This window comes from Curtobacterium phyllosphaerae, assembly GCF_049341865.1.
Lineage (GTDB): Bacteria > Actinomycetota > Actinomycetes > Actinomycetales > Microbacteriaceae > Curtobacterium > Curtobacterium phyllosphaerae.
This window is the reverse complement of sequence record NZ_JBMPIU010000003.1, coordinates 115343-230685: the sequence shown is the minus strand read 5'-3', so window position 1 is coordinate 230685 and position 115343 is coordinate 115343. Positions and strand designations below refer to the sequence as shown.

Sequence of the window (115343 nt, the reverse complement as noted above, 5' to 3'; positions counted from 1 at the left end):
ACACGATGGCGAGGAGGATGACGATGATGGAGGAGCCGAGCATCTCGCCGTAGTCACGGAGGTTGATGCCGGCGAAGAGGTAGCCGCCGAGCCCGCCCGCGCCGACGATGGCGGCGAGGGTGGCGGTGGCGACGACCTGGAGCACGGCGGCACGGATGCCGCCGATGAGCAGCGGGAGACCGAGGGGCGCCTCGACCTTCCAGAGGATCTGCCACTCGGTCATGCCCATGGCCCGCGCGGCGTCCACCGTGCCGCGGTCGACGGACTCGACCCCGGAGTAGGCGCCGGCGAGCACCGACGGGATCGCGAGGATGACGAGCGCGACCAGCGGCGCCCCGAGTCCGATGCCGAAGCCGAGCCCGACGAGGGTCAGGACGCCGAGCGTCGGGAGCGCACGGACGCCGCCGGACAGGGCGATCGCGAGCGAACGGACCCGCCCGGTGTGCCCGATGGCGTACCCGATCGGCAGTGCCACCACGGTCGCGATGGCCACTGCGAGCAGGGTGATCCAGACGTGCTCCCACAGTCGTGTCGGGATGCCGTTCGGGCCGGGGTAGTTCTTCGGGTCGAAGAGCCAGCCGAATGCCTCGGAGATGATCACGACGCCACCTCCGTGGTCTCGAGGGCGCGGCGTGCGCGGCGCTGGGCACCGGCGGACGGCGACACCGACCACGGCAGCACGGCGCGACCGAGGAGGACGAGCAGGCCGTCGAGGACGAACACGATGACGAGCACCACGACGATGCCGGCGATGATCTCGGCCGGGATGTCCCGGGCGATGCCGTCCGTGAACAGCGACCCGAGGTTCTCGACACCGAGGACCGCACCGACCGTCGTGAGGGAGATGGTCGACACCGTGACGACCCTGAGTCCCGCGAGGAGCACCGGACCGGCGAGCGGCAGCTCGACGCGGAAGAAGCGCTGCACCGGCGAGTACCCCATCGCGACGGCGGCCGCGACGGTCCCCTTGTCGACCGACGCCAGCGCGTCGGCGGTCGACCGCACCATGAGCGCCATGCCGTACACGGTCATCCCGACGACGACGTTGACCGGGCTCTGCAGGTCGGTGCCGAGGATCCCGGGGATGACGATGAGCAGCGGCAGGGACGGGACGGCGTACAGCAGGCTCGCGACGGCGACGAGGCCACCGCCGGTCCCCTGCGCGAGGTTCTTGGCCGTCGTGTTCTCGGACTGGGAGCCGCGGAGCCGGGCGACCAGCCACCCGACCGGGATCGAGAGCAGGAAGGCGAGCACGATCGCCGGCAGGGCGATCGCCAGGTGGGCGAGCGTGGCGGACCAGATCGTGTCGGAGTTCGACAGCACCCAGTTCACGACGCGCTCCCACCCTGCGCCGGAGCACCCGCAGCACGACGTGCTGCGGCCTCGTCGACACGGTCCCCGGCGTCGCCCTGCACCGGCACCGGGCCGGTGAGGACGCCGGCGGCACGGCCGTCTCCGTCGATCACGATCGGGCCGGTCGGCGTCTGCTCGATCCGGAGCGCGCGACGGCCGCGACCGGCACCGATGAAGTTCGCCACGAAGTCGTCCGCGGGCTCGGAGAGGATCTCCGCCGGCGTGCCCTGCTGCGCGATGTGCCCGCCCTTCCGGAGGATCACGACCTGGTCGCCGAGCCGGAAGGCCTCGTCGATGTCGTGCGTCACGAACACCACGGTCTTGCCGAGTTCCCGCTGCAGGCGGATCAGCTCGTCCTGCAGGTCCGTGCGCACGAGCGGGTCGACGGCGCCGAACGGCTCGTCCATGAGCAGGATGTTCGGGTCGACGGCGAGACCGCGCGCCACCCCGACGCGCTGCTGCTGCCCGCCGGACAGCTGACTCGGGTACCGCTCCGCGAACGCGCGGTCGAGACCGACGGTGTCCATCAGCTCGAGTGCGTGCTCCCGGGCGTCCTTCTTCGAGACGCCGGTCAGCAGCGGGACGGTGGCGATGTTGTCGACGACCTTGCGGTGCGGCAGGAGCCCGGAGTTCTGCATGACGTAGCCGATGCTCCGGCGGAGTCCGACCGGACTGATGCCCGCGACGTCGTCGCCGTCGATCGAGACGGTGCCGGAGGTCGGGTCGACCATGCGGTTGATCATCCGGAGCAGCGTGGTCTTGCCACAGCCGCTGGAACCGACGAAGACGGTGGTGGTCCGGGACGGGATCACGAGATCGAAGTCGTCGACCGCGGTCGTGCCGTCCGGATACTGCTTGCGTACCGAGCGGAACTCGATCATGTGGTGGGCTCATTCCTCGTGGTTGGACACGGATCGACACAGGCCATGTGCGCCGAGGGTGCCCGGCTCCGGATGAGCGTACCCGTCGGCTCCGACACTCGTGCATCCGGTGACGATCCGTGACACGACCGTGACGAGTCCGCGCACGTCGAACGCCCGGCCGCAGGGGGCGGCCGGGCGTTCGACGTGGGTCCGGTGCTAGCGGTCGGCCAGCAGCGAGCGGAGGTACGAGGTGGACATGATGCGGTACTCGGCGACGAGGGCGTCGTCCGAGGTCCCGCGGTGACGGTGTGCCCGGGCGAGGACGGCGTGACCGGCCTCGGCGAGCATCTCCCACGCCGTCGCGAGACGCGGCGTGTCGGGGAAGTCGAACCGGGTCCGGAAGATCTCCGCGACGCTGTTGCCGAGCAGGGCCATCCGGTCCGCGTCGGACGTCTCGGCAGCGTCGTCGACGTCGCCGAAGCGGATCGCGCGGAAGCCGGGCTCGGTGCGGTACATCTCGATCGTCATGTCGACGAGCGCGTCGATGCCCTGCTCCCACGTCGTCGCACCGCTCTGGTCGACCGCGTCGAGGAACCGCGCGCCGAGGCGCTGCGTGCAGCGGATCGCCAGGGCCTCGACGACCGCGATGCGGTCCGGGAAGTACCGGTAGACGGTGCCGATCGACGCACCCGCGCGCTCGGCGACCATCGCGGTCGTCAGGCGCTCGAACCCGATGTCGTCGATGACCGCGGCGGCGGCGTCGAGCAGCCCGGCGAGGCGGGCGGAGCTGCGGGCCTGCACCGGCTCGTTCCGGAGGAGCGACGATCCGCCCGGCAGTGTGTTCGAGGCCTCGGTGACGAGCACGTGTACTCCTTCTCGCGAAACGACGCGATGGGTGCTGACGGGGCCTTCGGCGTGGTCGGACGGAGGATCGCCGGACAGCGGTCCGGTCGTCCCGACCGCCGACGGTGTGGGGGCCCCGTCGGTCGTGTGGATGATGACGGCACAACTCTCGCAGACGACACCTGGAACATCGCTGCGACTCACCTGGTCGCCGGCTCCCGGTGCGGTCCGCGGAGTGGGACGGCGGTCGGATCTCCCCGGCAGGACGGATCGGCATGGGATGATGGGGCGATGCCCGCCCGGAAGCACGACGACAGCAGCGCGGTCGAGCCGATCCTGCACCGGGCCGCCCGCATCGAGGACGCCGTCCAGGCGTTCCGGGAGCGCCGCGCACGGGCCCGCGGACTCGTCCCCACCGTGATCCCGTACACCGGCTACGGCGCACCCGGATGGGCCCGGGTGCTCTGCCGCGTCCTGCTCACCCGACGCGGTCTCGTGTCCGACGTCAGCTACGAGGGCGTCCGTGGGTGGCGCACCTTCACGAGCGTCGCGGTCGACGACGTGGACGTCCAGATCACCGCCGGCGGCACGACCCACACGGTGCAGGCGGACCGCGGGGGCGTCGTCGACACCATCGTGCCGATCGACCTCGAACCGGGGTGGCAGACGATCACGCTCTCCGCCGGCGGCTCCCGACCGGTCGACGCCCCGGTGTTCGTGGTCCACCCCGACACCCGCTTCGGACTGCTCTCCGACATCGACGACACGGTCATGGTCACGAACCTGCCGCGGCCGTTCCTCGCGGCGTGGAACTCCTTCGTGCACACCGAGCACGCGCGCCGACCGGTCCCCGGCATGTCCGTGTTGTACGAGCGCATCCTCGAGCAGCACCCCGGATCCCCCGTCGTCTACCTCTCGACCGGGGCGTGGAACGTCGCGCCGACCCTCGAACGGTTCCTGACCAGGAACATGTACCCGGCCGGGACGATGCTCCTCACGGACTGGGGTCCGACGCACGACCGCTTCTTCCGGTCCGGGCAGCTCCACAAGCAGCTCAACCTCGAGCGTCTCGCCCGGGACTTCCCGAACGTGCAGTGGCTGCTCGTCGGCGACGACGGCCAGCACGACGAAGGACTGTACGGCGAGTTCGCGGCCCAGCACCCCGACAACGTCGCCGGCGTCGCGATCCGACAGCTCTCCACGAGCGAGGCCGTGCTCGCCGGCGGACGGTCACGGGCGCAGGAGCGCTCCCGCACGTCGGCGACGCCGTGGGTGTACGCACCCGACGGGGCCGGGCTCTGGGACGAGCTCGTCCGGATCGACCTCGCCGACTGAGCACACGCTCAGTGCCGGCCCGGCAGGACCGGCGCTCGGCCGAGCGACAGTGGTTTGCTGGGGCCATGACCCAGCCCATCGCGGACTACGCACTCATCGGCGACTGCCACACCGCCGCCCTCGTCGGCAAGGACGGCAGCATCGACTGGCTGTGCCTCCCCCGGTTCGACAGCGCCTCGACGTTCGGAGCGCTCGTCGGCTCCGAGGACGACGGTCGCTGGAGCGTGCACCCGACCGACACGACGGCCACCGCGACCCGGGCCTACGACGACGCGTCCCTCGTCCTCGTCACACGGTGGACGACCGGGTCCGGCGTCGTCGAGGTGACCGACTTCATGCCGATCGGGGACGACCGGGCGGACGTCGTGCGTCGCGTCCGCGGCATCTCCGGCGAGGTCGGGATGCGCCAGGACCTCCGGATCCGGTTCGCGTACGCCACCGCACTCCCGTGGGTCCGCCAGATCGGCCACGACGGCGAACCGGTGCTCGTCGCGACCGCCGGGCCGGACTCCGTCGTCGTCCGCGGACCGAAGCTCCGCGCCGTGCACCACCGGCACGAGAGCCACTTCACGGTGCGGGCCGGGGAGACCGTCGACATCACCCTCACCTGGTACCCGTCCCACGAGGAGGTCCCGACCGCCCCGGACGTCGACGCCGTGCTCGCCGCCACGACCGACTGGTGGCAGGGCTGGGCCGCGAACTGCGTGACCGGCGACGCCTACCGGCACGCCACACGTCGCTCACTGCTCATGCTCCGGGCGCTCACCCACGAGGAGACCGCCGGCATCGTCGCCGCCGCGACCACGAGCCTCCCGGAGGCCTTCGGCGGAGAACGGAACTGGGACTACCGCTACGTGTGGCTCCGCGACGCCTCGCTCACCCTCGCGACCCTCATCGCGCACGGGTACGGGGAGGAGGCGAAGGCGTGGCGTGGCTGGCTCCTCCGCGCCATCGCGGGAGACCCGGCCGACGTGCAGATCATGTACGGGATCGCCGGCGAGCGGTACCTGCCCGAGCGCTCGCTCGACCAGTTCAGCGGCTACGCCGACTCCACGCCCGTCCGCGTCGGGAACGGCGCGTACACGCAGTACCAGGGCGACGTCTTCGGCGAGGTCCTCGCCGCCCTCCACGACGCCCGCGAACTCGGCGTCGAGGAGAACGCCGACTCCTGGGCCCTGCAGCGCGCCCTCCTCGGCTACGTGGAGGACCACTGGCAGGACCCGGACAACGGCATCTGGGAGATGCGCGGTCCGCGCCGGCACTTCACCCACTCGCGGGCGATGATCTGGGCGGCCTTCGACCGCGGGGTGGCCGCCGTCGAGGAGTTCGGCCTCGAGGGGCCGGTGACGCGATGGCGCAAGCTCCGCGACGAGGTCCGCGCCGAGATCGAACAGCACGGCTACGATCCCGAGCGGAACACGTTCCGGCAGCACTACGACACGGACGAGGTCGACGCGTCGCTCCTCGTGCTCCCCCAGATCGGCTTCTGCAAGGCGGACGACCCCCGCATGCTCGGCACGGTGGCGGCCATCGAGCAGGACCTCCGCGTCGGCGACGACGGACTCGTGCTCCGGTACCGCACCCAGGCCGGCTTCGACGGGCTGACGGGCACCGAGCACCCGTTCCTCGCCTGCTCCTTCTGGCTCACCGAGCAGTACGCAGCGTCCGGGCGTCTCGAGGACGCCGAACGACTGATGGACACCCTCGTCGGCTACGCGAACGACGTCGGCATGTTGTCCGAGGAGATCGACATCACCTCGGGCGCCCACGTCGGGAACACCCCGCAGGCGTTGTCCCACCTCACGCTCGTCAGCGCCGCCGACGCGATCGAGGTCGCACGGGGCCGGGCCTCCACCTCGACGCGGACACGCGTCGCGCAGTCCGACGGATCGACCCGCAGCACGACCGGCGAGGGCACGAAGGCCGGTCGACCCGTCTGACGGCGCGCCGCACCCGACCCGACGACGGACTGGAGGCCCGGTACCAGCTGGTACCGGGCCTCCAGTCCGTCATGCGGTCGCCGTCGACGGCGGAGCCGTGCTCAGACGGCGGACGACTCCCAGTCCACCGGGCCGCGCGAGCCGGCGCGGTAGTCCTCGAGCGGGACGTCCCCGGCCTTCCACGCGTCGACCACCGGACCGACGATCTCCCAGCAGCGCTCGGCGACGTCACCGCGGATCGAGAGCAGCGGGTCGTCGTGGAAGATCCCGTTGAGGACCTCGCCGTAGGGGGTCAGCTCGCCGTCGCTGAAGGACGAGGAGAGCGTGATCTGCCCCATCTCGAACGGGTTGCCGCCGCCGTTCGCCGACACCGACAGCTCGATCTCGTCCGGGTTCAGCACGATGCGGAGCGTGTCGGCCTTCGGGCGGCCCTGCAGGCCGGACGGCAGGCGCGTCACCGGCTTGAACGTGATGAGGACCTCTTTGCGGCTCGCACCGAGGGCCTTGCCGGACCGGAGCGTGAACGGGACGCCGGACCACCGGGCGGTGTCGACCTCGACGCTGATCTCCGCCAGGGTCTCGGTCTGGCGCTGCTCGACGACGCCGTCCTCGTCGGCGTACGACGGGAGTTCCTTGCCGTCGATCGACCCGGCCGTGTAGCGCGCGCGCCGGGAGGCGACGAGCGGGTCGTCGTCCTTGAGCCGCGTCGACCGGAGGGCGCGGGCGAGGCTCGAGCGGAACTCGACGGCATCGATCGCGGCCGGTGCGTCCATCGTCACGAGGCCCATGATCTGCAGCAGGTGGCTCTGGATCATGTCGACGAGCGCACCCGCTTCGTCGTAGTACTGGGCGCGGTTCTCGAGGCCGAGGGTCTCGTCGTAGAAGATGTCGACCTTCTCGATGTTCTCCGCGTTCCAGATCGGCTCGAACAGGCGGTTCGCGAAGCGGAGGCCGATGATGTTGAGGACCGTGGTACGGCCGAGGAAGTGGTCGGTGCGGTGCACGCGCTCCTCGGGCACGAGCTTCAGCACGGTCTCGTTGAGCGCCCTGGCACTCGCGACGTCGGTCCCGAACGGCTTCTCGAACGCGAGCGTCGTGCCCTCCGGGAGGTCGACGTGCTGCAGGGCGTCGCAGATGTCGGACGCGATCTGCGGCGGCAGTGCGAAGTAGAGCACCGGCTCGCCCTCGGCGGCGTCGAGCATCTCCTTGAGGTGTCCGGGGTCCTTCGGGTCGCCCTGCATGAAGACCGTCGACGCGAGCGTGGCGTCGACCTCGGGGCCCTTGACGTCCTGCGAGGCGAACGAGTCGGTGACCGTGTCCACCCACTGCTTGTGCGTCCGGGCACTCCGACCGGTGCCGATGAGCTGGACGGGGACGGCACGGCCGCTCTGCAGGAAGGTGCCGAGGCCGGGCAGGAGCAGACGGGCGGAGAGGTCCCCCGTCGCGCCGAAGATGATGAGGGTGCGCTTGTCGGTCAACGGGTGTGGTTCCTTTCGGGAGATGAAGGGGTCCGCGTGGTGCGGGACGGGTTCGAGTCGGATTGTTCCCGACGGGGTCGGTGTCGAGCCGGACACGCGATCGGGCGGCACCGAGGTGGTGCCGCCCGATGGTGTCGAGTCCGACCGGTCTCCGGTGCTCGGCTCGGTCAGTGCCCGAAGTTGCCGCGGTAGTACTCGTACACCCACCCGACCAGCGAGACGGCGAGGAATGCGGCACCGATGGCGCACATCCACGTGCCGGCGGCGACACCGAGGAAGATGATCGCGACCGACGCGGCGAGGAAGATCGGCCACCACGACCACGGGCTGAAGTGCCCCTGCTCGGCGTCGCCGTCCTCGATGTTCGCGTCTCCGCGGTCCTCGGGGAGGTCGCCACCCTGTGCGGCGGTGACACGACCGAGGTAGAAGGCGATGAAGACCGACATCACCCCCACGAGCAGGAGGCCCATCGTCCCCACCGGCTCCCAGTGGCGGTAGTTGACGATGCTCCAGATCGTGTACGCGGCTCCGGCGACGAAGAAGAACGTGCCGAGGATCCAGAACAGGTTGGTGTTCGCGCGCATGTGCTACTTGACCTCGCCCTTCGCGGCGTCGTAGGTGGGGGCGTCCGGGGCGTCCTTCGCCGGACCGACACCGATCGGCACGCCGGCCTCCGGGTGGTTCAGGTCGAACGCCGGGGACTCCGAGCGGATGCGCGGGATCGAGGTGAAGTTGTGGCGCGGCGGCGGGCAGCTGGTCGCCCACTCGAGCGACCGGCCGTAGCCCCACGGGTCGTTGACAGCCACCTTCGGAGCGTTCCGTGCCGTGACGTAGACGTTGAAGATGAACGGCAGGAACGAGACGCCGAGGATCATCGCGCCGATCGTCGACAGCTGGTTCATCCACGTGAAGCCGTCCTGCGGGAGGTACGTGGCGTACCGACGCGGCATGCCGACGACTCCGAGCCAGTGCTGGATGAGGAACGTCGTGTGGAAGCCCACGAAGAGGAGCCAGAAGTGGATCTTGCCGAGCCGCTCGTTCAGCATCTTGCCGGTCCACTTCGGCCACCAGAAGTAGAACCCGGAGAACATCGCGAACACGACCGTCCCGAACACCACGTAGTGGAAGTGCGCGACGACGAAGTAGGAGTCGGACACGTGGAAGTCGAGCGGCGGCGACGCGAGGATGACGCCGGTCAGACCACCGAAGGTGAACGTGATGAGGAAGCCGATGGCCCAGAGGATCGGGGTCTCGAACGTCACCGAGCCGCGCCACATCGTGCCGATCCAGTTGAAGATCTTCACGCCGGTCGGGACCGCGATGAGCATGGTCATGAGCGAGAACCACGGCAGCAGGACCGAACCGGTCACGTACATGTGGTGCGCCCACACGGTAATCGAGAGGGCCGCGATCGAGATGGTCGCGTACACCAGGGTCTTGTAGCCGAACACCGGCTTGCGCGAGAAGACCGGAAAGACCTCGGTCACGATGCCGAAGAACGGCAGCGCGATGATGTAGACCTCGGGGTGGCCGAAGAACCAGAAGAGGTGCTGCCACAGGAGCGCACCGCCGTTCGCCGGGTTGAACACCTGAGCGTCGAACACGCGGTCGAGTCCGAGACCGAACAGCGCCGCGGCGAGCACCGGGAAGGCCATCAGCACGAGCAGGCTCGTCACGAGGATGTTCCAGGTGAAGATCGACATCCGGAACATGGTCATGCCCGGGGCACGCATCGTGATGATCGTCGTGATGAAGTTCACCGCACCGAGGATCGTCGAGAAACCGGTCAGCCCGAGGCCGAAGACCCACAACGTCCCGCCCAACCCGGGCGTGAACGTCGTGTCACTGAGTGGCGCGTAGGCGAACCACCCGAACGACGCAGCACCCTGCGGGGTGAGGAACCCGCCGACGGCGATGAGGCCACCGAAGAAGTAGAGCCAGAACGCGAAGCCGTTGAGCCGCGGGAACGCGACGTCCGGGGCGCCGAGCTGGAGCGGCATGATCGCGTTCGCGAACCCGGAGAAGAGCGGCGTCGCGAACAGCAGCAGCATGATCGTTCCGTGCATCGTGAAGAGCTGGTTGTACTGCTCCTTCGTCGCGACGACGTGGAGACCCGGCTCGAACAGCTGTGCGCGGATGACGAGCGCCATCACGCCGGCGAGCAGGAAGTACATGAACGAGGCGATCAGGTACATGTACCCGATCGTCTTGTGGTCGGTGGAGGTGATCCACTGGACGATGATGTTGCCCTTGCGACCGACGCGCGACGCCTGGAAGTCCGGCGTCGAGGTCGCGGTCGCGGGCGACTGGCCGACGAATGAAGTGGTCATGAGTCGCGAGCCTTACTTCTCGGTACCGGAGACGACGGGCGTCTTGTCGGTCGGCTGGTTCGTGTTGGTGCTGAACTCGTGCCCGAGCAGCCCCACCTTGCCCTGGTCCTTGAGCGTGTCGAGGTAGTCCTGGTAGGCGGACGGCGAGACGACCTTGACCTGGAACAGCATGAGCGAGTGGTACTCGCCGCAGAGCTCGGCGCACTTGCCCTGGTAGGTGCCGGTCTTCTCCGGGATGAAGTACTCGTAGTTCGTCCGGCCCGGGAGCATGTCCTTCTTGTAGAGGAAGTCCACGATCCAGAACGAGTGGTCGACGTCGCGCGACGACAGCTCGATCTTGACCTTCTTGCCGACCGGCAGGTAGAGGGTCGGGAGCTTGCTCGTGTCGATCGCGCCCGTGCCGTTGTCTTCTTCCTGGGCTTGGATGCCCTGGTAGTAGACGCTCTGCTTCGGGTCGGCCTGGTCGATGTAGTTGAAGTCCCACGCCCAGCGCTTGCCGTACACGTGGATCACCGCGTCCGCCTTGGCGAACGGCTTCTCGATGGCCGTCTGGTCCTTCGCGGTGAAGGCGAAGAACCCGATCACGAGGATGAGCGGCACGATCGTGTAGAAGATCTCGATCGGCATGTTGTACCGGAGCTGCACCGGGAGCCCGGTCTGGCCCTTCCGGCGGCGGAAGACCACGGCGGCCCAGATGATGAGCCCCCACGTGATGAGTCCGACCGCGAGGAGCACGATCCAGGACGTCACCCAGAGCCCCATCACGCGGTCGACGTGGTTCGTCGTGCCGGGCGTCGTCGGCAGCCAGCCCTGGAGCTGCTGCTGCGAGCAGCCGGCCAGTGCGACGACCAGACCGACGGCCACCGGGATGGCCGCCCAACGTATACGGCGATTCGAACGCACTGTGACCTCTCGGTGATGACGTGAGCCCGGACGAGCGGCATCGGACAGAACCGTGCAGAGCTCGTTCCCAGCTGGGGCGGAACACTCCTAGCTTACGCGCAGCTCGGGTGCTCTCGTGCACGTCCGACACGCCTCCGAGCCCCTTCGGGAGCCCACAGGTGCCGTCGGACGACGGCGGGCAGCGACCGTCGGACCGGCCGCTCCCCGGCGGGTGGATGCGGAAATCGCAGGTCGCCGTGCGTGTCCGGGAACCCGGACCCGACGGCGGTCATGGGACGCGGCTCAGTGGAAGCTGTCGCCACACGCGCAGCTGCCCTGCGCGTTCGGGTTGTCGATGGTGAACCCCTGCTTCTGGATGGTGTCCTCGAAGTCGATCGAGGCGCCATCGAGGTACGGGACGCTCATCTTGTCGACGACGACCTCGACCCCGTCGAAGTCACGGGTGGCGTCCCCGTCGAGGAGTCGCTCGTCGAAGTACAGCTGGTAGATGAGGCCCGAGCAGCCGCCGGGCTGGACGGCGAGACGCAGCCGGAGGTCGTCGCGGCCTTCCTGTGCCAGGAGGCTCGAGACCTTGGCCGCGGCCGCATCGGTGAGCGCGACGCCGTGGGTCCCCTCGGCGGGTGCTTCGGCGATGGTCGTGGTGGTGTCGGTCATGGCCGTCTCCCTCCGTGCGGTGCCGGTCACCGCGCTGACACGATTGTAGGCACGGCCGCGGACAATCCGCAGCGGGCTGTGGACGACCGGGCCGCGCAGTGCTCAGGCCCTGGCGTTGAGCCGGGCCAGCAGGATCGACTCCGCCGCGATCGCGCGGTGCAGCACACCGAGGTGTTGCGACTCGTTCGGGCTGTGCGCCCGGGTCGCCGGGTCCTCCACGCCGGTGACGAGGATCTGTGCCTCGGGGAACTCGACGGCCAGGTCGGACACGAAGGGGATCGACCCGCCGATCCCCTGCTCGACCGCCTCGGTACCCCAGCCCTCGGCCATCGCGGTGCGGACCTCCTGCATCGCCCACCCCGACGTGTCGACGAGGAACCCGTCGCCGGTGTCGACGTCCTCGAGCGTGACGGTCGCGCCGAACGGCGTGTTCGCCCGGACGTGCCGCTCGACCGCGGCGAACGCGTCCGCCGCGGACTGTCCGGGCGCGATGCGGACGGACACGCGTGCAGCCACCGTCGGCAGCAGGGTGTTCGATGCGTTCGCGACGCTCGGGACGTCCATGCCGGTCACGGTGATCGACGGCTGCGACCACATCCGCGACAGGACCGGCCCCGTGCCGACGGGCCGCGTGTCCCCGTGCAGGTCGGCCTCCGCGACCACCTCGGACTCGTCGCGGTCCGGGACCGGCCCGTCGTGGGAGTGCAGCCCGGCGACCGCGACCGACCCGTCGTCGGCGTGCAGCGAGGACAGGATGCGGACCATGGGCATCATCGCGTCCGGGACCGCTCCCCCGAACATCCCGCTGTGCGAGGCGTGCTCGAGGGTGGTCACGACGAGCTTGAAGGTGACGTTCCCGCGGAGGGTCGCGGTGATGGCCGGGACGTCGGTCGACCAGTTGTCACTGTCCGCGACGACGATGACGTCGGCCGCGAGGTGCTCCCGCTGTTCGCGGAGGAACGTCGTGAACGACCGCGAACCGAACTCCTCCTCGCCCTCGACGAACAGCACGACGCCGAGGTCGAGGTCGTCGCCGTACAGCGCGTGGACGGCGCGGAGCGAGGCGATGTGGGTCATCACGCCGGCCTTGTCGTCCGACGCGCCCCGACCGTACAGGCGGTCGCCGCGGAGCGTCGGCTCGAACGGCGGGGTCTCCCAGAGCGCCTCGTCGCCCTCGGGCTGGACGTCGTGGTGGGCGTAGAGCATGACGGTGGGGCGGCCGTTCCGCGCCGGCCGGACCGCGAGCACGGCGGGCTGCCCGAGCGTCGCGTCGGGGGCCGAGCTGTCCGCGGTGCCGTCCTCGCCGGCGATCGCCGACCGGACGATGCGGACCTCGTCGAAGACACCGGTGCCCCGCGCGAGCTCCGCGACGGCCTCGGCGCTCCGCTGCACGTTCGCCGGGTCGAAGGCCGACCACGACACCGACGGGAGCCGGACGAGGGCGGACAAGTCGGCGATCGTCGCCGGCAGTCCCCCCTGCACCTGTTCGCGCACGGCGTCGAGCAGTACGGGGTCGGTCGAGGGTGCGTGCTGTGCCGTGTCGGTCATGCAGGTAATCTTAAGAGCCCCAGCAGTGATCGAGGACCCCGTGGCGAAGGCAGCACCCAAGACAGACGTGTCGGTCAACCCGAGCGATGAGAGCATGCTGAACGGCGTGCCCGTCGGCAAGGGCCGTCCGACCCCCACCCGCAAGGAGCGCGAGGCCGCGAACCGGCGGCCGCTCGTCGGGAACAGCCCGCAGGACCGGAAGGCAGCGCGATCGCGGCTCACGGCCGAGCGCGAGAAGGCCCGCATCGGCATGGCCGCCGGCGAGGAGCGCTACCTGCCGGCGAAGGACCGGGGCGAGCAGCGTCGCTACATCCGGGACTTCGTCGACGCACGGTGGAACGTCGGTGAGGTCCTCGTCCCGATCATGGTGATCGTCGTCCTGCTGACGTTCGTGCAGAGCAGTGTCCAGAGCGCAGGTCTGCTCGTCATCTGGGCGTTCTTCGCGCTCCTCGTCATCGACTGCCTCATCGCCGGGTTCATGGTCAACCGGCGCATCAAGAAGAAGTGGGGCGAGGCCGCTCCGCAACGCGGCAACCTGTTCTACGTCGCGACCCGTGCCGCTCAGATGCGCTTCCTCCGCCTGCCGAAGCCGCAGGTCAAGCGCGGGCACTACCCGGAGTGAGCGGACGCCGGTGACCCCGGCCTACGACCGCTTCGCGGCCCTGCGCACCTCGGCCTACGACCGTGTCGCGGCCCTGCGCAGCCGGCGCCGCCGCAGTCGGTTGATCCGCATCGCCCAGGTCGGCCCCTCGTAGAGGAACGCGGTGTAGCCCTGCACGAGCGTCGCCCCGGCCTCGATGCGCGCCTGGACGTCGGCCTCGGTCGTGACGCCGCCGACGGCGATCACGCACATCTCCCGCGGGACGGTGCGACGGACCCGGCGGAGCACGTCGAGCGACCTGCCGGCGAGCGGTGCCCCGGAGAGACCGCCGGCACCCATCGACGCCACGTCGGCCTCGGCGGTGCGCAGGCCGGAACGCTCGACGGTCGTGTTCGTCGCGATCACCCCGGCGAGCCCGAGCTCGACCGCGAGCCCGGCGATCGCGTCGATCTGGTCGTCGGTCAGGTCGGGTGCGATCTTCACGAGCACAGGGACGCGGCCGGCGGTGCCCTTGACGCCCTCGAGCAGCGGACGGAGCTGGTCGATCTCCTGCAGACCCCGGAGCCCCGGGGTGTTCGGCGAGCTGACGTTCACGGCGAGGTAGTCCGCGAACGGGGCGAGCATGCGCGCCGACTCCAGGTAGTCCTCGACTGCGTCGTCGACCGCGACGACGCGGCTCTTGCCGATGTTCACGCCGATCACCGGACGACCCGGGTACCGGCGGGCGCGCTCGAGTCGGCGTGCGGCCCGTGCGGCGCCGGCGTTGTTGAAGCCCATCCGGTTGACGAGGGCGCGGTCGGCGATCAGTCGGAACAACCGGGGGCGCTCGTTGCCGGACTGCGGCTTCGACGTCAGCGTGCCGACCTCGACGTGCCCGAACCCGAGGAGGCCGAGCCCGATGACGGCCTTGGCGTCCTTGTCGAACCCGGCAGCGAGCCCGAATCGTGACGGGAAGTGGATGCCCATCGTGGTGATGCCGTCGGCAGCGGCGGGACGGCCGTACCGTTCGGCGGCGCCGCGCAGGAACGGGACCCGCGGCAGCACGCGGATGGCCCCGAACGCCAGGTGGTGGGCCCGCTCGGGGTCCATGTTCGCGAACACCGTCCGGAACACCACGCGGTACCCGGACCGGATCGCGAGCTCGGCGATGTTCGTCATGCGTCGCCCGGGGTCGTCGGAGCCGTCTCCGCACCCACGTGGTGGTCGATGCGGAGCTGCCCGATCGCGTCCTCGAAGTCCTCGAGTGAGTCGAACGCTTGGTAGACGCTCGCGTACCGCAGGTAGGCGACCTCGTCGAGGTCGCGGAGCGGCGACAGGATCGCGAGCCCGATGTCGTTCGCCTCGATCTGGCTCGCTCCCGACGAGCGGACGATCTCCTCGACCCGCTGGGCGAGCACCGCCAGGTCGCCGTCGGTCACCGGGCGTCCCTGACAGGCCTTGCGGACGCCGGAGATGATCTTGTCGCGGCTGAACGGCTCGAGGACGCCGTTCCGCTTGACGACGCTGAGGCTCGCGGTCTCCGTGGTCGAGAAGCGGCGGCCGCAGTTCGGGCACTGGCGACGCCGACGGATCGACGTGCCGTCGTCGCTGGTGCGGGAGTCGACGACGCGGGAGTCCGGATGACGGCAGAAGGGGCAGAACATGTCGCCCTGAGCCTATCGGCTGGTGCGCTCCAGACGCTCCGTCACGGCGGCACCGTGCGCGGGGAGCTGCTCCTCCTCCGCCAGGGCGACGATGCGCGGACCGACCTCGGCGAGGGCCGCCGCCGTGTACCGGACGATCTGCTGCGGCCGGAGGAACGTCGACGCTGACAGGCCGGACCCGAACCGCGCCTGTCCGCCGGTCGGGAGCACGTGGTTCGACCCGGCGAGGTAGTCGCCGAGGCTCACCGGTGCGTGCTGCCCGACGAACACCGCACCCGCGGCGTCGATGTCCGCGAGGACCGCGTCGTCGTCGGCCGTCTGGATCTCGAGGTGCTCCGGCCCGTACGCGTTGCTCACGGTCGCCGCGTCGGCGAGCGACGCGACGAGGACGATCGCGGACTGCGGGCCGTCGAGGGCGGTCTGGAGGCGCACGGCCGTCCGGAGCGCCGCCACACGGTCCGGGATCGCGGCCTCCACCGCGTCGGCGAACGACGCCGACGTCGTGACGAGCACGCTCCCGGCCTGCTCGTCGTGCTCGGCCTGGCTGATGAGGTCCGCGGCGACGAACGCGGGGTCGGCGGCCTCGTCGGCGATGACGAGGATCTCGGTCGCACCGGCTTCCGAGTCGATCCCGACGACGCCGCGGACGAGGCGCTTCGCGGCGGCGACGTAGTTGTTCCCCGGTCCGGTGATGAGGTCGACGGGCTCGAGGTCGGTGCCCTGGCCGTCGATGTCCGCGACGCCGTGTGCCAGGGCTCCGACCGCGCCAGCGCCGCCCATCGCGTAGACCTCGTCGATGCCGAGGAGCCCCGCCGCACCGAGGATCGTCGGGTGCACGCGGTGGTCGTGGTCGCGCTGCGGCGGCGACACGAGGGCGATCGAGCGCACGCCGGCGATCTGTGCCGGGACGACGTTCATCACGACGCTCGACGGGTACACGGCCTTGCCACCGGGGACGTAGAGCCCCACGCGACGGACGGGCTGCCAGCGCTGGTGCACCTCGGCGCCGTCGGCGAGGGTCGTCACGGCGGGCGGGGGTACCTGTGCGGCGCTGGCGCTGCGCACCCGACGGATGGCTTCTTCGAGCGCGGCGCGGACGTCCGGTGCGAGGCCGTCGACCGCCGCGGCGATGTCTGCGGCCGGGACCCGGAGCGACTCCGGGGCTCCCCCGTCGAACCGCTCCGCCTGCTCGCGGAGCGCACCCGCGCCGCGCGATCGGACGTCGTCGACGAGCATCCGCGCGGCGGCGGTCGCGCTCGCGACGTCACCCGTGGCACGGGGCATCAGGCGGAGGAGGTCGGCACGGGCCGGGAGCCCGTCGCGGAGGTCGATTCGTTGCATCATGGCCGGGCCAGCCTACCGACGCGGCGCTGCGCGCCGGACGCGCACCGGGCCTCCAGGCCGTGGCCCGGTCACACGAGGCAGGACGGCCCGAGCAGGCTCTTGAGCTCGCCGAACAGGTCGGGCGTGAGGTTGACCGGGAACGGGATCTCGAACGTCCGCGCGAAGTCGTCCTTGAGCAGCCGGAGCCGGACCTCGGTCTCGCCCCGGTGTCGCCCGAGCACTGCGGCGAGCTCCGTCACGGTGTCCGTCGTCGCACGGCGTTCCGGCAGCGTCAGGGTCAGCGGCCCGGAGCCCATGACGTCGCCCACGTTCGGCGAGAACATGCTCACCGCGTGCAGCGCCTTGCCGTCGTCGCGCACGTTGACGCGCCCTCGGAGCACGACGATGGAGTCCTGCACGAGGCTCGGCCCGAACTCCTGGTACGTCTTGCCGAGGAACATGACGCCGATCTCGCCGGCGAAGTCCTCGATCTGCACGATGCCGTACGGGTTGCCGGAGTTCTTGGCGACCCGGTGCTGCACGCTCGTCAGGAGACCGGCGACCGTGACGGTCTCGCCCTCGATGGAGTCGTCGGACGCGATGAGGTCCGTGATGCTGATCGACATGTGCTTCGCGAGCTCGATCTCGAGTCCGGCGAGCGGGTGGTCCGACACGTAGAGCCCGAGCATGTCGCGTTCGAACGCGAGCTTGTCGCGCTTGGACCACTCCGGTCGCTCCGGCACCTGCGAGACGGGTGCGGCGTCCTGGACGTCGTCGAACAGACTGTCGAAGTCGAACCCGACGTTGCCGTGCGCCTCGTCGCGCTTGACCTTCACCGCGGCCTCGACGGCGCCCTCGTGGATCTCGACCAGCGCCCGCCGGGAGTCCCCGGTGGAGTCGAACGCGCCGGCCTTGATGAGCGACTCGACGGTCCGCTTGTTCGCCGCGGTGATCGGGATCTTGCGGAGGAAGTCGTGGAAGCTGTCGAACGCGCCCTTGGTCGTCCGGGCCTCGACGATCGCGTCGACGACGTTGAAGCCGACGTTCCGGATCGCCCCCATGCCGAAGCGGATGTCCTCGCCGACGGCGGCGAAGTACCCGATCGACTCGTTGACGTCCGGCGGCATCACGCGGATGCCCATCCGCCGGCACTCGTTGAGGTAGAGCGCGAGCTTGTCGCGGGCGTCACCGACGCTCGTGAGCAGCGCCGCCATGTACTCCGCCGGGTAGTGCGCCTTGAGGTAGGCGGTCCAGTAGGACACGACGCCGTACGCCGCCGAGTGCGCCTTGTTGAAGGCGTAGTCGGAGAACGGCAGCAGGATGTCCCACACGGTCTTGATCGCCGCGTCGGAGTACCCGTTGTCCTTCATGCCCTGCTGGAAGCCGGCGTACTGCTTGTCGAGCTCGGACTTCTTCTTCTTGCCCATCGCGCGACGGAGGATGTCCGCCTGACCGAGCGAGAAGCCGGCGAGCTTCTGCGCGATCGCCATCACCTGCTCCTGGTAGATGATCAGACCGTAGGTGCCGCCGAGGATCTCCGCGAGCGGCTCTTCGAGCTCGGGGTGGATCGGTACGACGTCCTGCTCGCCGTTCTTCCGCAGGGCGTAGTTCGTGTGCGAGTTCGCCCCCATGGGGCCCGGACGGTAGAGCGCGATGAGCGCCGAGATGTCCTCGAAGTTGTCCGGGCGCATGAGCCGGAGCAGACCGCGCATCGGCCCGCCGTCGAGCTGGAACACGCCGAGGGTGTCGCCGCGGCCGAGCAGGGCGTACGCATCGGGGTCGTCGAGTTCGAGCGACTCGAGGTCGAGGTCGGTACCGCGGTTCGTCTTGATGTTCTCGATCGCGTCACTGATGATCGTGAGGTTCCGGAGCCCCAGGAAGTCCATCTTGATCAACCCGAGCGACTCCGCTGCCGGGTAGTCGAACTGCGTGACGATCTGGCCGTCCTGCTCCCGCTTCATGATCGGGATGATGTCGATGAGCGGGTCGCTCGACATGATGACGCCGGCCGCGTGCACGCCCCACTGGCGCTTCAGCCCCTCGAGGCCGAGCGCCGTGTCGAAGACGGTCTTGGCCTCGGGGTCGGACTCGACGACGGCGCGGACATCCGTGGCCTCCTTGTAGCGGGGGTGGTCGCGGTCGAAGATCCCGGTGAGCGGGATGTCCTTGCCCATCACGGGCGGCGGCATCGCCTTCGTGAGCTTCTCGCCCATGCCGAACGGGAACCCGAGCACGCGGCTGGAGTCCTTGAGCGCCTGCTTCGCCTTGATCGTGCCGTACGTGACGATCTGGGCGACGCGCTCCGACCCGTACTTCTCGGTGACGTACTTGATCGCCTCGCCGCGGCGCCGGTCGTCGAAGTCGACGTCGAAGTCGGGCATCGAGACGCGGTCCGGGTTGAGGAACCGCTCGAAGATGAGGCCGTGCTGCAGCGGGTCGAGGTCGGTGATGCGCATCGCGTACGCAGCCATCGACCCGGCACCCGAACCACGGCCCGGCCCGACGCGGATGCCGTTGTCCTTCGACCAGTTGATGAAGTCGGCGACCACGAGGAAGTACCCCGGGAACCCCATCTGGCTGATGATGCCGGTCTCGTAGTCGGCACGCTCGCGCACCGCGGTCGGGATGCCGTTCGGGTACCGGTAGTGCAGGCCCGCCTCGACCTCCTTGACGAACCAGGACTCCTCGTTCTCGCCCTCGGGCACGGGGAACCGCGGCATGTAGTTCGCCGCGGTGTTGAACTGCACGTCGCACCGCTCGGCGATCGCCAGGGTGTTGTCGCAGGCGTCGGGGTGGTCGCGGAAGAGGTGCCGCATCTGCTGCGGGGTCTTCAGGTAGAACTCGTCGGCGTCGAACTTGAAGCGGTTCGGGTCGTTCAGCGTCGAACCGGACTGCACGCAGAGCAGGGCGGCGTGGCTCGTGGCGTCGCCGGCGTGCGTGTAGTGCAGGTCGTTCGTCGCGACCATCGGGAGCCCGAGGTCCTTGGCGAGCCGGATGAGGTCGGACATGATCCGACGCTCGATCCCGAGCCCGTGGTCCATGATCTCGCAGAAGTAGTTCTCGGCACCGAAGATGTCCCGGAAGTCCGCCGCGGCCTTGATCGCCTCGTCGTACTGGCCGAGCCGGAGGCGCGTCTGGACCTCGCCGGAGGGGCACCCGGTCGTCGCGATGAGGCCCGTGCTGTACTCGGACAGGATCTCGCGGTCCATCCGGGGCTTGAAGTAGTAGCCCTCGATCGACGCCCGCGAGGACAGCCGGAACAGGTTGTGCATGCCCTCGGTCGTCTCGGCGAGCAGGGTCATGTGCGTGTACGAACCGGCCCCGGAGACGTCGTCCCCGCCGCCGTCGCCCCACTTGACGCGGGTCTTGTCGCTCCGGTGCGTGCCCGGCGTGATGTACGCCTCGGTCCCGATGATCGGCTTGATGCCGGCAGCGGTCGCGGTCTTCCAGAAGTCGAACGCGCCGAACATGTTGCCGTGGTCGGTCACCGCGACGGCCGGCATGCCCTGCGCGGCGGTCTCCTCGACGAGCTGTCCGATCCTGGCCGCACCGTCGAGCATCGAGTACTCGCTGTGCACGTGCAGGTGGACGAAGGAGTCGGAATCCGCCACGGAGCCTCCGTTGATCATGCTGCTGGCCGAGGGTCAGCGCCGGTGTCCGACCAGCCTAACGGGAGCCCACCGACACCACGTCACGCGGCGCGCACGAGCTCCAGCGCGTGCTCCAGGTCCGCCGGGTAGGACGCTTCGAAGGCCACCCAGTCACCGGTCCGCGGGTGCGCGAAGCCGAGCCGGACGGCGTCGAGCCACTGGCGTGTCAGCCCGAGCTCGGCGGTGAGCGTCGGGTCGGCGCCGTACATCGTGTCGCCGACGCAGGGGTGCCGCGTGGCAGCCATGTGCACCCGGATCTGGTGCGTCCTGCCGGTCTCCAGGTGGACCTCGAGGAGGGTCGCCGCGCGGAAGGCCTCGAGCGTGGCGTAGTGCGTCACGCTCGGCTTGCCCTCGGCCGTGACCGCGAACTTCCAGTCGCTCGACGGGTGGCGGCCGATCGGCGCGTCGATCGTGCCCGAGGTCGGATCCGGGTGCCCCTGGACGAGCGCGTGGTAGACCTTCTCGACGGAGCGCTCCTTGAACGCGCGCTTGAGGTGCGTGTAGGCGAGTTCGGTCTTCGCGACGACCATGAGCCCGCTCGTTCCGGCGTCGAGCCGGTGCACGATGCCCGCGCGTTCGGCTGCCCCGGAGGTCGCGATGGTGAACCCGGCCGCGGCGAGGCCACCGGGGACGGTGGGGCCGTCCCACCCCGGCGACGGGTGCGCGGCGACGCCGACGGGCTTGTCGACGACGACGATGTCCTCGTCGTCGTACACGATGGCCATGCCGGGGACCTCCACCGGCACGATGCGCGGAGGTTCCTTCGGGGACCACTCGACCTCGAGCCACGCGTCGGCGTGCAGGCGGTCGGACTTGTCGACGACCGAGCCGTCGACCCGGACCCCGCCGGCGGCGACGACGTCCGCGGCGAACGAACGGCTGAAGCCGAGCAGCTTCGCGATCGCCGCGTCGACGCGCTCGCCCGCGAGGCCGTCCGGGACCGGCAGGCTCCGCGACTCAGCCATGGGGCGTACCGCTCACGTCGCGTCGTGCCCGGACGACGACCGGGAAGCACGGGCCGCGTCGTCCGCGTCCGCGTCCGCGTCGGCCGGGCGCGCGGTGCCGGACGCACCCGCCTCGGGGACCGCAGCGGTCGCGGCGGCGGCGCCGTGGCCCTCCAGGTCGGCCAGCTCGGCCCGCTTGCGCTTCGAGACGGCGCGGGTGCCGTCGAGGTTGACCCCCATGATCGTCAGGACGACGAAGATCGCCATGCTGATGCAGATGAACGAGTCGGCGATGTTGTAGATCGCCGGCATCATCCACGGCGTGTAGATGAAGTCCACGACCTGCCCACGGCCGAACGCCGGTGGCCGGATGAGGCGGTCGGTGAGGTTGCCGAGCGCTCCGCCGAGCAGCATGCCGAAGAGGACGGCCCACCACAGCGACTTGATCCGTCGGGCCATCACGACGATGGCGACGACCACCGCTGCGGCGATGACCGAGAAGATCCACGTCTGCCCGGTCGCGAACGAGAAGGCCGCACCTGGGTTCGTGACGTAGTGCAGTTGGAGCACACGACCGAGGACGTCGACGGTCTGCCCGTACGTGAGGTGCGCGACCACGAGCGCCTTGACACCCTGGTCGAGCGCGTACACGCAGACAGCGGCGAAGGCCAGTGCCGCGATCGCGCGGGCACTGACCTTCGTCGGTCCGGCTGAGCCGGAATGGTTCTCCGTGGTCAACGTCAGTTGGAGCCGAAGCCCTGCGCCGACGCCGGCTGGAAGCCGTTGCTCTGGCCGCCCTGGGCGCCCGGCTGCTCGGACCCACCAGCGTCGAGCTCGCTGAGCTGACCCTGGATGTAGCTCTTGAGCTGCGAGCGGTAGTCGCGCTCGAAGGTGCGGAGCTCCTCGATGCGGCCTTCGAGCGTGGTGCGCTCCTGCTCGAGCACGCCGACGCGCTGACGCTGCTGCGCTTCGGCTTCCTGCTGGATCTGACGCTGCTTCGCCTCGGCCTCCGAGACGAGACGCGCGGCCGTGGCGTGACCCTCGGCGATGAGTGCGTCGCGCTTCTCGGCGCCTTCGCGGACGTGCTCCTCGTGGAGACGACGCGCGAGCTGCAGGAGGTTCGACGTGCCTTCGGTGTCCGAGTCCGGGTCCACCGCCGACGCTGCCGGGGCGACGACCGGCGCAGCCACGGGGGTGGGCTCCGGAGCGGCGGCCACCGGGGTCGGCTCGGGGACGGCTTCGGGCTCGGGAGCCGCGGCCGGTGCAGCCGCGGCGGCGGGCTGCGGGTTCGACTCCGCGGTCGCGAGGCGCTGACGCAGTTCCTCGTTCTCCTGGCCGAGACGGCGGAGCTCGACGACGACCTCGTCGAGGAAGTCGTCCACCTCGTCCTGGTCGTAGCCCTCACGGAACTTCGTCGGCTGGAACCGCTTGTTGACTACGTCTTCCGGCGTCAAAGCCATTGCCGTCACCTCAATAGAACTGCTGATCGTGTGGAACCGAACGGTCGTGTCGAATGTATCAGTGTCGATGCATCGGACGCGTCTTCGGTGCGGGTGCACGCCGTCGACGTGCACCGTGGTCCCGACAACCGTACACCGGAGTCGTCCGGGACTCACACACCGGCGACCGCGGCGTGGCGAAGTCGACCGCGGCGTGGCGAAGTCGACCGTGGAGATGTCGGGCGGTGGCGGATCCGACTCAGCGGATGGCGCCGAGGATGCTCATCACGATGATGACGACGAGCATGACGATGCTCCATCCGAAGTCGAGCGCGACGACACCCATCCGGAGCGGCGGCAGCACCCGTCGGACGGCCCGGATCGGCGGGTCGGTGACCGCGAAGACGAACTCGGCTCCGACGAGCACCGCACCCGTCGGGCGCCACCGCTGGTTGAAGTTCCGGACCAGGTCGAGCACGAACCGGGCCCACATCACGAAGAAGTAGAGCAGGACCAGGTAGTAGAGGATCGAGACAACGGCGGACATCGGGCTGATCAACTCGCTCGTTCAGGGGCGGGCAGCGGACCGGTGGATCCCGATCCGATCGGATCGATGACCACCTGCCCGGACAGGACTCGGGAGCGGGTCCTCAGGACTGGGCGAAGAAGGACGCCTCGATGTCGGACTCTACCTCAGCGGGCTCACCGCTCACCGCGATGTGCGCCGGCGACAGCAGGAACACCTTGTTGGTGACGCGCTCGATCTTGCCGTACAGCCCGAGGGACAGTCCGCTCGCGAAGTCGATCATGCGACGTGCGTCGCCCTCGGTCATCTGCGAGAGGTTGATGATGACCGGGACGCCGTCTCGGAAGCTCTCGGCGATGGTCTGCGCGTCCTTGTACTCGCGGGGGTGGACGGTGAGGATCTCGTTCATTTCCTGGACCGGGGTCGCCTTCTGTGCGTGGTTGCGGCGGAGCGGGGTGACCTGCGCGCGCTGCTGGGTCGGAGCCGCGACGGGCGCGACGGGTGCCGGAGCGGCGGCCGGGGCTGCCTGTGCCGCCGGAGCGGCGGCCGGGGTCTGGTGGTGCGGCTCGTTCTGCGGAGCGCGCGTGTGCGTCTGCTCGTCCTGCTCGTCGTACTCGAGGTCCTCGTCGGCGAGGCCCAGGTAGACCATCGTCTTGCGCAGCGGATTGGCCATGGTCGTTCCTCCGGTGGATCGGTACTCGTGGATGCCCACTGCGAGGCTAACGAGCAGGGGGCCGGTTTCCCGTGATTGCGGTGCCGATGCGGAGGTGTGTCGCACCTTCGGCGACGGCCTCGGCGTGGTCGCCGCTCATCCCCGCCGAGATGTCCGTGGCGTCCGGCGCGATCGTCCGGACACGCTCGGAGACCGCCCGCAGTCGGGCGAACGCGGCGCGGGGGTCCTCGCCGAGCGGCGCCACGGCCATCACGCCGCGGAGCCGGATCGTGCCGGTGGCCAGGACGCGCTCCACGAGTGCCTCGACGTCGTCGGGCTGCACGCCGCCCCGGGACGGGTCCGCGGAGAGGGCGACCTGGACGAAGCCGTCGATCATGACCGGGTCCGGGTCGGCCTCGGTCGGGGCGAACGCATCCACCACCGACGCCCGGTCGAGCGATTGCACGACCTGCGCGTACCGACGGACCTGACGGGCCTTCTTGCTCTGCAGCTGTCCGATGAAGTGCCAGGTGAGCCCGAGGTCGTCGAGCTCGGCGGCCTTCGCCTCGGCCTCCTGGTGGCGGTTCTCCCCCACGTCGGTGACCCCGAGCGCCGCGAGCTCGCGAACGAGCGCCGCGGGCTGGAACTTCGTCACGACGACGAGGGTGAGTTCGTCCGGATCCCGCCCCGCGGCCCGCGCGGCGTCGGCGATGCCGTGCCTGACGGACGCGAGTCGCGCCTCCAGTCCGGGGTCGACCTGGAGGCCCTCGCGCGCGTCCGACGCCACCGTTACTTCAGGAAGTCGGGGACGTCGAGCTCGTCGTCGTCGTCGTCGAACGCCGGGTCAGCGGCGCGCTGCGCCGGCGGCTGGTGCTCCTGCGACGCCCACGACGAGGTCGAGGAGTCCTCGATCGAACCGGTCGACGACGACGCGGCGGACGAGCCGCCGTCCGGGTCGACGTAGCTGGCGCGGCGGTCCTTCTGCGGTGTCGTCGGCTCGCCGCCGTCGAAGCCGGCGGCGATGACGGTGACACGGACCTCGTCGCCGAGCGTGTCGTCGATCACCGCACCGAAGATGATGTTCGCCTCCGGGTGGACGGCCTCCTGGACGAGGCGTGCGGCGTCGTTGATCTCGAAGATGCCGAGGTTCGACCCGCCCTGGATCGACAGCAGCACGCCGTGCGCGCCATCGATCGAGGCCTCGAGCAGCGGCGACGCGACGGCGAGCTCGGCGGCCTTGATGGCCCGGTCGGCGCCGCGGGACGACCCGATCCCCATCAGTGCCGAACCGGCGCCCTGCATGACGCTCTTGACATCGGCGAAGTCGAGGTTGATGAGACCAGGGGTGGTGATCAGGTCGGTGATCCCCTGGACGCCGGCGAGGAGCACCTGGTCGGCGGTGGCGAAGGCCTCGACCATGGAGATGCCGCGGTCGCTGATCTCGAGCAGCCGGTCGTTCGGGACGACGATGAGCGTGTCGACCTCGTCCTTGAGGGTCGCGACGCCGTTCTCGGCCTGGGACTGGCGGCGCTTGCCCTCGAACCCGAAGGGCTTCGTGACGACGCCGATGGTGAGCGCGCCGATCGACTTGGCGATGCGTGCGACGACCGGTGCACCGCCGGTCCCGGTGCCGCCGCCCTCACCCGCCGTGACGAAGACCATGTCGGCACCGGCGAGGGCCTCCTCGATCTCCTCGGCGTGGTCCTCGGCGGCACGGCGGCCGACCTCGGGGTCCGCACCGGCACCGAGGCCGCGGGTGATCTCGCGGCCGACGTCGAGCTTGACGTCGGCGTCGCTCAGGAGGAGCGCCTGGGCGTCGGTGTTGATCGCGATGAACTCCACGCCGCGGAGTCCCAGCTCGATCATGCGGTTGACGGCGTTGACGCCGCCACCGCCGACGCCGACCACCTTGATGACGGCGAGGTAGTTGTGGTTCGTGGTCACGTTGGCTGGCCTCCGGTGGAACCCTGAACCTCTAGTTGAAGTTCACGGTTTTTGCTGGTATGTGGGGTGCTGTCCTCGACGGTACGGGGGTCGACGGTGCGCTGGACACCCGCCACGCCGCGTGTCGCGGATGCCGCCCGCGAATTGCGACACCCTGGCCCGCGGACGTCAGCCCTTGGTCCGGACGATCCCGTTGTCGGGTGCCGAGACGTCGTACTCGACGGCCGTTCCCGGGTCGCGGGCCTCGTGGTCCTTGACGAGCGCGGTGAGCAGCGCGGCCTTCGCCGCCGAGTCGTCCGGGCTCCCCCACACGACCTCGGCACCGGAGGCCAGGGTCAGGGTCACGTCGTCGGAGGTCGTCGCCGTGACCCCGGTGACCGTCGACCGGATCGTCGACGGCAGCGCGAGCACGACGTCCGTCATCGTCCGGTACGCCGCCCCGCCGATCTGCGACGGCTGCACGTCGGCCACGGGCATCCCGTCCGGCTTGTTCGGGTCGGACTCGACGATGATGCCGGCGGGGTCGACGAGGTCGAACCCGGAACCGGTCTTGACCGCGACGATCGGCTCCCGCTCGGTCACGGTGATGACGAGCGTGTGCGGCGGCGCCTCGCTCGTGACGTAGCTCTCGATGAGGGGGAAGCCGGCGAGCTCCCGCTTGATCCGCCCGAAGTCGACCCGGGCGAGGGGCGTGCCGAGCTGGCCGTCCACCGCGGCGAGCACCTGCGACCGGTCGACTCGGCTCGTGCCCTTGACCTCGATCGTCGTCATCGCCATCAGCGGCGAGTACACCGCGACGACGACGGACAGCACGAGGACCAGCAGGACCGATCCGGTCGTGACCCACACGGCCCGACGATGACGACTGCGGCGCGTGAACCGCCGCACCTCCTGGCGTTCGACGACACGCCGGCGCTTCCGTGCCGCGCGGGCCTCGCGCGCGGTCTCCGCGGCGCGGACGCCAGCCCCGGCGGGTCGGGCGTGCTCGTCGTCGCGGACGCCGCGGTCGTCGTCGTCGCCGCGGTTGCTGGGGTCGCCGTTGTCCAGCAGGCCCGTCCTGGTCCGCGGCGCCGGCGCGTCCGGGTCGACGTAGTCCTCGTCCGGGCTCAGCTCGCGGAGCCGACCGCGGACCGAGGTCAGGCCGGCTCCGAGCCGGCGGCCCGCGACGCCGGCCAGCCGGGAGGCGCGTCCGGCGTCCGTCCCGTCGGTGCCGGACGGCGCCGAGCCGGCCCGGGTGGCCCGGTCGCTCCCGGCGGATGCGTCGTCGGCGGACACGTCGGCGGCGGACACGTTCGGCTGGGTGGTCCGCGCCGCGCCGGGACCGCCCGACGCCGGACGCCTGCGTGCGGCGTGTTCGTCGGTGCGAGTGCGCCCGTCGGCGCGGGTGCGCTCGTCGGCTCGGGTGCGCTCGTCGGCACCGCCGCGCTCGTCGAACCCCTCTGGTCGCCTCACCGGAGCGGTGCCCCGGCTTCGGTGCCGTCGGCGGTGCTGCCGTGGGACGGGCTCCCGTCGGACGTGGTGCCGTGGGACGGGCTCCCGTCGGACGTGGTGCCGTCGGACGGGCTCCCGTCGGCCAGGGCGGCGAGCACCTGCGGGATGATCCGGTAGACGTCGCCGCAGCTCAGCGTCATGACCAGATCGCCGGGCCGCGCGAGCTCGGCCGCCCGTGCCGCAGCCTCCGCCCAGTCCGGCAGGTAGTCGACCCGGGACTGGTCCACGAACCGCTCCTGCACCATCGCCCCGGTCACGCCGGGCTCCGGGTCCTCCCGTGCGCCGTAGACGTCGAGGACGACCGTGTGGTCGGCCAGCTGCTCGTAGACGTTCGCGAAGTCGGCCGCCATCAGCCGCGTGCGCGAGTACAGGTGCGGCTGGTGGATGGCGATGAGCCGACGGTCGCCGAGGACCGTCCGGGCGGCGCGCAGCGCGGCGGCGACCTCGGTGGGGTGGTGCGCGTAGTCGTCGTAGACGCTGACGCCGCGCTCGACCCCGTGCAGCTCGAACCGACGCTCCGTGCCACCGAACGCCTCGAGCCCCCGGACGGCGTCCTGCGGCTCGATCCCGAGTCCGACGAGCACGGCGAAGGCACCGGCGGCGTTCACCGCGTTGTGGCGCCCCGGCACCCGGAGCGCGAGGTGGTGGGTCTCCCCTCCGAACACGATGTCCGCCTCCACCCCGGCCGACTCCTCGATCGCGACGATCCGGACGTCGGCGTCGGACGCCTCGCCGAAGGTGACGATCGTCGGGCTCGTCGGGCTCGTCGGGCTCGTCGGGCTCGCTGCCGAGGCCGCAGCCGCGCGGAGGCCCTCGGTGACGCGCCGGGCGCCCGCGTCGTCGCTCGAGATCACGACCCGCTCGGAGGCCCTGGCGGTGAAGTCGACGAACGCGTCCATGAACGCCTGCTCGCTGCCGTAGTGGTCGAGGTGGTCCGCGTCGACGTTCGTGACCAGGGCGATCGCGGTGTCGTACAGCAGGAACGAGCCGTCCGACTCGTCGGCCTCCACCACGAACGTCTCGCTCGAGCCGCTGCCGGAGCTCACCCCGAGTGACTGGATGACCCCGCCGTTGACGAAGTTCGGGCTGAGGCCCAGCTCCACGAGCGCGGTGACGATCATGCCGGTCGAGGTCGTCTTGCCATGAGCACCGGCGACCGAGACCAGACGGCGTCCGGCGATGAGGGCGGCGAGGGCCTGCGACCGGTGCAGAACTGGGATCCCGCGCCGCCGTGCCTCGAGCAGCTCCGGGTTGTCCGACCAGAGCGCACTCGTCACGACGATCGTGTCGGCGTCCCCGACGTTCGCGGCGTCGTGCCCGATGCGGATCTCCGCACCGAGTTCCCGGAGCCGACCAGTCGTCGCCGACTCGCGCGAGTCCGAGCCGGTGACGCGGCGGCCGTCGTTCAGGAACATCCGCGCGATGCCGCTCATGCCGGAGCCGCCGATGCCGACGAAGTGCAGCGTGCCGAGCTCGGCGGGGACCGGCTGGGTGAGGTCGGGCTTGATGGTCATGGTCGCTCCTGGTCTGTCGCGTGCGCGCTGCGGTGGACGCCTGCCTGCGCGTCGAGCACCAGGTCCGTCATCCGGTCGGCGCCGTCGCGGTGGCCGACACTGCCGGCCCTGACCGCCATGTCCGCGATGCGCGCGCGGTCCTGCAGGATGCCGAGGAGCTCGAACGTGACCCAGTCGGGCACGAAGTCCGCGTCCGCCACGAGCACCGCCCCGCCGGCGTCGACGACGTCCTGCGCGTTGTGCCGCTGCTCGCCGTTGCCGACAGGATACGGCACCAGGACGCTCGGCAGCCCGACGGCGGTGAGCTCGCAGACCATGCCCGCGCCGGAGCGGGACACGACGAAGTCCGATGCGGCGTACGCGAGGTCCATCCGGTCGACGTACCGGAGCACCGAGTACCCGTCGAGCGTGCTGTCCGCGATCTCGGACTTCGCGCCGACGACGTGCAGGACCTGCCACCCGGCACCGACGATGGTCGCCGCGGAACGGTGCACGGTCTCGTTGATCCGCCGCGCGCCCGAGGACCCGCCGGTGACGAGCAGCACCGGACGATCGGCGGCGAGGCCGAACGCGGCGAGTCCCTCGGCACGCGACGCACGCCGGTCGAGCCGCTCGATCTCACGACGAAGCGGCATCCCGACGAGCCGGGCGTGCGGGAGTCGTGTGTTCGAGAACGTCGTGCCGACGTGCCGCGTGAAGACCGCGGCGAGCCGGTTCGCGAGACCGGCCCTGGCGTTCGCCTCGTGCACGGCGATCGGCGTCCGTGTCCGGCGCGCGGCGAGGTACGCGGGAGCGGCGGCGTACCCGCCCACGCCCATCACGACGTCGACGCCGCGCTCGCGGATGATCCGCTCGACGCTGGTGACCGCTCCGCGGAACGCACCGGGGAACCGCAGGGCCGCGGCACTCGGGCGACGCGGGAACGGCAGACGTGGGATGGTCACGAGCTCGTACCCGCGCATCGGGACCAGGCGGGACTCCAGGCCCTCCGCCGTGCCGAGCACCAGGACCTCGGCGTCCGGCTCGCGCTCCCGCAACCGGTCGGCGACGGCGAGCAGCGGGTTCACGTGTCCCGCGGTGCCGCCGCCGGCGAAGAGGTATCGGCTCACCGGGATCCCTGCCGGGTCCGGGACGCGCGCTGGGCCGCGGCAGCCGCCGACCGTTGCGCGGCGGCGTCGTGGAACCCGTCCGTGGTCACCGCGACCGGGGGCGCCGGTGCTTCGCGGGCGAACGACAGCACGACACCGATCGCGACGAGGGTCATGATGAGCGCCGACCCGCCCGCGGATATCAGTGGCAACGGGACGCCGAGCACCGGCAGCAGACCGAGGACCACGGCGATGTTCATGAACGCCTGTCCGATGATCCAGGCGAGCACCCCGCCCGTGACGGTGCGCACGAACGGGTCGCGGCTCGACCGGATGACCTTGATGAACCCGATCGCGAGGACCACGAACAGCGCCAGCACGACGATCGCGCCGATGAGCCCGAGCTCCTCGCCGATGATCGCGAAGATGTAGTCGTTGTCGGCCTCGGGGAGCCAGGACCACTTGGCCTTGGAGTTCCCGAGCCCGACACCGAACACCCCGCCGGAGGAGAGTGCCCACATGCCGTGGGTCGGCTGCCAGCAGAGGTCCTGGTACTGGTTCGCGTTCGTGCAGCCGGAGAGCCACGCACTGATGCGGCTCGACCGGGAGCCCCGTGAGAGCGTGACGATCGGCAGGACGACCGCGAGCGCGAGGAGCCCGACGCCCAGGTGTCGCAGCCGTGCGCCGCCGACGAACAGCGCCCCGAAGACGAGGATCATCATCACCATCGACGTGCCCTGGTCACCGCCGAGCAGCACCAGTCCGATCGACAGCACGCTCGCGACGCCGATCGGGACGAACACCTCGCGCCAGTCGTCGAGCTTGTCGCGCTTGGCGTAGATGATCGCCCCGATGCCGAGCACGAGCGCGAGCTTCAGGATCTCGGACGGCTGCGCCGTGAACGAGCCGACGCGGATCCAGTTCCGGTTCCCCTGGATCGAGTAGCCGAGCGGCGTCAGCACCACGAGCGCCTGCACGAACAGGCCGATGATGACGATCCGCATCGCCCACTTGCGCCAGAACCGCACTGGGAGCCTCGATGCGATGAGCATCAGCGGGACGCCGATGACCGCGTACAGGCCCTGCCGCGTGAACGCGCCGAAGAAGTCGTGCGTCGCGGCGTACTGCTCGACGCTCGACGACGACAGCACCATCACGACGCCGAACACGACGAGGAACAGGGTCACCCCGAGGATCGTGTAGAACGCCCCGGTCTCGGCGACGAACAGCTGCTTGACGGCCACGACCGCGCCGCGTCCGGAGCGGTGCCCGGACGCGGCGTGCTCAGGCGTGCTCGTCGCGGTCCCCCGGCGGAGGCTCGTCGGCGGATTCGCCATCGGCGCTCCCCTCCAGGTGATCGGTGTTCAACAGGTCGCGGACCGCGTCCGCGAAGCGTCGCCCCCGGTCGCCGTAGGACTCGAACTGGTCGAAGGACGCCGCCGCCGGGGCGAGGAGGACCGTGTCACCGGGTCGAGCGACACCGGCGGCATGCCGGACCGCCTCGGGCATGACCTGATCAGTGTCGGTCGTCGACACCTCGCGCACGATGACATCGGGCGCGTGTCGCGCGAATGACTCGAGCACGGCCGACCGGTCCGCGCCGATGACCACGACCCCCCGCACCGCCGGTCCGAACCGCGCGACGAGACCGTCGACGTCGACGCCCTTGAACAGCCCGCCGACGATCCAGACGACACCGTCGAAGGCGGACAGCGACGCGGTCGCGGCGTGCGGGTTCGTCGCCTTGGAGTCGTCGATCCAGGTGACGCCACCCGCCGCCGCGACGAACTCGGTCCGGTGGTGGTCCGGCGAGAACCCGCGCACCGCATCCCGGATCGCGACGGGCTCGACACCGCCGGCACGGGCGAGTGCGGCGGCCGCGAGCACGTTCATGACCATGTGCGGGGACGTCAGCCCAGCGGCGTCGAGGTCCGCGTGCGTCGCGAGTTCGAGGGCGGCGTTGCGGCGGTCGTCGAGGAACGCGCGGTCGCAGAGGACCTCCTCGACCACGCCGAGGTCGCCGGGTGCCGGGATGCCGGGGGTGAACCCGACCGCGCGACACCCCTCGAGCACGTCCGCGTCCTCGACCATGGTCCGCGTCGCCGCGTCGGTGACGTTGTACACGCAGGCGATGACGGTGTTGGCGTAGACCTTGGCCTTCGCAGCGCGGTACGCCTCGGCCGAGCCGTGCCACTCCAGGTGGTCGTCGGCGAGGTTCAGGCACGTCGACGCGAGCGGCACGAGGGCGCCGGGTCCGGTCGTCGGGAGGGCGTGCAGCTGGTGGCTCGAGAGCTCGACGACGAGGACGTCCCACCCGTCCGGGTCGCGCACCACGTCGAGCACCGGCACCCCGATGTTGCCGCACGCGACGGCACGCATCCCGCCCGACGCGTACATCGCGGTCGTGAGCTGCGTCGTGGTGGTCTTGCCGTTCGTCCCGGTGACGAGCACCCACGGCGCCACGCCGGGCGTCGTCCCCGGGGCGGCCGCACGAATGACCTTGTCGCGGACCCGCCACGCGAGTTCGACGTCGCCCCAGACGGTGCTGTGCTCCGCACTCCAGACCACGCTGGCGTTCGACGGCGGGAGCCCGGGCGACGCGACCACGAGGTCCGGCGCGAACGCGGCGAGTCGATCCGGCACCGTCGTCAGGGACGTCTGCGCGAACGCGGCGCCGATGACGTGCAGGAGTTCGACCCGGTCCTCCGGGGCGTCCTCGGAGAGCACGAGCACGTCGCTGCCGAGCTCGACGAGGGTGTCGGCGACCGAGAACCCCGTCGACCCGAGCCCGAGCACCGCGACGCGGAGGTGCTTCCAGCCGTCGGCGTACCAGGACGTCAGCCCGTCGAGACGGTCAGGCATTGGCTCGCGTGATCCACTCGAGGTAGAACACCCCCACGCCGGCCGCGACGCAGAGTCCCGCGATGATCCAGAAACGGACGACGACGGTGACCTCGGCCCAGCCCTTCAGCTCGAAGTGGTGGTGCAGCGGACTCATCAGGAAGATCCGCTTGCCGTGCGTGATCTTGAAGTACGCGCGCTGCAGGATGACCGAGCCGGTGACGATGAAGAACAGTCCGCCGATGAGGATCAGCAGCAGCTCGGTGCGGCTGAGGATCGCGAGCGCGGCGAGTGCCCCGCCGAGTCCGAGGGAGCCCGTGTCGCCGAGGAAGATCTGCGCCGGCGACGTGTTGTACCAGAGGAACCCGATGAGCCCACCGCAGATCGACGCGGCGACCACGGCGAGGTCGAGCGGGGTCGTCACGGTGTAGCAGGCGTGGACGACGCTGTCGTCGAGCCGGGGACCACCGCACTCCTGGTTCGACTGCCAGAACCCGATGAAGATGTACGAGCCGATCGCGAGGATGCTCGTGCCCGTCGCGAGTCCGTCCAGGCCGTCCGCGACGTTGACGCCGTTCGACGTCGACACGGTCAGGAGCACGGTCCACGCGAGGTACAGCACCGTGCCGACGACCGTGCCGAGCGCCATGAAGTTCAACCAGTCGATGTCCCGCACGGCCGAGATCATCTTGGACGCCGGGTACTCACCGTTCACGCTCGGCACCACGAGGGCGACGGTCGCGAAGATGACACCGACGATGACCTGGCCGAGGACCTTGGCCCACCCGCCCAACCCGAGACTGCGCTGCCGTCGGACCTTGAGGAAGTCGTCGAGGAACCCGACGAACCCGAGCCCGACCATCATGAAGAGCACGAGCATGCCGGAGAGGGTGACGTGGTCGCGTCCGACGAGGTGCCCGACGAAGTACCCGATCACCGTGCCGATGATCAGCACGATCCCGCCCATCGTCGCGGTGCCCCGCTTGGTGTGGTGCGACTGCGGTCCGTCGTCGCGGATGAACTGCCCCCACCCGAGCCGGTGGAACAGGCGGATGAACAGCGGCGTGAGCAGGAGTGTGAACGCCAGCGACACGGCACCGGCGATGAGCAGGGCGATCATGCGGGAACACCTCCCAGGCGGTCGCCGAGGTGTCGGAGGCCGGCGGACTTCGAGGACTTCACGAGCACGACGTCGCCGGGGCGGACCATCTGCTCGACGACACGGACGGCGTCGTCGGCGTCCTCGACGTAGACCGACTCGCCGTCCCACGACCCCTCGAGGGAGGCGGCCTGGTGGATGGGCAGCGCGCCGCGGCCGACGACGATGAGCTGTCCGATGCCGAGGCGGACCACGAGGCGGCCGATGCGGTCGTGCTCCTCGACGGAGTACTCGCCGAGTTCCGCCATCTCGCCGAGCACCGCGACGGTCCGCTCCCCGGGGCGGACGACCTGCGCGAGCGTGCGGAGCGCGGCGGCCATCGAGTCCGGACTCGCGTTGTACGCGTCGTTCACGACGGTCACGCCCTCCGGCCCGCCCTGGAGGAGCTCCATCCGCCAGCGTTCGGCTCGCGTCATCGAGGCGAGCGCCCGGGCACCGTCGGCGAGCGGCACGCCCCATGCGGCGGCGACGACGAGCGCGGCGGTGGCGTTCATGGCGTGGTGCTCGCCGAGGATCGCGAGCTGGACGGTCTGCGTGTCGCTCGCCGACGACGCGACGTCGGCCGCGCCTCCCGTCCGGCCCGCCGCAGGCGCGTGCGTCAGCACGAACCGCGTGCCGGTCCGGTCGGTCTCCAGGTCCGTGATCCGGTACTCGGCCGACGCGTCCGTGCCGAAGGTGACGACCTTCGCCGCGGTGATGTCCGCCATCGCCATCACGCGGTCGTCGTCGGCGTTGAGGACCGCCGTCGCCGTGCCGGGCAGGTCGGTGACCATCTCGGACTTCGCCCGCTGGGTCATCTCGATGCCCCCGAACTCGCCGGCGTGCGCGAGCCCGACCTTGAGGACGACCCCGACGTCCGGCTCGGCGATCCGGACGAGCTTCGCGATCTCGCCCATGCCGCTCGCACCCATCTCGACGACGAGGAAGCGGGAGTCGTCGGTGAGCCGCAGCATCGAGATCGGGGCGCCGACGTGGTTGTTGAACGAGCCCTCCGGGGCGACCGTCTCGCCGACGGTCGACAGGATCGTGCGGAGCATGTTCTTCGTGCTCGTCTTGCCGTTCGAGCCGGTGATGCCGACCGTGCGGAGCGGCCCCTCCGGGCGGTCCGCGGTCGCCGTGCGGACGCGCGCGACGACTTCGTGGGCGAGCGCGGCGAGGGCGCGGTAGCCGTCCTCCACGACGATCTGCGCGGCCGCCGTCTCGACCCGTTCCTGCGTGACCACGAGCGCCGCGCCGGCAGCGACGGCGTCCGGGACGAACCGGTGCCCGTCGGTCTCGGCACCGACGAGGGCGAAGAACACGCTGTCATCGCCGACCAGTCGCGAATCGGTCTCCACCGAACCGGCGACGACCGTCCCGGGTGCCCCCGTCACGAGCCGGCCGGAGACGGCGGCGGCGATCTCGGCCAGCGTCAGGGCGATCACCGGGGCGCCTCGGACGGGGTCCAGCCGGCTTCCCGGAGTGCCGCACGCGCCTCGGCGCGCGCCGAGTACTCGGTACGGACGCCCTCGATGTCGCGGTAGTCCTGGTGTCCGGGGCCCGCCCAGAGGATCGAGTCGCCCTCGCCGGCCAGTTCGACGGCCTTGCGGATCGCGGCCTCCGGCGGGGTGACCTCGTACAGCTCGTGGTCCGGGTACGCCTCGCGCGCAGCGTCGACGAGTGTCTTGCGGATGCTCGCGGCGTCCTCGAACCGGGGGTGGTGGTCGGTGACGACGAGGACGTCGCTGCCCGCGGCGGCCACACGCGCCATGTCCCCGCGCTTCGTCGTGTCGCGGTCGCCGTCCGCCCCGAACAGCATGATGACCCGGCCGGGCGTGAACTGCCGCACGGCGGCGAGGGTGTTGAGGAACGCGTCCGGACTGTGCCCGAAGTCGACGTAGACGCTCGGGCCGTCGTCGCCGGAGACACGCTCGGTCCGTCCCGGCAGGTAGGCGTCGATGCCGCCGTCGAGTGCCTGCTCGATCGCGCCGAGCTCGAACCCGCCCTCGACGAGCATGACGATCGCGAGCGCGGCGTTCGCGGCCATGTGCCAGCCGATCAGCGGCACACGGGTCGTCAGGTGACGGCCCTCGGGACCCTCGAGCCGGAACTCGGTGTGGGCGGCGTGCGCCTCGGTGATCCGGACGTGCCAGTCGGCCTCGACGTCGTCGTGCACGGTGATGGTGGTGACCGGGATGCGGGAGTCGTCGACGACGCGCTGCCCCCAGGACGAGTCGAGCGAGACGACGCCCCGGCGCCCGCGCTCCGGCTGGAACAGCGGGAGCTTCGCCTGGTAGTACTCCTCCATGTCGGCGTAGTCGTCGAGGTGGTCGTGGCTCAGGTTCGTGAACGCCACCACGTCGAAGACGATGCCGTCGACCCGGTGCCGGCTGAGCGCCTGCGCACTGACCTCCACCGCGACGGCACGGACCCCGGCCTCGCGCATCCGGGCGAGGAGCGCGTGCATCTCGCTCGCCTCGGGCGTGGTGAGCCGGCTCGTCACGCTGAGCGACCCGATGTGACGCTCCGCCGTCGAGCTGAGACCCGTGACGAGCCCGAGCTGCTGGAGGATCGCCTCGAGGAGGTACGCGGTGCTGGTCTTGCCGTTCGTGCCGGTGACCGCGAAGAGCTGCGGGAGGTCGTCCGCGTCCTCGTCCGTGCGGTACACCCACGCCGAGACCTCGCCGAGCGCCGCACGGGGGTCGTCGACGACGAGCACCGGGAGCCCGCTCGGCACGGCGAGGTCGAGGCCGTCGGCGTCGGTCATCACCGCGACCGCGCCGCGCTCGGCCGCCTCGGACGCGAACTCCGCGCCGTGCCGGTTCGCACCGTGCACGCCGACGAAGACGTCACCCGGCTGCACCTCGGCCGCCGTCAGGGTGACGCCCGTCACGTCGACGCCGTCGACCGAGCCGGCGACACGCAGCCCGAACGCGTTGACGAGTTCGGCGAGCGGCCGGGGTGCCGGGTGTTCCGGGCGGAGGACCGGGGGGATCCGAGCGGACAAGTGCTCCTTCTTCCTCACCACGTCGTCGGGTACGACTTGACCGAGGTCGTGGAGGGGGTGACACGGTACTTCTCGAGCACCTGGGACATGAGGGTGTGGAACGCCGGAGCCGCGGAGCTGGAGAACCGATGTCCGGGCCCCGGCTTCGTGAACGTCACCGTGACAACATACTGGGGGTCCTCCGCAGGTGCCATTCCGGCCACCGAGATCACCCGGTCGCTGCCGTAGCCGCCGCCGTTCGCCGTCGCGACCTCGGCGGTCCCCGTCTTGGCCGCGACGTTGTAGCCGGAGATCGGTCCCATCGCGTGCAGGGTGCCCGCCGTGGCCGTGATCGTGCTCTGGAGCATGTCGACCGTCTGCGTCGCTGCGGCCTGGGACACCACGCGCGTCGGGGTCAGATCGGGCTGGTCGGTCACGGTGCCGTCGGCCTGCTTGCAGCCCGAGACGAAGTGCAGCGGGATCCGCTCCCCGCCGTTCGCCAGGGTCTGGTAGATGCCGGCGACCTGGAGCGCGTTCGTCGAGATGCCCTGCCCGAACATCGAGTTGACGTTCGTCTGCTGGTCCCAGTTCGGGCTCGCGGCGTCCGGCCAGGTCGGCTGACCGGGGAACCGGATCGCCGGGTCGGACTCGAACAGCCCGAACTTCTTCATCGCGTCGAAGCGCTGCTGAGCACTCAGGGCCTCGCCGACCTCGGAGATGCCGACGTTGGAGGACTGCGCGAGGATCCCCGTCAGGGTGAGGTTCTCGCGGCCGTGCGCCTCGGCGTCCGTGATGCGACCGCCCCACGGGAAGGTCCGCGAGTAGTCGACGGTCTCCTGCGTCGTCGGGCTTGCCTTGCCGGTGTCGATGAGCGTCGCGGCGATCGCCGCCTTGATCGTCGAACCCGGTTCGTAGAGCGACGTGATCGCCTTCGACCCGAAGTTCCCCGGGTCCTTCGTCGCGTTGATGTCGTTCGGGTCGACGCTCGGGTAGTCGGCGAGGGCGAGGACCTCGCCCGTCTTGGCGTTCGCCACGATCCCCGTCGCGGACTCCGCGCCGAGTGCCTGGGCCTGCTGCGCGATGTCCTGCTGCGTCATGTACTGCAGGTCCTCGTCGATCGTGGTCTGGACGGTGCCGCCGTTCCGCGCCTGTTTCGTCGTGACCGTGCTGCCGGGCAGCTGCACGCCGTCCTCGCCGCGCTCGTAGACCTGCGAACCGTTCGAGCCGGCGAGGCACTTGTCGTAGGCGTACTCCAGGCCCGCCTGCGCGCCGTCGGTGCCCATGAAGCCGGTGAGGTTGCCCGCCGCGGCACCGTTCGGGTAGACCCTGGCGGACTGCTTCTGCGGGTAGAGCCACGGGATGTCGAGCGCCATCACCGCGCGGTAGTGCGGGATGTCGAGGCCCTTCACGAGGAACGCGAAGTCCGAGTCGGGGTTCTGCGCGATGGTCTTCTTCATCGTGCCGACGTCCGCGCCGTCGCCTGCTGCCTGCGCGAGCGCGGTGAGGGCCTGCGCGACGGAGACGTCCTTGATCCGGGTCCCGCCGAGCGTGCCGCTGAACTTCGCGACGATCCGCGGGGCCGTCGTGATGTTGTAGCGGGTGACGCTGTCGGCGAGGTCGGTGCCGTTCCGGTCGACGATCGCGCCGCGCGTGCCGTAGAGGGTCACCGGGATGCTCCGCTTGGCGGCCGCGGCCTTGTTCAGCTCGGCCGCCTGCACGACCTGGATGTCGACGAGCCGCACCACGAACACGGCGGCGAGGGCGATGACCGCGAGCATGACGATGCTGTAGCGGATGCGGCGGTTCTTGAGGGTCTTCCTCACCTCGTGTCCTTCCGGTCCCGGGGAGCTGCTCCGGCCGGGGCCGGGCGGTACGTCGTGCTCCGTGCGTCAGCGCGTGGTGCGTCGACGCGTGGTGCGTGAGCGCATCGTGCGCCGACGCGTGGTGCGTGAGCGCATCGTGCGCCGACACGTGGTGCGTGAGCGCATCGTGCGTCAGCGCGTCGAGGGCGCCTGGAGCTGATCCGCGGACGACGATACGGACGAGTCGGTCGATCCCGGGGCCGACGCGCTGGCCGCGCCGGTGTTCTCAGACTCGGTCGCGGCCGTTCCGGTCGCCGCGGCCGCGGCCCCGGCGGGCTGCTCGGCGCTGGTGGCCGTGTCCCCCTGCTTCGTGACGACCTTCGTGCCGTCGAGGAGGGAGTTCGGGACCTGGTTCGTCGTCGTCGCGGCGGCGGGGTCGTCGGCCGCAGCGGGCGTCGGCGTGCCGTAGACCGCTCCGGTCTCGGGGTTGAGGTAGACCGGCGTCGAGTTCGCGATCATGCCGAGCGCCTGGGCGTTGCGTGCCAGGTTCTGCGGCGACCGGAGGACGGAGAGCTGCTCGTCGAGCTGCTGCTGCGAGCGCGTGAGCTCGACCTGCTGCGCCTGCAGCGAGTTCAGCGAGTACGCGCCGCTGGAGAGCACCATGCTGATCCCGAGCTGGGCGAGCAGGAGCACGCCGAGCGCGCCCATCGCGACGATCGCGTAGACGATGCGGGGTCGTGCCCGGCGCTGCGCCCGGGTCGTGGCGACCTCGACGAGCTCCGGCCGGACCCGTCGCTCGCGGTGCGGTGCGGTGGGGGCGGCGGGCAGGGGCGTGGCGAGGGCCAGGTTGGTGGTCATGTCACTTCCGGATTCGCTCGGCCGCGCGGAGACGCACGGGGGTTGCTCGGGGGTTGGCGGCGCGCTCGGCCTCGTCGGCCTGCTCGGCGCCCTTGACGACGGCGGAGAACGTGGGGGCGTGCTCGGGGAGTTCGACCGGCAGCCCGGCCGGGGCGGAGGAACTCGTGCGCTCGACGATCGCGCGCTTGACGATCCGGTCCTCCAGGGACTGGTACGCCTCGACCACGAGTCGCCCGCCGACACCGAGCGCGTCCATCGCGGCCGGGATCGCCCGCTCGAGCACGCTCAGCTCCTGGTTGACCTCGATCCGGAGCGCCTGGAACACCCGCTTGGCCGGGTGTCCCTGCCTCTGGATCGCGACCGGCGTCGCCGCCTGCAGGACCTCGACGAGGTCGCCGGAGCGCTCGAACGGCCGCTCGGCGCGTCGCGCCACGATGGCCTTGGCGTACCGTCCGGCGAGTTTCTCCTCGCCGTAGCGGTGGAAGATGCCGCGCAGTTCGCGCTCGTCGTAGGTGGCGAGCACCTCCGCTGCGGTGGTCTCCGCGGTCTGGTCCATGCGCATGTCGAGCGGGGCGTCCTTGCTGTACGCGAACCCGCGCTCGGCCCGGTCCAGCTGGAGCGACGAGACGCCGAGGTCGAAGAGCACGCCGTCGACCGTGCGGAAGCCCTGGTCCTGCACGGCGGTCGGCAGCTGGTCGTAGACGGTGTGCACGAGCCGGACGCGATCGCCGAACCGGGCGAGGCGCTCCCCCGCGATGCCGAGCGCGTCGGTGTCACGGTCGAGACCGATCAGCGTGACCTCGGGGAAGCGCTCGAGCAGCCCCTCGGCGTGGCCACCCATGCCGAGGGTGGCGTCGACGACGACCTTGCCGGGCCCGTCGAGGGTGGGGGTGAAGAGCTCGACGATGCGCTCGAGCATGACCGGGGTGTGCGGGAACGGAGCACCGACGCCGGTGTCCTCGGGAGTGGCTGCCATGTCGGCCCCTGCGCCCTCCGACCCGTGGACCCGGATCCCCATCCATCCCGACCTGGCACCGGGGAAGGTGCGCCAGGGCGGACGGCTGGGAGTCCGGGTCGGCGGATCAGAAGATGCCCGGGATCACCTCCTCCTCGTTCTCGGCGAAGTCCGCTTCGCTGCTCGCGTAGTAGGCCTCCCACGCGTCGGTGGCCCAGATCTCGGCCCGGTCGCCGGCGCCGATCACCGTGAGGTCGCGGCCGAGACCGGCGTACTCACGGAGGTTCTGCGGGATGGTGACGCGGTTCTGCTTGTCCGGCTGCTCGGAGCTGGCCCCGGACAGGAAAAGACGCATGTAGTCGCGGGTGCGCTTGTTCGTCATCGGCGCCTGACGGATCCGGTCGTGGAGCGACTCGAACTCGCGAGCGCTGAAGACGACCACGCAGCGTTCCTGACCACGGGTCATGACGAGGCCGCCGGAGAGCTCGTCGCGGAACTTGGCGGGGAGGATGACGCGGCCCTTCTCGTCGAGCTTCGGGGCATAGGTGCCGAGCAACATGTCGGACCCCCCTCCGCTCCAGTGGTCACCCTGTTCCTCCACTTTACTCCACTGCGCCCCACTTCACCACGGAATGGTGCCCGGGAACGGCACTGCGGCCCCGAAATGGGGGCACCGGACGTCGTCCTGGAGGCGCAGCTCACCGCCCGCGAGCCCGGAACCACGCGGGGTGGCGGGCCCCGCGGTCGCGGTGGAGGGAAATGGAGGAGGAATGCGTCGCGTGGGGCGCGCAGTGGCGCGTCGACCCGCCGGGCGCGGGTCGCGCCTCCAGGCCGGACGCGGGCGCGCCCGACGGCTCTCGCGGCCCGTACGGACGGCATCGCACAACACGCCGCCGCCCTGCCGTCGAGATCGCACAACACGCCGCGACGCCGGGGCCGCACGCGGCGTGTTGTGCGACCTCGAAGATCGGCGCGGGCGCGGGCGCGGGCGGGAGGGGCGCGGGCGGCACGGGCGCGGACGGTGCGGACACGGGCGGCACGGGCGCGGGCGGCACGGGCGCGGGCGGCACGGGCGGCACGGGCGCGGATGGTGCGGAGGCGGGCGGCACGCTTGCGGACGAGATCGCAGAACACGCCGCCGCCCCGCGGTCGAGATCGCAGAACACGCCGCGTCGTCAGGGGCGCAGGCGGCGTGTTGTGCGATCTCGAGGATCGGGAGGGGGGCGGGGCGAGGGCGGGGCGGGGGCACCGGGCGGACGGGCGCGGGGAGCAACGACTGACGGGGCCGGCCCGGGGGCCGACCCCGTCAGGGAGTCATGGGTGGAACGGTGCTCAGCGGTCCTGGCTGCGCTTGTCCCAGCGGTCGTTCATCCGGTCCATGAAGGACCCGCCACCCTTTGTGGCCGACGAGCCGCCGCCGGAGGTCGCTCGAGGGGCGCGGCCGGAGCCTGCCGACCGGAACCCGGGGCGGAGGGCGTAGAGCACCCCGGCGAGCATCACGACGAACCCGACCACACCGATGAGCGGCTGTCGGATCACGAGGCCGAGGACGACCACGGCGATCCCGACGAGCGCCCCGAGGACGCCGAGCGTGATCGAGGTGTAGGTCGGTCGGCCCTGACGCTTGGTGACACGCGCCACGAAGTCGGAGTCGTTCTGGTAGAGGCTGCGCTCCATTTCTTCGAGGAGTCGCTGCTCTTGCTCCGAGAGTGGCATCTTGATTCCCTCATCCCTGGGATCAACGCGTGGACCTGGTGGACCGATTGTATGTCCCGGTCATCGACTAGGCTAGGGAACGTGGCTGAGAGTACGCGATTAGTGGACCTCGTCGCAGACCGTGTCGATCGTGCTCTCTCGGAGCAGTGGGACCGGCTCGGCGCGATCAGTCCGGACCTCGCCCCGTTCGACCGTTTCGCCCGCGACCTGCTGTCCGGCGGCAAGCGGTTCCGGGCCCTGTTCTGCTACTGGGGCTGGCAGGCCGTGGCCGGGCGTTCCGGGTCGTTCGACCCCCTCGCGGAAGGCTCCCGGCAGACCACCGCGCAGGCCGTCGTCACCGCCGCGGCGGCGCTCGAGGTCTTCCACGCCGCAGCGCTCGTGCACGACGACATCATGGACCGGTCGGACACCCGCCGCGGGATGCCCGCCGCCCATCGCCGGTTCGAGTCGCTCCACGAGTCCTCGGGGTGGATCGGCGACCGGGCACTGTACGGCACGAACTCCGCCCTGCTCATGGGCGACCTGCTGCTCTCGCTCGCCGACAGCGTGTTCGACGAGTCGATGAACCTGCTCGAGCCGTCCCGCGCGCGGATCGTCCGCCAGGAGTTCCACACGATGCGGCTCGACGTGACCGCGGGGCAGTACCTCGACGTCCACGAGGAGATCGCCTGGCCGACGGTCGACGAGACCGACCTGCTCCGCCGGGCGCAGCGCGTCATCGTGTTCAAGTCGGCGAAGTACTCGATCGAGGCGCCGCTGGCGATCGGCGGCCTGATCGCCGGCGCGTCCGAGGCCCAGCTCGCCGGCCTCCGCGCGTTCGGCCTGCCGCTCGGGGTCGCGTACCAGTTGCGCGACGACCTCCTCGGCGTGTTCGGCGACCCCGAGCTCACCGGCAAGCCCGCCGGGGACGACCTCCGCGAAGGCAAGCGCACCGTGCTCATCGCGACGGCACGCAAGGCGCTCGGTCCCGGCCCGCGGCAGCTCGTCGACGAGCTGCTCGGCGACCCCGACCTCGACGACGACCAGATCGCGATGCTCCGCGCGACGATCACGGAGTCCGGGGCGGTCACCGCCGTCGAGCGGTCGATCGAGCGGCACGTGGCCCGGGCCACCGCGGCGCTCGGCGAGGCACCGCTCAGCCCCTCGGCGCGGGAGCAGTTGGCGACCCTGGCCGACACGGTCTCGCGCCGGTCGGCGTAGTCCGGCCCGGCTAGAGCAGGCTCTGCGCGACCCGACGCACCTCGGCCTTGCGGCCGGCACGGAGTGCCGCGATGGGTGCGACGCCGATCGAGTCCTCGACCGTCAGCATCCAGCGGACCGCCTCGTCGTCGGAGAACCCGTTGTCGCCGAGGACGACGAGCGTGCCGCGGAGCTCCGGGAGCGGCTCGGCGTCGTCGAGGAACTCCGCGGGGACCTTGAGCACGCCGTCCACCCGCGCCGGCAGCAACGTGCGCTGCTCGAACAGCCGGTGGATGCGGCCAGGGCTGACCTGCAGGATCTCCACGAGGTCCGGGACCGTCAGCCAGTGCTCGGACAGGGCGTCGTCGGTAGGTGCATCGCTCACGCGTCCATGCTGCCAGACGAGCGTGCCCCGTCCGCAATCCCCGACCTCCATGCGCGGCCGATCGTCGGGGGTCACACCGACCTCACCAGTCACACACACCTCACTGATTGACTCCTGTGACCATCCGTGGCACGGTGGTCCGGACCATGTCGGGACACCGGCCGAGGTCATCGCACCCGGTCCCCGACCCGAGGCTCGGGGCAGAGCGGAAGGCGACACCATGGACACCCCCGACGACGCAGTCCGCAGGGCCAGGGCTGCACGGTTCGCCACGGTGCCGATCGTGATCGCGGGGACCATCGCCGCCGCCGCCGGACTCACCGGCCCGATCGCGGCGCACGCCGACCAGCGCCACCCGGACGAGCACCGACGGCAGGACGACCGCGACCGGGGCGACACCGGTCCCGACCGCGTCGTCGGCGCGCGCGGACCCGTGTTCGGGACCGCCGTCGCGCGGAACGTCTCCACCGTCGTCGCGACGCCCGTCGCCGCGGTCGCGCCCGCCCCGGCGACGTACACTGTCGTCCAGGGCGACACCGTCAGCGCGATCGCCGCCCGGTTCGGCCTCGGCACGCGTGACGTGTTGGCTGCGAACGGGCTCGGCTGGAACGCGATCATCCACCCGGGGCAGACCCTGCGGCTCGGCAACGGCTCCGCCCGGGTCGCGACCGTCGCCGCGGTGGGCCCGACGGCCGGCGCGTCGACCGGCGGCTACCACGTCGTGACGGGCGACACCGCGAGCGCCATCGCGGCACGCCTCGGCGTCCCGACGTCGGCGCTCCTCGCCGCGAACCAGCTCTCGTCCTCGAGCGTCATCTACCCGGGGCAGACGCTCCGCGTCCCCGCGGCGAACGCCCCGGCCACGGCGAGCCCGGCCACGACGAGCCCCGTCGCGGCGAGCCCGGCCGCGCCGTCCCCCGCCGCGAGCAGGACCGTCACGATCGCGACCGGCGACACGCTCGCGACGATCGCCGCCGCCCATCAGGTCACCGTCACCGCGCTCCTCGCCGCGAACGGCCTGACCTACACGAGCACGATCTACGCCGGGAAGACGCTCGTCCTCCCGTCCACGAGCACCACCGGCCTGACGAACGAGATGCGCGCGAACGCCGCCACGATCGTCGCCGTGGGTCGCTCACTCGGCGTCCCGGACCGCGGGCTCGTGATCGCCCTCGCCGCCGCGATGCAGGAGTCCGGCCTCCGGAACCTCGACCACGGGGACCGTGACTCGGTCGGCGTGTTCCAGCAGCGGCCGAGCCAGGGCTGGGGCACCGACGCGCAGCTCATGGACGTCCCGCATGCGACGCGGCTGTTCTTCGGTGGCCGCTCGAACCCGAACCGCGGTGTCACGGCGGGGCTGCTCGACGTCCCGAACTGGCAGGGGATGTCGGTGACACAGGCCGCGCAGTCCGTGCAGTACTCGGCGTTCCCGGATGCGTACGCGCAATGGGAGAAGCCGGCGACCGGGTGGCTCGCGACCCTCTGACGACACGGGTCGGAACGGACCGTTCCATCCTCGAGGTTGAGATTGGATCACGGCCGGTGCGCCTGTCGGGGCCTTTCGGGAACCGATTCGTAGAATGCCGTCCGTGACGATGAACGCTGCCACGGATCCCATGATCGGTCGGATGATCGATCAGCGGTACCGTGTCCGCTCGCGCATCGCCCGCGGGGGGATGGCCACGGTCTACCTGGCGACGGACGTGCGCCTGGAACGCCGGGTCGCCATCAAGATCATGCACGGGCACCTCGCCGACGACGTCGCGTTCCGGAACCGGTTCATCCAGGAGGCCCGGTCCGCTGCCCGGCTGTCCCACCCGAGCGTCGTCGGCGTGTACGACCAGGGCGCCGAGGACGACTGCACCTACATCGTGATGGAGTACATCCCGGGCATCACGCTGCGGGATCTCCTGCAGGAGCACCGCGCCCTGACGAGCGAGCAGGCGCTCGACATCCTCCGCGCGGTCCTCGGCGGACTCGCGTCCGCGCACCGCGCCGGCATCGTGCACCGCGACCTCAAGCCAGAGAACGTCCTGCTCGCGGACGACGGCCGGATCAAGCTCGGCGACTTCGGACTCGCCCGCGCGGCGTCCGCCAACACCGCGACCGGCGCGGCGCTCCTCGGCACGATCGCGTACCTCTCCCCCGAGCTCGTCACCCGGGGCATCGCGGACACCCGCAGCGACATCTACGCAGTCGGCATCATGCTCTACGAGATGCTCACCGGGGAACAGCCGTACAAGGGCGACCAGCCGATGCAGATCGCCTACCAGCACGCGAACGACACCGTGCCGGTGCCGAGCGCGGTGAACCCGTCCGTCCCCGCTGCGCTCGACGACCTCGTGCTCTGGTCGACCGCCCGCAACCCGGACGACCGGCCGCGCGACGCGAAGACGATGCTCGACGAGCTCGTCGGGCTCGAGGGGCGGATCGACAGCGGCACGAACCGCACCGCGGTGCTCCGTCCGGCGGCCACGACGTCGGTCCTGCACGACCCGCACGACGCCGACCGCGACCGCGCGCCCTGGCCGGGCGCCGCCGACGACACGACGGTCCTCGGCGGTGCCGCCATCGGCGGTGCCGCCCTCGGCGGTGTCGGCCTCGGCGGTGTCGGCGCGGTGTTCGCCGACCACCCCCCGGCACGGACCGACGGCCGCGGCCCCGGTCCCCGCCGGAACACCGGGCCGACGCGACCGGCCGGCCAGGCGCTCAGCCCGGCGGCCGAACGGCTGGCGGGCAAGGCTGCGAAGCGTCGCCGACGCGGGTGGATCGCGCTCGCGGTGATCGTCGTGCTCGCCCTCCTCGTCGGCGGCGCGAGTGTCTGGTACCGCCTCGGACCGGGCGGGAACGTGCAGATCCCGGCCGTCGCGGGCAAGACCGTCCCCGAGGCCCGACGACTGCTCGAGGCCCGGGGGCTGGAGGCCGACGCGGCCACCAGTGCCCGACACGACGCGGTGGTCGTCACCGGTTCCGTCTCCACGACCCGTCCGAGCCCACGAGCGACCGTGCAGCGCGGGACGCGGGTCCGCATCGTGGTGTCGTCGGGCCCGCGGATGATCGCCCTGCCCGCGATCGTCGGGCAGCCCCTGTCGAACGTGCAGGCGGTGCTCGGGGACGACTTCGACCTCCGCGAGCCGACGTACCGCTTCGACGCGGACGCCCCGAAGGACACCGTCCTCAGCGCGACCGGCACCAACGCCGACGGCTCGGACCTCGACCTGACGACCGTGCAGACGTACGCGGAGCGACAGCCGATCCGGCTCGAGGTCTCCCTCGGCGCGGTCCCGGACGTCGTCGGCCAGAGCGCCGAGCAGGCCACGACCACGCTGCGGGATGCCGGGCTCGCGATCGCCGCCGACCAGGACGACCAGTACAGCGAGACCGTCCCGGCCGGTCAGGTGATCAAGACCGTGATCAAGGACGACCCGGTGGTCAAGGGCTCGCAGGTGCAGCTCGTCGTGTCCCGCGGTCCGGCGCCGATCACGCTGCCGGACGTCTCCGGCAAGACCATCGACCAGGCCGCGTCGACGCTCGAGGGCCTCGGCCTCAAGGTCACCTACCCGGACTGCACGAACATCCTCTGCAGCTTCTACGACTGGAAGGCCAGCCTCCCCGTGTCCGGCACGGACCCGGCCCCGAACTCGACGGTCCACAAGGGCGACACGGTCACGCTGGCGTACAAGCAGTAGCGGTGACGGACGGGAGGCGCGATGCCCGTCGGCACCGCGCCTCCCGTCCGTCACCGGTCGCGACTACCCGCGGACCGGCGCGTTGCTCAGCTCCTCGGCGACGAGGAACGCGAGCTCGAGCGACTGCATGTGGTTGAGGCGCGGGTCGCAGAGCGACTCGTAGCGGGTCGCGAGCGTTGCTTCGTCGATGTGCTCCGACCCGCCGAGGCACTCCGTGACGTCGTCGCCGGTGAGCTCGACGTGGATGCCGCCCGGGTAGGTCCCCACGGCTCGGTGCGCCTCGAAGAAGCCGGCGACCTCGGACATGATGTCGTCGAACCGGCGCGTCTTGTAGCCCGTCGGCGTGGTCAGGCCGTTGCCGTGCATCGGGTCGGTCACCCACAGCGGGTTGGCGTCCATGCCCTTGATCGCCTCGAGCAGGGGCGGCAGTGCGTCGCGGATCCTGCCCGCGCCCATCCGCGTGATGAAGGTCAGCCGACCGGGCTCACGGTCCGGGTCGAGCTTGTCGATGAGCCGCTCCATGTCGTCGATCGACGTCGACGGTCCGAGCTTGACGCCGAGCGGGTTCCGGACGCGGGACAGGAAGTCGACGTGCGCACCGTCGATGTCGCGCGTGCGCTCACCGATCCAGATGAAGTGCCCCGACGTGTCGTACGGCAGGCCCGAGCGGGAGTCGATCCGGGTCATCGGGCGCTCGTAGTCCATCAGGAGGCCTTCGTGCGACGCGTAGAACTCGACGTGCTTCAGCTCGTCGAAGTCGGCACCGGCGGCCTCCATGAACCGGATCGCCTTGTCGATCTCGCGGGCCAGGTGCTCGTACTGGGCGTTCGCCGGGTTCGCCGCGAACCCCTTGTTCCAGGAGTGCACCTGCCGGAGGTCCGCGAACCCGCCCTGGGTGAACGCCCGGACGAGGTTCAGCGTCGACGCGGCGGTGTGGTACCCCTGCACGAGTCGGCGCGGGTCGGCGGCCCGGGACTCCGGGGTGAAGTCGTAGCCGTTGACGATGTCGCCGCGGTAGGCCGGCAGCGTGACGTCGCCACGGGTCTCGAAGTCACTCGACCGCGGCTTCGCGAACTGCCCCGCCATCCGCCCCATCTTGATCACCGGCATCGAGGCGCCGTAGGTCAGGACGACCGCCATCTGCAGGATCGTCTTGACGCGGTCCCGGATCGAGTCGGCGGTCGCGCCCGCGAAGGTCTCGGCGCAGTCGCCGCCCTGCAGCAGGAACGCGCGCCCGGACGCGGCGGACGCGAGCCGGGTCCGGAGCCGGTCCACCTCGCCGGCGAACACCAGCGGGGGGAACGTCGCGATCTCGGCGGACGCCTGCTCGGCGGCGACGGAGTCCGGCCAGGTGGGCTGCTGCTTGATCGGGAGCGTCCGCCAGGTGTCGAGGCCCTCGATGACGTCCGGATCCTGCAGGGCGACGATGTCGGTCGACTCGAACAAGGGGGGTACCTCGTGGTTCTCGTGTGTGCTGGTTGACGTGACGGTCCGCGTGCGCGATGCGCTCTGCCGACCGGAGCCCGGGCGACCGGGCGGACTGTCCGAGCCTAACGGGTGGGTGCGGCGCGCCGTTCCTTGACGCTCGAGGCGTACACGTCGGCGTACTCCTGCCGGCTGATCCCGCGCAGCTCGTGCATGATCTCGTCGGTGACGCTCCGGAGGATGAAGCGGTCGGACTCGAGCCCCTCGAACCGGGAGAAGTCGAGCGGTTCGCCGAACACCACGCCGACCCGCTTGATCTTCGGGACGTGCTGCCCGATCGCCATCACCTCGCGCGTGCCGACCATCGCGACGGGGACGACGAGCACGCGCCCCTCGAGCACCATGCGCGCGACACCGGTCCGTCCCCGGTAGAGCAGCCCGTCGGGGCTCCGGGTGCCTTCGGGGTAGATGCCGAGCTGTTCACCGCGGGCCAGGACGCCGAGGCCCGTCCGCAGCGACGCCTCGCTCGCCTTGCCGCCGGACCGGTCGATGGGGAGCTGTCCGAGTGCGCCGAACGCGGTCTTCGTCGCCCAGCCCTTGAGGCCGCGGCCGGTGAAGTAGTCGCTCTTGGCGAGGAACGAGATGCGGCGGTCGAGCACCACGGGCAGGATCACCGAGTCGATGAACGACACGTGGTTGCTCGCGAAGATCACCGGCCCCGACGTCGGCACGTTCTCCCGGCCCACCACCCACGGCCGGAACACGGCCGTGAGGACCGGGCCGATGACGAGGTTCTTGAGTATCCAGTAGAGCATCGATGCGTCCTTGCGTCCGTCGTCTGCGCCGCGGGCGTCAGGCGGTCCTGGCGTGGATGCGGGCGAGGTCCGCCGCGCCGACGACACCGGCGTCGTTGACGAGTTCCGCGATCACGAAGTCGGGCTCCGGGTGGTACCCGCGTGCCGGGAGGTTGTTGAGGTACGCCTGCCGGATCGGCTCGAGGAGCCGGTCCCCCGCGCTCGCGACACCGCCACCGAACACGAACAGCTGCGGGTCGAGGACCGCGGAGAGCGACGCGCACGCCTCGCCGAGGTGGCGCCCGAGCCGCCGGAGGGCCGCGAGGGCACCGGGGTCGTCCGCCAGGATCAGGTCGCCGACGACCGCGCCGTCGAGCGTACCGCCGTTGTCGTCCCGCGCCTGTGCGAGTGCGGCACCGATGCCGCCGGCGTCCGCGATGTCGTTCGCCATCCGCTGCAGGGCGCGACCGGAGCCGTACTGCTCGATGCAGCCACGAGCCCCGCACCCGCACGGGAGGCCGTTCGGGACGATGCGCAGGTGCCCGATCTCGCCGCCGGTGCCGAAGCCGCCGCGGAACAAGCGGTCCTCGGTCACGATCGCGCCGCCGACGCCGGTACCGATGGTGAGCATCGTCATGTCGCTGACGAGCCGGCCGGCACCGAACCGGAACTCGGCCCAGCCGGCGGCGTTGGCGTCGTTGTCGACGGTGATGTGCAGGTCGCCGAGCCGCTCCTGCAGCTTCTGACGCAGGGGCTCGTTGCGCCAGCGGATGTTCGGCGTGTAGTACACGATGGACTGCGACGCGTCGATGAACCCCGGCGCGGCCACACCGACCGCGCCGACGTCCGGCTGTTGCCCGCGGAGCCGCTCCACCATCGCGACGACGTCGTCGAGCATCGCGGTCGGGTCCGCTGCGTTGGTGGGGACGCGGTCCTCCGAGAGGATCTCGCCGAGCTCCGTGACGACCGCTCCCGCGATCTTGGTGCCCCCGATGTCGATTCCGATGGCGTGCACGAGAAGTCAGCCTAGCGCGGCGTGCGCGCCCACCGGTGCTCCCGCGTCGAGCCCTATGCTGGGGGGTGCCGGCTCGACGATGAGCCCGGCAGCATTCGACGGTCGACGAAGGAGTTCACCGTGCCAGAACAGCTCTTCGACGCCGGTTCCGCCGGTCGCATCCTCGTCCGCCGCGCGGCTGCGACACCGGACCGCCCGATCCTCGGTGAGCGGCACGGCGACACCTGGACGTCGATCCCGGCATCGAGCGTCCTCGCACGCGTCCGCGGGATCGCCAAGGGCTTCGTCGCCGCGGGCCTCGAACCCGGCGCACACGTCGCGGTCCTGTCCCGGACCCGCCTCGAGTGGACGCTCGTCGACTTCGCGATCTGGCACGCCGGGCTGGTGTCGGTCCCGGTCTACGAGACGAGCTCCCCGGACCAGGTGCGGTACATCCTGCACGACTCCGAAGCCGTCGCGATCGTCGTCGAGACCGAGGACCACGCCCGCCGCGTCGCCGGTGTCGCCCCCGACCTGCCCCGCCTCGGCCAGCGATGGACGATCGACGGCGGCGGCCTCGAGGACCTCGTCCGTCTCGGCTCGGAGGTCGACGACGACGAACTCGACGCACGGCTCGACGCCGTGCGGGGCGTCGACGACGCGACCCTGATCTACACGTCGGGCAGCACGGGACGGCCGAAGGGCTGCGTGCTCCGCCACGACAACTTCACGTCGCTCGTCGACGGGGCGGCCGAGGCGATGCCCGAGGTCGTGCAGGACGGCGCCTCGACGCTGCTGTTCATCCCGATGGCGCACGTCTTCGCCCGCTTCATCGCGATCATGTCGGTCGGGACCGGTGTCCTCGTCGGTCACGAGCCGGACACGAAGGACTTGCTGCACGCGGTGTCGACGTTCCGGCCGACGTTCCTGCTCGCCGTCCCCAGGGTGTTCGAGAAGATCTACAACGCCGCCGAGCAGAAGGCGACGATCGGCGGTCGTGGTCGTGTGTTCCGGATGGCGGCGGCCACGGCGGTCGCGCACTCCGAGGCACTCGCCCGCGGCCGGGTCGGTGTCGCGCTGGCGCTCCGGTTCCGACTGTTCGACCGACTCGTGTACGCCAAGCTCCGGGACGCGATGGGCGGCCGGGTGTCGTTCGCGATCAGCGGCTCCGCACCGCTGTCCCCGCGGCTGGCGCACTTCTTCCGGTCGGTCGGTGTGCTCGTCCTCGAGGGGTACGGGCTCACCGAGACCACCGCGCCCGCGACCGTCAACCGCGCCGCGGAGGTCCGGATCGGCTCCGTCGGGCGGGCGCTCCCCGGTGTCGAGGTGCGGATCGCCGACGACGGCGAGGTCCTCGTCCGCGGCGTCGACGTGTTCGACCGGTACTGGAACGCCCCCGACGCGACGGCCGCGGCGTTCGTCGACGGGTGGTTCCGCACCGGCGACATCGGCACGCTCGACGGCTCGGGCATCCTCACCGTGACCGGGCGCGCGAAGGAGCTCATCGTCACGGCGAGCGGCAAGAACGTCGCGCCGGCACCGCTCGAGGACGCCGTCCGCGAGCACCCGCTCGTCGGCCAGGTCGTCGTCGTCGGCGAGGGCAGGCCGTTCATCGCCGCGCTCGTGACGCTCGACCGCGAGATGCTGGCCGGCTGGTGTGCAGCGAACGGCATCGCACCAGCGCTGTCCCCACGGGCCGCGGCGTCGGACGAGCGTGTGCACGCGGCCGTCCAGGACGCGGTCGACGCCGCGAACCGACGGGTCTCCCGGGCGGAGTCGGTGCGGTCGTTCACGGTCCTCGACGCCGACCTCACCGAGGCGTCCGGACACCTCACCCCGAAGCTCACCGTCAAGCGGTCGGTGGTGCTGTCGGACTTCGCGGCGGACGTCGACCACATCTACTCCGGCTCGGCGGTGCAGACGACGGCGGTGCCGGTCGTCGACCGTCGGCGACCCCGGTAGGCACGCGGCTACCGGACGGTCACCGTCCGGCAGCCGAGACCCGGGTTGTCCCCGGCCGGTGTGTTGATCGCGTACGCGCAGATCGAGTGCGTCGAGCCGGACGGCAGCGCCAGGTGGGTGAGGAACCCGTTCATCGACGGCGACCCCCGGAACGACCTCGAGACGTCCGGTCGCTGCAGGCTGGTCGTCGTCGTGCCGAGGTACCGCGAGCCCTCGTAGAACCGGACCTCGGTGGTCGATGCCGACCAGTCGAAGGCCCACCCGCGGAGCGTCACGTCACCGCGTGCCGAGGACGAGGCCTCGTCGAGCGAGCCGAGCGGCATGCCGACCACCAGCTGCTTGCAGCCGAGGGCGACGTCGCCGATGCCCGGTCCGGTGTTGACGGCCGACGCGCAGATCGTCCGCGTCCCGCCGGGAGCGTCGAGGTACCCGTCGAACCCGGTCGTCGACGGGGCACCCGCGACGTGGCGCGCCACGTCGGTGCGGGTCCCACCGGTCGACAGCGTCCCGAGCCGCTGCGGGGTCCCCGAGGTCGTGTCGGTGAGGAGGACAGTGCTCGCACCGCTGTCGTCCGGGTCCCACGCCCAACCCGTGACGTGGATGCCGTCACGCTCGGCCGTGACCGTGTCGAACCCACCGCGTGCGTCGTGCGACGCGTCCCGGACCACCGAGAGGGTCCGGCACCCGAGTGCGGCGTCCCGTCCCGCGCCGACGTTCAACGCCGTCGCGCAGACGGTGTGCGATCCCGTCGCGAGCTGGATCGTCGTCCGCCACCCCGTGTTCGCCGGCGCGCCGGCCACGTTCCGCGCGACGTCCGGACGGGCCTCCGAGGTGCCCACGGTCGCGAGCGTCGTCGTGCCCTCCGTGACGCGGACCTGGGTCGCCGAGGTCTGGTCGGGGTCCCAGGCCCAGCCGCGGAGGAGCACCCCGGACGAGTTGCCGGAGAGCTCGTCGAAGCTGCCGCGGGCGTCGTGCGAGGTGTCCGGAGGCACCGTGACGGACCGGCAGCCGAGCGCGACGTCGCCGCTCCCGAGACCCACGTTCACCGCGGTCGCGCACAGCGTGTGCTGCCCGGCTGACAGCGGCACGGTGGTGCGGAACCCGGAGTTCGTCGGGGCGCCGGGCACCGCACCGGCGACGTCGGGCCGGGGCTCGGACGTCGCGACCGTCGCGAGCGTCGTCGAACCTTCCGTGACCCGCACCTGCGTGGCACCCGTAGCGTCCGGGTCGTACGCCCATCCGCGGACCGTCGCTCCGGTGCTCCCGTTCGCGGAGACCTCGTCGAGGCTGCCACGGGGATCGCTCGACGCGTCCTTCGCCATCCGGATCGGGGCCTTCGAGAACGCGAGGGCGCCGCCGCCGACCGGGTGGTGCAGGACGAGCTGGACGGTGTAGCTGCCGGCGGGCATCGAACCGAGGGCGAACCGGACGCTGTTCTGCCCGGACGTCACGTCGACGCCGGACGCGATCGTGGTGTACGCCGTCCCGGGCGCGCCGGTCCCGACGAGGACGTCGGCTGTCGTCCCGGCGACCCACGCGGCGTCGTGGAACTTGACGGTCGTGGCGTTCGTCGCGGCCGGGTCCGCGCGGAGGTGCAGGGACTCGAGGTGCCAGACGGCCCGTCCCGGGTCCTCGTTCGGGTCGAAGCGGAACGAGTCGATGGTCTGCCCCGACCACCCGAGCCGCGGGTTCGCGGCGTTCTCGTCGAGCGGGTTCGTGTTGAGGTCGATGAGCCCGGGGGTGGCGTTCGCCCCCGAGAACGTCAACATGTCGTTGCCGATCTGGATGATCGGCGACCCGGCCACCGTCCAGTGCACGCGCGCCATCTTGCCGCCACCCGCGGCGTCGTCGAGCGAGAAGCCGCCGTCGTACGTCATGTCCCAGGACAGCCAGTGGTACTGGCTGCCGGAGAAGGTCGACACCGGGAACCGGACGATCGGGTCGTTCTGGTCCGGCCCCGCGTTGACGGCCGTCAGCCCGGCGCTCCCGTACCCCTGGAGCGTCGCGTTCTGCAGGGCGACCCCCTTGGCGTTCGCGGAGTTCGTGAACTCCCAGGGCGCACCGCGCGTCGCGGTCGCGAGGTCCTGTCCATCCGCCGGACTCGGGCTGTCCACCACCGGCTCCGGGATCGCCTCGATCCGGTAGGTGCCGTAGTCCCCCGGCGGGAGTGCCGCCTGCGCCGACGTGCCGGCGTGCAGACGCATCCAGTCGAGCGAGACCGTCACGGTCGGCGATCCCGACGGGACGACGACCGGCTGGACGCGGAGCGCGACGACCCGCCCGGAGGTCCAGGGCACCTTCGCACCGAGCGTGGACGCACCGTCGAGCGCGACGTCGTACACGTGCGAGCCGCGGGTCAGGGGGAACGTCGTCCCGCCGACACACGCGGAGCTCTTCTCCCGACAGGTCCACCAGTAGATCGCGCCGATGCCGCCGTTCGGCTGGTCCATGCTGAACGAGAGGCGGCGGTAGCGGTTCGTGTCGACGCTGTTCGACGCGCCGTCCCGGCCGTACGGGACGCTCCCGGCGACGGTGTCGATCGGGTCGAACCAGTTCCCCGGACCGACCTGCATCGTGTACTTGCCGTTGGCCACCGATCCGGTCGGAGGGCTCGCGAAGTCGGTGTTCTGGTCGGCCGCGTCGCTGTAGTCCCAGGGGTCGCCGAACACCTCGGACGCGTAGTCCGGGGCTTCCGCCTGGACGGGCGTCGCGGCGGACGCCGCACGCGCCGGGACCGGTGCGGTCCCGAGGGCGACACCGGTGACCGGTACGACGGCGACGGCGATCGCGACGGCCAGTGCGAGACCGGGCCTGCGCTTGGGCATCGCGGTCGCCGGATCGGCAGACGAGTGGTACGTGCGCATGGTGATCCCCTGATCCCGATGAGGCGCCGCCCCTGCACGGCACCGTTCCCGACGAGCGGGCGCCCTCACTGCGCCCGCCCTCACCCTAAGCGGATCCGGGGTCGGCTCCGAGCCCCGTGTCCGGGGGGGGGGCGAGACGGCCCGGTCGGAGGTGGGGGGGCACGGACTGGAGGCGCGGTGCGGGCTCGCACCGTCCCTCCCGTCGGTCACGGTGTGCGGCAGACCGCGCTCAGAACCAGTCCTGCTCGCGGATGTCGCGGAGCGCCTGGCGGCGCGTCTCCGGGTCGAGGGTCATCACGTAGACGGTGCCCCTGAGGTGGTCGGTCTCGTGCTGGAGCGCCTGGGCCATGAGCCCCTCGCCCTCGACGACGACCTCGTTGCCGTCGAGGTCGACGCCCCGCACCTTGGCGTACGGGTACCGCGGCGTCGGGTACGCGAGCCCCGGCACCGACAGACAGCCTTCGTCGACGAGCTCGAGTTCGCCGGACGTCTCGACGACCTCCGGGTTGACGACGTAGCCGACCTCACCGTCGACGTTGTAGCTGAACGCGGTGAGCCCGACCCCGATCTGACAGGCGGCGACGCCCGCGCGACCGGGCTCGCGGACGGTGTCGAGCAGGTCCTGCACGAGGTCGCGGACGCCGTCGGCGACGCCGTCCGGGCCGACGCGGACCGGGTCGGAGGCAGACCGGAGGACGGGATCGCCGAAGAGGCGGATGGGACGGACGGTCATCGCTGGTCCAGCACCACCAGGAGGTCGCCGGCGTCCACCTGCTGCGTCACCGGGATGGCGAGGCGCGCAACTGTGCCGCCGACGGGCGCGGTGATCGCCGCCTCCATCTTCATCGCCTCGATGCTCGCGACCGGCTGTCCGGCCTCGACCGCGTCGCCGACCGCGACCTTGAGCGTCACGACGCCGGAGAACGGCGCGGCGACCTGGTTCTGGTCGGACTTGTCGGCCTTCTCGGCGGCCTTCGACTCGACCGCGACCGAGCGGTCCCGGACGTACACCGGTCGCATCTGGCCGTTCATCGTCGCCATCACCGTGCGGATGCCGCGCTCGTCGGCCTCGCCGATCGCCTCCAGGCCGAGGTACAGGTTGACGCCCTTGCCGATCGACACGACGTGCTCGTGTCCCTGGCGGAGTCCGTAGAGGTACTCCGCCGTGCCGACCACGGACAGGTCGCCGTAGGTGTCCCGGACCCGCTCGAACTGCTTCGTGGGCTCGTCGAACAGCAGCCGGTTCAGGGTCTGCTGGCGCGTCCGTCCGGCCGTCCGCAGCGCGGCCGCGTCGTCGTCGTCGATGGGGGTGATCGTCAGGTCGACGGTGCGGCCCGCGAGGACCTTCGTCCGGAACGGCTCCGGCCAGCCGCCGGGCAGGTCGCCGAGCTCGCCGGCCATGAAGCCGACGACCGAGTCCGGGATGTCGTAGTCCTGCGGGTTCTCCTCGAAGTCCGCGGGGTCGGCGTCCGCTGCGGCGAGCTGCAGGGCGAGGTCGCCGACCACCTTGGACGAGGGGGTCACCTTGGTCGGTCGGCCGAGGATGCGGTTCGCCGCGGCGTACCAGTCCTCGACCTGCTCGAACCGGTCGCCCAGGCCGAGTGCGATCGCCTGCTGCCGGAGGTTCGAGAGCTGCCCGCCGGGGATCTCGTGCTGGTAGACGCGACCGGTGGGACCGGGGAGTCCCGACTCGAACGGTCGGTAGACCTGGCGCACGGCCTCCCAGTACGGCTCGAGGGCACTGACCGCCGCCAGCGAGATGCCGGTGTCCCGCTCGGTGTGCGCGAGGGCCGCCACGAGCGCCGACATGCTCGGCTGGCTCGTGGTGCCCGCCATCGGCGCCGCCGCGACGTCCACCGCGTCGGCCCCGGCGCGACTCGCGGCGAGGAGCGTCGCGAGCTGCCCGCCGGCCGTGTCGTGGGTGTGGACGTGCACCGGCTGGTCGAAGCGCTCGCGGAGTGCGGTCACGAGCTTCTCGGCGGCACCGGCGCGGAGGAGCCCCGCCATGTCCTTGATCCCGATGACGTGCGCCCCGGCGTCGACCATCTGCTCCGCGAGGCGGAGGTAGTAGTCGAGCGTGTAGAGGTCCTCGGCCGGGTCGAGGAGGTCGGCGGTGTAGCAGAGCGCCGCCTCGGCCACGGTCGTCCCGGTGGCCAGCACCGCGTCGAGTGCCGGACGCATCTGCGAGACGTCGTTCAGCGCGTCGAAGACCCGGAAGACGTCGACCCCGGTCGCCGCCGCCTCGGCGACGAAGGCCTCGGTGACCGCGGTCGGGTACGGGGTGTACCCGACCGTGTTCCGGCCGCGGAGCAGCATCTGGATCGGGATGTTCGGCATCGCCGCACGGAGGGACGCCAGGCGCTCCCACGGGTCCTCGCCGAGGAACCGGAGCGCGACGTCGTACGTCGCCCCGCCCCAGGCCTCCATGCTGAGCAGGTCCGGCGTGAGTCGGGCCACGTGCGGGGCGACGGCGATGAGGTCCTTCGAGCGGACCCGGGTCGCCAGGAGCGACTGGTGGGCGTCGCGCATCGTCGTCTCGGTCACGGCGAGGGCGGTCTGCGCGCGGAGGGCCTCCGCCCAGGCGGCCGGCCCCATCGCGCGGAGTCGGTCACGGCCCCCGGGTGGCGGCGGTGCGGTCAGGTCGAGCGTCGGCAGCTTGAGGCCCGGGTCGATCGCGCCCTGTCCGGCCCCGTTCGGCTGGTTCACCGTGACGTCGGCGAGCCACCCGAGGATCTTCGTGCCACGGTCGCGCGAGACGTGCCCGGTGAAGAGCTGCGGGCGCTCCTCGATGAACGACGTGCTGATGTCGCCGCGCGCGAAGTCCGGGTCCTCGAGCACCGCCTGGAGGAACGGGATGTTCGTCGACACGCCGCGGATCCGGAACTCCGCGAGCGCACGGCGCGCCCGGGCGACCGCTGCCGGGAAGTCGCGTCCGCGGCACGTCATCTTGACGAGCATCGAGTCGAAGTGCGGGCTGATCTGCGCCCCGGTGGCGACCGTGCCGCCGTCGAGTCGCACACCGGAGCCGCCGGGGCTCCGGTAGGTGGTGATGCGGCCGGTGTCCGGTCGGAAGCCCTGGTTCGGGTCCTCGGTCGTGATCCGGCACTGCAGCGCGGCGCCGTGCACCGCGACGGTCTCCTGCGAGAGCCCGAGGTCGGCGAGGGTCTCGCCCGCGGCGATCCGCATCTGGGACTGCACGAGGTCGACGTCGGTGACCTCCTCGGTCACGGTGTGCTCGACCTGGATGCGCGGGTTCATCTCGATGAAGACGTGCTGGCCGGCGCGCTCCCCCACGGTGTCGAGCAGGAACTCGACCGTGCCGGCGTTGACGTACCCGATGCTCCGGGCGAACGCGATGGCGTCCCGGTGGAGTGCCGCGGCGACGGCCGGGTCGAGGTTCGGGGCCGGGGCGATCTCGACGACCTTCTGGTTCCGCCGCTGCACCGAGCAGTCCCGCTCGAACAGGTGGATCGTGCCGGCATCGGTCCCCGTCGCGTCGGCGAGGATCTGCACCTCGATGTGCCGGGGGCGGAGGACGGCCTGTTCGAGGAACATCGTCGGGTCGCCGAAGGCGCTGTCGGCCTCCCGCATCGCTTCCTCGAGCGCGGCACGGAGGTCCTCCTTGCGCTCGACGCGGCGCATCCCCCGGCCACCGCCACCGGCGACGGCCTTCGCGAAGATCGGGAACCCGACGGCGTCGGCTCCGGCGACGAGCTCGTCGACGTCGCGGCTCGCCGGGGTGCTCGCGAGGACCGGCACGCCGGCCGCGATCGCGTGCTCCTTCGCCGTGACCTTGTTGCCCGCCATCTCGAGGACGTGCTCGCCCGGGCCGATGAACGTGATCCCGGCTGCGGCGGCCGCGGCGGCGAGCTCCGGGTTTTCGGAGAGGAAGCCGTAGCCGGGGTAGATCGCGTCCGCACCCGACTCGACCGCGACGCGGACGATCTCGGCGACGTCGAGGTAGGCCCGGACCGGGTGCCCCGGCTCGCCGATCTGGTAGGCCTCGTCGGCCTTCAGGCGGTGCTGGGAGTTGCGGTCCTCGTACGGGTAGACCGCGACGGTGCGGGCCCCGAGTTCGTACGCGGCGCGGAAGGCGCGGATCGCGATCTCGCCGCGGTTCGCGACCAGGATCTTGTCGAACACTCGGAGCCCTTCGAGCGGTCCGGACCCACTCGGGCCCGAACGGGATGACGACCCGGTCCGGTGCCGCGACGGCCCCCGTACGGCGGATCTTGAGGTGGTTCAACCCTAGTGCGGCTATCGTTGCTCGACGTGCATGTACTCAGCGTCAGCTCCCTCAAGGGAGGCGTCGGAAAGACGACCGTTACCCTCGGCCTGACGTCGGCCGCGTTCGCCAAGGGACTCCGGACCCTCGTCGTCGACCTGGACCCCCAGTCCGACGTCTCGACGGGTCTCGACATCTCCCTCGCCGGCCACCTCAACGTCGCCGACGTCCTCGAGTCCCCGAAGGAGAAGATCGTCCGTCAGGCGATCGCACCCTCCGGCTGGACGAAGGGACGCGCCGGCAAGATCGACGTCATGGTCGGCTCGCCCTCGGCCATCAACTTCGACGGGCCGCACCCGTCGATCCGCGACATCTGGAAGCTCGAGGAGGCCCTGGCGAACGTCGAGGCGGACTACGACCTCGTGCTCATCGACTGCGCGCCCTCGCTCAACGCCCTGACCCGGACCGCGTGGGCCGCGTCCGACCGCGTCACCGTCGTCACCGAGCCGGGGCTGTTCTCGGTCGCCGCCGCGGACCGTGCGCTCCGTGCGATCGAGGAGATCCGACGCGGACTCTCGCCGCGCCTCCAGCCGCTCGGCATCATCGTGAACCGCGCCCGGGTGCAGTCCCTCGAGCACCAGTTCCGCATCAAGGAGCTCCGGGACATGTTCGGGCCGCTCGTGCTCTCCCCGCAGCTGCCCGAGCGCACGAGCCTGCAGCAGGCCCAGGGCGCCGCGAAGCCGCTGCACGTCTGGCCCGGGGAGTCCGCGCAGGAGATGGCGCGGAACTTCGACCAGCTGCTCGAACGGATCATGCGGACCGGCAAGATCGGCGACTACGCCGAGGACATCGCCCGGGCGTAGGGGCGGGGGGTCAGCTCGCTCGCGTGGCCCGGCGTGCTGCGAGCTCGTCGGCCGGGTCGGCGGCGGGGCTCGCGTCGAGTTCGACGAGGCTGGTCTCGACTTCGCGGAGGACCTTGCCCACCGCGATCCCGAACACACCCTGCCCGCGCGAGACGAGGTCGATCACCTCGTCGTTCGAGGTGCACAGGTAGACCGAGGCACCGTCCGACATGAGCGTCGTCTGGGCGAGGTCGTCCACGCCGGACTCACGGAGCTGGTTGACGGCGGTACGGATCTGCTGCAGCGAGATGCCGGTGTCGAGGAGACGCTTGACGAGCTTGAGCACGAGGATGTCGCGGAAGCCGTACAGCCGCTGCGAACCGGAACCCGCGGCGCCGCGGATCGTGGGCTCGACGAGACCGGTGCGCGCCCAGTAGTCGAGCTGGCGGTAGCTGATGCCGGCCGCGCGTGCTGCGACGGTGCCGCGGTAGCCGTTGGACTCGTCGCGTTCCGGCATGCCGTCGGTGAAGAGCAGACCGAGGTCGAAGCGGTTCGGCTCGGCAGAGTCCCCGGTCTCACCGGTGGTGTCGTTGCCACTCATGCGTTCCCACTCATTCGGATTGCCTTCCGCGACGTCCTGACCCTCGTCCGAAGGTTCAACATTCGGTTGAGAGTTATGCCGAGATCCACGGTAGCGAGTCGGAGGGCATCGCCGCGGGACATCTGGCTCTCGGACTCCGGCGTGTCGAGGATATGCCGCCGAGTCGTGACCTGTCCATGCACCGAGGCGGTCGGAGCCACGCGGAGGCGCCCCGTCGTCACGCGTCGAGCTGACCGATCGCCGCGCGGATCAGCGACGACCGGACGACCTCGAGGTGCCCGGCGATCTCGCGCGCGAGCTCGGCGGCCTTGGCGCGCGAGGTGCTGTCGCCGCGTCGGCGGACCGGGATCAGTGCCGACTCGATGAGCCCGAGCTCCCGCTCCGCACTCGCCCGGAACGTCCGGAGGTGCCGCGGCTCGATCCCGCTCCGCTGCAGGTCGACGAGTGCCTTGACGACCGACACCGCAGCGTCGTCGTAGTGCTCGGTCGCAGGGAGGAGCGACGCACTGACGGCGTCGGACACGAGCATCGGGGTGGCTCCAGCCGCTCGGACGAGCTCGTCGCGGGTGTAGCGCCGTTCCGTCCCGAGGATCGACGGGCGTGGTCCGTCGACACCGCCGGGGAGCACGGGCTCGCGTCCGGCGTCGAGGTCCGCCAGGTACTCCTTGATGACCTTGAGCGGCAGGTAGTGGTCGCGCTGGAGTCCGAGCACGATCCGCAGACGCTCGACGTCGGCCGGGGAGAACTTGCGGTACCCGCTCTGCGTGCGCACGGGGGTGACGAGCTCACGGTCCTCGAGGAACCGGAGCTTGGAACTGGAGAGGTCCGGGAACTCCGGCTTCAGGCGCGCGAGGACCTGCCCGATGGTGAGCAGGTCGCGCGGGAGCGCTCGGGCAGGAGCGGCACCCGGGGCGCGACCCTGATCGGCACCGCCCGGATCAGCACCGACCGCGCGAGCGGCCGACGACTGCGCCGGCACTACGCGTTCGCCAGGCGGGCGAGGTCGACGCGGGACGCGTAGAACGTCAGGCGGAACTTGCCGACCTGGACTTCGGCACCGTCGGCCAGGAGCGCCTCGTCGATGCGGACGCCGTCGAAGTAGGTGCCGTTCAGCGACCCGAGGTCCTTGACGCTGAAGGTCGTGCCGTGGCGGAGGAACTGCGCGTGCTTGCGGGACACGGTGACGTCGTCGAGGAAGATGTCGGCGTCGGGGTGTCGACCTGCCGTCGTGACGTCGGAGTCGAGGAGGAACCGCGCACCGACGTTCGGACCACGACGGACGACGAGCAGCGCGGAGCCGGACGGGAGTGCACCGATCGCGTCGGATTCCTCGCCCGAGACACCGGACTCGGACGAGAGTGCGGCGCCCATGTCCATGCTGAAGGTCAGGGTGGTGTCGACTCGGCCGTGGGTGCCGTCGTTCTGCGCGGTCGTGCCGTGGTTCTCACCCGGCTGCTGGTCTGCCATCGTGGACCTCCTTCTGGCGGACAAGCGTATCGGAAACTCCCGACCCGGCGGGAGTCACATCCTGAGCATGTGCGAGACGTTCCGTCGGCGTCCGTCCACCTCCGCGCCAGCCGGGCAGCGGGGCAGCGGGGCAGCGGCGCTGCGGGTCAGCGGGTCAGCGGGGCAGCGGCGCAGCGGGTCAGCGCTGGCGCGTGATCAGCCAGAGCAGGTACGGCGCACCGACGATGCCCGTCACGACGCCGACCGGCAGCTGCACGCCGGGGACCGCGAACTGCGCGACGAGGTCGCTCGCCTGCACGATGACGGCGCCGACCGCGGCCGACACGGCGAGCGCCACACGACCGCGACCGACGAGCCGCCGCGCGACCGGTGCGGACATCAGCGCGACGAAGGACACCGGCCCGGCGCACGCCACGGCGGCCGCCGTCAGGCCCACCGCGGTGAGCACGAGGGCGAGCTTCGCCCGGTTCGGGGCGAGACCGAGCGAGGACGCGAGGTCGTCGCCGAGGGCCAGCACCGCGAGCCGGGACGACTGCAGCAGCGCGAGCCCGAACAGGACGACGAACGCGCCCCCGAGGACCGTGAGCACCGTGCCGTCGACGCTGTTGATGCTGCCGGTGAGCCAGAGGAGCGCGACGCCGGCGTCCTGCACGTCGCCGCGGGTGAGCATCCACCCGGTGACGCTGAACGACAACGCGGCGATCCCGATCCCGACGAGCACGAGCCGGTTCCCACCGATCCCGCGACGCCAGCTCAGCCCGATCATCGCGCCGGCGACGACGAGGGCCCCGACCACCACGGTCGCGAACAGGACGATCCCGGACGCGGCGGCGAGCGCGATCGCGGTGATCCCGGCAGCGCTCGCACCCGAGGTGATGCCGATGACGTCGGGGCTCGCGATCGGGTTCCGCACGACGCTCTGCACGATCGCGCCCGCGACGCCGAGGCTCGCCCCGACGAGGACCGCCGCGAGGAGGCGGGGGCCGCGGAGCTCGGTGATGACGAAGGCCGTGACCCGGTCCGCCCGCCCCACCAGGGCGGAGAGGATCTCGCCGGGCGTCAGCGCGATCTCGCCGATCGACAGGGCGACGCCGGCGAGGACCACTGCCACGCCGAGCACCACCCCGAGCACGAGCATCTCGCGCCGCAGTCCGGTGTCCGGACGGCGGCTCGTCACGGCGGCGGACGCGCCGGTCCGCCGTGTCGTCGCGCCGGTCACAGGCCCCGCACCGCCCGGCTCCGGACGAGCGCGATGAACACCGGCGCGCCGATGAACGCGGTCACTATGCCGACCTGGACCTCGCCCGGGAACGCGATGACCCGGCCGATGACGTCCGCCACGAGCAGGAGGGCCGGTGCCGCGATCGCGGACAGGGGCAGGATCCATCGGTGGTCGGGTCCGGTGAACCGTCGGACGGCGTGCGGCACCGCGAGCCCGACGAACGCGATCGGTCCGACCGCGGCCGTCGCCGCACCGGCGAGCAGCACGGTCGCGAGCGCACCGAGGGCCCGCGTGACCACCACACGCTGCCCGAGGGACGCGGCGAGCTCGTCCCCGAGCGCGAGGGTGTTGAGCGACCGGCCGAGGGAGAACGACAGCGCGAGCCCCACGACGACGGGGACCGCGACGATGCCGATCACCCCGAAGCCGCGACCGCCGAGCCCGCCGACCTGCCAGAACCGGATCTGCTCCAGCACGGAGGAGTCGACCAGCTGGATCGCGGTCGTCACGGACGAGGCCGCGGCCGCGACCACTGCGCCGGACAGGGCGAGCGCGATCGGCGTGGCCCCGCGCCTCCCCACCGACGCCACGCCGTAGACGACGACCGCGGCGATCGCCGCACCGACGAACGCGAACGGCAGGTACCCCGCCGTCCCGGTGACGCCGAACACGACGATGCCGACCACCACCGCGAGCGCCGCCCCGGCGTTCACGCCGAGGATGCCGGGGTCGGCGAGCGGGTTCCGGGTGACGCCCTGCATGACGGCACCGGCGACCCCGAGGGCGGCACCGGCGACGATGCCGACGACGGTGCGCGGCACCCGGCCGTCGAGCACGATGAGCGAGAGCTCGTCGGTGCCGGTCGGGTGGGCGAGGACGCGGAGGACCGTGACGGGGTCGATCGGGCGCGACCCGACCATGATGCTGAGGACGGCGATGACCGCGAGCACGCCGAGCGCGAGTGCCGACACCCCGGCGAGCCGCGCCGGGGGCACGGGACGTGGGGGTCGTTCGCGGGAGGCCATCCGGCCAAGGCTACCCGCAGCGGCGCGGGTGCCGGCGGCCGCGTGCCGGCGGCCGAGGCGGGCATCCGGGGTGTGACCGGCGGTCGTCGACCTCGGACCTCGGGCGTTGCCGAGCGACCCTGGAGCGCACGGACGGCTCGTTCATAGGCTCCCCATGGAGAACGGGCCTGTACTTGCTCCATCGACGCCCTCCCGGCAGTCGGACGAGCCACCGGAGACAGTGATGAACGACAACCCCACCACCCCCGCAGACGACGAGCGCCACCAGCACGACGAGGCTGCCGCGCCGACCGACCCGCGACCCGCCACCCCCGCGTACACCGTGCCGGCCTGGGCGGAGGCCCCGCACGTCGACGCGTCGACACTCCGGAGCGCCTACGCGTTCGACGGCTCCGGCCCGTACCTCTACGGTCCGGACGGGTCCGGCCCGTACACCTACACACACGACGGTCGCGGCCCGTACCTCGTCGGCAGCGCAGCCGCGTCGTCTGCATCCGGCACGGCCCACGGTCGGAACGGTGTGCCGTCCGGACACGGCGCCGACGCACCGGGCAGCGCCTTCGGCGGCGGGTCGCGGAAGCGTCGGCACATCGGTCTCATCGTCGGCTCGGGCATCGCGGCACTCGCGATCGTCAGCGCTGCCGGCGGCACGGCCTTCGGCCTCGCGACGCGGGGGTCGGAGCAGACCACCTCGAGCCAGACGCAGGGCCAGAGCGGCTCCGGACAGACCGGCACGGGCACACCGGGCGGGACCGGCCTGCCGGGCGGGACCGAGGGCGGCTCCGGCGCACAGGGCGGCAGCGGCAGCGGCTCGGGTGGCACCTCGACGCAGTCGTCGGCGACCCCCGCGACCGACTCCCAGAAGGCGGGCGTCGTGACGATCGTCTCGACCCTGGACTACGACACGCAGTCGCAGGCAGCCGGCACCGGGATGATCATCTCCTCGGATGGTGAGGTCCTCACGAACAACCACGTCATCGACGGCGCGACGAGCATCACCGTGACGGTCGAGTCGACCGGCAAGCAGTACACCGCCGACGTCGTCGGCACCGACTCCACCGACGACGTCGCCGTCCTGAAGCTCCGGAACGCATCCGGGCTGACGACGTCGACCCTCGACACCTCGGGCGACCTCGCGGCGGGCGACGCGGTGACGGACGTGGGCAACGCCGAGGGCACCGGGAACCTCGTGTCGGCGGGCGGCACGGTGACCGCCCTCAACCAGAGCATCCAGGTGCAGAGCGAGTCCGGGACCGGCACCGAGTCGCTGTCCGGACTCATCGAGGTGAACGCGGACGTGGTGTCCGGCGACTCCGGTGGTCCGATCCTCGACGCCGACGGCGAGGTCGTCGGCATGACCACGGCGGCGTCCTCGGGCTCGAGCGACGTCACCGGCTACGCGATCCCGATCCAGACGGCGAAGAGCATCGCGGACCGGATCCTGGCGGGCAAGGCGTCGTCGACGGTCACCATCGGCCTCCCCGCGTTCCTCGGCCTGGAGCTCTCCACGGCGTCGAGCGGGTCCACCGGCACCACCACGTCGGGCGTCGCGCTCGGCGGTGTCGTGGCGGGGTCGCCCGCGGCGAAGGCCGGGCTGGCCGCCGGTGACGTCATCACGAGCATCGACGGCACCGCGGTCACCGGGTCCGACCAGCTGAGCAGCCTCATCAAGGCGCACGCGATCGGCGACACGGTCACGGTCGGCTACACCACCGCGGACGGCACGGCGGGTTCGGTGACGGCGACCCTCGTCTCCGGACCGGCCGACTGACCCCGGGGACGCGCCGCACCCCGGGCCGACCGGCCTGGAGGCGCGGGCTCAGTCCTCGAGGACCGTCCGGACGAGCAGACGGTACAGGTTCGCCGGGGCCTCGACGCGGAACGCCCGGTCGGCGCCGGACGTCCGACCGACCCGGGCGAACACGCCGTCGGCGGCACGGACGATCGTCACCGGGTGCGGCCGGCCCGGGCGCCGGAGGGACGACACGGTCCACGGCTGGTCCCACAGCCGGGCGAGCACCGGGTCCCCGCTCCGGACGTCGGCCGGGAGCGGCGCGAGGTCCGCACCGGCCGCGAGACGACGTTCGAGCAGCGCGGCGCCGAGCCGGGTCGTCCGGAACGGGACGGTCCATGTCGGACCGGTGCCGAGCCTCCCGGCCAGCAGCGCGACGAGCGCGACCCGGTCCACGGACGCGACCGCCGACTCGGTGACCTCGCCGGCCGCTGCAGCGCCGTCGAGGACGGTCGCGTGGTCGCCGTCGATCCAGGCGCGGAGCCGGACCGCGCCGGACGGGCCCCGCTGCTCGAGGGCGAGCGGGACGACGTCGGCGGCCCAGGGACCGAGGATGGCGGACGTCGCTGCGGGCACCGTGCCGAACCGTCCGACGAGTCCCCGGTCGATGAGCGTCCGACCGCCCTGCGTCCGCAGCACCCCGGGGTTCCACCGTCGTCCGGCCATGCCCTGCAGGGTGGCGAGGGCCTCGTCGTCGATCGACGGCCCGGTGGGCGAGGGTGGAACGGGTGCGGGCGGGAGCGCTTCCGGGGTGGCCGCTGCGGTGTCCGTTCGAGCAACCGTCGGCGCGGGGGGCGTGCCGACGACCCGCACCGAGTCGAGGACCCGGAAGACCTCGTCGTCGGTCGTCGCGACCAGGGCGAGGGGCCGTTCCACGAGCAGGTCGACGCGGTGGCGCCCCGTCGCGAGGAGCAGGTGGGTCACGAGCGTGTCGCCCGCCGGGGTCGGTCGGCGGTACTCGACGAGCCGTCCCGGGGCGCCGGCGGTCGTCCACGGATCGACGCCGACGACGAGGACGCCGTCCACGGAACCGGGGAGTCGGTCGAGGAGTCCGCGGTGCTCGGTGACGACGTCGTGCTCGCTCGGACGGGAGCGCACGGTCACGACGACGCCGGTCGCGGTGCCGTCGCCCGAGACCGTGCCGTCGCCCGGGGTCGTGCCGGCCGTGATCCTGAGGTCACTGCCCGACGGGACGTCGCTCGTCCACGACACGGGGCGGCGCAGGGTGATGCGGGCGGTGCGCTCCTCGACCGTGCCCGCGCGTTCCGGACCGGGCAGCGGGGAGACGTCCATGCGGTCCACGCTACGGGCGGGGACGCACGTGTCCGACGAGGCGCGCGGGGACGGCGCGGCGGCGGGGACGGGGACGAGGCGGCGGGGACGGGGCGGCGGCGGGGACGAGGCGCGGGGCGCGTCGCGGCGGTCAGGACACGCCGCGACGCGGGCGTGGGGCGGGCGGCGGCGGGACCGGCTTCGCCGCGACGACGTCCGTGAGGGCGATGCGGAGGTCCTCCCGCCTCGTCCGGACCGTGCACGAGGTGTCCGTCCGGGCGACGAGCTCGCCGAGTGCGTCCCGCGCACCGGTGCCGTCGAGGGCCCGCACGACCACGCGGCTCCCGAGCGGCGCCGCGGCGAGGAACGCCACCGCACGGCGACGGTGCACGCCGGCACGGTCGTCGTCGCGGTCCACGGGGCAACCCTACGACGCACCGGCCGGTGCCCCGAGGCCGCGCCTAGGCTGTCCGGCATGGAACGCGCCCGGGTGGACAGCTGGATCTGGGCGGTGCGGCTCGCGAAGACCCGCTCCGCCGCGACCGCTGCATGTCGCGCCGGCCACGTCCGGGTGAACGGGGAGCGGGCCAAGGCCGCGCAGACGGTCGGCCCCGGGGACGAGGTCCGGGTGCGCGCGAACGGCTTCGACCGGATCGTCGTCGTCAAGGGCGTCATCGTCAAGCGTGTCGGGGCGGCCGTCGCCGCGGAGTACGTCGACGACCGCACCCCGCCGCCGCCCACGCCCGAAGAGGCGGGCTTCGTGCCGACGCGCGACCGCGGCACCGGGCGGCCGAGCAAGCGGGAGCGTCGGGACCTGAAGCGACTGCGCGGCCACTGAGCGACGTCGGCCGGCAGCGGACCGAGGGGCTACACGAAGCGGACGGTCTCCTGCAGGCGGGCCCGCACCTCGAACACGTCGACGGCCCCCCGGTCAGGTCCGTACCCGCCGTTCAGCACCATCGCGAGACTGCGCCGCTTGACGACGAGCGCGGTCGGCTTCTTCGGGTTGCCGACGATCTGGACGTCGTCCTCGATCGCGGTGTCCGGGACGACGAGGATCCGCCCGGTGAACCGCACCCGCGTCTGCTTCGTGACGGCGCGTGCCGCACGGACGAGCTCCTTGACGGGCTTCTCCCCCGGCGCGAGCGTCGGTCCGACGACCTCGCCGCGTTCGACCTCGACCGGGCCGCCCCAGTCGATCGACTCGAGTGCCCACAGACCGGACGGTGCGAGGACGGCGTGGTCGAGCTTGCCCTCCGGTCCGGCGTCGACGTCGTGCCAGACCGTCACGCCGATGCCCAGGTCGCCGACGATGAGCGCGGTCGACTCCTCGGCCAGGGCCTCCCCGAGGAGGCGTCGGATGTGCCGAGGAGCGGAGCGGACGAGCTGCGGGTCGTACGGGTCCTCGATCGGGTCGCCGAGCCCCACCCACTCCCGCTCCGCCTGCAGGAAGACCTCTCTCGAACGGCCGCCGGGATGCCCGAACGACCGTGCTCGGGGACGGGAGTCACGCCGCGCGGACGGCGGGGCGTACGCGGAGCGGCCGGCGTCGGAGCGCCAGACCGACGACCCGGACGGCGCGTGGATCGACGCACTCGCCGCGGCACCGGAGTCGTAGGCACGCCGCGCCTCGGGCGTGCCGACGCGCTCCCATGCGGACTGCAGGGCACGGAACCGCTGCGGGTCGCCGCCGAGGTCGGGATGGGTCTCACGGGCGGCTCGTCGGTAGGCACGACGGAGTTCGTCGGCGTCGACGGTGGCGGTGACACCGAGGACCTCGTACGGCGTCGCGTCGGCAGGGCTGTCGGTCATGGCCCTGGAACAGTACCGAACCGCGGTGCGTGTCCGGTCACGGCGAGCCGTGCGGAACCCGGGCATCCGCTGGGCACCGCCGGAGCGCAGGGTGCCGGTGCGACGGCCACGGCCTTGGCGACGACCACGGCCACGGCCACGGCCACGGCCACGGCCACGGCCACGGCCACGGCCACGGCCACGGCTCAGCGTGTCATCGGTCCGACGGTCGCGGTCGCACCACCGAACGGGAACAACGCGGGGTGGACGTCACCGACGGCGACGGCGGCGGTGACGACGTGCAGCTGCCACACGCTGTACACCAGGACCCCGACGACGAGCAGCACCGGGATCGCCCAGGTCGCGACCGTCCGGAGTCGTCGTCCGGCCCGGTCGTGGCCGGTCCGCGCGAGGACCGGCGGCACGGCCAGAGCGACCGCCGCGGCGCACACGATGAAGAACACGACGATCGGCGCCGGATGTCCCACGACCTCCACCGACGGGGGCGCCCGGTCGACCACCGCGCCGGACGCGTCGACCCAGTTGCCGTCGGCGTCGACACCGCCGAGGCCGCCGCCGGCGCTCCAGGTCCCGAGCGCCTGGTAGAGCGCGAGCACCACGATCGTCAGCAGGACGACCATCCATCCGCGGAACCGGAGCGTCCGTCCGGTCGCCGCCATCACCGGTTCGTCGAGCGTGCCTTCCCCCATGCCAGGACCGTAGCGCGCACCCGTGCGATCGCGGAAGACCGGATCGGCAGATCGGGCCCGGGCGGGAGGCGCACCCGGCGCCCGCGGTCAGCCGCCGGCGACCGAGACGGCCGAGTCCGCGAAGTGCCCGTACCGCTCCGCCGCGGCGGTCACGGCGCGCAGGTCGGCGGGCCCGAGCAGGAGCTCGTCGAACCCGGGCAGCAGGTGTGCACTCGCGACGCGGACCGGGCCGCGGGCGAGGTCGGCACCCGTCCCGGTCGCCGTCCCGGGCAGGCGCAGCAGGGCGTCGACGTCGCGGTCCGAGTCGCCCCCGATCCGTTCGACCTCCTCGCCGCTGCCGCCCGGGAACGCCCCGCCCGAGGACCGCAGGACCTCGAGGGCCCGCCGTGCGTCCGCGAGCGGCAGCTTCGTCCACCCGGCGAAGTCCGCGAGCGTGGCCGGGGCGCGACCGCGGAGGTACCCGAGGAGCGCCCGCCCGAGTGCCTCGTCCCGCTCGGGGACCGGTCCGGCCGCGGGTGCCCACTCGTCGAACAGCACGAGCGCCTGTCCGACGGGCGCCGACGGGCCCCACACGATCAACGACTCCTGCGCGAAGTGCAGCAGCAGGTGGGCGCCGCGCTGCGCCGAGGTCGGGACACCGCCGGCCTCGAGGACCGCGAACAGCTCGCCCCGGGTCATCGCGACCCCGCCGGACAGCGCGCCGACGACCAGGTCCCGTGCCCGGTCGAGGAGCCGGTCGTCGAGGCCGAGGTCCTGCCCCTGCAGCGCGAGCATCCGGTCGAGGACCCGACCGACCGCGACGGCCTGGCCGCCGAGGACCGCGGCGCTCCGCCCGATCCCCTGGGACGCGACCCGTTCGGCGCGGAGTCGCGCCGGTGTCGGAGCGCGCGTCATCGATGTGCTCAGCGCACCGCGTCCCGGATCGCGGCAGCGTGCGACTCGATGTACGCGACGTCCGCGCGGTAGAGGTCCGCGTGGCCCTGCTCGAGGTCCTCGGCGAACTTGGCGTCGCCGGCCGCCGCGCGTGTCTCGATCGTGGTGACGAGCGCGACGAGGCCGGCGACCATCGCGTCGACGAGCTCCGCGCGACTCCCGGCGTCCAGGTCGTAGGCCCGGCAGAACTCGGCGGCGCGGACGAGTCGGTGATCGAGACTCGGCGTCGGTGTGCTGCGGTCGTCGCCCGTCGTGAGCGGGGCGAACCGGTACACCGCGGACGCGACGTCCCAGACCCGGGGACCCGGGTGCGCGGTGTCGAAGTCGAAGATGCCGACGGCGTTCCGGCCGTCGAACGAGCAGTTGTACGGCGCGAAGTCACCGTGGCAGATGGTCTCCACGGGCAGGCGCGCTGCCTGCGACCAGATGTCGTCCTCGCTCCGCACGAAGGTCGCCGCCGCGTCGTGGTAGTTCCGGAGCAGGCGGGCGGACGTGACGAGGGCCGCCTCGGAGGCGACGTCGGCCGTCCACGGGTACTCGCCGGCCTGGCCTGGGATGAACGACACGGTCTCGAGCATCTCGCCGAGGGCGATCGGCTCGGGGGCCGCGACGAAGCCGGCGTCGTGGAGGTGGGCGAGCAACCGGTGCACCGTCGGGGTCCACGGTCCGGCCGGGCGGTGGACCCGGTCGTCGGCCCTGGTGATCCGTTCCATGGGTCAGCCTCCAAGCGTGACGTCGTCGTCGACGTCGTCCGGCAAGGCTACTCGTCGCGTTCCTGGTCGTTGCCGATGTGACTGCTGATTTCACCTGCCGGAAACGTGCGGCGGTGGGGTCGCCGGACGCGACCGGCCACCGGACCCGGCCTACGCTTGCCGCATGACCACGATCCTCCTGTCCGGGTTCGAACCGTTCGCGGGTGCCGTCCGCAACCCGTCGTGGGACGCCGTGTCGGCGATCGCCGCAGACTGGCAGGGCGACGAGCGGGTCGAGGCGGTGCTCCTCCCGGTGGCGTTCGACCGTGCGGTACAGGTCCTGACCGCGGCAGTCGACCGGGTGGTGCCGGACGTCGTGGTCGCGGTCGGCCTCGCCGAGGGGCGCACCGGCATCACCCCGGAACGCATCGCGGTGAACCTCGACGACGCCCGGATCCCGGACGCGGACGGCGCACAGCCCGTCGACGCCCCGGTCCGGTCCGGAGGCCCGGCCGCTTCCTTCACCTCCCTCCCGGTCAAGCGGATGGTCGCGGCGGCACAGCAGGCCGGCGCTCCTGCCGCCCTGTCGGCGACCGCGGGCGCGTACGTGTGCAACCACGTCTTCTACGCGCTGCAGTCCCTGGCGGCGGAGCGTCCCGGGATGCGCGCGGGGTTCGTGCACGTCCCGGCGACGCCGGAGACCCGCGTGTCCGAGCGTCCGGACGCGACCGCGGTGCCGCTCGAGGTCCTCGTGTCGGGGCTCACGGCCGCGGTGCGGGCCGCCCTCGACCCGGCGCCCGACTCCGCGGAACCCGGGGGCGCGATCGCCTAGGGTCGCCCGGACGGGAAGCGCTCGCGGAGCCAGGAGGGGCCGCGTGTCGCGGCCCCGAAGGCCTCGACCCGGGACCGGAGCTCCCGGTCGGCCGTGACCACGAGGACGGGAGCGTGCCCGGACGCGAGCGCGCGGCCCGTCTCCGCGACGATCGTGTCGTCCCCGCTCCCCGGCGCGAGCACGACGTCGACCGATGCCGCCGCGGACCCGGACGGTCCGGGGACGACCGGCGCATGCGTCGCGCGCGCATCGCCCTCGAGGACCACGGTCCAGGCCGGCCACCAGGTCGTGAACGGCAGCGCGAACTCGTCCGCCGGGATCCCGGTGCGGGCCACCCCGCCGATCTCGTCGACGAGCCGCGCGGCAGCACCGGCGCGGTCCCGCCACCAGCCGTCCGGGACGCTGCCGACGACGTTCGCGGCGTCGACCACCACCGCCGGCGACGAGGGCAACGCGGCACGGAACCCCGGCCAGCTCGCGCCGAAGCCCGGGTGCAGGGGAAGGGCCTCGACGGCGTCGACGGCGACCCAGTCGAGCGACAGGCTCTCCCGGTCGCCGATCACCGGGTCGAACGGCCGGTCGGCGCGGGCGACGACCGTGGTGTAGGTCCAGAAGCCGAGGTCGAGCTCGGACGTGTGCCGGAGCCGGAGCGCATCGGCGGGGACGGCGGCCTCCTCCGCGGACTCGCGGAGGGCACCGGTCACGGCGTCCTCGCCCTCGTGCCGCGCGCCGCCCGGGATGCCCCACGTGCCGCCGTAGTGGCTCCACTCGACGCGGTGCTGCAGGAGGACCCGGCCCGCGCCGTCGTCGACGAGCAGGCCGGCGGCCCCGAAGAGCCCCCACGCCTTCCGGCCGTCCGGCCCGTACGCCCAGGCGTCGCCCGGGTCGCGCGGGCCGGTCGGCGGCCCCGGGTGCGAACCAGCGGGGACGGGCGGGTGCTCGACCGGGCCGGGGAGGTCGCCGCGCGGCTCGTCGTGCATGGGGCAAGCCTCCCACGTCCCGGTCAGGCGCGGCCAGGATCGGCCGCGGTCAGGATGAGCCGCGGTCAGGATGAGCCGCGGCCACGGTCGTCGCGGTCAGGATGAGCCGCGGGGTGGGACGCGCTCCAGCTCGACGCCGAGGTCCGACCCGTCGACCCGGATCCGCATCCAGGTCCCGGTCGGCTGCCGACGGCGGTCGGTCGGCGACCCCGGGTTGAGCAGCCGGAGACCGTTCGGTGCGACGGTGTCCCACGGGATGTGCGAGTGTCCGAACACCAGGACGTCGGCGTCCGGGTACTCGGCTGCCATCCGGGTCTCGCGACCGGTCGACGCCCCGGTCTCGTGCACCACCGCGAACCGCAGGTCGCCGATGGTCCTCGTCGCCACGAGCGGGAGCCGGTCGTCGAACTCGGGGCCGTCGTTGTTCCCACGCACTGCGACGAGCACCGACGCCCGCGCCGCGATCCGGTCGAGCGTGTCGAGGTCGACCCAGTCCCCCGCGTGCACGACGACGTCGGCGGTGTCGATCGCGGCCCACAGTGCCGCCGGGAGGTCCTTCGCACGCTTCGGCAGGTGGGTGTCGGAGAGCGCCACGACGTCGATCGCACCCATGTCCGTCAGCGCCCGGACACGGTGTCGGGGGTGTCGGCCGGTTCGTCCGCGGTGTCGTCCGCGGCGACGGTGCCGCCCGCGGCGACGGTGTCGGCGGCGCCGAGCCGCTCGAGGAGACCGGCGAGGAGCGCGACGTCGTCGTCCGACCAGGACGCCAGGCGCTCCTCGAGGCTGTCCCGGTGCAGGCGCACCGACCGCTGGAGCGACGTACGACCCGTCTCGGTCACACCGAGCGGCTTCCCGTTCCCGGTGCCGCCGTCGACCGTCTCGACGAGTCCGGCGCGGACGAGGCCGGCCAGTTGTCGGGAGATCGTCGACCGGTTGAGACGCAGGGACCGGGCGATGTCGATGGCCATGCACCCGGGATGCTGCGCGACGAAGTCGACGAGGGAGTGGTCCACGATGCTGAGCGCCGACTCCGGCCCGCGCGCCCGGACCGCAGCACGCCGGGTGATCCGCGACAGCTCCGCGTACGCGCGGGCGACGTCGGCCTCGCGGAGTCGGCCGTGTCCCTCCTGCGTCACCGCGGACTCATCGCCCGTCGGCAGCTGCCTCGAGCGCCGCGACGTCGAGCTTCACCATCTCCATCATGGCGGCCATCGCCCGGCCGGCCCGCTCGGGGTCCGGGTCCGCCATCAGCTCCCCGAGCCGTGTCGGCACGACCTGCCAGGAAAGGCCCCAACGGTCCACGAGCCAGCCGCACCCCACTCCGCGACCGCCGTCCGCGACGAGCGTGTCCCAGACCCGGTCGAGCTCCGCCTGGTCGTCGACGTCGACCTGGAACGAGACCGCGTCGGAGTGGGGGTGGCCCGGTCCGCCGTTCATCGCCCGGAAGGGCTGCCCGAGCAGCGTGAACTCGACGACGACGGTCCGGTCGTCGGCCATCTTCGTCACGGTGTCGATCGACGAGTCCGGGAACAGCCCGGTGTAGAGCCGGGCCGCGTCCTCGGCCTGGTGGTCGTACCAGAGGAACGGGACGATGCGCTGCATGGCGGACTCCTGTCGGGGGCTCAGCGGGTGAGCAGGTGGGATCGTTCGGGGTGCTGGTCGAACCACGCGCTGACGAACCAGCACATCGGCACGACCCGGCGGGCGGAGTGCTGCTCGACGTCGTCGACCGCGGCGGCGACGAGCTCCGCAGCGTACCCGCGACCCCGGTGCGCCGGGATCGTGGCGGTGTGCGGGAACGCGATGGCGTCGCCGTCCACCCGGTAGTCGAGCACGCTCACGAGCTCGCCGTCGACCGTGAGGGTGTACCGGTCCTGCGCTGGTTCGTCGCGGAACTCGTGCGTCATGTCCCACATCCTGCACCCTGCCGCTCCCGGGAGGAACCTCGGAATGCACCGGCACCACGGGCGTTGTCTGGAGGCATGACCACCATCGGATTCATCGGTTCAGGAAACATCGGCTCCCAGCTCGCCCGGCTCGCCGTCGAACATGGCTACGACGTCGTGATGAGCAACTCGCGCGGTCCCGAGACGCTCGCGGACCTCGTCGCGGAACTCGGCGAGCACGCGTCCGCCGCCACCAGGGACGAGGCCGCGGCCCAGGGCGACCTCGTCGTCGTGACGACCCCGCTCGCAGCGATCCCGTCGATCCCGGCCGCCGCGCTCGCGGGCAAGGTCGTCGTCGACACGAACAACTACTACCCGCAGCGCGACGGACAGATCGAGGCGCTCGACGACGAGTCGACGACCGTCTCCGAGCTGCTCCAAGACCAGCTCCCGGACGCCCACGTCGTGAAGGCGTTCAACCACATCATGGCGTCCGACCTCACGACCGCCGGCTCCCCGAAGGGCACCGTCGGCCGGCGCGCACTCATCGTCGCCGGAGATGACCCGGAGGCACGGAAGGCCGTCGCCGACCTCGTCGACGAGTTCGGGTTCGAACCGGTCGACATCGGTGTGCTCAGCGAGGGATGGCGCATCCAGCGCGACACCCCCGGGTACGTCAAGCCCTTCGACGCGGTCGGCCTGGAGCTCGCGGTCGCGGACGCGAAGCGCTACGCCGACATGTAGGACGGCGCGGGATCAGCGCTTGGCGAGCTTCCGCGCGATGCCCTTCGCGACGTTCGCCGGGCGCTGCATCTCGCCCTCCTTGGCGTCGACGACGATGAGCCATCCTCCGAAGACGACCTGCACCCACTGCATGACCCGGAGCTGCTTCTGCACGCTCGCGAGTTCCGGCGAGGTCCCTGTGCCCGGCTCGGTGGCGCCCTCGGCGGGTTCGCCCTTCCGGGAGTCCTCGGCGACGAGCCGCCCGTACCGGGCACCGATCACACCGGTGTAGACGGTCGCGGCGACCCCCGCCACGAGGACGACGGCCTTGTACGCGTTGAGGCGCCCGACGCCGTGCTGGGTGGCGGACCGCCCCTTGTTGCTCCAGAGTTCGGTGAGGGAGCCGAGGACGTACAGACCGGTCGCGGCACCCTGGACCGGAGCCCACCGCTGCCAGCCGATCGCGGCGAGCCGGGTCCGTTCCTCCGCGTCCTTCGCCTCGGCTGCCGCACCGTTCAGTCCGAGGGCACCCATCAGGGACCCTCCGAACCAGGTGCCCGCGCTGAGGTCGGTGATCGACCGTCCGATGAGGTTGCCTGCCATGTCAGCTCCTTGGCTCCACAGCCTCGAACGGCTGCGGAGCGGCGACGTTACGCGGCCGGGGTCGGCCGGAGCCCGGCGTCCGACACCCATGTCCGCATCCCGCACGGCGCCCACTCGGACGGCTACGCGCCGTCGAACAGCACCGTGAGCTCGACGAGTTCGTCCTCGGACGGCGTCCACGCCGTGCCGGCATCGACGTCCTGCAGGATCTGCTCCGGCTTGGTGGCACCGGCGATGACGCTCGTCAACCCGGGCTGCGCGAGCAACCACGCGAAGGTCGCCTGGAGCATCGAGATCCCCCGGGCGTCGCAGAACCCCTGGACCGCGCGGAGCACGTCCCACGGGGCGCGCTCGAGCAGCTCGGGCTTGAGCGTCGAGATCCGGCCGTCCGCGGGGCCGCCCGCCTCCGTGTACTTGCCCGTGAGCAGACCGTTGTACAGCGGGAAGTACGGCAGGAACCCGAGGGCGTACGCGCGCACTGCGGGGAGGACCTCGTCCTCGACGCCGCGCGCGAGCGGGCTGTACTCGTTCTGCGCCGACACGAACGCCGTCGTCCCGGCGATCGACGCCGTCAGCTCGGCCTCGGCGATCTGCCACCCGGCGAAGTTCGAGTGGCCGACGTAGCGGATCTTGCCCTCGCGGACCAGGTCGTCGAGCACGGACAGGGTCTCCTCGATCGGGGTGATCGGGTCCGGTGTGTGCATCTGGTAGAGGTCGATCCAATCGGTCCCGAGCCGTCGGAGCGACGACTCGACGGCGAGTCGCACGTACCGTCGCGACCCTCTCGCCCCCCAGTCCGGACCGTTCGCGCCGCGCATGTCGGCACCGAACTTCGTCGCCAGGACGATCTGGTCGCGTCGTCCGGCGAGCGACCTGCCCATCATCGTCTCGGACCGACCGGGCTCACCGCCGTAGACGTCCGCCGTGTCGAACAGCGTGACCCCCGCGTCGATGGCGGCGCCCACGACCGCGTCGGTGCCCTCCTGCGTCTCGGTGGCCGTCCCCGGTCGGCCGAAGTTGTTGCACCCGATGCCGACCGTCGAGACGACGAGTCCGGAGGGACCGAGTGGACGGTGTTCGATGTCTGCCATGTCCTCGACCGTACCGGCGTGACCCGGACTGGGGAGTCCGGAGTCGACCGATGCTCGCTACAAATGGAGGAACGCGTCTGCAGGATCGAGGAGTTCATCGTGGGGTCACATCGTCTGCCGGGCCCGCCCGACCGACCCGCACCGTCCCCGGCCGCCACGCCGGCCGCCGCCCCGCACGCCTCCGCCGTCGTCCCCACCACGTCCGGTCCGCTCGTCCCCGACGCACCAGCCCGTCGTCGCCTCGAGACCGCCTTCGACACCGTCACGGCGATCCCCGTCGAGCTCGCCGCACTCACCGCCGCTCCCGCACCCGGGGACGTCGGACGTCCGACCGCGCCCGCCGCCACCGCCGCCCGTCCGGCCACCGCCACTGAGCCCGACCCGCAGTCGGTCGGTCCGAGACCGAGGAAACCGCTGCCGGCGTGGGTGACCGCGCCGCCGATCCCCCTCGCGTCCGACGCTGCGACCCCCGGCCTGCCGCCCGCCCCGAACTCCCCCGTGGCCGCTCCCACCGCGCCGCCGGCGCAGCCGACGTCACCGATCGGATCGGAGGCGCGACCCGCCCCCGCCACGTCCGCACCGCTCGCGCGGACCGTCCCGACCGACACCCGCCCCGGCGTCCCGGCCCTCGACCCCGACGCCGTCGTGCCGGACTTCCCACCGGTCGAGGGGACGCTCGGACCGGCGCCCACGTCGCCGCGGATCGAGACCCGACCGATGCAGCAGCAGGTCCCACCGTCGCCGGCGGTCGGCGGCGACGGCGCACCCGTCGTCCCGACGCCGGTGGTGGCGCAACCGGCCGGCACGCCGCTGCCGTCGATGCCGGGGCAGCGCGCGCACCGGCCGCTCGCCGCCGACGCGTCGACGCCCGGCCAGACGACCCCCGGACAGCCCGCCGCGCCGCAGTCCGCGCCTCGGCAGGGCACGGTGCCACGGCCGGGCCAGGTGCCGCCGTCGACACCCCAGGAGGCCGCGGCCCAGCAGATCGCGCTCCAGCAGGCCGCGTCGCACCAGGCTCGGGTGGCGCAGTCCGGCGCTCGGCCCGTCCCGCCCCGGTCCGCCGGACAGCCGGTTCCGGCGCAGGCCGGGCCGTCGCCGAAGCCGCCCGCGCAGCTCCGGCCCGGGCAGACCGCGCAGACCGCGCCGTCCCCGACCCCGCCGGGAGCCGGGCAGCTCGACGGGGAGCAGCAGGCGTTCGCGGAACCGACCGTCGGACGGCCCCGGTTCTCGGTCCCCGGCCTGGAACACGTCATCGTCCCGGGGAGCGACGCGCCCGCTCCGACGCCGCAGCGCTCGACCGGCGGACCGCAGTACGGTGCGCCGCAGCAGCCCCCGACGGCAGGCCGATCCGCGACGGTGCCGCAGTCCGCGCCGCGGTGGGGCGCACCCGCGTCGCCGGACGCCGCTGCACCGGACGCGGCCACGCGGTTCGGTGCCGCACCCTCGTCCGTGCCGCAGACCCCTGTCCCCGGCAGGGCCGCCCTCGCCGGCCAGCCCGTCGTCCCCGGCAGGGCCGCCCTCGCCGGCCAGCCCGTCGTCCCCGGCCAGCCCATCGTCGCCGGGCAGCCCGTCGTCCGACCGACGTCGCAGTCGGCGCCGACCACCCCCGCTCCGGACCTCGCCGCAGACGCCACCGCCGGACTCGTCGTCCCCGGGGCGACCGCGACCGACCACCCTGCGGAGGCTGGAGCGTCCGCAGGCGGTGATGCGGGCCTCCCGGCCGGACCGGTCCCCGTGTCGAAGGCCGAGACCCGCCGCCGGGCAGCCGCCACCCGTGCCGCCGCCCGCGCGGCCGCACGGCAGCGCACCACCGACCGCCCGCCGAGGGCACCGCGACGCGGGACGACCGCCGCATCGACAACCGCACCAACACCCGCACCGACGCCCGCACCGACGTCGGTCCTGACCCCGGCACCGCACGACGCCCCCGTGGACGCCGCCCCCGCAAGTCCCGCGGCCCCCGCGAGTCCCGCCGCCCCCTCGCGTCCCGCCGTCCCCCCGGGAGCCGGAGCCGCCCTCGGCGCAGTGCTCGGCCTCGGCGCGCTCGCGATCGCTGCCTGGAGCGTGCTGCACGGCGGGCAGGTGCACCTGGTGGGCATCGTCGTCGGCCTGGTCGCCGTCGCGCTCGCGGTCGCGGTCCTCCGCGGTCGGGCGACCGTGTCGTGGCAGCGGATGCTCGCGCTCCTCGGGGTGGTGCTCGGCGTCGTCGGGATCGCCCTGACGCTCTACCAGGTCGCCGTCGTGCTGGGGCCGCTCGCCGGCGTGACGCTCCCGCCCCTGTCCGGGACCGGACCGACCCGGCTGACCGCGTAGCGCCGCCACCGCGCCCGGGTGCGGGCTCAGACCGCGCGGATCACTCCGCGGGACAGGATCGCGTTCGTCAGCGCGTCCACCGGCTCCGGTGCGACCGTCGGGTTCGCCATGAGCACGTAGTCGACCGCAGGCAGGTCCGGGAGCCCGAGCCGCTGCGACACCTTGACGAGGTCCGCGGGGATGAGCGAGTGCGGGAACACCGCGACCCCGATCCCGGCCCGGACCGCCGCCAGCACCCCGTTCACGTCACGCGTGTTGCAGGTGATCCGCCAGGTGCGGCCCGCCGCCTCGAGTGCGTCGATCGCCATCTGCCGACTGATGCTCGGCGCCTGGTACGCGATGAGCGGCACCGGCTCGTGCTGCTCGACCGCGATGCCGTCCTGCGCCATCCACACCATCTGGTCCGTCGCGACCCGCGTGCCGTCGGCGGACTCCCCCGCGGTCTGCTTGATGAACACGAGGTCGAGCTGCCCCGCCCGGAGCCGTCGGAGCAACGGGGTGGACTGGGTCACCGTCAGCTCGAGGTTGATCTGCGGGTGCAGGCGACGGAAGTCGCGGAGGATCCGGGGCAGCTGCGTGATCGCCAGGTCGTCGGCCGCCCCGAACCGCAGTCGGCCTCGCGTCGCCGACCCGGAGAAGTACGAGTCGGCCTGGGCGTGTGCGGCGAGGATCGTCCGCGCGAACCCGGCCATCGCGTCGCCGTTGTCGGTGAGCGCGACCCCGCGGGTGTCCCGTGCGACGAGGGTGCGTCCGGCGGCCACCTCGAGCCGGCGCACGTGCTGCGACACGGTCGGCTGGCTGATGCCGAGGCGGGACGCGGCCTGGGTGAAGCTCGACGTCTCGGCGACGGCGAGGAACGTCTGCAGCAGCACGGGATCGAGCACCGGTGCACCCCTGTCATTGCGAAGTCGAATGGAGTGATAGCAACCATACGGGGATCGAATGGCCACCGGGCAACTAGTTTCGAGAGGGTACCGGTTCCGCGGCGGCCACGGGCTCCCGGACCTCGAACCACCTCCCGTCATCGACATCGGAGCACCCACCGTGAGCGCGCCCACGTCCACCCGTCCGCCGACCGCCTTCCCGCCCACCGAGCCCCTGCCGATCCAGGCCGACCGACCCCCGTGGCGACACACGCTCATCGCCCTGTCGGTGCCGAACTTCCGGCTGTTCACCGCCACGAACCTCGTCGCGATGACCGCGGGCTGGATGCAGCGCGTCGCCCAGGACTGGCTCGTGCTGCAGCTCACCGGGTCCGTCGCGGACGTCGGCATCACCGTGGCGATGCAGTTCGCCCCGATGCTGCTCTTCGGGCTCCTCGGCGGCGTGCTCGTCGACCGCTACTCCAAGCGGGTGCTCATGATGATCACCCAGGGGTCGTTCGCGGTCCTCAGCGCCCTGCTCGCCGTCCTGACGCTGAGCGGCGTCGTCGAGGCGTGGCACATCTGGGCGATCGCGTTCGTCGTCGGGCTCGTCACCGTCATCGACAACCCCGCCCGACAGGTGTTCGTCACCGAGATCGTCGGCCCGAAGCACCTCCGGAACGCGATCAGCCTGAACTCCTCGGTGTTCCAGCTCGGCGGGATGATCGGACCCGCGGTGGCCGGCGTCCTCCTGGTGTCGGTCGGGGCCGGCTGGTCGTTCGGGATCAACGCGATCGCGTGCGCCGCGGTGGTCGTGACGCTCTCGTTCCTCAACGTGGCGCAGCTGCACCGCACCCCGCCCATGCCGCGCCGGAAGGGCCAGCTCGCCGAGGGCCTCCGGTACGCGGTCGGCAAGCCGACGATCATCGTGCCGGTGATCCTGGTGGCCTTCTTCTCGGTGTTCGCGCTCACGATGCCCGTGATGCTCTCGGCGTTCGCGTCGGACGTCTACCACGTCGGCGCCGGTGGCTACGGGCTCTTCAACTCGATGGTCGCGATCGGCGCGTTGACCGGTGCACTCCTCTCCACCCGGCGGGCGGTGGTACGGCTGCGGACCATCGTCACGGGCGTGTTCACCACCGGCGTGCTGCTCGTGGTGACGGGGGCGATCCCGTCCATCGCGCCCTTCACCGTGATGCTCGTCGCGGTCGGGATGGCGCAGCTGCTGTTCCAGACGGCGTCGAACTCGCTCGTGCAGATGTCCTCGAACATCGCCATCCGCGGTCGCGTGATGTCGCTGTACGTGCTCGTGCTGCTCGGCGGGCAGGCGATCGGCGGCCCGCTCATGGGGCAGATCGTCGACCACTTCGGTGCGCACGTCGGGATGGTCGTCGCCGGCGGCGTCCCGGCGCTCGCAGCGGCCGTCATCGGCGTGGTGCTCGCCCGGCGCGGCGGCCTCCACGTCGAGGTGCACCTGCGCCACCACCTCCCGCTGCCGGCCATCGTCGGCCACCGCTGAGCGGGGCGCGCCGCGGCGCGGCGCGCCGCGCCCCGCCGCGCCCGTCTCGCCGACTCGAGGTCGCAGAACACGCCGCGTGGCGTGCGCGCCAGACGGCGCGTCCTGCGATCTCGCGGAGCGAGCGCCGGCGTGTCCCCGCGGTCTCGGGCGGGAGGTGGCGCGCAGCGTCCGGGAGGCGCGGCAGACCCCGCGACGGCGGCCGGGAGGCGCGGCAGACCCCGCGACGGCGGCCGCGTTCCGGGGTCTGCCGTGCCTCCCGTCCGGTCCGCCCGGAATCCCGCACGGCGGGCCGGTGTTGGGTAGGAGCATGCAATCCATCATCTACACGCACACCGGTGACCCGTCCGTCCTCGAGCTCGCGGACCGCCCCGTGGTGGATCCCGGGGCCGGCGAGGTGCGCGTGCGCGTCGTCACCTCCGGGGTGAACCCCACCGACTGGAAGGCCCGTGCGGGCGGGACGTACGGCGACTCCCTGCCGTTCCCCGAGATCACACCGAACCAGGACGGCGCGGGCGTGGTCGATGCGGTCGGGTCCGGCGTCGACGGGCTCGCCGTCGGGGACCGCGTCTGGCTGTACATGGCCGCCGCTTCGCGGCCGACCGGGACTGCGCAGGAGTTCACCGTGGTCCCGGCGTCCCGGGTCGTCGCGCTCCCGGACGGGGTCTCGTTCGACGTCGGCGCGTCCCTCGGGGTCCCGGCGATGACCGCGCACCGCGCCCTCACCACGCACGAGCAGGGTCCCACGCGGCTCTCGCCCGGGGCACTGACCGGCCGGACGGTGCTCGTCGCAGGTGGTGCCGGTGCCGTCGGCCATGCCGCGATCCAGCTCGCGCGGTGGTCCGGTGCGACGGTGGTCTCGACGGTCAGCGGCGATGCCAAGGCGGCCCTCGCGACGGCTGCGGGTGCGCACCACACGGTGAACTACCGGTCAGACGACGCCGCCGCGCAGATCCGGGAGTTCGCGCCGGACGGTGTCGACATCGTGGTCGAGGTCTCGATCCCGCAGAACGCCGAACTCGTGTCGAAGGTCCTCGCGAACCACGGCGTCGTGTCGATCTACGCGAACAACGGCGGCGACGAGGCGACGCTGCCGGTGCGGCCGAACATGGGCATCAACGCCCGGTACCAGTTCCTGCTGCTCTACACGATCGGGGACGACGCCCTGGCGGCCGCCGCCGAGGACGTCACTGCGGCACTGCGGGACGGCGCCCTGCCGGTCGGGGAGGAGCACGGGCTGCCCATCACCCGGTTCCCGCTGGAGCGGACCGCGGACGCGCACGCCGCGGTGGAGGCGGACACGGTCGGCAAGGTCCTCGTCGAGGTGGCGCCGGAGTAGCTGGCCGGGCCGGGGGCTCAGGCCGGCCGGCGGCTGGCGGCTCCTGGGGCTGCGGCTGGCTGGCGGCTCCTGGCCGAACGATGGCGAGGATGCGGAGATCCGGGGTGTCGGACGGCCCGGACCCCGGTTCCGCGCATCCTCGTCGGTCGAACAGCGACCGGGGCGGGTCAGGAACCGGACGTCTCGGCGGACTCGGACCGCTCCGCAGCCAGGACCTGGCGCCGCCGGTAGACCTGCACGCCGATCGCCACCGGGATCGCCACGAGTGCCAGTCCTCGCATCCACGGTCGGTCGAGCACGTGGCCGGACGCGTGGTCGAGCGACACCGGGCCGGGACCCCCGAGCGCGAACGTCGCCGCCGCGAGCCCCAGGAACGCCGGGAACTCCAGGCCTCCCCCGGCGTTGAAGAACCCGTTCGGCACGTGGCTGCTCGACGCGACGCCCATCGTCGTCGCCGCTCCGGCGCCGGCGAGCGGGGTACCGACGCCGAGCACGAGCGCGGCGCCCGACCCGGCCTCGCCGATGCCCGCGAGCACGGCGTTCCGACGGCCGGGGCGGAACCCCATGCCGTGCATCGCCTGTGCGGTGCCCTCGATCCCGCCCCCGCCGAAGAGGCCGAACAGCTTCTGGGAGCCATGCGCGACGAGGACCGTCCCGAGGCCGATGCGGAGGATGGTCGTGGCGGCGACGGCGGCCGCGGGCTGAGCGCTCATGCGCAGAACGCTACGCCGGCTGACGGGCGTTCGACAGCAGCCACCGGGCGACACCGTCGTCGGCGTTGCCCCCGATGACCGCCGTCGCGGCACGGCGGACCTCCGCGACGGCGTTCTGCACGGCGTACGCCTCGTCGGCGGCCGCGAACATCGGCAGGTCGTTGAGGTTGTCGCCGAACACGACGACCCGGTCCGCACCGAGCCGGGTGGCGAGCATCCCGACGGCGACCGCCTTCGAGGTCCCGGCCGGTGCGACCTCGAGCCAGACCTCCTCCGGATGGTAGGTGTCGGGGTGCGCGTTGACCACGGCGCGGTCGCCGACGGCCGCGCGGATCGACGCCGCGAGCGCCTGCATCTCGACCTCGCCGCCGATCACCTGCACGATGAACACCCCGGACGTCGGCAGGTCGTCCCACGTCGCGAGCGGGTCGTTGCGCGGGTCCGCCGGCCGGTCGTCCCAGAAGCTCGCGACACCCCGGTTCGCCACGGCGCGCACCCACGACACGCGCTCCTGACCGGTCTCGTCGATGCGGAACACGAGCGGCGGGCAGCCGTGCGCGCGGCAGACGTCGACGGCCCGCCGGACGACGTCGTCGGGCAGCGCGTGTCGGTCGAGCGTCGAACCGGTGACGGCGTCGTAGGTGAGGATCCCGTTGTAGAGGACCATCGGCAGGCCGAAGCGGAGGTCGCCGAGGACGCGCGAGGTCGACAACCAGGAGCGGGCCGTGGCGCAGGTGAGGAGCACGCCGTCGTCCTGCAGTCCGCGCACGGCGGCGGCGGTGAACGTGCTGACCCGGCCGGTCGGTGCGAGGAGGGTCCCGTCGAGGTCGGTCACGTAGAGCGTCGGCACACGCCCACCCTGCCAGACACGACGGGTAGGCATGCTGCATGACGTACTCCATCGGACAGCAGCGGACCGCGATCGTCTTCGGCGGCGGCGGTGTCGCCGGGATCGCCTGGGAGCTCGGTCTGACGAGCGGTCTGCTCGACGCCGGAGTGCCCCTGGCCGACGCCGACCTGGTCGTCGGGACGAGTGCCGGGAGCGTCGTCGGCGCACTGCTCCGTTCCGGGGCGGTCGAGGAGACGTACCGGCAGCAGCTCGCTCCGATGCCGTCGTCCTACCGGGAACCCGTGCGGCCGGACTGGGACGCCATCGGCGAGCTGCTCGCCGAGCGGCTCCGCGGCGTCCGGACGGACGACGGCGGCCAGGAGGCCCGGGCACGGGTCGGCGCGCTGGCGCTCGAGGTGACCGCCGGCCAGACCCCCGGGGAGCGCGAGGCGACGTTCGCCGAGACGTTGCCGAGCGGGACCTGGCCGTCGGGTGCGCTCGCCGTGTGCGCGGTCGACGCGGTCGACGGTGCCTTCCGGGTGTTCACGGCCGCGGACGGCGTCCCGCTCACCCGTGCCGTCGCCGCGAGCTGTTCGGTGCCGCTCGTCTGGTCCCCGGTCGACATCGGGGGCCGGAGCCACATCGACGGGGGTGCCCGGTCGGCGACCAACGCGGACGCCGCCAGCGGGTACGACCGGGTCCTCGTGGTGGCGTGTCGGCCGGAGCAGCCGTCACCGACCGGACCGTGGCTCGACGTGGCGGTGCAGTCCCTCCGGTCGTCGGGGTCGGAGGTCCTCGTGGTCGTCGCCGACGATGCGTCGCAGGCCGCGTACGGCACGGACGTCCTCGCGGTCTCGACGCGAGGACCAGCAGCGACGGCCGGTCGGGCACAGGCCGCAGCCGTCGCAGCCGAGGTCGGGGCGTTCTGGAGCGCCGCTCGGTAGCGTGACGGCATGGCAACCCCGTTCTCCGACCTCGAATCGTTCATCGCCCTGCCCCGCGTCGACGGCATCGCCCTCGCGCCCGACGGCACCCGGGTCGTCCTGACGGTCAGCACCCTCGACCACGACCGCACCGGGTACCGGCGTTCCATCTGGTCGGTGCCGACCGCCGGCGACGGCGCCCCGGTCCGGCTGACCAGGTCCGCGAAGGGCGAGAGCGGGGTCGCGTTCTCCCGGCACGGTGACGTGCTGTTCACCTCGGCACGGACCGACACCGACGCCGCGGCCGACACCGAGGAGTCCCAGGTGTGGATGCTCCCTGCCGCCGGCGGCGAGGCCCGGGCACTGACGGCGTTCGCGGGCGGTGCCGGCGGGGTCCTCGCGACGGCGGCCGAGTCCGACGTGATCGTGGTCGGGGCGGACCTGCTCCCCGCGGCCGCGTCGGACCCGGAGCACCTGCTCGAGCGCGACGCCGCCGTCCGGGCCGCGCGCGCGGAGTCGACGGTGACGGCGATCCTCCACGAGACCTACCCGGTGCGGTACTGGGACCACGACCTCGGGCCGGACGAGCCGCACCTGCTCGCGCTCGACCTCGCCGGACTGGTGGAGACCGCGACGGTACCGGCCGGGCCGGACGACCCCACCGCCACCGCGGCCGAGACCGCCGCACGCGGGACGACGAAGCCGTACCCGACCGGGCTCCCACGACCCCGGACGCTCACCCCGAGCCCCGGCCGGAGCGCGGACACCGCCGGACAGGCGCTGACCCCCGACGGCCGGACGCTCATCGCCGCGCTCAAGGTGCAGGAACGACGGGACGGCCGGACCCGTCTCGTCGCGATCGACGTCGCCACCGGCACGCACACCGTCCTCGTCGACGAACCGGACGTCCACGTCGAGATGCCGACCGTCAGCCACGACGGCCGGTCGATCGCCTACCTCCGGGCGGCGCGTGACACGCCGGCCGGTCCGAACGACCAGGAGGTCTGGGTCGCGGACGTCGACGGCGGGAACGCGCGACGGATCGTCCGGGACTGGGACCGCTGGGCGAACGAGTTCGTGTTCGACGCCGACGACGCCGCCCTCGTCGCGACCGCCGACCAGGAGGGCCGCGGTCCGGTGTTCCGGCTCCCACTCGACGGCGGTCCCGCCGAACAGGTCACGACGGACGACTTCGCGTACTCCGGCGTCGCGGTCGACCGGGCGACGGGAACCATCGTGGCGCTCCGGGCCTCATGGACCGCACCGCTGCACCCGGTCCGGATCGACCCGGACGGCACCGTCACCGCGCTGCCGACCCCGGCGCCGCTGCCCGAGGTGCGTGCGACCATCGAGGACGTCGAGACGACCGCTGCCGACGGCAGCCGGGTCCGCGGATGGCTGCTCCGGCCGACCGCCGAGGACGACGCAGACGCCGGGGCCGGCACAGACTCCGGGGCCGGTGCCGGCACAGCCGCGCCCGCTCCCCTCCTGCTCTGGGTCCACGGTGGCCCGCTCGGCTCGTGGAACCAGTGGAGCTGGCGGTGGACGCCGGCACTCGCCGTGGCGCGGGGCTACGCCGTCCTCCTGCCGGACCCGGCACTCTCGACGGGCTACGGCCTCGACTTCATCGCCCGCGGCTGGGACGCCTGGGGTCAGGCACCCTTCACCGACCTGATGAGCCTCACCGACGCCGTGGTCGCGCGACCCGACATCGACGAGACCCGGACCGCCGCGATGGGCGGGTCCTTCGGCGGGTACATGGCGAACTGGATCGCCGGACACACCGACCGGTTCCGGGCGATCGTCACGCACGCGTCGCTCTGGGCACTCGACCAGTTCAACGGCACGACCGACAACTCCGACTACTGGCAGCAGATCTTCACACCGGAGGGGATGGCTGCGAACGACCCGCACGCCGCGGTCGCCGACATCGTGACGCCGATGCTCGTCATCCACGGCGACCACGACTACCGCGTCCCGATCGGCGAGGGCCTCCGCCTCTGGTCCGAGCTCGCCGAACACCACGCCGACCCGGACGGTCGGATGCCGCACCGGTTCCTGTACTTCCCGGACGAGAACCACTGGGTCCTGGGGCCGCAGCACTCGAAGGTCTGGTACCAGACGGTGTTCGCGTTCCTCGACGAGCACGTCCGCGGCGAGGAGTGGCGGCGGCCGGAGCTGCTCGGCTGATCGGCTGCCGGCCCGCTCGCCTGCTCGCCACGGGAGCTCGTCCCCCGTGGGACCGACCAGCCGGCCATCGGACCGGCCGGCCGGCCATCGGACGGGCCGGCCGGGTTCAGCGTGTTGCACCCGGCAACATGCGCCAGACGCGGCGTAGTGTCGGTCGGGTCGACGACGACGACCAGGAGGACCGGATGAGCGCAGCAACCCCGAACCCAGCCCCGACGACGCCCCCGCAGCGCGTCGCCATCGTCACCGGCGGCGCGCGCGGCATCGGCGCCGCGACGGCGATCCGGCTCGCGGCGGACGGCCTGGCCGTCGCGGTGGTCGACCTCGTCGAGGACACGACCAGGGACACCGTGGACACGATCACCGCCGCCGGTGGGCGTGCGATCGGCGTGGGCGCCGACGTGTCCGTGACCGCTGACGTCCAGGCCGCCGTCGCACGGGTCGCCGACGAGCTCGGGGCCCCCACCGTGCTCGTCAACAACGCCGGGGTGCTCCGCGACAACCTCGTGTTCAAGATGAGCGACGACGACTGGGACACGGTCGTGAACGTGCACCTCCGCGGGTCCTTCCTGATGGCGCGCGAGGTCCAGCAGCACCAGGTCGCGGCCGGGTGGGGGCGGATCGTGTCGATGTCGTCCACGTCGGCGCTCGGCAACCGCGGCCAGGCCAACTACTCCGCCGTCAAGGCCGGGCTGCAGGGGCTCACGAAGACGCTCGCGATCGAGCTCGGCCGGTACGGGGTGACGGCGAACGCGATCGCGCCGGGGTTCATCGCGACCGACATGACGCGGGCCACCGCCGAGCGGATGCACGTGTCGTTCGAGGACTTCCTCGACGCCGCTGCGAAGGAGATCCCCGTGGGTCGGGTCGGCGAACCGTCGGACATCGCCAACGCGGTGTCGTTCTTCGTGTCCGAGGCGTCGTCGTACGTCTCCGGACAGGTGTTGTACGTCGCCGGTGGGCCGAAGGCGTGACGATGCGGTTCGCCTCCCCGACGGCGCTCGTCGACGCCGGCAGTCTCGACCTCGGCGAGTCGTCGTGGCTCGAGGTCACCCAGGACATGGTCGACGGGTTCGCCGACGCCACGGGCGACCACCAGTGGATCCACGTCGACCCGGCGCGTGCGGCCGACGGACCCTTCGGCGGCACGATCGCGCACGGGTACCTGACGCTGGCACTCGTCCCGCGGTTCGTGGGCGAAGTCCTCGAGGTCGGGAACCTCGCGCTCGCGATCAACGCCGGGTCGGACCGCGTGCGCTTCGTGCAGCCGGTGCCCGTCGGCTCCCGGGTCAGGGCCGGGGTGCAGCTCGTGTCCGCGGAGCCCTCGGGTCCGGGCATCCGGGCGTCGGTGCGCGTGACGGTGGAGATCGAGGGAGAGGAGCGTCCGGCCCTCGTCGCCGACACGCTGACGATCTACGTGTCCGAGGCGTAGCGCGGGGCCCCCGCAAGACACCAGGTTGGCCACATCGCGCAGAGCTGTACCTCTGCGCGACGCCGCCAACCTGGTGTTCCGCGGAGGGAAGCGGAAGGAAGGGGGGCGGGACCGGCCTACAACCGCTCCACGACCATCGCCATGCCCTGGCCCCCACCGACGCACATCGTCTCGAGCCCGTACCTGCCACCGGTCGCGCGGAGGCCGTTCAGCAGGGTCGCCGTGATCCTGGCCCCGGTCATGCCGAACGGGTGCCCGAGCGCGATCGCCCCGCCGTGCACGTTGAGCCTGTCCGGGTCGATGTCGAGCTCCCGTGCCGACGGGATCACCTGGGCGGCGAACGCCTCGTTGACCTCGACGAGGTCCATGTCGCCGATCGTGAGCCCGGTCCGTGACAGTGCCTGCCGCGATGCCTCGACCGGACCGAGCCCCATGATCTCCGGCGACAGCCCCGTGACGCCCGTCGACACGATCCGTGCCAAGGGTGTGACGCCGAGCGAGGATGCCATCGTCTCGCTCATGATCACCATCGCCGCCGCACCGTCGTTGAGCGGGCAGGCGTTCCCGGCGGTCACGGTGCCGTCCGGGCGGAACACGGGCTGCAACTCGGACAGACGAGCAACGGTGGTGCCCGGTCGGGGTCCGTCGTCGGTCGACACGACGTCGCCGGAGGCCAGCGTCAGCGGCGTGATCTCGTCGTCGAAGAACCCGGCGTCGCGCGCGGCGACGGCGCGCTGCTGGGACCGGGCGGCGTACTCGTCCTGCTCCTCCCGGGTGATCCCGTGCAGCGACGCGACGTTCTCCGCGGTCTGGCCCATCGCGATGTACGCGTCGGGCATCTCGCCGGACGACCGGGGGTCGGTCCACGGCGCGGTACCGGCAGCCGAGCGCGCGTCCGTCCGCTGCTCGGCCTCCGCGAACACCGGGTTCGTCAGGGTCGCGCCGGGGATGGAGTCGGACGACCCGGCAGCGGTCCGGGAGACGCTCTCCACCCCCGCGGACACGAAGACGTCCCCCTCGCCGGCGCGGATCGCGTGCATCGCCATGCGCGTGGTCTGCACCGACGACGAGCAGTAGCGGGTGACGGTGGTCCCGGGGAGGTGGTCGTACCCGAGCAGCACGGCGACGATGCGGGCCATGTTGAACCCCTGCTCGCCCCCGGGCATCCCGCAGCCGAGCATGAGGTCGTCGATGCGCGCGGGATCGAGCGACGGAACGGCGTCGAGGGCGGCCCGCACCATCTGTGCCGTCATGTCGTCGGCGCGGAGCCCGGTCAGGGACCCCTTGAAGGCCCGGCCGATCGGCGAGCGCGCGATCGAGACGATGACCGCCTGCGGTGTGTTCTCGAGCAGCGCGACCATCAGACGAACGCCGCCATCCCGGTCACGGACCGGCCCACGATGAGCGTGTTCATCTCCCGGGTGCCCTCGTAGGAGTAGATCGCCTCGGCGTCGGCGAAGAACCGTGCGACGCCCTTGTCGAGGACGATCCCGTTGCCACCGAGCACCTCGCGGCACCAGCCGACGCTCTCCCGCATCCGCGCCGTCGCGAACGCCTTCGCCAGCGCCGAGTGCTCGTCCCGCTGCACCCCGGCGTCCTGCATCTCGGACGCGCGCATGCACACGCCGATCGACGCCGTGATGTTCGACAACGACTTGACGAGCAGGTCCTGGACGAGCTGGTGGGAGGCGATCGGCTTGCCGAACTGCTCACGCTCCCGGGTGTACCGGAGCGCGGCCTCGTACGCCCCGACGGCGATCCCGACGGCCTGCCACGCGACCTCGCACCGGGTCAGGCGCAGCACGGTCGCCGTGTCGCGGAACGAGTTCGCGTGCTGCAGGCGGCGCGACTCGGGCACGCGGACGCCCTGCATCACGATGTCGGCGTTCTGCACCATCCGGAGCGAGATCTTGTCCTCGATCTTCGTCGCGGTGAACCCGGGGGTGTCGGTCGTGACGATGAACCCCTTGACCTGACCGTCCGCGACGTCCTTGGCCCAGACGATCACGATGTCGGCGAAGGTCGCGTTCCCGATCCAGCGCTTCTCGCCGTCGAGGACCCAGTCGTCGCCGTCCCGCCGTGCGGTGGTGCGGAGCCCGCGAGCGGAGTCCGAACCGGAGAGGGGCTCGGTCAGCCCGAACGAACCGAGCACCTCCCCGGTGGCCATGCGCGGCAGCCACTCCTGCTGCTGCTCCTCGGAACCGCCGACCGCGATCGAGTTCATCGCGAGCCCGGACTGCACCCCGACGAACGTCGCGACGCTCGCGTCGACCCGGCCCGTCTCGAGTGCCGCCCAGCCACGGAACACCGCGGAGTTCTCGAACTGGCGGACGGCCGGGATCGCGGACCCGAAGGACCCGGTCGCGGCGAGCGGTCGGACGAGCTGCATCGGGAACTCGGCCCTGGCCCAGTACTCGTTCGCGATCGGGGCGACCTCGGCCTCGAGGAACGCCCGGAGCCGCAGGACGTGTGCGCGCTCGTCGTCGGTGAGCCGGTCCATGTACCGGTAGAAGTCGGCCTCGAGGTAGTCCGAGTCGGCGCCTCGGGCGGGCGTGGTCTGTGCCGCCGGAGCAGCGGTCGTCGTTGACATGCACACCACTGTGCATCGTTCTGGAGAATGTTGCAACACCGGGGCTAGGATGCTCGGCATGGTCACGACATCGACGTCGGCGACGACACCCATCGCAGTTCCCGACGTGGTCGGGGACCGCGGCACGGCGCTCGTTCCGAGCGCGCTCTCGAACCGCCTGGAGGCCCATCCGGACGCCCTGCGCGCGTTCCGTTCCGCGCGCCACCGGTTCATCGACGGGGACCGCATCGACATGGGCCGGCTCGCCGCCGAGCTCGGCGTGGACCGCACGAGCCTGTTCCGCTGGGTCGGGAACCGGGACCAGCTGTTGTCCGAGGTGCTGTGGTCCCTCGCCGTGCCGACGCTCGACGCCGCCGACCGTGCCGTCACCGCGACCGGCCCGGCCCGGATCGTCGGGGTGTTGTCGCACTTCGTCGTCGACCTCATCGAGGCGTCGTACTTCCGGGTGTTCCTCACGCGGGAACCGTCCCGGGCACTCCGGCTGCTCACCACGACCGACAGCGACGTCCAGCGACGGTTCATCGCCGTGGTGACGAGTCTCGTGGACGAGGAGCAGGCCGCCGGACGACTCGACCCGGCGCCGTTGTCCGCCCGCGAACTCGCGTCGCTCCTCGTCCGCATCTCGGAGTCGTTCACCTACGCGGACCTCATCAGCGGCGAGCCACCGAGTGCCGACCGTGCGCGCGCGGCCTTCGAGTACATCCTCCGACCCGCCACCCACCCGACCGACTGACCAGGAAGCCCCGATGCCCGACACCGACCTCGCCACCGCCGACCGCACCGACGACACCGCACCCGACCCGTTCGGGAGCGTCGACGCGTTCCCGTACCGCCGGTCGTTCGACACGCGCTGGAACGACAACGACGTCTTCGGCCACCTCAACAACACGATCTACTACGCCGCGATGGACACCGCCATCACGAGCTGGTTCGTGGCCGAGTACCACCTCGACCCGACCGGCAGCGAGTGGATCGCGGTGATCGTGGCGTCGTCGTGTCGGTTCGTCGAGTCCGCGGTGTTCCCGGACGTCATCGAGGTCGGGGTCCGTGCGGAACGGATCGGCCGCTCGAGCATCGTCTGGCGGTTCGGGCTCTTCCGACGCTCGGACGGCGCCCTCCTGGCGACCGGTGAGTTCGTGCACGTCGTCGTCGCGCGCGAGGGTGCGCGTCGCCCGAGGCCCGTCCCGGACGACCTCCGGACGCTCGTCGAACGCACCATGCTCCGTCCGGCGCCCAACGGTGTCAGCTGACTCCGAGCCTCCAGTCCGAATCCCGACCGACCCGACCACGCAACCGAAAGGAACCGGCATGAACGACGACGTCCTGACCGGACCAGGGCTCGCGACGCTCAGCGTCGCGGCCATCCTCGCCGAATCCGCCCACCGCCACCCCGACAAGGCGGCCGTCATCTGGGCCGGCAACGACGGTCCCGACCACGAGGTCAGCTACGGCGACCTCTGGGACCAGGCGCGTGCGACCGCCGCCGTGCTGCGGGAACAGGGCGTCGGGAAGGGCGACCGCGTCGCGATGCTCATCCCGAACGTGCCGGCGTTCCCGCGGGTCTACTACGCGATCCTGGCGCTCGGCGCCGTCGCGGTGCCCGTGCACCTCCTGTTCAAGCACGACGAGATCGAGCACGTGCTGCGCGACAGCGGGGCGAAGCTGGCCGTGGTGGCCGCGACCTCGCTGCAGGAGGCCCTCCCCGCGGCGGCGGCGGTCGGCATCCCGGTGCTGTCCGTCATGGTGCCCGACGCGATGCGCGACCAGGTCCCCGTTCCGCGGCTCGAGGAACTCGCTCGGGCGACGACGCCGATCGAGCGGTACGTCTCGACGAACCCGTGCGACGCGGCGACCCTGCTGTACACCTCCGGCACGACCGGCACGCCGAAGGGCGCGGTCGGCTCGCACGTCGCACTGGTCGAGCAGGTGCACGTGTCGCTGATCGACGTGTTCGACCTGACCCACGACGACGTCGTCTTCGGCGGGCTGCCGCTGTTCCACACCTTCGGACAGACGGCCGTGCTGAACACCGCGTTCCGTCGCGGGTGCACCATCGTCATGCTCCCCAAGTTCGACGCCGTGCAGGCGCTCGAAGCGTGCGTGGAGTACGGGGTGACCGCGTTCGACGGCGTCCCGACCATGTTCATCGCGCTGCTGCAGGCCGCGGGGTCGACCGACGCACGGCCGCCGCTCCGCTTCTGCGTGTCCGGTGGGGCGTCCCTGCCGGTCGCGGTGCTCGAGCAGTTCGAGGAGACGTTCGGCGCACCCGTGCACGAGGGCTACGGGCTGACCGAGACCTCGCCCATCGTGTCGGTGAACCCGCGGGGCATGCCGACGCAGCCCGGGACGGTCGGCGTCCCGCTGTGGGGCGTCGACGTCGTCATCGCCGACGCCGACGTCGACGACCGGATCGTGCCGATGCCGCTCGGGGAGCTCGGCGAGATCGTCGTCCGCGGCCACCTGCTGTTCAAGGGGTACCTGGGTCGTGACGCCGCGACGTCCGAAGCGGTCGTCGACGGCTTCTTCCGCACCGGCGACCTCGGGACGATGAGCGAGGACGACCACATCACGATCGTCGACCGGAAGAAGGACATGATCGTCCGGAACGGCTACAACGTGTACCCGTCCGAGGTCGAGGCGATCATGCACCACCACCCTGCCGTCGGGAACATCGCCGTGTTCGGGGTCCCGCACGACACGCACGGGCAGGAGGTGCAGGCGGCGGTGGTCGCGGCACCCGGGGTCTCGCTCGACGCCGACGAGCTCATCGCGTACGCGAAGGAGCACATGGCGGCGTACAAGTTCCCGCGGGTGATCCACGTAGTCGATGCCCTGCCGCTCGGGCCGAGTGGCAAGGTGCTGAAGCGGCAGCTCGTGGCGGAGTTCGCGGACGCTGCGCCGGCGGCGGTGGCGCCGGCGACGAGCAGCATCGGGGTGGTGGGCGCGTAGGGCGGGGGTGCACTGCAGCGGCCTCGCGGACAGCGCGTTCGCCGCCGCGCCGCCGCCGCCGCCGTGCCCTAGAGCAGCCCCGCGGACAGCGCGTTCGGCGTCCCGAACCGGTGCGCCGTGATCGACACCGCCTGCTCGCGGAGGAAGGGCAGCATCTCGACGCGCCCGGACTCCGTCACGGGGCCGTCGTACACCGCGAGGTCCGGACGCCCGTCCGTCGCAACGGCCAGCGCCGCGAACGACCCGCCGATGAGCCGCACCCGCCCGCCGTCCATCCGGGCAGCCGCCGCCTCGAACTGCGCCGTCGTCGCGACGGACAGCGACACGACCGCAGGCACGTTCCGCAGCGCGGTCGACACGACGGCGGGCAACGACACCGACGGGTCGACCGACAGCGCGACGGACGCACCGGCCACCGAGGCGGCTGCGACGACGCGCACCAGGTCGGCGACGGACTCGTCCGCGGACAGCCGCACGAGCACGGGCGCCGGCCACGGCAGGTACCGGGCGACGTTCCGCTCGGCCGCGATCCCGGAGACGTCGTCCGCGGTCCCGAACAGCGTCGACCACGCGAGCGCGTCGGACGCCACGGCACGGTCGAGTGACGAGCGCTCGGCCTCCGTCAACGACGTGGTCACGGCGGCCTGGAGGCGCGTCACGGCCTGGTCCGTCACGGTCCCGCCCGCCGATGCGCGGGACGGCACCCACGAGCCGAGGCCCATCAGGTACGACATCCCCCCGGCCTTCGTGCCCGGTCCGACCGCCGACTTCTTCCACCCGCCGAACGGCTGGCGTCGGACGATCGCCCCGGTGATGCCGCGGTTGACGTACAGGTTGCCCGCCTGGATGCGCTCGAGCCACGTCCGGAGCTCCGCGGGGTCGAGCGAGTGCAGCCCCGAAGTGAGCCCGTAGTCGACCTCGTTGACGATGTCGATCGCCTCGTCGAGCGTCGACGCGGTCATCACCCCGAGGATCGGGCCGAAGTACTCGGTCAGGTGGTAGTCGGAGCCGCGTCGGACCCCGCCGCGGACTCCGGGCGTCCACAGCGTCCCGTCGTCGTCGAGCTGGCGTGGCTTGATCATCCACGACTCCCCCGGCCCGAGCGTCGTGAGCCCGGTCAGGAGCTTGCCCGCAGCTGGCTCGATGACCGGCCCCATCTGCGTCGTCGGGTCGGAGGGCAGTCCGACGGTGAGCGACGACACCGCGTCGAGCAGCTGGTTCTTGAACCGCTTCGAGCGGGCCACGGACCCGACGAGCACCACGAGCGACGCCGCCGAGCACTTCTGTCCCGCGTGGCCGAACGCCGACGCGACGACGTCCTTGACGGCGAGGTCGAGGTCGGCCGACGGCGTGACGATGATCGCGTTCTTGCCGGACGTCTCCGCGAGGAGCGGCAGGTCGGCCCGGAACGACCGGAACAGCTCCGCGGTCTCGTACGCCCCGGTGAGGATCACCCGGTCGACGAGCGGCGACGCCACGAGGTCCTGACCCAGGTCCTCCTCGGACACCTGCACGAGCGTCAGCACGTCGGCCGGCGCGCCAGCATCCGCGAGGGCCGCCCGCAGCACCGAGGCGAGCACGGCCCCGCAGCGCTCCGCGGGCCCGGCGGGCTTCAGCACGACACCCGACCCGGCGGCGAGCGCGGCGAGGGTCGACCCGGCCGGGATCGCGACGGGGAAGTTCCACGGCGGCGTGACGAGCGTCAGGGCGGCCGGCACGAAGGTCGCACCGTCGACCTCCTCGAGCGCCGCGGCGAGCTCACCGTAGAAGTGCGCGAAGTCGACCGCCTCGGACACCTCGACGTCGGCCTGGTCGATGGTCTTGCCGGCCTCGGCGCCCATCACCTCGACGAGGTCGGTGCGGTGCGCCTCGAGGGCGTCGCCGAGCGCGTGCAGCACCGCACCGCGCCGCGCGCCGCTCCACCCGCCCCACTCCGCGCCCGCCGCACGGACGCGCTCGAGCGTCGACGCGAGGTCCGGGGCGGACGTGCGCCGTGCCTCCCGGATGTCGTCGCTGCCGAGCGTCGACGACGCGACCCGCTCGGTGATGCCGCGCGCCCATGCGCGGTTGGCGGCGATCGACGGGTCGGTGTCGGGCGTGTTCCGGAACGCGCCCACGACAGGGCGCGGCACGGCCGCGAACCGGTCCGCGGTCCGGTGCGGTGCGGGGGCGTCGAGCGCGCCCGGCTCGGCGAGCGCGGCGAGCGACGCGCGGAACCGCGACTCCTCGCGGTCGAACAGGGTCGGCGACGACGACAGCTCGAACACCGCCGACATGAAGTTGTCCTGCGAGGCGCCTTCCTCCAATCGGCGGATGAGGTACGCGATCGCGACGTCGAACTCCCTCGGGTGCACGACCGGCGTGTAGAGGAGGAGTGAACCGACGGTGTTCTGGACGGCGGCGGCCTGCCCCTGCGCCATGCCGAGGAGCATCTCGAACTCGATGCCGTCCCGGACCCCCCGCGCTCCGGCGAGGAGCCAGGCGTGTGCGACGTCGAACAGGTTGTGGCCGGCGACCCCGACCCGCACGTTCGCGACACGATCGGGCGTGAGTGCCCAGTCGAGCACCCGCTTGTAGTTCGTGTCGGAGTCCTGCTTGGTGTGCCAGGTGGCGAGCGGCCAGCCGTGCACCGATGCCTCGACCTGCTCCATCGGCAGGTTCGCGCCCTTGACGAGCCGCACCTTGATGTCGGCGCCCCCGCGGGCACGACGGGCGGCGGACCACTCCTGCAGGTGCTGCATCGCGCCGAGCGCGTCGGGCAGGTACGCCTGCAGGACGATCCCGGCTTCGAGCTCGAGGAACGCCGGCTCGTCGAGGAGCGCCGTGAAGACGGCGATCGTCAGGTCGAGGTCCTTGTACTCCTCCATGTCGAGGTTGATGAACTTGCGCGGGGACGCGGCCGCAGCACGCTCGAACAGCGGTCGGAGCTGCCGGACGATGTCGAGCACCGCCTCGTCGAAGGCCCACGGCGAGTGCGGGTGCACCGTCGAGGAGACCTTGATCGACACGTAGTCGACGTCGTCCCGCTCGAGGAGCGCCATCGTCCCCGCGAGCCGGCGTGCCGCCTCCTGCTCGCCGAGCACGGCCTCGCCGAGCAGGTTCATGTTGAGCCGGATCCCCGGCTTCCTGATCTTCTGGATCGCCGGTCCGAGCTTCGCGTCGGTCGCGTCGATGATGAGGTGGCCCACCATCTCGCGCAGCACGCGGCGCGCGAGCGGGACGACGACACCCGGGAGGACCGGGGCGAGTCCGCCGCCGAGGCGCACGAGACCACGCATGGCGGCCGGGAGGAACGTGGGGACGTCCGGCGCGATGGTCCGGAGGGTGCGCCCCGCGACCGACAGGTCCTCCGGCCGGACGACGCCGTCCACGAAGCCGACCGTGAACGCCAGGCCCTTCGGGTCCTTGAGGACGCCGGCGAGCTGCGCGGCGGACCCGTCGACCGGGTACCCCGATGCTTCGTCGAGCCAGCGGCGGACGAGGGCGACGGTCTCGGCGGCGAGGGCGTCCTCCCCGGGTGCGGCGGAAGCGGACGATGCGGCGACGGTGTCGGTCATGCGTCCAGTCTCGATCCTCCGAACCAGTTAGCAACAGCGACCGTCCGTGACGGATACTGTGCAGCACAGCTACCGAACGGGGGTCCATCGTGCTCGACGTGCGCCGCCTCGTGATCCTCCGCGAGCTCAGTGTCCGCGGCACCATCGCCGCCGTCGCGCAGGCGATGAACTTCACGCCGTCCGCGGTGTCCCAGCAGCTCGCCGCCCTCGAGCGCGAGACCGGGCTCGAACTGCTGCGGAAGGCGGGGCGACGCGTCCAGCTCACCCCGCAGGCCGAGGTCCTCGTGCAGGCGGCGGGTGACGTGCTCGACACGCTCGAGGCGGCGCAGGCAGCCGTCGAGTCGACCCTGACGACCGTGCAGGGGACGGTGCGTGTCGCGGTGTTCCAGTCCGCCGCACTCGCCCTCATGCCGTTCGCGCTCCGGACCATGGCCGACGAGCACCCGGGCGTCCGCGTCGAGATGGTGCAGCGGGAACCCGAGACCGCGCTCCGCGAGACGTGGGCGCGGGACTTCGACATGGTGATCGCCGAGCAGTACCCGGTGCACGCCGCCCCTCGACACCCGGGGCTCGACCGGCGCGACCTGACCACCGACGCCGTGCGGTTGGCGCTGCCGCCCGTCGACGTCGCCCTGCACCCCGTCACGTCGATCGACGACGCGGCGGCGATGCCCTGGGTGATGGAGCCCCGTGGCACGGCGTCGCGGCACTTCGCGGAGCAGCTCTGCCGGTCGACGGGGTTCGAGCCCGACGTCCGGTTCGAGACCGCCGACCTCCAGACCCAGATCCGGCTCGTGGAGTCGGGCAACGCGGTCTGTCTCATCCCGGACCTCGTCTGGGCCGGACGGCCGACACCCGCGCGGCTCGTCGAGCTGCCGGGGTCGCCGCGGCGGACGATCTTCACGTCCGAACGGGAGTCCGGGCGGCGGTCCCCGGCCGTGCGGGCGTTCCGGGAGACGCTCGAGCGGGCGGCGGCGGGGCAGCGGGCCTCCTGACGCGATCCCGTCCTACGCCTGCCCACCACTCGATAGCGTTGCGGACATGCCGACCCTCCTCCACATCGACTCGTCCGCCGACCTCGCGAACTCCCGCTCCCGGGCACTGACCGCGACGTTCGTCGAGGCGTGGCGCGACCGCGGGCCCGAGTTCACCGTGACGACCCGGGACCTGCACGTCGACCAGCTCCCGCACCTCGAGGCGTCGGCGCTGCACTGGCCCGCGTCCGCCCGGCAGCCCGGGGCATCCATCCCCGACGGAGCCGAGGCGCTGCAGCAGGAGATCATCGACGAGCTGCTCGCCGCGGACGTGCTGCTCGTCGGCTCCCCGCTGTACAACTACACCGTGCCGTCGACGCTCAAGGCGTGGATCGACCGCGTGCACGTGCCGGGGGTGCTCGCGCCCGCCGAGCCCGGCGACGTCCAGCCCCTCGCGGGTCGCCCCGCCGTCGCCGTCGTGTCCCGGGGCGGATCGTACGACGCCGGCACCGACTCCGAGGGCTGGGACCACGGCTCGCCCGTCCTGCAGCTCATCCTCGGGAACGCGCTCGGGATGGACCTGCACCTGGTGACGACGAGCCTCACGCTCGCGGACGTCCTGCCGGGACTCGCCGCGTCCGCCGACCGGTCGCGGCAGGAGTTCGCAGCGGCCCGGACCGAACTCGTCCGCCTCGCCGAGACCCTGTAGGCCCAGCGGACGGTGTCGGCCCGGCGAGAACGCACGGAACCGGGGTGCGGCCGGTGCTGGACTCGGTGTTCGTGCATCCTCGACGCCGCCGGCGGGCGGAGAAGCCGGAGCCGGAGCCGGGGCCGGGGGCCGGGGCGGGCGTCGGTAGGGTGGAGCGGTGCCCGGTGTCCTCCCGGTCGGCCCGCCCGACCCGATCTCCGCCGTCCAGGCCGAGGCGCTCGTCGCCGGCACCCTGCCGCCGCTCGAGCAGGTCCGCGACGGCGTCTGGACGATGGCGATCCCCTTCCACGCCGGCGTGCCCGACTCCACGCTGACCTACGTCGTCGAGGGCTCGGACGGGTCCCTCGCGCTCATCGACCCGGGGTGGGGCGTCGACCTGACCCTCGACCTCCTCGAGGACGGACTCCGCGCCGTCGGACATGCCATCGAGGACGTCGGCCTCGTCGCGGTGACGCACCTGCACATCGACCACGTCGGTGCGGCCGACGCAGTCCGCGCCCGGTCGGGGGCGCGCGTGGCGATGCACTCCGCCGAGGCGTTCGCGATCGACCACCAGCTCGAGGACCGGGCGCGCGACGACGAGGACGTGACCGGATGGGGCGTGCCGGCCGCGCTCGCGCCGGAGCTCCACCTGCGATGGGGTGTCGGACGGCGGATCCCGTCGGTTGACGTCCCCGCGGTCGTGCCGGACCTGCTCGTCGAGGACGGCGACCTCCTGCCGATCCCGGGCCGGACACTCCGCGCGCTGTGGACGCCGGGCCACACGACGGGGCACCTCTGCTTCGTCGACGAGCCGGACGGCCTCCTGTTCACCGGCGACCACGTGCTCCCGCGGATCAACTCCGGGCTCGGGCTCGGCGGCCGGAGCACGACGAACCCGCTCACGGACTACCTCACGTCGCTCGACCGGGTGTCCGCGATCGACCGGTCGTCCAGCCGAGCACCGCTCGAGGTCTGCCCGGGGCACGAGTACCGGTTCGCCGACGTCGGTGCCCGCGCCGCCGTGCTCGCCGACCATCGTGCCGAACGGCAGGAGTTCGTCGCGGCGGCACTCGACGGGTTCGCCGCACGGGGGGCGCGTCCGACGATGTGGGAAGTCGCCTCGCACGTCCCCTTCCGTGGTGGGATCGAGTCGATGACCGGGTACCTGCTGGCCTCCGCGCTCGCCCAGACGGGGTTCCACGTGCGGGCGCTCGGCCGCCAGGACGAGGTCCGCGTGGCCGCGCCGCCGAGCCGTCGGGTGCGCGGATAGTGTCGACGGTGTGAGCACCTCCGCAGGAAGCACCGAGTCCACCTCCGCCGTCGAGGGCCCCGTCCGGGTCGACCGCCCCGCACCGGGGGTCCTCGTCGCCACCCTCGACAGCCCGGGGACCGGGAACGCCCTCGACAGCGCGATGGTGCAGGCGCTCGAGGACCTCGCGGACAGCGTTCACGAGGACGTCGACGTCCGCGTGGTCGTCCTCCGCGCGACCGGCGAGCACTTCTCCCTCGGGTACGACGTCGCCGAGCTCGCCGACCGGGAGCGCGACAGCATCCCGGGCGACCTCGACCGGCAGGAGCGGACGGCCGACGTCCTCGCCGCGATCCGGTCCCTCCGCGTGCCCGTCATCGCCGCGATCGACGGCAGCACGAGCGGGACGGGCCTCTCCCTCGCGCTCGTCGCCGACATCCGGATCGCCGGACCCGGCGCGGTCTTCCAGGCGACTTTCACACCGCTCGGCACCGCCGCGGGCGAACTCGGCGTCTCATGGCTGCTTCCCCGGCTCGTCGGCCCGGCCGTCGCGGCCGACATCGCGTTCACCGGCCGCGTCGTCGACGCCGAGGAGGCCGCTCGCCTCCGGCTCGTCAACCGCGTCGCCGAGGACGTCGACGCCGCGGCACTCGACCTCGCGACGAGCATCGCCGCGAACTCACCGGCCGGGGTCCGGCTGTCCAAGCGCGCACTGCAGGCCGCCCTCGAGATCCCCTCCTACGACGCCCACCTCGAGCTCGAAAACCGCGGACAGACCCTGCTGACCCGCACGTCCGACATGGCCGAGGCGCTCGAGGCCTTCCTCGAGCAGCGCCAGCCGTCGTTCGGGAACGCCTGATGGCAGCACGCACTCGGGCGTGGCAGGGCATCGCCGTCGAGCACCTCGGCGACGGGGTCAGCCGCCTGACGATCGACAACCCGACGAAGATGAACGCGGTCGACGCCTCGGTCTTCGCGGAGATCGGGGCCGCCGCACGTGCGCTCCGCCGGGACGGCACCCGCGCGCTCGTCGTGACCGGTGCCGGTGACCGGGCGTTCTGCGCCGGCTACGACCTCGCCGCCATCCCCGGGCTCCGCGCCACGACCATCCCGGAGTTCCTCGACATCGAGGACACCGCGAGCGAGGCGCTCCAGGCCCTCCACGACCTCCCCGTCCCGGTGATCGCCGCCGTGAACGGTGCCGCCGCCGGCGGTGGCCTGTCGATCGCCCTCGCGGCCGACGTGCGGATCGGCGTGCCCCGCACGAGCTTCACGGCCTCGTTCGTCAAGGTCGGCTTCTCGATCGGCGAGCTCGGCACGTCGTGGATGCTCCCCCGCGTCGTCGGGCCGGGCGTCGCCGCCGAGCTGTCGTTCACCGGCCGGACCGTCCGTGCACCCGAGGCCCGGGACATCGGCCTCCTCGACCGCGTCGTCGACGCCGGCCCGGAGGCCGACCTCGCCAGCCACGTCGCGCTCCTGCAGGAGCAGGCCGTCGCACTCGCGCGCACCATGGCGGACCCCGCACGCCGCGGCACCAGGATCGGCAAGCGATCGCTCGGGAGGGCCGGGGAGACCCCGTCGTACGAGGTCGCGGTCCGCCAGGCCCTCGGCGACCGCGCATGAGCGCGACCGACCCGGACGGCGGTGGCAGCGCCTCCCGACCGCCCCGCATCGGCCTGCATCCGGAGGACGACCTGCGCCACCGCCCGGAGCCCGGCGGCCGGATGCGGGACAGCCTGTTCTTCCAGACCGTCCTCGGCGAGGAGCAGCTCGCGCTGCAGGTGTACCTCTTCGTGACGGGCACCGGGGCCGCCGGCTACAACGTCGTCGTGTGGGGTGGGCCCGGCGTCCCCTTCGTCATCCACACCGACGGCGGACGTGTTCCCGACGACATGGACTTCGACGACTTCTCGGTCGGGTCGCTGACGATCCGGAACGTCGAGCCGCTCCGCACCGCGACGGTCTCGGTCCGCGCGGAGGACCTCGACCTCGACCTGTCGTTCGCGGCGATCCAGGACGCGTTCTCGTACCACGACAACCCGGACGGGCTCCCGTCCTGGTTCGCGCTCGACCGGATCGAACAGACCGGCCGCGTCGAGGGCGCGCTCCGCGCCGGCGACCAGGAGTGGGAGCTCGGTCCCCTCGGCCACCGCGACCACTCCTGGGGCATGCGCGACTGGCGTGCACCCCAGCACTGGAAGTGGTTCGTGGCCTACACGCCGTCCGGGACCGCGGTGAACGGCTGGATCTGGGTCGCCAGGGGCGCGTGGGGGTTCGCCGGCTCGGTGCTCCGCGACGGCGTCACGATCCCGGTGCGGACCATCGAGCACACCGCGACCTACGACGACCGGTTCCAACAGCGGACCCTGCGAGCCGTGCTCCACGACGTCGAAGGCGGGTCGACCTCGCTCGAGCTCGACGTCTTCGGGGTGGCGCAGCTCGGCGACGAGCGCACCGGGACGACGATCCTCGAGGGTGCCTGCACGGCCCGCATCGACGGCGAGGACGGCGTCGGGCAGTTCGAGACCGAGTGGCCGACGGCGTACTTCGACCACCTCCGCGGGGACGAGGCGTGAGCGACCCGATGCGTCCGGACGTGCCCACCGTCCGGGCGCTCGGCGCCTGGCTCGCCCGCGCCGACCTCACCACCCCCGACGTCGAGGTCCGGCCGATCGGGGACGGCCACGCGAACGTCACCTACCTCGTCACCGGGACCGACGGCCGCCGCGTGGTGGTGCGTCGTCCACCGCCGCCGCCGACACCGCCGGGCGCGAACGACGTGCTGCGGGAGGCGAGGGTGATCGCGGCCGTGCACGACCACGCCCGCGACGGCGGCCCGCACGGCGTGCCCGTCCCTGCCGTGCTCGCGACGGCCGAGGCGGGCGACGTGCTCGACGTCCCGTGCTTCGCGATGTCGTACGTCGCGGGCCCGGTCGTCACGACGACGCTCCCGGGGACGCTCGCCACGGAGGCCGACCGCACCGCACTCGCCTTCGACCTCGTCGACACGCTCGCGGCCCTGCACCGGATCCCGTGGGACTCCCTCGGGCTCCGCGGTCGGCCGGCGGGGGCGAACCTCCGGCAACACGGACGGCTCGCGATGCTCGTCGCCGACGCCGACGGCGCTCCTCCCCCGGGGTTCGCCGACGTCGACGCATGGCTCGTGCACCACGCGCCCGCAGAGTCCGGCGCGGCACTCGTGCACAACGACTTCCGGCTCGGCAACGTCCTGCTCGCCGCCGACGCGCCACGCGTGGCCGCCGTCCTCGACTGGGAGCTCGCCGCGATCGGCGACCCGCTCGTCGACCTCGGGTACCTCCTCGCGGCCTGGTCGGGACCGGACGGGCCGACGAACCCCGTGCAGGAACTGGGGTCGGCGACGAGTGCCCCGGGGTTCCCGGACACGGCCACGCTCGCGACGCGCTACGCGGAACGGACGGGGGCGAGCCTCCAGTCCGTCGCCTGGTACGTGACGCTCGCCAACTGGAAGCTCGCCGTGCTCTACGAGTACAGCCGCAGGCGGTACGAGCGCGGCGACGGCGATCCCTACTACGCCGGCACCGACAAGGTGGCCGCGTTCCTCGCGGCCGCCGACGCGTCGCGACACGACTTCCCGTCGAGCCGGTAGCGGAACCATGAACGATCGGCGCTGTTAGCCTGGGAATCGGCCGAAGACGAGTCCGGACCCCACTCCCTGCACCGCCGACCGTGTGACCGGTGCCGACCAACCGGGAGCCGCTCCGTCTCCGAACCAGCATCAGCGTTGGACAGGAGCACCATGGCGAACATCGGCAACTACGGCACCGAACAGGTCGAGCGGTACTACGCGAACGGCGACTGGCAGGACCAGGTCCTCTTCGACATCGTCCGCGAACGGGCCGAGCAGCACCCGACACGCACGTTCGTGACCGACGGGACGCTGACGGTCACCTACGGTCAGCTGCACGAGGACGCGATCCGGCTCGCCGCCGGGCTCAAGGACCTCGGTGTCGGCAAGGGCGACCGGGTCGTCGTGCAGATGCCGAACTGGGCCGAGTTCGCCACGGTCGTCGCAGCGCTGTCCCGGCTCGGGGCGGTCCTCGTCCCGACGATGCCGATCTTCCGGCACGACGAGGTCGGGTACGTGCTCCGGCACTCCGAGGCACGCGTCGTGATCGGGCCGCAGCTCTTCCACCGCTTCGACCACCTCGACATGTACACCTCGCTCCGCGACGAGATCCCGACGCTCGAGCACGTCGTCATCGCGCGGGCCGAGTACCCCGGTGCCCTCGCCGACCTCGGCGGCACGGACCTCGCGTCCTTGTTCGTCGCCGGGGACCTCGACGCGATCGACGCCTCGATCGGCGACACCGCCGGCGCGGACGACGGTGCGCTCGTCGTCTACACCTCGGGGACCACGAGCCGGCCGAAGGGCTGCTTCCACACGTTCAACACCGTGTACGCAGCCGCGAAGGTCCTCAACGACCGCCTGCACGTCGACGAGCACGACGTGATGTTCAACCCGTCGCCGGTGTCGCACTCCACAGGACTGATCACCGGCCTGATGATGCCGCTGCTCGTCGGCGGCGGCACCCACTTCATGCCCGTGTGGCAGCCGGACGAGGGCATCGACCGGATCCGCGAGTACGGCTGCACCATCACGGTGACCTCGACCACGTTCCTCACCACCGTGATGGAGTCGTACGACCCCGCGCGACACGACATCGGGTCGATGCGGTACTGGGTCTGTGCGGGTGCCCCGATCCCCGGCGCCGTGGTGCAGTCCGCGCGGGCGATGTTCCCGTCCTGTCAGATCCTGTCGCTCTACGGCCGGAGTGAGAACATGACGACGTCGCTCTGCGCGCCCGAGGACGCCCCGGAGAAGTCCGTGCTGTCCGACGGCCGTGCCCTCGCCGACTCCGCGATCCGGGTCGTCGACGAGCAGGGCGACGCCGTACCGGTCGGCGAGCCCGGCGACATCGCGTACCGCGGCCCGTCGCACATGCTCGGGTACTACCGCGACCCGGACCAGACCGCCGAGCTGTTCACCGCGGACGGGTTCTCCCGCTCCGGCGACCTCGGGTACCTGGACGCCGACGGGTTCGTGCGCGTCTCGGGTCGCATCAAGGACATCATCATCCGCGGCGGCATCAACATCTCGGCGCGCGAGGTCGAGGACATGCTCGTCGACCACCCCGCGATCCGGGCGGTCGCCGTCGTGGCGATGCCCGACGCGCGGCTCGGGGAGCGGTCCTGCGCGTTCGTCGTCGTGGCGCCCGGCCAGGACGAACCGTCGCTGGCCGACCTCACCGAGTTCCTGCGGTCCCGTCAGATCGCCGTGCAGAAGCTCCCCGAGCGGGTCGTCGTGATCGACGCACTGCCGATGACGCCGGTGGGGAAGGTGCGGAAGAACGTGCTGCGGGAGCAGATCGCGGCCACGATCGCCGCCGAGCTGAACGGCGTCTCCACGCGGGAGTGACGCGGCCGGTCGGCGGTGAGCGGGCCAGGATGGGAGCATGCCGACCATCCAGCCCATGCTCGCCAAGGCCGTCCAGCAGGTCCCCGCGCAGGACTCCGTGCCCGGCGGGTACTCCTACGAGCCGAAGTGGGACGGGTTCCGTGGGATCGTGACCTTCACCGGGGACCGCTCTGCCGACGACGCCGTCGAGATCGGCTCCCGCGGCTCGAAGCCACTGACCCGGTACTTCCCCGAGCTCGTCGCCGCGTTCCGGGAGCAGCTCCCCGGGCCCTGCGTCCTCGACGGCGAGATCGTCGTCCGCTCCGGGACGCCGGGTGCCGAGAAGCTCGACTGGGAGGCCCTCTCGCAGCGCATCCACCCCGCAGCGTCGCGGATCGAGCGGCTCTCGGCGGCAACCCCCGCTGCGTTCGTGGCGTTCGACCTCCTCGAGTTCGAGGACCACGACCTGACCGGACTCCCGTTCGACCAGCGCCGGGAAGCGCTCCTGACGCTCGCGGAGTCGATGTCCGACCCGCTGTTCGTGTCGCAGACCACCCTGGACGACGCCGAGGCCCGCCAGTGGCTGCACGACTTCGAGGGCGCGGGGCTGGACGGTGTCGTCGCGAAGGCACGCACCGGGCTGTACCTGCCGAACAAGCGCGCGATGCTCAAGGTCAAGCACCACCGGACGGCGGACGTCGTGGCGATCGGCTACCGCGTCCACAAGAGCGGGACCGGCGTCGGGTCGCTGCTCCTCGGGCTGTACGACGACGAGGCGGACACTGCGCCGAGCGGCGGTGCGGCGTCCGGCGCCGGTACTCCGTCCGGCATGGACTCCTCGGCTGACACGGGCGCGTCGCCCGGCACGGGCGCGTCGTCTGATGGCGACCCGGCGGCGGGCGCGGGCTCGGTGTCGGGCGTGGGCACCGCCTCCAGTCCGGGCGCATCGCAGCCCCGCCAGGTGGGCGGCGTCTCCGCCTTCTCCGACCAGCGCCGGCGGGAGCTGGAGGAGGAGCTCGCACCGCTCGTGCTGCGCGACGCGGACGGGAGGCCCGTGGTCGGCGAGGGCGAGCGCAGCCGGTTCTCCTCGGGTCGCGACACGACCTTCGTTCCGCTGCGGCCCGAGCTCGTGCTCGAGGTCCGGTACGACCAGATGGAGGGCGACCGCTTCCGGCACACGGTCCAGTTCGAGCGGTGGCGGCCGGATCGCGAGGCCCGGTCGTGCACCTTCGAGCAGCTCGAGGTCCCGGCCGCGTACGACCTCAGCCGAGTGCTCCGCTGACGGTCCGCGCGTCGTGGAACGGCTCCGTTCCGCCATGATCGGCCGTCCCCCTTTTCGGGCCGATGACCGGGGTACAGCCGCGTGGTACCGGGAGGCTTGTCCCCCGATCACTGTCCCCGTTGCGCGATTTGCTCGCATCTAGTTAGGCGAACTAGATACACCGTGCAACGATGATCTTCGTCGGGACATCCGGCGAGGACCGCCCGGGTCGACCGTCACGACGACGCAGCCAGACGAGCAGAGGACACACGATGAGCATCTCGCTCCTCCCCCGACGAACCGCCCAGCAGAGCCCGTTCACCGAGGTCCACGAGGCCCGCACGCAGCGCGCCCTCGTCGCGGTCGCGACCGTGACCGGCATCCTCAGCGTGACGGCTGCGACCCTCGCCGCGTTCTCCGTCTGGCTCGGCGCGTGAACCCCGCCGTGCACAGCGCCGACGGCATCGCCGACGCGCACCGCACGACCTGGTCGCGGTTGACGCGACTGCACACCGCGAGCGTCACCCTCCCGATGCGCACGACCCGGGTGGACGAGTCCGAGCGACGGGCCGACGAGCTCTAGTCCGCGTGCCTCCGCGCGCGTGACGGTTGGACGCGCGGCGGTTCGCCCGGCATCTTCGGGAAGTCCGGCGGGAACGGGAGCTCCCCGAGTCCGTTCTCCAGGTCGCGCGCCCACCACTCCGACAGCACGTCGATCCGGCCGTGCTGGTCGTGCATGTCCTCCCACGGATCCCCGGCCCGGCCGAGTCGAGCCGGGACCGTCTGGACCGTGAGGGTGGTCGGGTCGACGTGCGGGAGTTCGTCCCACTGCACGGGCGTCGACACCGGGGCGTGCGGGAGCGCTCGCGGACTGTACGCCCCGGCCATGGTGCGGTCGCGGTTCGCCTGGTTGTAGTCGACGAAGATCCGGCGTCCGCGCTCCTCCTTCCACCAGGCCGTCGTCACCTGCTCCGGCATCCGGCGTTCGAGTTCCCGCGCGGCGGCGATCACCGCATGCCGGACGTCGAGGAACTCCCACTCGGCCTCGATCGGCGCGAACACGTGCAGCCCACGGTTCCCGGAGGTCTTGATCCAGGAGCTCAGGCCGGCGTCACTCAGGACGTCGCGGAGGGCGAGTGCGGCCGGCACGGCGTCGCCGAAGTCGGTGCCAGGCTGCGGGTCGAGGTCGATGCGGAGCTGATCCGGGAAGTCCGGGCGATCGGCGCGCGATGCCCACGGGTGGAACACGACGGTGTTCATCTGGACGCCCCACACCGCCACGGCCGGTTCGTCGAGCACGAGCTGCGGGTGTGTGCGGCCGCTCGGGTAGGTCACATCGACGCTCCGGACGTAGTCGGGCGCGCCCTTCGGCGGGTTCTTCGAGAAGAACTGCTCGCCGTCGACGCCGCCCGGGAAGCGCTGGAGCGACACCGGCCGACCACCGTTCGCGCGGACGAAGGCCTCACCGACCTCGACGACGTAGTTCGCGAGGTCGAGCTTCGTCAGCCCGAGGGCTGGCCACAGCACCCGCCCCGGACTCGACAGACGCACCTCGCGGTCCCCGTCCGGGCCGGGAACGGTCACCGTGGTCGCATCGCTCGCCATCCCTGCACGGTACTCATGCTCACCGCGCGGCAGCCGGGAGGCGCGGGCCGGGCGGTCGGTGCCCGCGCGGTCGGAGCGCGCGCGGTCGGTGCTTCTGCCGTTGGCGTCGCTCCATGCATGGTCATCGAGCGACATCCTCCCGGGAATACGACGTCGCTTTCCGCCGAACATGTCGCTCCATGTCCACGCACCCAATGCCCGTGCATCGAGCGACATCCTCGCGGGAAAACGACGTCGCTTTCTGCCGGAGATGTCGCTCCATGCATGGTCATCGAGCGTCGGGGGGCCCGATGCAGGGCGCGGAGCCGACCAGTCACCCGAGCCCATGCGGTGGGTGTCCGGATGTCGCTCCATGTCCACGCATCCAATGCCCGTGCATCGAGCGACATCCTCCCGGGAAAACGACGTCGCTTTGGGCCGAAGATGTCGCTCCATGTCCACGCATCCAATGCCCGCGCATCGGGCGACATCCCCCGCCCGGAACGACGACGCTCCCCGCCGGAGATGTCGCTCGGTACGTGGTCATGAAGCGTCGAGTGCACCGACGCGGCAGACTGGGGCCGTGACGGACGCGGCGTTCCTCGGGGTGGACCTCGCCTGGGGACTCGGCACCGCCGACAGGCCGGCGAACGAGACCGGACTCGTCGCCCTGGACGCCGCCGGCGCGGTCCTCGACGCCGGCTGGACCCGTGGGGTGGACGACACCGCACGGTGGGTCCTCGACCGGCTCGGCCCGCGCACGCTCGTCGGGGTCGACGCATCCCTCGTGGTGACGAACCCGGCGAGGACGATGCGTGCCGCGGAACGACAGGTCGGCCAGCGCTACGGCCGCTGGCGCGTGACGGCGAACCCGACGCACCTCGGGATGCCGCACCAGGCCGGCGCACGGTTGCTCGACGCCCTCACGGAGCACGGGGTGGCCTACGTCGACGACACGGCGAGCATGCGCGGACGGACGGGTCCGGCACTGTTCGAGTGCTACCCGTACACGACCATCGTGGGCGTCGAGGAGCTCGGGTACGACGACGAACGCCCCCGGTACAAGCGCCTCGACCAGTACGTCGACCGCACCGAGGCCAGGGCCCGTCGTGCAACGGCGTTCGACGAGCTCGTCCGACGACTCGGCACCCTCGACGACCCTCCGCTCCGCCTCGACGCACACCCCGTCACCGCCGCACTCGCGCGGGAGCCGGCCGGGGTCCTCGACCGGGCGTACAAGCACCGCGAAGACCTCCTCGACGGTGCGCTCTGCGCCTGGACGGCGGCGTACTGGGACCGCCATGGCGACGACCGCGTCCAGGTCCTCGGCACCGACCCCGCGCTGCCGCAGGACCCGGTCGATGCGCAGGGCCGTCGAGCGGTCGTGGTCGCCCCGGCCCGTCCGGCGCAACGACGTCCGCTCGATGCAGCTCCGGCACGGCCGGGTCCACACCGCACCGTGTGATCGCGTCGCGTGCAACCGGTGGTGCCGATCTCCAGCCGGGAGGCCCGGTGCCGGCCCGCCCCGCGCCTCCCGGCTAGGGTTGGGTCGTGACCGACGCGCACCCGACCTCGCTGCGCATCGCGCTCGTGTCCCTGCACACCTCCCCCGGCGACGAGCCGGGCTCCGGCGAGGTCGGCGGCATGAACGTCGTCGTCCGGCACCAGGCCGAGGCGCTCGCGGACCTCGGGCACCACGTCGAGATCGTCACCCGCCGGTCGTCGCCGTCGCAGCCGGACTCGGTGTCGATCGTCGAGGGCGTGTGTCTCCGGTTCCTGTCCGCCGGCCCGGCCGCGCCCGTGCCGAAGGGCGAACACGACGCGTTCATCGATGCGTTCCGCGACGGGCTCGCCGCCCTCGGACCGTTCGACGTCTTCCACTCGCACCACTGGTTCTCCGGCATGGCCGCACTCCCCGTCGCGCGGGACCGGCACCGGCCGCACGTGCAGTCGTTCCACTCGATCGCCGCGGACGCCACCACCCCGTTGTCCGAGGGCGAGCGCCCGGAGTCGACGGGCCGGATGGCGGGCGAGACGTACCTGGCCCAGCACTCCGACGCCGTCGTGGCGATCAGCGAGGCCGAGTCGGCCACGGTTCGCGACCGCCTCGGCGCGCGACCGGAGCAGGTCGTCATCGTGCCGCCCGGGGTCGACGGCTCCGTGTTCCGGCCCCGCTCCGGCGGCACTCGCGCGACACGTCCGTACGCGGTCGCCGCTGCCAGGGTCCAGCCGCTCAAGGGACTCGACCTCGCCATCGCCGCGGTCGCCGCCGTGCCGGAGCCGGTGCGCCCGGACCTCGTCATCGCCGGCGACGTGTCCAGCGAGGCCGACGGGTACGTCGAGGAGCTCCGCGACCTCGCGGACCGGCTCGGCGTCGCGGACCGGGTGCAGTTCGTGGGTCCGCAGTCGCGCCCCGACCTCGCGATGCTCTTCCGCGGATCGAGCATCGTCCTCGTGCCGTCGCACTCCGAGACGTACGGACTCGTCGCACTCGAGGGCTCCGCATCCGGCGTCCCGGTCGTCGCCGCAGCCGCGGGCGGTCTCCGCGAGGCGGTCGTGGACGGCGAGACCGGCGTCGTGCTCGAGTCCCGTGACGCCGACGACTGGGCGGCGGCGATCACCCGGATCCTCACCGACCCCGAGCACGCGGCGCAGCTCGCGACCGCCGGCCGGGAGCGTGCGGAGCGCCTGAGCTGGGAGCGGAGCGCATCCGGGCTCGTCGAGGTCTACCGCTCCGTGATCGCAGCCCACGGCTGACGCTCCGGCGTCCGAGGGGCGGCCATCCGGCCTGCGCGCGTCGCCGCCCGCCGGTCGCAGGCGGCCGGTCGGACTGGAGGCACGCCTCCCGTCCGACACGGCACCTGCGGTCAGTGCGCGGTTCCGTCCGGCGTCTCGCCGTCGATCGCCGCGCGGAGCACGGCGGCCAGCTCGGTCACGTGCGGTTCCCGCAGCAGCGACGAGTGCTCGCTCGCGAGCCGCGGCCAGCGCATGTCGCCGACGAGGTACGGCGTCCAGGCCTCGCGTCCGTCGGGGTTGCCGTCCGCCTGCACGAAGGTCACGCGGCCGTCGTACTGCGGGACACGGAACCGCTTCGACATGAGCACCGCCTGGTCGAAGAACGCGTCGAACTGCTTCTGCCCGTCGAACTGCACCACACCGGCACCGTAGGCCCGGAGCCGACGACCGACCCGTCGGAACTGTGCCGCGCCGCCGGGCAGGACGCGGCGGAACTGCCGGTCGAGACCGCGCCGGAGGCGGGCCGCCGGCGTCGTGGCGTCCTGTTGCGGGAGACGGGCGAACTCCATGGCGCCCTGCTGGGCGGTCGTGCGGGGCAGGTAGGTGTCGAGGAGCACGACGTGCTCGACCTGCTCCCCGGCCTCGGTGAGCATGCGGGCGATCTCGAGGGCGACGAGTCCGCCGAGCGAGTGCCCGATGAGCAGGTACGGTCCGCGCGGCTGCACGACCCGCATGAGTTCGAGGTACCGACGTGCGGCTGCCGGGACGCTCCAGTCCGGCATCGTCCGGCGTTCGAGGCCGTGCTGCTGGAAGGCGTAGACGTCGTGCCCGGCGAGGTGCCGCGACAACGGCAGGAAGGTCAGGGACAGGGCACCGGCACCGGAGATGCAGAAGATCGGCGCTCCGCTGCCGCCGCTCGTCAGCTTGACGACGTCGGGGTGGCTCGGGATCGCCGCGGCGCCGGCCCGCACCCGCCGGGCGAAGTCCCGCACGGTCGGGTGCTCGAGCACCTCGGAGGAGCGGAGGTCGACGCCGATGCGCTCCTGGACCGCCGCGAGCATCTCCTCTGCGGACAGGGAGTCGCCGCCGAGCTCGGCGAAGTCGTCGTCGAGACCGACCGCGTGCAGCCCGAGCACCTCGGCCCAGATCTGGCCGACGACGAGTTCCCACTGGTCGAACGTGTGCTCGTTCATCTCGGAGCCGGTCGGCTCCGCCGCACCGACGACGACCTGTGCCGCCGCCGTCTCGGACGACGTCGCCGTCGCCGGGGCAGCCGGCGTCGGCAGGGTCGACCCGGGCATCGGTGCGTCCGGGAGCTGGGCGCGGTCGACCTTGCCGCGCTCGTTCCGCGGCAGTGCGATCATCGGGACGATCGCACCCGGCACCATGTAGTCCGGGAGCTGGTCGCGGAGGGCGCGACGAATCGCGGCCGGGGACGCGGTCCGGCGCCCCGCAGCGCTGACCACGTACGCGATGAGTCGCGTGGGTGCCGGGGGGTTCTTCACCGCGATGACGACGGCTTCCTGCACGCCGTCGAGACGGCGGAGCGCGGACTCGACCTCGCTCGGTTCGACGAGGTACCCGCGGACCTTGACGGCGTCGTCCGCGCGGCCGAGGAGCGTGATCCGTCCCTCGGCGTCGAACCGACCGAGGTCCCCTTGCTTCCACGTCGGCGTGCCGTCCGCGTCCACTCCGGCGCGCGTGGCGGTCTGTTCGGGGTTCCCCCAGTACCCGCTCGTCATGGCGTCGGACACGACCACGATGTCGCCGGTCTCGCCGACGTCCGCCTGTGTCCCGTCCGGACGGAGGATGCGGACCTCCTTGCCGAACGCGATCCGGCCAGAGGGAACGGGACCGTCC

Annotated in this window: 101 protein-coding genes and 1 pseudogene (2 of these 102 running past the window's edge); 35 read left to right on the top strand and 67 right to left on the bottom strand. The window is 72.1% G+C overall.

Annotated elements, in window-relative coordinates; translation table 11 throughout:
- The 4 genes from ACO0E0_RS06735 to ACO0E0_RS06720 all read right to left on the bottom strand — a co-directional run.
- Window positions 1–601, bottom strand: the 5' portion of a protein-coding gene (locus ACO0E0_RS06735; protein ID WP_422870635.1) for an ABC transporter permease. Its footprint begins 128 nt before the window's first position; the window shows 601 of its 729 coding nt (coding positions 1–601); its start codon is at window positions 599–601; the stop codon falls past the left edge of the window.
- On the bottom strand, window positions 598–1332 hold the full coding sequence (locus tag ACO0E0_RS06730; RefSeq protein ID WP_422870634.1) for an ABC transporter permease: 735 nt from the start codon (window positions 1330–1332) through the stop codon (window positions 598–600). Before ACO0E0_RS06730 ends, ACO0E0_RS06735 begins: the two co-directional genes overlap by 4 nt.
- Complete coding sequence (locus ACO0E0_RS06725) at window positions 1329–2234, bottom strand: ABC transporter ATP-binding protein (protein ID WP_422870633.1); 906 nt, start codon at window positions 2232–2234, stop codon at window positions 1329–1331. Before ACO0E0_RS06725 ends, ACO0E0_RS06730 begins: the two co-directional genes overlap by 4 nt.
- Before the next feature lie 198 nt (window positions 2235–2432).
- Window positions 2433–3080: a TetR/AcrR family transcriptional regulator gene (locus ACO0E0_RS06720; protein WP_422870632.1), complete on the bottom strand. Its 648-nt coding sequence runs from the start codon at window positions 3078–3080 to the stop codon at window positions 2433–2435.
- Between the two features lie 270 nt (window positions 3081–3350).
- On the opposite strand from ACO0E0_RS06720, the gene ACO0E0_RS06715 reads away from it, so the two are divergent.
- Both ACO0E0_RS06715 and ACO0E0_RS06710 read left to right on the top strand, forming a co-directional pair.
- Window positions 3351–4394 carry an App1 family protein gene (locus ACO0E0_RS06715; RefSeq protein WP_422870631.1) on the top strand — a complete coding sequence of 348 codons (1044 nt, stop codon included), beginning with the start codon at window positions 3351–3353 and terminating at the stop codon, window positions 4392–4394.
- The gene (locus tag ACO0E0_RS06710) at window positions 4328–6334 is read left to right on the top strand and encodes a glycoside hydrolase family 15 protein (protein WP_422870630.1); all 2007 of its coding nucleotides are present in this window, start codon (window positions 4328–4330) and stop codon (window positions 6332–6334) included. Before ACO0E0_RS06715 ends, ACO0E0_RS06710 begins: the two co-directional genes overlap by 67 nt.
- A 101-nt stretch (window positions 6335–6435) precedes the next feature.
- On the opposite strand, the gene ACO0E0_RS06705 is transcribed toward ACO0E0_RS06710, so the two are convergent.
- From ACO0E0_RS06705 to ACO0E0_RS06680, 6 genes are all read right to left on the bottom strand, one after another.
- A complete protein-coding gene (locus tag ACO0E0_RS06705; protein WP_422870629.1) occupies window positions 6436–7812 on the bottom strand; it encodes a glucose-6-phosphate dehydrogenase in 1377 nt (458 codons plus the stop codon).
- Between the two features lie 167 nt (window positions 7813–7979).
- Entirely contained in the window at window positions 7980–8396 is a 417-nt protein-coding gene (locus tag ACO0E0_RS06700; RefSeq protein WP_422870628.1) for a cytochrome c oxidase subunit 4, read from the bottom strand.
- 3 nt (window positions 8397–8399) lie between these two features.
- A complete protein-coding gene (ctaD, locus tag ACO0E0_RS06695) occupies window positions 8400–10142 on the bottom strand; it encodes an aa3-type cytochrome oxidase subunit I (RefSeq protein ID WP_422870627.1) in 1743 nt (580 codons plus the stop codon).
- Window positions 10143–10154: 12 nt separating this feature from the next.
- Window positions 10155–11045, bottom strand: a complete 891-nt coding sequence (gene ctaC / locus ACO0E0_RS06690) for an aa3-type cytochrome oxidase subunit II (RefSeq protein ID WP_422870626.1) — start codon at window positions 11043–11045, stop codon at window positions 10155–10157.
- A 282-nt stretch (window positions 11046–11327) separates the two neighbouring features.
- On the bottom strand, window positions 11328–11699 hold the full coding sequence (locus tag ACO0E0_RS06685) for a HesB/IscA family protein (protein WP_422870625.1): 372 nt from the start codon (window positions 11697–11699) through the stop codon (window positions 11328–11330).
- 102 nt (window positions 11700–11801) lie between these two features.
- On the bottom strand, window positions 11802–13247 hold the full coding sequence (locus tag ACO0E0_RS06680) for a dipeptidase (RefSeq protein ID WP_422870624.1): 1446 nt from the start codon (window positions 13245–13247) through the stop codon (window positions 11802–11804).
- A 40-nt stretch (window positions 13248–13287) separates the two neighbouring features.
- On the opposite strand from ACO0E0_RS06680, the gene ACO0E0_RS06675 reads away from it, so the two are divergent.
- Complete coding sequence (locus ACO0E0_RS06675; protein ID WP_422870623.1) at window positions 13288–13869, top strand: DUF3043 domain-containing protein; 582 nt, start codon at window positions 13288–13290, stop codon at window positions 13867–13869.
- A 54-nt stretch (window positions 13870–13923) separates the two neighbouring features.
- Here ACO0E0_RS06675 and ACO0E0_RS06670 read toward each other — a convergent pair whose 3' ends face one another.
- The 24 genes and pseudogenes from ACO0E0_RS06670 to ACO0E0_RS06555 form a co-directional block, all read right to left on the bottom strand.
- Window positions 13924–15006, bottom strand: coding sequence for a quinone-dependent dihydroorotate dehydrogenase (locus ACO0E0_RS06670; protein WP_422870622.1), 1083 nt, complete (start codon window positions 15004–15006; stop codon window positions 13924–13926).
- Window positions 15003–15491 carry a transcriptional regulator NrdR gene (nrdR, locus tag ACO0E0_RS06665; RefSeq protein ID WP_422870621.1) on the bottom strand — a complete coding sequence of 163 codons (489 nt, stop codon included), beginning with the start codon at window positions 15489–15491 and terminating at the stop codon, window positions 15003–15005. The genes ACO0E0_RS06670 and nrdR overlap by 4 nt, the downstream gene beginning before the upstream one ends.
- A 12-nt stretch (window positions 15492–15503) precedes the next feature.
- Window positions 15504–16835: a histidinol dehydrogenase gene (gene hisD / locus ACO0E0_RS06660; RefSeq protein ID WP_422870620.1), complete on the bottom strand. Its 1332-nt coding sequence runs from the start codon at window positions 16833–16835 to the stop codon at window positions 15504–15506.
- Between the two features lie 68 nt (window positions 16836–16903).
- The gene (gene dnaE, locus ACO0E0_RS06655) at window positions 16904–20374 is read right to left on the bottom strand and encodes a DNA polymerase III subunit alpha (protein ID WP_422870890.1); all 3471 of its coding nucleotides are present in this window, start codon (window positions 20372–20374) and stop codon (window positions 16904–16906) included.
- Between the two features lie 131 nt (window positions 20375–20505).
- Window positions 20506–21429 (bottom strand): RluA family pseudouridine synthase, encoded by a 924-nt coding sequence (locus tag ACO0E0_RS06650; RefSeq protein ID WP_422870619.1) that lies wholly within the window; start codon window positions 21427–21429, stop codon window positions 20506–20508.
- A gap of 12 nt (window positions 21430–21441) precedes the next feature.
- A complete protein-coding gene (lspA, locus tag ACO0E0_RS06645; RefSeq protein ID WP_422870618.1) occupies window positions 21442–22146 on the bottom strand; it encodes a signal peptidase II in 705 nt (234 codons plus the stop codon).
- 2 nt (window positions 22147–22148) lie between these two features.
- A complete protein-coding gene (locus ACO0E0_RS06640; protein ID WP_422870617.1) occupies window positions 22149–22868 on the bottom strand; it encodes a DivIVA domain-containing protein in 720 nt (239 codons plus the stop codon).
- A gap of 238 nt (window positions 22869–23106) precedes the next feature.
- The gene (locus ACO0E0_RS06635) at window positions 23107–23394 is read right to left on the bottom strand and encodes a YggT family protein (RefSeq protein WP_422870616.1); all 288 of its coding nucleotides are present in this window, start codon (window positions 23392–23394) and stop codon (window positions 23107–23109) included.
- A gap of 103 nt (window positions 23395–23497) precedes the next feature.
- Window positions 23498–24046, bottom strand: a complete 549-nt coding sequence (locus ACO0E0_RS06630; protein ID WP_422870615.1) for a cell division protein SepF — start codon at window positions 24044–24046, stop codon at window positions 23498–23500.
- A gap of 46 nt (window positions 24047–24092) precedes the next feature.
- Window positions 24093–24812, bottom strand: a complete 720-nt coding sequence (locus ACO0E0_RS06625) for a YggS family pyridoxal phosphate-dependent enzyme (protein ID WP_422870614.1) — start codon at window positions 24810–24812, stop codon at window positions 24093–24095.
- Window positions 24813–24814: 2 nt separating this feature from the next.
- Window positions 24815–25969 (bottom strand): cell division protein FtsZ, encoded by a 1155-nt coding sequence (ftsZ, locus tag ACO0E0_RS06620; protein WP_422870613.1) that lies wholly within the window; start codon window positions 25967–25969, stop codon window positions 24815–24817.
- 168 nt (window positions 25970–26137) lie between these two features.
- Window positions 26138–27421 (bottom strand): cell division protein FtsQ/DivIB, encoded by a 1284-nt coding sequence (locus ACO0E0_RS06615; protein ID WP_422870612.1) that lies wholly within the window; start codon window positions 27419–27421, stop codon window positions 26138–26140.
- 122 nt (window positions 27422–27543) lie between these two features.
- Window positions 27544–28974 (bottom strand): annotated as a pseudogene (gene murC, locus ACO0E0_RS06610) (UDP-N-acetylmuramate--L-alanine ligase); the annotation flags it as partial.
- Entirely contained in the window at window positions 28971–30083 is a 1113-nt protein-coding gene (gene murG / locus ACO0E0_RS06605) for an undecaprenyldiphospho-muramoylpentapeptide beta-N-acetylglucosaminyltransferase (protein WP_422870611.1), read from the bottom strand. The gene murG and the pseudogene murC, both read right to left, overlap by 4 nt.
- On the bottom strand, window positions 30080–31399 hold the full coding sequence (gene ftsW / locus ACO0E0_RS06600; RefSeq protein ID WP_422870610.1) for a putative lipid II flippase FtsW: 1320 nt from the start codon (window positions 31397–31399) through the stop codon (window positions 30080–30082). The genes murG and ftsW overlap by 4 nt, the downstream gene beginning before the upstream one ends.
- A complete protein-coding gene (gene murD / locus ACO0E0_RS06595; RefSeq protein ID WP_422870609.1) occupies window positions 31347–32924 on the bottom strand; it encodes a UDP-N-acetylmuramoyl-L-alanine--D-glutamate ligase in 1578 nt (525 codons plus the stop codon). Before murD ends, ftsW begins: the two co-directional genes overlap by 53 nt.
- Window positions 32917–34023, bottom strand: coding sequence for a phospho-N-acetylmuramoyl-pentapeptide-transferase (gene mraY / locus ACO0E0_RS06590; protein WP_422870608.1), 1107 nt, complete (start codon window positions 34021–34023; stop codon window positions 32917–32919). Before mraY ends, murD begins: the two co-directional genes overlap by 8 nt.
- Window positions 34020–35486, bottom strand: coding sequence for a UDP-N-acetylmuramoyl-tripeptide--D-alanyl-D-alanine ligase (locus tag ACO0E0_RS06585; RefSeq protein ID WP_422870607.1), 1467 nt, complete (start codon window positions 35484–35486; stop codon window positions 34020–34022). The genes mraY and ACO0E0_RS06585 overlap by 4 nt, the downstream gene beginning before the upstream one ends.
- Window positions 35483–37048 (bottom strand): Mur ligase family protein, encoded by a 1566-nt coding sequence (locus ACO0E0_RS06580; protein WP_422870606.1) that lies wholly within the window; start codon window positions 37046–37048, stop codon window positions 35483–35485. Before ACO0E0_RS06580 ends, ACO0E0_RS06585 begins: the two co-directional genes overlap by 4 nt.
- Window positions 37049–37062: 14 nt before the next feature.
- The gene (locus ACO0E0_RS06575; RefSeq protein WP_422870605.1) at window positions 37063–38850 is read right to left on the bottom strand and encodes a peptidoglycan D,D-transpeptidase FtsI family protein; all 1788 of its coding nucleotides are present in this window, start codon (window positions 38848–38850) and stop codon (window positions 37063–37065) included.
- 171 nt (window positions 38851–39021) lie between these two features.
- Complete coding sequence (gene ftsL / locus ACO0E0_RS06570; RefSeq protein WP_422870604.1) at window positions 39022–39687, bottom strand: cell division protein FtsL; 666 nt, start codon at window positions 39685–39687, stop codon at window positions 39022–39024.
- A gap of 1 nt (window position 39688) precedes the next feature.
- Window positions 39689–40663, bottom strand: a complete 975-nt coding sequence (gene rsmH, locus ACO0E0_RS06565; protein WP_422870603.1) for a 16S rRNA (cytosine(1402)-N(4))-methyltransferase RsmH — start codon at window positions 40661–40663, stop codon at window positions 39689–39691.
- 106 nt (window positions 40664–40769) lie between these two features.
- The gene (gene mraZ, locus ACO0E0_RS06560) at window positions 40770–41201 is read right to left on the bottom strand and encodes a division/cell wall cluster transcriptional repressor MraZ (RefSeq protein WP_422870602.1); all 432 of its coding nucleotides are present in this window, start codon (window positions 41199–41201) and stop codon (window positions 40770–40772) included.
- A gap of 773 nt (window positions 41202–41974) precedes the next feature.
- The gene (locus ACO0E0_RS06555; protein WP_422870601.1) at window positions 41975–42358 is read right to left on the bottom strand and encodes a DUF3040 domain-containing protein; all 384 of its coding nucleotides are present in this window, start codon (window positions 42356–42358) and stop codon (window positions 41975–41977) included.
- 81 nt (window positions 42359–42439) lie between these two features.
- Here ACO0E0_RS06555 and ACO0E0_RS06550 point away from each other — a divergent pair, with 81 nt between their 5' ends.
- A complete protein-coding gene (locus tag ACO0E0_RS06550; RefSeq protein WP_422870600.1) occupies window positions 42440–43558 on the top strand; it encodes a polyprenyl synthetase family protein in 1119 nt (372 codons plus the stop codon).
- 10 nt (window positions 43559–43568) lie between these two features.
- On the opposite strand, the gene ACO0E0_RS06545 is transcribed toward ACO0E0_RS06550, so the two are convergent.
- On the bottom strand, window positions 43569–43922 hold the full coding sequence (locus tag ACO0E0_RS06545; protein ID WP_422870599.1) for an Rv2175c family DNA-binding protein: 354 nt from the start codon (window positions 43920–43922) through the stop codon (window positions 43569–43571).
- A gap of 220 nt (window positions 43923–44142) precedes the next feature.
- Here ACO0E0_RS06545 and ACO0E0_RS06540 point away from each other — a divergent pair, with 220 nt between their 5' ends.
- Window positions 44143–45408: a LysM peptidoglycan-binding domain-containing protein gene (locus tag ACO0E0_RS06540; protein WP_422870598.1), complete on the top strand. Its 1266-nt coding sequence runs from the start codon at window positions 44143–44145 to the stop codon at window positions 45406–45408.
- 109 nt (window positions 45409–45517) lie between these two features.
- Window positions 45518–47611 (top strand): Stk1 family PASTA domain-containing Ser/Thr kinase, encoded by a 2094-nt coding sequence (gene pknB, locus ACO0E0_RS06535; RefSeq protein WP_422870889.1) that lies wholly within the window; start codon window positions 45518–45520, stop codon window positions 47609–47611.
- 63 nt (window positions 47612–47674) lie between these two features.
- Here pknB and ACO0E0_RS06530 read toward each other — a convergent pair whose 3' ends face one another.
- The 3 genes from ACO0E0_RS06530 to ACO0E0_RS06520 form a co-directional block, all read right to left on the bottom strand.
- A complete protein-coding gene (locus ACO0E0_RS06530; protein ID WP_422870597.1) occupies window positions 47675–49057 on the bottom strand; it encodes a class II 3-deoxy-7-phosphoheptulonate synthase in 1383 nt (460 codons plus the stop codon).
- A gap of 104 nt (window positions 49058–49161) precedes the next feature.
- Window positions 49162–49851 (bottom strand): lysophospholipid acyltransferase family protein, encoded by a 690-nt coding sequence (locus ACO0E0_RS06525; RefSeq protein WP_422870596.1) that lies wholly within the window; start codon window positions 49849–49851, stop codon window positions 49162–49164.
- Window positions 49852–49888: 37 nt separating this feature from the next.
- Complete coding sequence (locus ACO0E0_RS06520) at window positions 49889–50845, bottom strand: ROK family glucokinase (RefSeq protein ID WP_422870595.1); 957 nt, start codon at window positions 50843–50845, stop codon at window positions 49889–49891.
- A 120-nt stretch (window positions 50846–50965) separates the two neighbouring features.
- Between ACO0E0_RS06520 and ACO0E0_RS06515 the strand changes: the two genes are divergently transcribed.
- Complete coding sequence (locus tag ACO0E0_RS06515) at window positions 50966–52786, top strand: AMP-dependent synthetase/ligase (protein ID WP_422870594.1); 1821 nt, start codon at window positions 50966–50968, stop codon at window positions 52784–52786.
- An 8-nt stretch (window positions 52787–52794) separates the two neighbouring features.
- Here the strand turns inward: ACO0E0_RS06515 and ACO0E0_RS06510 are convergent, their stop codons facing one another.
- The 3 genes from ACO0E0_RS06510 to ACO0E0_RS06500 form a co-directional block, all read right to left on the bottom strand.
- Window positions 52795–55650 (bottom strand): hypothetical protein, encoded by a 2856-nt coding sequence (locus ACO0E0_RS06510; RefSeq protein ID WP_422870593.1) that lies wholly within the window; start codon window positions 55648–55650, stop codon window positions 52795–52797.
- Window positions 55651–55879: 229 nt separating this feature from the next.
- Complete coding sequence (locus ACO0E0_RS06505; protein ID WP_422870592.1) at window positions 55880–56383, bottom strand: peptide deformylase; 504 nt, start codon at window positions 56381–56383, stop codon at window positions 55880–55882.
- On the bottom strand, window positions 56380–59793 hold the full coding sequence (locus tag ACO0E0_RS06500) for a pyruvate carboxylase (protein ID WP_422870591.1): 3414 nt from the start codon (window positions 59791–59793) through the stop codon (window positions 56380–56382). The genes ACO0E0_RS06505 and ACO0E0_RS06500 overlap by 4 nt, the downstream gene beginning before the upstream one ends.
- Window positions 59794–59922: 129 nt before the next feature.
- Here ACO0E0_RS06500 and ACO0E0_RS06495 point away from each other — a divergent pair, with 129 nt between their 5' ends.
- On the top strand, window positions 59923–60738 hold the full coding sequence (locus tag ACO0E0_RS06495; protein ID WP_422870590.1) for a ParA family protein: 816 nt from the start codon (window positions 59923–59925) through the stop codon (window positions 60736–60738).
- 10 nt (window positions 60739–60748) lie between these two features.
- Here the strand turns inward: ACO0E0_RS06495 and ACO0E0_RS06490 are convergent, their stop codons facing one another.
- From ACO0E0_RS06490 to ACO0E0_RS06470, 5 genes are all read right to left on the bottom strand, one after another.
- Window positions 60749–61318, bottom strand: a complete 570-nt coding sequence (locus ACO0E0_RS06490; RefSeq protein ID WP_422870589.1) for a MerR family transcriptional regulator — start codon at window positions 61316–61318, stop codon at window positions 60749–60751.
- A gap of 217 nt (window positions 61319–61535) precedes the next feature.
- Window positions 61536–62192: a transcriptional regulator FtsR gene (gene ftsR / locus ACO0E0_RS06485; protein ID WP_422870888.1), complete on the bottom strand. Its 657-nt coding sequence runs from the start codon at window positions 62190–62192 to the stop codon at window positions 61536–61538.
- 104 nt (window positions 62193–62296) lie between these two features.
- Window positions 62297–62785, bottom strand: coding sequence for an FHA domain-containing protein (locus ACO0E0_RS06480; RefSeq protein WP_422870588.1), 489 nt, complete (start codon window positions 62783–62785; stop codon window positions 62297–62299).
- 178 nt (window positions 62786–62963) lie between these two features.
- On the bottom strand, window positions 62964–64004 hold the full coding sequence (locus ACO0E0_RS06475) for a FecCD family ABC transporter permease (protein ID WP_422870587.1): 1041 nt from the start codon (window positions 64002–64004) through the stop codon (window positions 62964–62966).
- A complete protein-coding gene (locus ACO0E0_RS06470; RefSeq protein WP_422870586.1) occupies window positions 64001–65032 on the bottom strand; it encodes a FecCD family ABC transporter permease in 1032 nt (343 codons plus the stop codon). Before ACO0E0_RS06470 ends, ACO0E0_RS06475 begins: the two co-directional genes overlap by 4 nt.
- Window positions 65033–65255: 223 nt before the next feature.
- Here ACO0E0_RS06470 and ACO0E0_RS06465 point away from each other — a divergent pair, with 223 nt between their 5' ends.
- Window positions 65256–66803, top strand: a complete 1548-nt coding sequence (locus ACO0E0_RS06465) for a S1C family serine protease (RefSeq protein WP_422870585.1) — start codon at window positions 65256–65258, stop codon at window positions 66801–66803.
- Window positions 66804–66851: 48 nt separating this feature from the next.
- On the opposite strand, the gene ACO0E0_RS06460 is transcribed toward ACO0E0_RS06465, so the two are convergent.
- Window positions 66852–68117: a hypothetical protein gene (locus ACO0E0_RS06460; protein WP_422870584.1), complete on the bottom strand. Its 1266-nt coding sequence runs from the start codon at window positions 68115–68117 to the stop codon at window positions 66852–66854.
- Between the two features lie 130 nt (window positions 68118–68247).
- Window positions 68248–68514: a hypothetical protein gene (locus ACO0E0_RS06455; protein ID WP_422870583.1), complete on the bottom strand. Its 267-nt coding sequence runs from the start codon at window positions 68512–68514 to the stop codon at window positions 68248–68250.
- Window positions 68515–68571: 57 nt separating this feature from the next.
- On the opposite strand from ACO0E0_RS06455, the gene ACO0E0_RS06450 reads away from it, so the two are divergent.
- Entirely contained in the window at window positions 68572–68934 is a 363-nt protein-coding gene (locus ACO0E0_RS06450) for an RNA-binding S4 domain-containing protein (protein ID WP_422870582.1), read from the top strand.
- Window positions 68935–68963: 29 nt separating this feature from the next.
- Here the strand turns inward: ACO0E0_RS06450 and ACO0E0_RS06445 are convergent, their stop codons facing one another.
- The 4 genes from ACO0E0_RS06445 to ACO0E0_RS06430 form a co-directional block, all read right to left on the bottom strand.
- Window positions 68964–69908: a J domain-containing protein gene (locus ACO0E0_RS06445; RefSeq protein WP_422870581.1), complete on the bottom strand. Its 945-nt coding sequence runs from the start codon at window positions 69906–69908 to the stop codon at window positions 68964–68966.
- A gap of 185 nt (window positions 69909–70093) precedes the next feature.
- A complete protein-coding gene (locus ACO0E0_RS06440; RefSeq protein ID WP_422870580.1) occupies window positions 70094–70597 on the bottom strand; it encodes a hypothetical protein in 504 nt (167 codons plus the stop codon).
- An 87-nt stretch (window positions 70598–70684) separates the two neighbouring features.
- Window positions 70685–71491, bottom strand: coding sequence for a DNA glycosylase AlkZ-like family protein (locus tag ACO0E0_RS06435; RefSeq protein WP_422870579.1), 807 nt, complete (start codon window positions 71489–71491; stop codon window positions 70685–70687).
- A gap of 8 nt (window positions 71492–71499) precedes the next feature.
- Entirely contained in the window at window positions 71500–72243 is a 744-nt protein-coding gene (locus tag ACO0E0_RS06430; RefSeq protein WP_422870578.1) for a phosphotransferase, read from the bottom strand.
- A gap of 163 nt (window positions 72244–72406) precedes the next feature.
- Between ACO0E0_RS06430 and pcp the strand changes: the two genes are divergently transcribed.
- Window positions 72407–73054 (top strand): pyroglutamyl-peptidase I, encoded by a 648-nt coding sequence (gene pcp, locus ACO0E0_RS06425; RefSeq protein WP_422870577.1) that lies wholly within the window; start codon window positions 72407–72409, stop codon window positions 73052–73054.
- Here pcp and ACO0E0_RS06420 read toward each other — a convergent pair.
- From ACO0E0_RS06420 to ACO0E0_RS06400, 5 genes are all read right to left on the bottom strand, one after another.
- Window positions 73051–74034 (bottom strand): NUDIX domain-containing protein, encoded by a 984-nt coding sequence (locus tag ACO0E0_RS06420; RefSeq protein ID WP_422870576.1) that lies wholly within the window; start codon window positions 74032–74034, stop codon window positions 73051–73053. The genes pcp and ACO0E0_RS06420 overlap by 4 nt on opposite strands.
- Window positions 74035–74130: 96 nt before the next feature.
- Window positions 74131–74646: a metallophosphoesterase family protein gene (locus ACO0E0_RS06415; protein ID WP_422870575.1), complete on the bottom strand. Its 516-nt coding sequence runs from the start codon at window positions 74644–74646 to the stop codon at window positions 74131–74133.
- A gap of 5 nt (window positions 74647–74651) precedes the next feature.
- Window positions 74652–75170 (bottom strand): MarR family winged helix-turn-helix transcriptional regulator, encoded by a 519-nt coding sequence (locus tag ACO0E0_RS06410; RefSeq protein ID WP_422870574.1) that lies wholly within the window; start codon window positions 75168–75170, stop codon window positions 74652–74654.
- A gap of 7 nt (window positions 75171–75177) precedes the next feature.
- Window positions 75178–75636 carry a VOC family protein gene (locus ACO0E0_RS06405; RefSeq protein WP_422870573.1) on the bottom strand — a complete coding sequence of 153 codons (459 nt, stop codon included), beginning with the start codon at window positions 75634–75636 and terminating at the stop codon, window positions 75178–75180.
- 20 nt (window positions 75637–75656) lie between these two features.
- Complete coding sequence (locus ACO0E0_RS06400; RefSeq protein WP_422870572.1) at window positions 75657–75941, bottom strand: GNAT family N-acetyltransferase; 285 nt, start codon at window positions 75939–75941, stop codon at window positions 75657–75659.
- 75 nt (window positions 75942–76016) lie between these two features.
- On the opposite strand from ACO0E0_RS06400, the gene ACO0E0_RS06395 reads away from it, so the two are divergent.
- Window positions 76017–76664, top strand: coding sequence for an NADPH-dependent F420 reductase (locus tag ACO0E0_RS06395; RefSeq protein WP_422870571.1), 648 nt, complete (start codon window positions 76017–76019; stop codon window positions 76662–76664).
- A 12-nt stretch (window positions 76665–76676) separates the two neighbouring features.
- On the opposite strand, the gene ACO0E0_RS06390 is transcribed toward ACO0E0_RS06395, so the two are convergent.
- Both ACO0E0_RS06390 and ACO0E0_RS06385 read right to left on the bottom strand, forming a co-directional pair.
- Window positions 76677–77246: a hypothetical protein gene (locus ACO0E0_RS06390; RefSeq protein ID WP_422870570.1), complete on the bottom strand. Its 570-nt coding sequence runs from the start codon at window positions 77244–77246 to the stop codon at window positions 76677–76679.
- A gap of 122 nt (window positions 77247–77368) precedes the next feature.
- Entirely contained in the window at window positions 77369–78337 is a 969-nt protein-coding gene (locus ACO0E0_RS06385; RefSeq protein ID WP_422870569.1) for an aldo/keto reductase, read from the bottom strand.
- A 99-nt stretch (window positions 78338–78436) separates the two neighbouring features.
- Between ACO0E0_RS06385 and ACO0E0_RS06380 the strand changes: the two genes are divergently transcribed.
- Window positions 78437–80650: a hypothetical protein gene (locus ACO0E0_RS06380; RefSeq protein ID WP_422870568.1), complete on the top strand. Its 2214-nt coding sequence runs from the start codon at window positions 78437–78439 to the stop codon at window positions 80648–80650.
- Window positions 80651–80676: 26 nt separating this feature from the next.
- On the opposite strand, the gene ACO0E0_RS06375 is transcribed toward ACO0E0_RS06380, so the two are convergent.
- Window positions 80677–81534: a LysR substrate-binding domain-containing protein gene (locus ACO0E0_RS06375; protein ID WP_422870567.1), complete on the bottom strand. Its 858-nt coding sequence runs from the start codon at window positions 81532–81534 to the stop codon at window positions 80677–80679.
- 160 nt (window positions 81535–81694) lie between these two features.
- Between ACO0E0_RS06375 and ACO0E0_RS06370 the strand changes: the two genes are divergently transcribed.
- Window positions 81695–83032, top strand: coding sequence for an MFS transporter (locus ACO0E0_RS06370; RefSeq protein ID WP_422870566.1), 1338 nt, complete (start codon window positions 81695–81697; stop codon window positions 83030–83032).
- Window positions 83033–83339: 307 nt separating this feature from the next.
- Entirely contained in the window at window positions 83340–84368 is a 1029-nt protein-coding gene (locus tag ACO0E0_RS06365) for an NADPH:quinone reductase (RefSeq protein WP_422870565.1), read from the top strand.
- 167 nt (window positions 84369–84535) lie between these two features.
- Here ACO0E0_RS06365 and ACO0E0_RS06360 read toward each other — a convergent pair whose 3' ends face one another.
- Both ACO0E0_RS06360 and ACO0E0_RS06355 read right to left on the bottom strand, forming a co-directional pair.
- Window positions 84536–85081, bottom strand: a complete 546-nt coding sequence (locus ACO0E0_RS06360; protein WP_422870564.1) for a DoxX family protein — start codon at window positions 85079–85081, stop codon at window positions 84536–84538.
- A gap of 10 nt (window positions 85082–85091) precedes the next feature.
- Window positions 85092–85964: an HAD family hydrolase gene (locus tag ACO0E0_RS06355; RefSeq protein WP_422870563.1), complete on the bottom strand. Its 873-nt coding sequence runs from the start codon at window positions 85962–85964 to the stop codon at window positions 85092–85094.
- Window positions 85965–85969: 5 nt separating this feature from the next.
- On the opposite strand from ACO0E0_RS06355, the gene ACO0E0_RS06350 reads away from it, so the two are divergent.
- The 4 genes from ACO0E0_RS06350 (at window position 85970) to ACO0E0_RS06335 (ending at window position 90455) form a co-directional block, all read left to right on the top strand.
- Window positions 85970–86854: a patatin-like phospholipase family protein gene (locus ACO0E0_RS06350; RefSeq protein WP_422870562.1), complete on the top strand. Its 885-nt coding sequence runs from the start codon at window positions 85970–85972 to the stop codon at window positions 86852–86854.
- A 9-nt stretch (window positions 86855–86863) separates the two neighbouring features.
- A complete protein-coding gene (locus ACO0E0_RS06345) occupies window positions 86864–89023 on the top strand; it encodes a S9 family peptidase (protein WP_422870561.1) in 2160 nt (719 codons plus the stop codon).
- A 185-nt stretch (window positions 89024–89208) separates the two neighbouring features.
- Window positions 89209–89997 (top strand): SDR family oxidoreductase, encoded by a 789-nt coding sequence (locus tag ACO0E0_RS06340; protein ID WP_422870560.1) that lies wholly within the window; start codon window positions 89209–89211, stop codon window positions 89995–89997.
- Window positions 89998–89999: 2 nt separating this feature from the next.
- A complete protein-coding gene (locus ACO0E0_RS06335; RefSeq protein WP_422870559.1) occupies window positions 90000–90455 on the top strand; it encodes a MaoC family dehydratase in 456 nt (151 codons plus the stop codon).
- Window positions 90456–90571: 116 nt separating this feature from the next.
- Here the strand turns inward: ACO0E0_RS06335 and ACO0E0_RS06330 are convergent, their stop codons facing one another.
- On the bottom strand, window positions 90572–91816 hold the full coding sequence (locus ACO0E0_RS06330; RefSeq protein WP_422870558.1) for an acetyl-CoA C-acetyltransferase: 1245 nt from the start codon (window positions 91814–91816) through the stop codon (window positions 90572–90574).
- Complete coding sequence (locus ACO0E0_RS06325; RefSeq protein ID WP_422870887.1) at window positions 91816–92955, bottom strand: acyl-CoA dehydrogenase family protein; 1140 nt, start codon at window positions 92953–92955, stop codon at window positions 91816–91818. The genes ACO0E0_RS06330 and ACO0E0_RS06325 overlap by 1 nt, the downstream gene beginning before the upstream one ends.
- A gap of 148 nt (window positions 92956–93103) precedes the next feature.
- Here ACO0E0_RS06325 and ACO0E0_RS06320 point away from each other — a divergent pair, with 148 nt between their 5' ends.
- The 3 genes from ACO0E0_RS06320 to ACO0E0_RS06310 are packed head-to-tail and all read left to right on the top strand — an operon-like array spanning window position 93104 to window position 95994.
- A complete protein-coding gene (locus ACO0E0_RS06320) occupies window positions 93104–93778 on the top strand; it encodes a QsdR family transcriptional regulator (protein ID WP_422870557.1) in 675 nt (224 codons plus the stop codon).
- A gap of 13 nt (window positions 93779–93791) precedes the next feature.
- Complete coding sequence (locus ACO0E0_RS06315; protein WP_422870556.1) at window positions 93792–94295, top strand: acyl-CoA thioesterase; 504 nt, start codon at window positions 93792–93794, stop codon at window positions 94293–94295.
- Window positions 94296–94353: 58 nt separating this feature from the next.
- Window positions 94354–95994, top strand: coding sequence for a long-chain-fatty-acid--CoA ligase (locus tag ACO0E0_RS06310; RefSeq protein ID WP_422870555.1), 1641 nt, complete (start codon window positions 94354–94356; stop codon window positions 95992–95994).
- A 68-nt stretch (window positions 95995–96062) separates the two neighbouring features.
- On the opposite strand, the gene ACO0E0_RS06305 is transcribed toward ACO0E0_RS06310, so the two are convergent.
- Complete coding sequence (locus ACO0E0_RS06305; RefSeq protein WP_422870554.1) at window positions 96063–99551, bottom strand: proline dehydrogenase family protein; 3489 nt, start codon at window positions 99549–99551, stop codon at window positions 96063–96065.
- Between the two features lie 89 nt (window positions 99552–99640).
- Between ACO0E0_RS06305 and ACO0E0_RS06300 the strand changes: the two genes are divergently transcribed.
- From ACO0E0_RS06300 to ACO0E0_RS06250, 11 genes are all read left to right on the top strand, one after another.
- Window positions 99641–100546, top strand: a complete 906-nt coding sequence (locus tag ACO0E0_RS06300) for a LysR family transcriptional regulator (RefSeq protein ID WP_422870553.1) — start codon at window positions 99641–99643, stop codon at window positions 100544–100546.
- A 46-nt stretch (window positions 100547–100592) separates the two neighbouring features.
- The gene (locus ACO0E0_RS06295; RefSeq protein WP_422870552.1) at window positions 100593–101234 is read left to right on the top strand and encodes an FMN-dependent NADH-azoreductase; all 642 of its coding nucleotides are present in this window, start codon (window positions 100593–100595) and stop codon (window positions 101232–101234) included.
- A gap of 157 nt (window positions 101235–101391) precedes the next feature.
- Window positions 101392–102486 (top strand): MBL fold metallo-hydrolase, encoded by a 1095-nt coding sequence (locus ACO0E0_RS06290; protein WP_422870551.1) that lies wholly within the window; start codon window positions 101392–101394, stop codon window positions 102484–102486.
- Between the two features lie 10 nt (window positions 102487–102496).
- Window positions 102497–103324 carry an enoyl-CoA hydratase/isomerase family protein gene (locus ACO0E0_RS06285; RefSeq protein ID WP_422870550.1) on the top strand — a complete coding sequence of 276 codons (828 nt, stop codon included), beginning with the start codon at window positions 102497–102499 and terminating at the stop codon, window positions 103322–103324.
- Window positions 103324–104088: an enoyl-CoA hydratase/isomerase family protein gene (locus ACO0E0_RS06280; RefSeq protein WP_422870549.1), complete on the top strand. Its 765-nt coding sequence runs from the start codon at window positions 103324–103326 to the stop codon at window positions 104086–104088. The genes ACO0E0_RS06285 and ACO0E0_RS06280 overlap by 1 nt, the downstream gene beginning before the upstream one ends.
- Complete coding sequence (locus tag ACO0E0_RS06275) at window positions 104085–105041, top strand: DUF7064 domain-containing protein (protein WP_422870548.1); 957 nt, start codon at window positions 104085–104087, stop codon at window positions 105039–105041. The genes ACO0E0_RS06280 and ACO0E0_RS06275 overlap by 4 nt, the downstream gene beginning before the upstream one ends.
- A complete protein-coding gene (locus tag ACO0E0_RS06270) occupies window positions 105038–106093 on the top strand; it encodes a phosphotransferase family protein (RefSeq protein WP_422870547.1) in 1056 nt (351 codons plus the stop codon). Before ACO0E0_RS06275 ends, ACO0E0_RS06270 begins: the two co-directional genes overlap by 4 nt.
- 150 nt (window positions 106094–106243) lie before the next feature.
- Window positions 106244–107923 carry an AMP-binding protein gene (locus ACO0E0_RS06265; RefSeq protein WP_422870546.1) on the top strand — a complete coding sequence of 560 codons (1680 nt, stop codon included), beginning with the start codon at window positions 106244–106246 and terminating at the stop codon, window positions 107921–107923.
- Window positions 107924–107960: 37 nt separating this feature from the next.
- Window positions 107961–109184, top strand: coding sequence for an ATP-dependent DNA ligase (locus ACO0E0_RS06260; protein WP_422870545.1), 1224 nt, complete (start codon window positions 107961–107963; stop codon window positions 109182–109184).
- A gap of 251 nt (window positions 109185–109435) precedes the next feature.
- Window positions 109436–109600 carry a hypothetical protein gene (locus tag ACO0E0_RS06255; protein ID WP_422870544.1) on the top strand — a complete coding sequence of 55 codons (165 nt, stop codon included), beginning with the start codon at window positions 109436–109438 and terminating at the stop codon, window positions 109598–109600.
- Window positions 109597–109746 carry a hypothetical protein gene (locus tag ACO0E0_RS06250; RefSeq protein ID WP_422870543.1) on the top strand — a complete coding sequence of 50 codons (150 nt, stop codon included), beginning with the start codon at window positions 109597–109599 and terminating at the stop codon, window positions 109744–109746. The genes ACO0E0_RS06255 and ACO0E0_RS06250 overlap by 4 nt, the downstream gene beginning before the upstream one ends.
- On the opposite strand, the gene ligD is transcribed toward ACO0E0_RS06250, so the two are convergent.
- On the bottom strand, window positions 109743–110768 hold the full coding sequence (gene ligD / locus ACO0E0_RS06245) for a non-homologous end-joining DNA ligase (protein ID WP_422870542.1): 1026 nt from the start codon (window positions 110766–110768) through the stop codon (window positions 109743–109745). The genes ACO0E0_RS06250 and ligD overlap by 4 nt on opposite strands.
- A 562-nt stretch (window positions 110769–111330) precedes the next feature.
- Between ligD and ACO0E0_RS06240 the strand changes: the two genes are divergently transcribed.
- Together ACO0E0_RS06240 and ACO0E0_RS06235 are read left to right on the top strand one after the other, a co-directional pair.
- Window positions 111331–112212 (top strand): DUF429 domain-containing protein, encoded by an 882-nt coding sequence (locus ACO0E0_RS06240; protein ID WP_422870541.1) that lies wholly within the window; start codon window positions 111331–111333, stop codon window positions 112210–112212.
- Window positions 112213–112298: 86 nt separating this feature from the next.
- Complete coding sequence (locus ACO0E0_RS06235; protein ID WP_422870540.1) at window positions 112299–113504, top strand: glycosyltransferase; 1206 nt, start codon at window positions 112299–112301, stop codon at window positions 113502–113504.
- Window positions 113505–113614: 110 nt separating this feature from the next.
- On the opposite strand, the gene ACO0E0_RS06230 is transcribed toward ACO0E0_RS06235, so the two are convergent.
- Window positions 113615–115343 carry the 3' portion of an alpha/beta fold hydrolase gene (locus ACO0E0_RS06230; RefSeq protein ID WP_422870539.1) on the bottom strand. Its footprint extends 1100 nt past the window's final position, so 1729 of the gene's 2829 nt are visible here — the last part of the coding sequence; its start codon lies off the right edge, out of view — the gene reads right to left on this strand; it ends in the stop codon at window positions 113615–113617.

What these genes read in the sequence shown, in the direction of transcription:
- ACO0E0_RS06685 (WP_422870625.1), bottom strand. Translation starts at nt 11,699, where the DNA reads ATGACCGACACCACCACGACCATCGCCGAAGCACCCGCCGAGGGGACC.
- ACO0E0_RS06630 (WP_422870615.1), bottom strand. Translation starts at nt 24,046, where the DNA reads ATGGCCAATCCGCTGCGCAAGACGATGGTCTACCTGGGCCTCGCCGAC.
- ACO0E0_RS06360 (WP_422870564.1), bottom strand. Translation starts at nt 85,081, where the DNA reads ATGAGCGCTCAGCCCGCGGCCGCCGTCGCCGCCACGACCATCCTCCGC.
- ACO0E0_RS06450 (WP_422870582.1), top strand. Translation starts at nt 68,572, where the DNA reads ATGGAACGCGCCCGGGTGGACAGCTGGATCTGGGCGGTGCGGCTCGCG.
- ACO0E0_RS06715 (WP_422870631.1), top strand. Translation starts at nt 3,351, where the DNA reads ATGCCCGCCCGGAAGCACGACGACAGCAGCGCGGTCGAGCCGATCCTG.
- ftsW (WP_422870610.1), bottom strand. Translation starts at nt 31,399, where the DNA reads ATGGCGAATCCGCCGACGAGCCTCCGCCGGGGGACCGCGACGAGCACG.
- ACO0E0_RS06725 (WP_422870633.1), bottom strand. Translation starts at nt 2,234, where the DNA reads ATGATCGAGTTCCGCTCGGTACGCAAGCAGTATCCGGACGGCACGACC.
- ACO0E0_RS06255 (WP_422870544.1), top strand. Translation starts at nt 109,436, where the DNA reads ATGAGCATCTCGCTCCTCCCCCGACGAACCGCCCAGCAGAGCCCGTTC.
- ACO0E0_RS06405 (WP_422870573.1), bottom strand. Translation starts at nt 75,636, where the DNA reads ATGCAGCGCATCGTCCCGTTCCTCTGGTACGACCACCAGGCCGAGGAC.
- pknB (WP_422870889.1), top strand. Translation starts at nt 45,518, where the DNA reads ATGAACGCTGCCACGGATCCCATGATCGGTCGGATGATCGATCAGCGG.
- ACO0E0_RS06700 (WP_422870628.1), bottom strand. Translation starts at nt 8,396, where the DNA reads ATGCGCGCGAACACCAACCTGTTCTGGATCCTCGGCACGTTCTTCTTC.
- ACO0E0_RS06430 (WP_422870578.1), bottom strand. Translation starts at nt 72,243, where the DNA reads ATGGAACGGATCACCAGGGCCGACGACCGGGTCCACCGCCCGGCCGGA.
- ACO0E0_RS06335 (WP_422870559.1), top strand. Translation starts at nt 90,000, where the DNA reads ATGCGGTTCGCCTCCCCGACGGCGCTCGTCGACGCCGGCAGTCTCGAC.
- ACO0E0_RS06445 (WP_422870581.1), bottom strand. Translation starts at nt 69,908, where the DNA reads ATGACCGACAGCCCTGCCGACGCGACGCCGTACGAGGTCCTCGGTGTC.
- ACO0E0_RS06470 (WP_422870586.1), bottom strand. Translation starts at nt 65,032, where the DNA reads ATGGCCTCCCGCGAACGACCCCCACGTCCCGTGCCCCCGGCGCGGCTC.
- ACO0E0_RS06350 (WP_422870562.1), top strand. Translation starts at nt 85,970, where the DNA reads ATGACGTACTCCATCGGACAGCAGCGGACCGCGATCGTCTTCGGCGGC.
- ACO0E0_RS06340 (WP_422870560.1), top strand. Translation starts at nt 89,209, where the DNA reads ATGAGCGCAGCAACCCCGAACCCAGCCCCGACGACGCCCCCGCAGCGC.
- ACO0E0_RS06260 (WP_422870545.1), top strand. Translation starts at nt 107,961, where the DNA reads ATGCCGACCATCCAGCCCATGCTCGCCAAGGCCGTCCAGCAGGTCCCC.
- mraZ (WP_422870602.1), bottom strand. Translation starts at nt 41,201, where the DNA reads ATGTTGCTCGGCACCTATGCCCCGAAGCTCGACGAGAAGGGCCGCGTC.
- ACO0E0_RS06390 (WP_422870570.1), bottom strand. Translation starts at nt 77,246, where the DNA reads ATGGCAGGCAACCTCATCGGACGGTCGATCACCGACCTCAGCGCGGGC.
- ACO0E0_RS06480 (WP_422870588.1), bottom strand. Translation starts at nt 62,785, where the DNA reads ATGGCAGACCAGCAGCCGGGTGAGAACCACGGCACGACCGCGCAGAAC.
- murD (WP_422870609.1), bottom strand. Translation starts at nt 32,924, where the DNA reads ATGCCTGACCGTCTCGACGGGCTGACGTCCTGGTACGCCGACGGCTGG.
- ctaD (WP_422870627.1), bottom strand. Translation starts at nt 10,142, where the DNA reads ATGACCACTTCATTCGTCGGCCAGTCGCCCGCGACCGCGACCTCGACG.
- ACO0E0_RS06460 (WP_422870584.1), bottom strand. Translation starts at nt 68,117, where the DNA reads ATGGACGTCTCCCCGCTGCCCGGTCCGGAACGCGCGGGCACGGTCGAG.
- ACO0E0_RS06525 (WP_422870596.1), bottom strand. Translation starts at nt 49,851, where the DNA reads ATGCTCTACTGGATACTCAAGAACCTCGTCATCGGCCCGGTCCTCACG.
- ACO0E0_RS06435 (WP_422870579.1), bottom strand. Translation starts at nt 71,491, where the DNA reads ATGACGCGCGCTCCGACACCGGCGCGACTCCGCGCCGAACGGGTCGCG.
- ACO0E0_RS06505 (WP_422870592.1), bottom strand. Translation starts at nt 56,383, where the DNA reads ATGACCGTCCGTCCCATCCGCCTCTTCGGCGATCCCGTCCTCCGGTCT.
- ACO0E0_RS06650 (WP_422870619.1), bottom strand. Translation starts at nt 21,429, where the DNA reads ATGGCTGAGTCGCGGAGCCTGCCGGTCCCGGACGGCCTCGCGGGCGAG.
- ACO0E0_RS06680 (WP_422870624.1), bottom strand. Translation starts at nt 13,247, where the DNA reads ATGACCGACACGGCACAGCACGCACCCTCGACCGACCCCGTACTGCTC.
- ACO0E0_RS06400 (WP_422870572.1), bottom strand. Translation starts at nt 75,941, where the DNA reads ATGACGCACGAGTTCCGCGACGAACCAGCGCAGGACCGGTACACCCTC.
- mraY (WP_422870608.1), bottom strand. Translation starts at nt 34,023, where the DNA reads ATGATCGCCCTGCTCATCGCCGGTGCCGTGTCGCTGGCGTTCACACTC.
- ftsL (WP_422870604.1), bottom strand. Translation starts at nt 39,687, where the DNA reads ATGACCACCAACCTGGCCCTCGCCACGCCCCTGCCCGCCGCCCCCACC.
- ACO0E0_RS06490 (WP_422870589.1), bottom strand. Translation starts at nt 61,318, where the DNA reads ATGAGTGGCAACGACACCACCGGTGAGACCGGGGACTCTGCCGAGCCG.
- ACO0E0_RS06465 (WP_422870585.1), top strand. Translation starts at nt 65,256, where the DNA reads ATGAACGACAACCCCACCACCCCCGCAGACGACGAGCGCCACCAGCAC.
- ACO0E0_RS06395 (WP_422870571.1), top strand. Translation starts at nt 76,017, where the DNA reads ATGACCACCATCGGATTCATCGGTTCAGGAAACATCGGCTCCCAGCTC.
- ACO0E0_RS06640 (WP_422870617.1), bottom strand. Translation starts at nt 22,868, where the DNA reads ATGGCTTTGACGCCGGAAGACGTAGTCAACAAGCGGTTCCAGCCGACG.
- ACO0E0_RS06310 (WP_422870555.1), top strand. Translation starts at nt 94,354, where the DNA reads ATGAACGACGACGTCCTGACCGGACCAGGGCTCGCGACGCTCAGCGTC.
- ACO0E0_RS06365 (WP_422870565.1), top strand. Translation starts at nt 83,340, where the DNA reads ATGCAATCCATCATCTACACGCACACCGGTGACCCGTCCGTCCTCGAG.
- dnaE (WP_422870890.1), bottom strand. Translation starts at nt 20,374, where the DNA reads ATGCTCGACGGTGCGGCCAGGATCGGACAGCTCGTCGAGGAGACCGCC.
- ACO0E0_RS06325 (WP_422870887.1), bottom strand. Translation starts at nt 92,955, where the DNA reads ATGGACCGGCTCACCGACGACGAGCGCGCACACGTCCTGCGGCTCCGG.
- nrdR (WP_422870621.1), bottom strand. Translation starts at nt 15,491, where the DNA reads ATGTTCTGCCCCTTCTGCCGTCATCCGGACTCCCGCGTCGTCGACTCC.
- ACO0E0_RS06280 (WP_422870549.1), top strand. Translation starts at nt 103,324, where the DNA reads ATGGCAGCACGCACTCGGGCGTGGCAGGGCATCGCCGTCGAGCACCTC.
- hisD (WP_422870620.1), bottom strand. Translation starts at nt 16,835, where the DNA reads ATGATGCAACGAATCGACCTCCGCGACGGGCTCCCGGCCCGTGCCGAC.
- ACO0E0_RS06305 (WP_422870554.1), bottom strand. Translation starts at nt 99,551, where the DNA reads ATGACCGACACCGTCGCCGCATCGTCCGCTTCCGCCGCACCCGGGGAG.
- ACO0E0_RS06320 (WP_422870557.1), top strand. Translation starts at nt 93,104, where the DNA reads ATGGTCACGACATCGACGTCGGCGACGACACCCATCGCAGTTCCCGAC.
- ACO0E0_RS06345 (WP_422870561.1), top strand. Translation starts at nt 86,864, where the DNA reads ATGGCAACCCCGTTCTCCGACCTCGAATCGTTCATCGCCCTGCCCCGC.
- ligD (WP_422870542.1), bottom strand. Translation starts at nt 110,768, where the DNA reads ATGGCGAGCGATGCGACCACGGTGACCGTTCCCGGCCCGGACGGGGAC.
- ACO0E0_RS06315 (WP_422870556.1), top strand. Translation starts at nt 93,792, where the DNA reads ATGCCCGACACCGACCTCGCCACCGCCGACCGCACCGACGACACCGCA.
- ACO0E0_RS06510 (WP_422870593.1), bottom strand. Translation starts at nt 55,650, where the DNA reads ATGCGCACGTACCACTCGTCTGCCGATCCGGCGACCGCGATGCCCAAG.
- ACO0E0_RS06415 (WP_422870575.1), bottom strand. Translation starts at nt 74,646, where the DNA reads ATGGGTGCGATCGACGTCGTGGCGCTCTCCGACACCCACCTGCCGAAG.
- ACO0E0_RS06330 (WP_422870558.1), bottom strand. Translation starts at nt 91,816, where the DNA reads ATGGTCGCGCTGCTCGAGAACACACCGCAGGCGGTCATCGTCTCGATC.
- ACO0E0_RS06635 (WP_422870616.1), bottom strand. Translation starts at nt 23,394, where the DNA reads ATGTCCGCCGTTGTCTCGATCCTCTACTACCTGGTCCTGCTCTACTTC.
- ACO0E0_RS06440 (WP_422870580.1), bottom strand. Translation starts at nt 70,597, where the DNA reads ATGGGGGAAGGCACGCTCGACGAACCGGTGATGGCGGCGACCGGACGG.
- ACO0E0_RS06385 (WP_422870569.1), bottom strand. Translation starts at nt 78,337, where the DNA reads ATGGCAGACATCGAACACCGTCCACTCGGTCCCTCCGGACTCGTCGTC.
- ACO0E0_RS06265 (WP_422870546.1), top strand. Translation starts at nt 106,244, where the DNA reads ATGGCGAACATCGGCAACTACGGCACCGAACAGGTCGAGCGGTACTAC.
- ACO0E0_RS06540 (WP_422870598.1), top strand. Translation starts at nt 44,143, where the DNA reads ATGGACACCCCCGACGACGCAGTCCGCAGGGCCAGGGCTGCACGGTTC.
- ACO0E0_RS06670 (WP_422870622.1), bottom strand. Translation starts at nt 15,006, where the DNA reads ATGACGAACATCGCCGAGCTCGCGATCCGGTCCGGGTACCGCGTGGTG.
- rsmH (WP_422870603.1), bottom strand. Translation starts at nt 40,663, where the DNA reads ATGGCAGCCACTCCCGAGGACACCGGCGTCGGTGCTCCGTTCCCGCAC.
- ACO0E0_RS06355 (WP_422870563.1), bottom strand. Translation starts at nt 85,964, where the DNA reads ATGCCTACCCGTCGTGTCTGGCAGGGTGGGCGTGTGCCGACGCTCTAC.
- ACO0E0_RS06555 (WP_422870601.1), bottom strand. Translation starts at nt 42,358, where the DNA reads ATGCCACTCTCGGAGCAAGAGCAGCGACTCCTCGAAGAAATGGAGCGC.
- ACO0E0_RS06295 (WP_422870552.1), top strand. Translation starts at nt 100,593, where the DNA reads ATGCCGACCCTCCTCCACATCGACTCGTCCGCCGACCTCGCGAACTCC.
- ACO0E0_RS06275 (WP_422870548.1), top strand. Translation starts at nt 104,085, where the DNA reads ATGAGCGCGACCGACCCGGACGGCGGTGGCAGCGCCTCCCGACCGCCC.
- pcp (WP_422870577.1), top strand. Translation starts at nt 72,407, where the DNA reads ATGACCACGATCCTCCTGTCCGGGTTCGAACCGTTCGCGGGTGCCGTC.
- ACO0E0_RS06420 (WP_422870576.1), bottom strand. Translation starts at nt 74,034, where the DNA reads ATGCACGACGAGCCGCGCGGCGACCTCCCCGGCCCGGTCGAGCACCCG.